The following is a 115,343-nucleotide window of genomic DNA, read 5'->3' on the forward strand; positions in this document are numbered from 1 at the left end:
GTCGCTTGCTGCCATCGGTAAAGCGCACTTCGACCAGCGGATTGGTGTCATTGCCGGACACCTCTTCGATCACGCCCTCGCCAAAGGTGTCATGAGCGACACGCTGCCCCACCTTCCAGCCACCGACGCTTTGCAGCACGCCAGACACCTCGCTGCGAGGCGAGGATGACGTGCGGGAATGACGGCCCCCGGAACGAGGCTGACGCCGGCTGGATGCGGCGTCAGCGGGCTTGCCTACGCCACCGGGCTTGCTCTGTTGCTCGGCCCTGGGCCTGGGCGAGGCCTCAAGCGTCGGCGGCGTGATGCCATGACGTACCAACGGCAGGCGTGCCAGATAGGCCTCGCCAAGGGCTGGCGCGCTCACGCGCAGGGTCTCGGTACTTTCAGAGGACGCCTCGCGACTGGATGCGTCGCCTTCACCGGCCTGCTGGCGAGCGAGCTTGGCACGCTTGCCCGCACCGTGAATCCAGTCACCGAGGCGGGAGCAGTCCTCCACGCACAGTTCCGCCAGGAAGCGACTCGGCGCATGGGTCCCGCCATCCCGCCACAGATGCAGCTGTTCACGAGCACGGGTCACGCCGACATAGCACAGACGTCGCTCTTCCTCAAGGCGCTCCGGCGACAGCGGGTTGTCGCGCGAGTAGGCCGGGAAGTCCTCTTCGTTCATGCCCCAGAGGCCTACCAGCGGCCATTCCAGCCCCTTGGCACCATGGACCGTGGTGATCAGCACGCCATCGGCGGCATCCTCGACCGGGTTGCGCAGCAGGTTGACGAAGGCCTCGGGGTCGTTGGCAAGCTCCCCCGCCTGCTCGATCAGCACGTCCAGCAGACGCACGTCCTCCTCGCCCTTGTCCCGTCGGGCCGCGGCCCGTCTCAGCACCTTGTCGGCTTCCAGCTCATCGACCACGTGCCGCAGCAGCCGCGCGGGAGCCCAGTCGCCCAGCGAAGGGAGATCACACAACAGCTTCCAGCGCTTGTGCAGGTTGCGGCGCTGCAGCGGCTTGAGCCCTTCGAGCATCGGGTCTTCCTTGCGCGGCCAGCGCTGGCTGTCGGCCAGTTGCTGACACAGACGCTCGAGGCGTTCGCGCGCGACGAAGGCGGTGGGCTGGGTGAACAGCAACATCAGATGCGCCGGGTCACGCAGCCGCGTGGCATCACGCGCAAGCTCCAGATAGCCTGCCAGCGCCTGCACCAGTGGCAGGCGGAACACGAAGCGATCGCCCTGCCCGAGACGGAAGGGAATCCCGGCCTTCAGCAACTGCAGCTGCACCGGCACCGACAGCGCCCAGCTGCGCACCAGCACGGCGGCCTCGGCACCGCTGCGCCCCGACTCACGCCAGGCGGTCAGCGCCGCGACCAGACTGGCGGCCCCCTGCCCTTCGAACAACCGCGTCGGCGGTGTGCCGGGTGCAGCCAGACACAGCTGATCCGGTCGGCGCGCATTGGCGGCGATCGCGTGATTGGCCGCCAATGCCAGACGATGACCATGGCGAAAGGTGTAACTGAGCGGGAAGTCCAGCGGGGACGGGAAACTCTCGGCGAAACGCGTCAGCATGTAATCAGGGCGGGCGCCACGCCACTCATAGATGCACTGGTTGGCGTCACCGACCGCCATGACTTCTGCCACGGTGCTGGATGATTCGCCGGTGACTGCCGGCGAGGAAGCCGCAGTGGACGGCGCACCGGCCAGCAGCGCCAGCATGCGCTGCTGCGCCTCATTGATGTCCTGATACTCATCGATGATGACGTGCTGCAGATGCCCCTGGATGCGCGCACGGGTCTCCGGCTCCTTCTCCAGCTGACGCAGCGGCCGGTAGAGCAGATCGGCATAGGTCATCTGGCCATGCTGCTCGAGCAGCTGCTCAAGCTGGGCAAAGGACTCGACGAAGTGACCGGTGTGCTCACCAAGGTTCATGCGCTCGTACAGCAGCGTCGGTTCGCACATCTCGGCCTTGACCAGATCACAGAACTGGGCAAGCGCTTCGAGACGCTCACCTTCCAGTGCCGCCTCACGATCGGCGCGGTCGGCATCGCCCAGGGCACGCTGGGCGGCCTGCTTGAGCAGCCGCTCCAACGCCCAGTCCTGCTGGATCAGCTCGCGCGGCGCCAGACTCCCCCAGCGCACCAGGGTAGTGGTCAGGCGATGACCGATGGAGTGGAAGGTGCGGACATCCGGCAGCCGCGTGCCCGGTGGCGCCGACTGCGCCAGCTTGGCAACGAAGTCCTCGCGCGCCGAGCGGTTGAACATCAGCACCAGAATCCGCTGCGCCGGAATGCCTTCCGCCAGCAGACTCAGCACTCGCGCCACCAGCGTGGTGGTCTTGCCGGACCCTGCCACCGCCGCGACCCGTGCGTGCCGTCCGCGATGTGCGACCACGGCGCGCTGCTGATCCGTCAGCCGTTGCGTCAGCTGGCCGACGGCGTGCGCGAGCGGCGAGACCGGTTCCGCACCGCCGGTGGCGACATCATCTGGCGTGACGCCGATGGCCTCGACAGGGGTATCAGGCGCGACTGGCGGGAGAGTAGAAGACATGAAGACCTGCAATGGCTGACGAGGGACGGCAAGGATGCCATGCGTCGTTGATGAATACGGTTCAGGCGGCGCTGCCGCGGGCGACTCAAGTTTCGAGACCCAGGTGTCGAGGAGATCCAGGTTTAGAGATCTCGGGCACTCAGTACGCCGAGCATCTGCCAGTGGCCGTCGCTCATGAAGCCCAGTGCCTGATCGCCATTGTCCAGCTCGCGCATCTCGGCCTCTTCCAGCAGACGATAGTAGAGATTGCGATGCAGACGAGCGGCGAGTCCGAAGCGCACCGGCGCTTCCGGCAACCACAGGCCATCCGGTGTCTCGCTGAGCGTCAGACGGGTATCCCCTTCCAGCCGCACGATATCGCCCTGGTCGGTGACCAGCTGCCAGATATCCGGCTGAGGCTGAGGCTCAGCCTCTCCGAGTGCTGCCTGTCCAGGCTGTATCTGACCAGGCTGTGTCTGACCAGGCTGTGTCTGACCAGGTTCAGACTCGACACGGGTGCAATCCACCGCCAGGAAAGGGCGATCCTCGACCTGGATGGTGACCTTCTCCGCCGGCGTGACCAGGCAGTAGCTGCCATCGGGTTCGCGCCGCATGACCCGCGACAGCATGTGCACCAGCCGTGCACGACCGATCGGCGTGCCTTCATGCACCCAGCGACCATCGGCGCGGATGACGAGATCCATCTCGCCGCAGTGCTCCGGGTGCCAGGTCTCCACCGGTGGCAGTGGCCCATCCTTGCCGGCCCTGTCGCCCAATCGAGTGAGAATGGCGGCTGGATTCATGACATTTCCTCCCTGCCTGGCGTGTCACGCTGCCCGTGGGCGCTCATCCGTCGATGAGCATGCCGCTGCTGGCCAGCGCTTCGCGAACGTTGTCCGGGGCTTCCGGCGCGGCGGCGCGGAACAGACGATAGAAGTTGGCGGTGGTCTGCATCGCCAGCTCATCGACGGTGATGCCGCGCTCGGCGGCGATGCATTCGGCGACCTCGACCACGTTGCCCGGCACGTTGGAGGTGCCACGGTACGGCACCGGCGCCAGGTAGGGGCTGTCGGTCTCGATCAACAGGCGATCCAGCGGGATGGCGCGCGCCAGCTCGCGGACATGCTCGGCATTGCGGAAGGTGACGATCCCGGAGATGGACACCATGAAACCGTGGCCCACCGCGACACGTGCCATGTCCAGATCTTCCGTGAAGCAGTGCAGCACGCCACCCACGGCGGGATCGGTATGCTCCTTGATCAGCGCCAGGGTGTCCTCGCGGGCTTCACGGGTATGGATGATGACCGGCAGCTCCAGCTCGCGCGCGGCAATCAGATGACGCGTGAAGCGCTCGTATTGCAGTTCACGGCTGACGCTCTCGTAGTGATAATCGAGGCCGGTCTCGCCGATGGCCACCGCACCGAAGCGCTCGGCACACTTCTTGATGTCCTCGACCGAGGGCTCCGGGTCTACCTGATGCAGCGGATGCACACCGGCGGAAATCACCACATCGTCATGCTGTCGGGCGATGGCCGAAATCTCGGGCACATCGTCCAGCGTGACCGCGATGGCGAGGAATTGATGCACGTGACGGGCGCGTGCGGCGTCCAGCACGGCGTCAAGGCTGCCGCCATGTTCTTCAAGCTTGAGGCGATCAAGGTGGCAATGCGAATCGACAAACATCCGGAAACTCTCAGACTGGGGGCCACGCGAGGCATGGCGAAAACATGAACGACCGACACGCCAGCATGGCGGCGCCGGTCGGGGTGACAGGCAGAGCGGGGTCAGCTCATAACGTATAGGTGGCGTGGCCTTTGCCCAGCATGCCGGCCAGATGGTTCTCGATATGATCACGCACCTGGCGGTCCTCTTCACTGAAGTGGATGCCGATGCCTGCGGTACGGCGACCGCCGACACCCGAGGGGGAGATCCAGACCACGCGACCGGTGACCGGAATGCGCTCGGATTCTTCCGGCAATGTCAGCAGCAGGTAGACCTCCTGCCCCATGGTGTAGCGCTCGGTGGTCGGCACGAAGATACCGCCTCGCACGAGAGTCGACATGTAGGCGGCCAGCAATGTCTTCTGGTCGCGAATCGTCAGCGACAGTGCCTTCTGGCCTTGCTGTGGAGCGGTGTGCATCCTTCACCTCCGGCCGGTGATCCGGCGAATTCAGTCTCGTGGCTCGGCGTCTGCTCTTCTCACGGCGACGCCGAGCAGCGTGAATCTCATGGCGCCTGTCCTGCGGTTCGCGCGGCGCCTGCTGTCAGTCTAGCCCGCGGGGCACGTTGAGCGCTGCCTCCTGCTCACGGGCATCACGAACGCAGCAGCGCTGCCCAACGCACCAGCCAGGACTCCAGCACCAGCTGCGGGTTGGGGTTGCCCCCCGCCGCCAGCAGACGGCGCTGCTCACGGGCAAAGTCCAGCAGCTTGAACCAGTCACGGGTGCGGCCATTCTTGACCGCCTGACGCAGCAAGGGCTCAAGACTCGGGTCACGCAGCTGCGCGGTATTGCCAGACAAGCCCATGCGAATCAGATCTTCCAGCCAGGCAATACCGTACCACAGCACCTGCGACAGCGGTTGGCGCTCCAGACGCCAGGCTTCCGCCACCGGCTCTCCCCCGCGCACCAGCGCGTCGAACAGTTCACGCAATGCCTGCCTGAGCTGGCGCTGGTCCGCCTCGCCCAGACGCACCGCCAGCTGCGGCAGGCCTCCTGCCATGCGCAGTAACGATTGGGCATCTTCGCCTAGCTGCTCGCTCAACCACGGCAGACTGTCTTCAGCCGACGGAATCACCAGGGGCCACTGCTGGCAGCGGGAGCGAATGGTCGGCAGCACGCGCGATGGCATGTCACTGAGCAGGATGAACAGGGTGTTGGCGCCGGGCTCCTCGAGACTCTTGAGCAGCGCGTTGGCCGAGGCGATGTTCATCGATTCCGCCGGCTGCAGGCGAATGACACGATAGCCGCCCTGCTGGGCCGTCTGGGCGACGAACCGATTGACATCGCGGATCGGGTCGATACGGATCATCTTGCCGACGTCCTGAGGTGACACCGCCATCAGGTCAGGATGATGCCCTGCCGCCAGCATGTGGCAACCATGGCAGTCACCGCAGGCGGCAGCGCCGGGTTTGCCCTGTGCGGTGCGACACAGCACACGGGCGATCATCGCATCCGCGAGTTCCTGCTTGCCAAGCCCCGAAGGTCCGCTGAGCATCACCGCGTGCGGCAGGCGACCGCTGTCATGCACGGCGGTGAAGTGCTGCCACAGCGAGTGCTGCCACGGCAGCGGCGAGAAACTCGAGAGTGTCACGCCGTCATTACTGGATCGCGTTGCACTCATGCGGTCTCTCCTGCCTGCCAGGCGGCGATGCGGGCCGACAGCACGCCGGCGATCTCGGCCTGCACCTCTGCCAGCGACTGATCGGCATTGATGGTGGCAAAGCGCTCGGGGTCTGCATCGCGCCGCTGGTGATAGCCGACTCGCACCGCTTCGAAGAACTGCTCGGCTTCCTGCTCGATGCGATCCGCGCCTTCGCCGGTCTCGGCGCGCCGTGCGGCCAGACGCCCTCGTGCGGCCTCGACCGGCATGTCCAGCAGCAACGTCAGATCCGGCTGCAGCCCTTTCTGCACCAGGGCTTCCAGTGTGGTGATGTCGGCCAGCGGCAAGCCACGCCCGCCGCCCTGATAGGCGAAGGTGGCATCGGTGAAGCGATCACACACCACCCAGGCACCACGTTCCAGCGCCGGGCGAATGGTCGCGGCCAGGTGCTGGGCACGCGCGGCGAACATCAGCAGCAGCTCGGCATCATCGCTCAAGGCCTCCGCGGGGGCCGGGTCCAGCAACAACCGGCGTATGGCTTCCGCCCGCTCACTGCCTCCGGGTTCCCGCGTACGCACCACCTCGATGCCGTGCGCCTCGAGCTCGGCGACCACGAAGGCGACATTGGTGCTCTTGCCGACACCTTCTCCTCCTTCCAGGGTGATGAAACGCCCCGTCGATGGGCTCACCTCGAGGGGGGTGGTGTGGCGAGAAGACGTCGTGCTTGCGGCGCTCGGACGTGAAGACATGAGGTTTCCTGATTCAGACGGCAGATGACTCGCGACGAAGGCCCACGCGGCATGGCGATGATCGCCGGACCACGCGGACATTTCGCCTCATTCACGGCGTATTACCGGTTGAGAATATAGCGGCGCACGGCGTTGTTGTGCTCTCGCAGAGTGCGCGAGAAGTGGTGCTTGCCCTCGCCCTTGGCGACGAAGTAGTAGGTGTCGCCTGGCTTGGGGTGCACCGCGGCTTCCAGAGCGGCACGCCCCGGCATCGCGATGGGTGTCGGCGGCAGGCCGGTGATCACGTAGGTATTCCAGGGGGTCGGCTTGCGCAGATCGGCACGCGACAGCGAGCCATCATAATCCTCGCCCAGACCGTAGATCACGGTCGGGTCGGTCTGCAGGCGCATGCCACGCTCCATGCGACGCTTGAACACGCCGGCGATCTCGCCACGCTCTTCCGGGGCACCGGTCTCGCGCTCGATCAGCGAGGCCAGAATCAGGGCCTCGTACGCGGTGGTGATCGGCAGGTCGTCATCACGCCCGGCCCACACGTCCTCAAGCGTCTTGCTCATGCGCGCGTAGGCCTGCTTGTAGAGCGACAGATCGCTCACGCCCTTGTGATAGCGGTAGGTGTCCGGGAAGAAGCGCCCTTCCGGCTTCTCGCCTTCTGCCCCTACGGCCGCCATCAGTTCCTCATCGCTCATGTCGCGAGTCGTGTGCTCAAGCTTGGGTGAGGCGTCCATGGCGGTACGCATCTGGGCGAAGGTCCAGCCTTCCGGCACGGTCAGGGTATAGCTGACGACGTCATCGCTGGACAGCAGTGCCACCAGCTCACGCCCGTCCAGGCCCGGCGTGAGACGGAATTCACCGGCGCGCAGACCGTTGACGGCATCAGGCTCCAGACGTGCCCATACCTTGTACGGCCAGCTGGCCTCGATGATGCCTCGGGATTCCAGCTCGCTCACCACCTTGGAGAGACTGGCACCGCGCGGGACCTCGAACAGCTGTTCCTGCTCGATCGCCAGTGGTGACAGCAACTGTGCCTGCCAGTAACGAAAGCCCACCATACCCGCAGCCACGGCCACGACGACCAGCATCAGAAGGATCTTGAATACACGCATAATCGGATTTCCAGTCTTCATGGCGAAGAAGGTGTCTGCTCGGGAACGCCCCCGCAGCCTGGACGCCTTCCATCAATACGCGGGCTCGCCCAGCAAGCGCGCGACAATGTCGTTCAGTGACGCAAGCGCCGGATGCCCCTCATCACTCCATTGGGCCAGAGGCGCTCCCGACGCCGCCAGCAAGGTGCGCAGCGGCCAGACGCCCTGCACGGAATTCATCACCACCACCACCTCGGCCGCCCTCAGTGATGCCAGTCCTTCGCGCACTCGCATGACGGGGAGCTCGGCCTCTAGCGCCACCAGCAAGGTGCCCTCGACACCGGCGCGATCCAAGCATGGCGTGAACCATTGCCCGTCGCGATACCAGGCGAGGTTCATGCTGGTGGCCTCAACGAGCTCATCGCTTGCCGTCAGCAACAGCCCCTCCCGGATGGTGGGGTCTGTCCACTCACGGCGTGCCAGCACATTCTCGAGCCGGTTGAGATGCTTGAGTCCCGCCAGCGCCGGCTGCTCCGCCACGCGCAATTCGCACACGCGCGCCGTGATGCCCTGACGGGCCTCACGATTGACCACAAAGGGCATTGCGCGTGCCCGCAGACGAGGTTCGGGTGACTCGGGTGCCTTGTAGCCACGACCACCGGACCCGCCGGTGACGACCAGCTTGAGCACCTCGAGCCCCTCGCCCCGACAGACGTCCAGACACGCATCGAGCGCCTGCGACGAGGGCACGGGCAAGCCAAGTCGCCGGCAACCACGGATCAGTCGCGCCAGGTGCCGTGACCATAGCTGCGGCTGGCCATCGCGCACCAGAATCGTCTCGAACACGCCCTCACCATAGGCAAGGCCGCGATCCTCCATGGGCAGGTCCGCCGCAAGCGAGTCGTGAAGCACCTCCTGCGTGGTACCGGTATGGTCAGCCGTCATCGATGCAACACTCCTTCGCGACATGCATGGCACACAAGGTGTCAGCAAGACATCGTGATCCGGTCATCACCGCCTGGCAACGCCCCACAGACAGACGCGCCCCCGGATGGGAGCGCGTCAGAGAGGAGATCACGACAGCGTGCGACCTCAGTCCTTGAGCTTGCCGAACACCAACGAGCCGTTGGTGCCACCGAAGCCGAAGGAGTTGGACAGGGTGTACTCGATCTTCATGTCGCGTGCGACATTGGGAACGTAGTCGAGATTGCAGCCCTCGGCCGGATTGTCGAGGTTGATGGTCGGCGGGGCGATCTGATCACGCATCGCCAGCACGCAGAACACGGCCTCGACGGCACCGGCGGCACCCAGCAGGTGACCGATCATCGACTTGGTGGAACTGACGGCCACATTGCGCGCCGCGTCGCCCAGCACGGATTCGACGGCCAGGCTCTCGGCCTTGTCGCCGGCATTGGTGGACGTGCCGTGAGCATTGATGTAATCGATCTCGCTCGGGTCCAGCTTGGCATCCCGAATGGCGTTGCGCATCGAGGCGGCCGCGCCACGGCCGTCTTCAGGCGGCGCCGTCATGTGATGCGCATCATCGGACATGCCGAAACCGAGCACCTCGGCGTAGATGGTCGCACCACGTGCCTTGGCGTGCTCATACTCTTCCAGCACCACGACACCGGCACCGTCGGACAGCACGAAGCCATCACGATCACGGTCCCATGGGCGGCTGGCCGCCTGAGGGTCGTCGTTGCGGGTCGAGAGCGCGCGCGCCGCGGAGAAGCCGCCCAGACCCAGCGGTGTGGTCGCCATCTCGGCACCACCGGCCACCATCACGTCAGCATCGCCGTAGGCGATGGTACGAGCGCTGTAACCGATGTTGTGCGTTCCGGTGGTACAGGCGGTGGTGATCGCGATGTTGGGGCCGCGATAACCGAACTGGATCGCCAGGTTGCCGGAGATCATGTTGATGATGGAGCCCGGCACGAAGAACGGCGAGATGCGACGCGCACCGCCTTTCTCCAGCGCCTTGTGATTGTGCTCGATCATCGGCAGACCACCGATACCGGAACCGATGGCAACACCGATGCGATCGGCATTGTCTTCCGTGCACTCGATACCGGAATCGGTGATGGCCTGATGGGCCGCCGCGATACCGTACTGGATGAAGAGGTCCATCTTGCGGGCCTCTTTCGGGTTCAGATACTGACCCACATCGAAATTCTTGATGGAACCGCCAAAACGGGTATTGAAACCGCTGACATCGAAATGCTCGATGGGTGCGATGCCACTCTTGCCCGCCTTGATGTTGCTCCAGCTTTCCTCGACGGTATTCCCTACCGGGGTCACCAGGCCTAGACCTGTCACCACTACCCTTCTGCGAGGCATCGTGTCTCCTCCAAAACTATCGACTTGGCACGCCTGGGCCAGCTGCACCTGGGCGGTAATTGAGCGCATTATACAGAAACCTTGCCAGTGATGGGCAGTCGGTTTTCCTGCGGTTTTCCAGACGCTGTCCTGCGCACAGGCGACGGGGGTGACACCGCCATGTCACCTGCGATCAACACTGCCGACCACACGCCCTGCTCCCGCCTCTTTTCGCCCACAAAGACAGGGCTCTGGCACAGGAATGTCGCGCGAGACATCCCGCGACAGGCTCACGCTCCTGCGCAGACCTCGCCCTTGCCTCGGACGTCGCCCGCCCCTGGCACCGCCAAACTCTCGCATCTCCCGCCGGCAGAGAAGTCTGCCGTCCTTGCTGGCCGCTCTGCCGAGAAAGGCACGGCCGACCAGCGCTCAAGAGTGACGAATGGCAGAAACGACAAGAGCCGCACTGAAGACAGTGCGGCTCTTGAACGTACAGACGATTGCATCACGACCCTGAGCCACGAAGGGCCCGCTGGTCGCTTCAATCCACCTTACTGGTGGTTGACGATGTAATCGATAGCTTCCTGCACGGTGGTGATCTTCTCTGCTTCTTCGTCAGGAATTTCAGTATCGAATTCCTCTTCCAGAGCCATCACCAGCTCAACGGTGTCCAGGGAGTCGGCGCCCAGGTCTTCAGTGAAAGAGGAAGAGTTCTGGATGTCTTCTTCTTTGGCGTTCAGGCGCTCGGCCACAACCTTCTTGACGCGTTCTTCAATGGTGCTCATTTAACAATCACTCCTAGTGGTACGGAATCCGCAGCTCGAAAAAGCTGGGCGTAGTTTATAGGCCACCCCAAAAGGACGCAACCACGTCCCCGCGCGGGGCTTAGCGCATGTTCATGCCGCCGTTTACCTGCAACGTCTCACCGGTAATGTAGCCTGCTGCATCACTGGTCAGGAAGCCGACTGCCGCAGCAATCTCTTCCGGCTGGCCAAGGCGCGCCAGCGGGATGTTGCCGAGCAGCGCTTCGTGCTGCGCTTCCGGCAATGCTTCGGTCATGTCAGTGGCGATGAAGCCCGGCGCCACTGAATTGACGGTAATGTTGCGCGACGCGACTTCACGCGCCAGCGAGCGGGCAAAGCCTTCCATGCCTGCCTTGGCGGCAGCATAGTTGACCTGACCGAGGTTGCCCATGGTCGCGACCACGGACGAGATGTTGACGATGCGACCGAAGCGCGCCTTGGTCATGCCGCGCAGGCAGCTCTTGCTGACACGGAAGACCGACTTGAGGTTGGTGTCGAGCACCGCATCCCAATCGTCTTCCTTGAGGCGCATCAGCAGGTTGTCACGGGTGATGCCGGCGTTGTTGACCAGGATGGTCGGTGCGCCGAAGCGCTCGCCGATTTCCTTGAGCACGGCGTCGACGCTGGCCTGGTCGGTGACGTTGAGCAGCATGCCCGCGCCTTCGATACCGTGCGCCTCGAGGTCAGCGCCGATGGCGGCCGCCCCTTTTTCGCTTGTGGCCGTGCCGATCACGATACGGCCCTGACGGCCGAGTTCACGGGAGATGGCTTGGCCGATGCCACGACTGGCACCGGTTACCAGTGCGATTCTGCGTTCGCTCGTCATCTTGAGTCCTGAGTTGGCTGATCCAAGTCACATGACTGGCCGCGCGGGCCAATCACGAGCTTACTGATTCTGTTCGGCAGCGGTCTCACGGGCAAGTTCCAGCGCCGCTTCCAGGCTGTCCGGGTCGTTCACGGCCAGGCCACGGGCCTGACGCTGGATACGCTTGCCGAGACCGGTCAACACCTTGCCCGGACCGCATTCGATGAAGGTCCGCGCGCCGCTGTCGAACATGGCATTGACGCAATCCGTCCAGCGCACCGGCTGATAGAGCTGCTCGATCAGACGCTGACGCAGTGTCTCGACATCCTCATGGGCCTTGGCATCGACATTCTGGATGACGGTGTAGCGCGGCGCACGGAAGTCGATGTCGTTCATCGCCTCGGCCAGCTTGTCAGCCGCCGGACGCATCAGATCGCAATGCGAAGGCACGGAGACCGGCAGCGGCATGGCACGCTTGGCACCCGCCTCCTGACACGCCGCGATGGCACGCTCGACGGCAGCCGTGCCGCCCGCGATGACCACCTGACCCGGCGCATTGTAGTTGACTGCCGCGACCACTTCACCCTGCGCCGCACTGGCACAGGCAGCTTCGACCTGAGCATTCTCGAGACCGAGAATGGCCGCCATCGCGCCCTGCCCCTGAGGCACGGCAGTCTGCATGGCTTCGCCGCGCAGATTGACCAGCTTGACGCCTTCGGCAAAGCCGATCACGCCGGCGCAGACCATCGCGCTGTATTCGCCCAGGGAGTGACCGGCCATGCGCGCCGGACGCGGACCTTCCAGCTCCTGCCAGACGCGCCAGATGGCAACGCTGGCCGTCAGAAGCGCAGGCTGGGTCAACTCGGTACGATTGAGCTCCTCTGCCGGGCCTTCCTGCGTCAGATGCCAGAGATCGCGCCCCAGCGCGTCAGAGGCTTCTTCGAAGGTAGTGCGGACGACGCTGTAGCGCTCCGCCAGCTCCCGCAGCATGCCGACCTGCTGGGAGCCCTGTCCCGGGAAGATGAGGGCCAGGGAATCTGTCATTGCTGTCACCATTTCCATCTGTTCAGGTGGGACTGACACGGGTAAGGAAACCCGATTTCCGCTGGCCCGCCAGTGCGCTGCGCCGTGTCGCTCCCCTCCGGAGCCATTCACCAACGCCACACACTCCTGCCAGGGGAAAGCCTGCTTCTCCCTTCACTGCATTGTACTCACCAGCGACACACTTGCTGCCTGCTGCCACCCTCTCACTCGCCATCCCTCGCGAGAACAGGCCTTCGCACCTGCCGGACATCCCGGACATCAGGCGGCGCCTTCGCGTCAGACCCGATGCCACATCGGTCGGGCGCAGGCATTGTCGCACCGAGTGAGACCAAGCTCGACCCCCGCCGACCAAGAATCCGACCAATTTACGCAATTAACCCGGCAGGCTGCCCTTGAGAGCATGCGCAAGACGCTCCGGCAAGCCTCGGCGCGCCTCACTCGCCGCGCGCGAGACAGCATAGGCGAATCCCTCCGCGGCCGCCCCGCCATGACTCTTGACGACCACGCCGGCCACGCCCAGCAGACTGGCACCGTTGTAGCGCACCGGATCCAGCTGACGAGACAGGCGCGTCAATGCCGGACGTGCCAACCAGGCCATCAGGCGCGTACGCCAATCCGCCGCCAATGTCGCCCCCAGCTGTGCCGACAGCATCTGGGCCAGCCCTTCACTGCTCTTGAGCACGACATTGCCGACGAAACCGTCGCAGACCACGACGTCTACCTCACCTGCGAAGAGGTCGCCCCCTTCAACGAAGCCGAGATAATCGAAATTCGCACCGCTGCCAGCCAACAAGGCATGCGCTTCCTGCACCTGCGCCGTCCCCTTGCCGGATTCGACACCGACATTGAGCAGCCCCACGCGCGGGTTGGCGACACCTTCCACCAGCTGGCACCGCACGGCACCCATGCGAGCAAATGCCAGCAGATGCTGCGGCGCGACCGCCACATTGGCGCCAAGATCCAGCAGACTGCAGGACCGCTCTCCCTGCGTGGGTACCGCCGCACAGATAGCTGGCCGCTCCACTCCCTCGACCGTTCCCACGTCCCGCATGGCCAACGCCATCAAGGCGCCGGTATTGCCCGCACTGACGCAGGCATCGACCTGCCCGCTCGCCACCAGATCGAGCGCACTGGACATGCTGCTGGGCTCGCGACTGCGCACGACACGCGAGGGGCGAGCATCAGACGCGACAATGCCGTCGACAGCGAGTGTCTGAAGGCGATCACGAACACGGGAGAGTGAAGCAGGGAGGGAATCAAGCTCGGCATCCAGAAGATGCCCTGGACCCACCAGCGTGGCGCTGAGTCGTGGGTCACGCAACAGTGCACTGGCAGTGCCCCGTAACGTAGCGCGGGGACCGAAGTCCCCGCCCATCGTATCGATGGCGATACGCACGGCGTTACGCCGTGCGCTGCATCAATGCTTTAGGCATCGACGACTTTACGGCCACGGTAGAAACCGTCGGCAGACACGTGGTGACGCAGGTGAACTGTACCGGTTTCCTTGTCCTGGGACAGGGTCGGTGCAGTCAGGGCGTCGTGGCTGCGACGCATGCCACGCTTGGAACGGGTTTTGCGGTTCTGCTGAACTGCCATGGGAATTACTCCAATCTTGTCGACAAATTGAGTTCAGTGCTTGTCCTTCAGGGTGCCAAGCACACTGAATGGATTCACAGCGGGTGCGTCCGAGGCCTCGGGTTCCACACCGCTGGCCAGCTGGTCGCGAGAGACGGCACAATCGGCCTCCTCGTGGTAGACCACCTGCGGCAGGACAAGGAGCACTTCATCCTCGATCACTGACAGGAGATCCAGCTGTTCGTTTTCCACCACTACCGGCTCGTACTCACCGGGCAGCTGCGATGCCAGTGCGTCATTGGTGACCAGTCCCAACAGGAATTCGCTGGAAAGCGGTTCCGGCTCGGTAGGTCCCAGGCAGCGCTGGCACAGCAGACTTGCCTCGAAGGCGATGCTGCCCTCGATGAAGCTGCGACGCTGAGTATCGATGTCAAAGGCCAACGTGATGCTCACGTCACCCTCCTGTGCACCGATCGCTTCAACTACACGGGGCATGTCCGCCAGAGGAATCACGCCTTCAAGGCGTTTTCCCGCTGACGCCAGCCGGTAGGGCTCGACCTTGGTCGGCAGTCTTGTGGTCAACATAGGCGCGCCATAATAGGGATTCCCCCTCCCGGTGTCAAAATGCATGAGCAACTTGTTCATTCTGCCAGCCCACGGCATGGCGGCCTTTCCGCGCCACCCGACCCGAGCATGAGCACAGATGAGGTCAGGCGGATCCTTCAGCGCGCGATTGTACGCCTGTGTCGCTTCAATGCCGAGAGGATTTGCGGCATCCTCCAATCTCAAGCATATCAACGAGTTGTCGTGAGAAAGCATGGCGGCGATGCATCACACGGAGAATCACGCGCGCGCCGGCCCCTCTCGACCTCCTGCCCTCTCATGCTCCGCCCCCTTCGCGCCCCGAACGCCTGCACGAATCGAGAGCCCAAAAAGAGAACAACGCCATGACACGACTGGTACTGGCTTCCAGCTCCCGCTGGCGCCGAGCCTTGCTTGATCGACTCGGACTCCCCTACACATGGGGGGCGCCTGACATCGATGAAACCCCTCGTCCCACGGAATCTCCCGAGGCACTGGTCCATCGCCTGTCCCTGGGCAAGGCCAACGCCCTGGCGGAGGCCTATTCACACCACTTGATCATCGGCAGCGACCAGGTGGCCGTCTTCGAGGGCGAGATCCTCGGCAAGCCACAGGACCTGGCCGCCGCCCGCGCTCAGCTGACACGCTTCTCGGGACGCCGAGTCCGCTTCGTCACCGGCCTGGCGCTGTTGGATACACACAGCGCGCGACACTGGGTCTGCCATGAAAGCTACGACGTGGTGTTTCGCACGCTGAGCGAGCAGGAGATCACGCGTTACGTCGAGCGCGAATGCCCGCTGGACTCGGCCGGCAGCTTTCGCATGGAGGGGTTGGGCATCACGCTCTTCGAGCGTCTCGAGGGACGTGATCCCAACACCCTGATCGGCCTGCCGCTGATTCGCCTGTGCGAACTGTTGCGTGAGGCAGGCCTGGATCCACTGCTGGAGGGCTAGGGCAGGCGATAGCTGACCGGCGAGACATTGGCGTCAAGCCCCAACGCGCTGGCCATCACACCGGCAAAGCGCCGCGTGAAGCGCTCGAAGGGATCCTGACGCGGCGTGTAATCATGCACGCCACCCTGCGGTGCCAGCTCGGCGGCCAGCTCCTCAAGCGTTGCGGTGCGATCCACAAGCCCGAGCGCGCGAGCCTGCTCGCCGGTCCAGATCAGCCCGGAGAACAGCGCCGGATCGTCCTTGAGCCGCTCACCGCGCCCGGCCTTGACCGCCGCGATGAACTGCTGGTGAGTCGTGGCCAGCACGCTCTGCCAGAAGTCGCGCTGCTCAGGCGAGATCTCGGAGAAGGGATCGAGAAACGCCTTGTTGTCACCTGCCGTGAACACACGTCGCTCGATTCCCAGCTCTTCCATCGGCCCCTTCAGCCCGAAGCTCGAGGAGATCACCCCGATGGACCCGACCAGACTCGACGGCGCCGCGAGAATCTCGCCGGCGCCGGCTGCCATGTAATAGGCGCCACTCGCCCCGAGATCCTCGATCACGGCGATCACCGGCTTGCCACCCTGCTCCCGCATGCGCATCAACTCGTCATAGACGCGCTGGGACTGCACGGGACTGCCGCCGGGGGAATTGATATCCAGCACCACCGCCACGGAGGCCGGCGACTCATTGGCCGCTCGCAGACCCTTGATGATGCGCTCGGCATTGGCTTCGCCATCCGCCTCGATCACGCCCTTGACGCGCACGACACCGAGGTGCCGTTCACCGGGCAAGGCTGCCGGCTGGCTGCCGAGCGTGAAGAGGGTCACGGATGTCGCGATCGAGGCAATGAACAACAACGCGAACAGGAAGCGAAAGAACAGCTTCCAGCGCCTGGAGCGCCGTTGCTCGGTGACCACGCCCTGCACCCAGCGGTCCATCATCTCGAGCTGCACGGTACGCTCACGCGCCTGCCAGTCCACCTCGCTGCTGGAGGTGGCAGCGCTGTCAGCGCCCTGTCCGCTCGCGCCCGCTCCCCCCTCGTCCTTGCCACCTGGCCCTTCACGCCAGGGATCCTGCGGCCTGTCACTCATCGCTTGCTGCTCCTGTCATGGGCAGGACACCGTCATCATCTGACCGCGCCAAGCCACTCCATCAATTCATCGAAGTGCGAGACGATGCGCTGTGGGGCACAGGCCTCGAGTCGCGGCACGCTGTGCACGCCATAGGTGACACCGACACTGTGCATGCCCAGCGCACGCGCCATCTCGAGATCATATTCGGTATCGCCGACCATCAGCGCCTCATGCGCCTCAACGTTCAGCTCGGCCAGCAGCTCTTCGAGCATCAGTGGATGCGGCTTGGACAGCGTCATGTCCGCGGTACGCGAGGCGTGGAACCAGTCACCGCAGTCATGGGCCTGGAACATCCGATCAAGCCCGCGACGACTCTTGCCCGTCGCGACGGCCAGCAGCTGCTCCGGGTGAGCTCGCAGACGCTCGATGCCATTTCCCACGCCCGGAAAGAAATCCAGCGGCGTGGTATCGACTGCCACGAAATGCTGCTTGTAGGCCTCGACCAGTGCCTCGCACTGGGCAGCCGAAGCTCCGGGGAACAGCCGCGCCATGGCCTCCGGCAATCCGAGACCGATGATGTCGCGCGCGGCATGCGCCGGAAGCTCTCCCATGCCGACCGCCAGCGAGGCCGCCTGCAGGCAATCGACGATGCGTGCCTCGGAGTCCATCAAGGTACCGTCCCAATCGAAGATGACCAGACGATAGCGAGGTGAAGGCAGTACCGCAGAGGCGTCAGTCATGACGGGCTCCCAATTCTCGAGCATTGGCAAGGACGCGCTTCATGCGCTTGTCCAGCGGCGCACGGACCGTCACGGTCCGCCCGTCGGTGGGGTCCGGGAAACTGAGCTGAGCGGCATGCAGGAACAGGCGCTCCAGCCCGACCTTCTTCGCCAGCGCATTGCCGCGTTCGGTCCCGTATTTGGTATCGCCGAGCAGCGGGTGACCGGCATGCACGGAGTGCACACGAATCTGGTGGGTACGCCCGGTGATCGGCTCGGCCTCGACCAGCGTCATGCTGGGATAGGCTTCGCGCACCGCATAACGGGTACTGGCCGTCTTGCCGGCCTCGTCGACGCGCACGCGACGCTCCCCGTTGCCGCCGTCGTAACGCTCAAGCGGTGCATTGACGTAATCACGCCGCGAGTCCCAGCGCCCTTCCACCAGCGCCAGATACAGCTTGGTCATCTTGTGGGCCTTGAGGTCCGCATTGAGCTGCAGCAACGCCGCACGCGTCTTGGCCAGCAGGATGCAGCCGGAGGTATCACGATCCAGACGATGGACCAGCTCCAGAAACGGCAGTTCATCACGAATCTGACGCATGGCCTCGATCAGCCCGATCTTGACGCCGCTCCCGCCGTGCACGGCGAGACCGGACGGCTTGTTGATGACCATGAAATCATCGGTCTCGCGCACGATGCAGCCCGCCAGCACCTCACGCAGATTGCCACTGACTTCCTGCACCGCGGCTTCCGGCGACAGGCGCAGTGGCGGTACACGCACCAGGTCTCCCGCCTGCAGGCGATAGTCGACCTTGATGCGCTTCTTGTTCACCCGAACCTCACCCTTGCGCACGATGCGATAGATCAAGGCCTTGGGTGCCCCCTTGAGACGTGTACGCAGGAAATTGTCGATGCGCTGCCCGGCCAGTTCCGGGGCAACCTCGATCCACTGGACTGATTGGCCCTCGGCCATGTCTCGCTCCTTTCCGGCCTCGCCTTCGCGCGGCCTGTTCATCATGTTGCCGTACGCCGGGGCGCACTCAGACTGGCCATTCTACGGTGTCATGCGACCAATGGGGAATCATCCCGCCATCGGAGGGCTCTGGCTGCGCCGCTCAAGGCCGCGAAACCCGGGACGAATGGCGGGCATTCGGGCGAAGCATTTGATATGCCTGCCGAATTGCTGGCCCATACCTTTACTGGTATATTCGGGCCCAGTGAGATGGGCCTTCTCTATATGCCTGATCACCCGCGTCACGACCCCGCCGAGACGGCGAGGTAGACGGTTCTGCATGCGGCGTGAAACCCCATGCAGACCACGTGAACAGGGCCAGCCGGCCCACGACGAAACAATGCGCACCGACGTCAGCACCGTGCAGAGTCTTCACGCACCCTGTTGTCACCTGGACTGTCGGCCGCGTGCTGTCCTGCGCAACGGGTCTGCCGATTGCAGATCACGAATGCCGCCTCACGGACAGTCGTCCAATGCCGCTGGCTGGCCAGCATCATGACGAAAGACATCGATAACGTCCGCGCCAGAGATGGCGAGGTAACGCTATCAGCGGGCGCGGGACGTGTTACCCCGCGCGCCGCAGCGCGACCGGCCGTGACGCCACCTCCCCGCGAGACACGTCACTGCCCTCGAGCGCAGCAACACGATGCAATGCCCAGCCTTCTGGTGGGCCAATGACACACTACCGCCCGGGCATGATGCCCGGGCAATCATTCGATATCCGTGCCGAAGGCCGGCGTCGATGAATCGGCGAATGCCAGGTGTTAGGGAAGAGACCGCAGGGCCGGAGGAGTCAACGTTCCCCGCAACACGTCCTGCCTCTTTCCAGTACTCAACATGATCATGCCGCATGTGGCACGTCACGAGACGTGCCTGCATGCGAAAGACGCATCCCACGACATGCGCTGAGCACAACACGAAGCTGAAAACGGTTCCTCGTCGCCGACGCAAATGCGGCTGCCCTTCGGCACGCCCAGTCTAGCGAGACGACATGAAACGGATGCTCATCAACGCGACCCAGCCGGAAGAGCTGCGCGTCGCACTGGTCGACGGACAACGCCTTTACGATCTCGACATCGAGTCTGGTGCCCGCGAGCAGAAGAAAGCCAACATCTACCGCGGCAAGATCACCCGCATCGAGCCCAGCCTGGAAGCCTGCTTCGTCGATTTCGGCGCCGATCGCCACGGCTTCCTGCCGCTCAAGGAAATCTCCCGCGAGTACTTCAGCAAGGACCCGGGCCAAGGCCGCCCCAACATCAAGGAAGTGCTCAAGGAAGGCCAGGAAGTCATCGTCCAGGTCGACAAGGAAGAGCGTGGCAACAAGGGCGCCGCCCTGACCACCTTCATCAGTCTGGCCGGCCGCTTCCTCGTGCTGATGCCCAACAACCCGCGTGCCGGTGGCATTTCCCGCCGCATCGAGGGGGAAGAGCGCGCCCAGCTGAAAGAGGCGATGAACAGCCTCACCCTGCCAGACAAGATGGGCGTCATCGTACGCACCGCCGGTATCGGCAAGAGCGCAGAAGAGCTCCAATGGGACCTCGACTATCTGGCACAGGTCTGGGATGCCGTCACCAAGGCTGCCGCCAGCCGCCCTGCCCCCTTCCTGATCTATCGTGAATCCAATGTCATCATCCGTGCCATGCGCGACTATCTGCGCAATGACATCGGTGAGGTGCTGATCGATTCCGGCGACGTCCAGGAAGAAGCGCTGTCCTTCGTCCGTCAGGTCATGCCGAGCTATCAGCAGAAGATCAAGCTCTACGAAGACGACGTCCCGCTGTTCTCGCGCTTCCAGATCGAATCCCAGATCGAGACCGCCTATCAGCGCGAAGTGAAGCTGCCTTCCGGTGGCGCCATCGTCATCGACCACACCGAAGCTCTCGTCTCCATCGACATCAACTCCGCGCGTGCCACGCGTGGCAGCGATATCGAGGAAACCGCGCTGCAGACCAACCTGGAAGCGGCGGACGAGATCGCGCGCCAGCTGCGTCTGCGTGACATCGGCGGCCTGGTGGTGATCGATTTCATCGACATGACCCCGGCGCGCAATCAGCGTGAAGTCGAGAATCGCGTGCGAGACGCGCTCAAGATCGACCGCGCTCGCGTGCAGATCGGTCGCATCTCACGCTTCGGCCTGATGGAAATGTCGCGCCAGCGCCTGCGTCCGTCACTGGGCGAGACCAGCGGCGTGGTCTGCCCGCGCTGTGACGGCCAGGGCACCATCCGCGACGTGCGCTCCATGGCGCTCTCGATCATGCGCCTGATCGAGGAAGAGGCCATGAAGGAGCGCAGCTCGCAGATCCGCGCCATCCTGCCGGTGCCGGTCGCGACCTACCTGCTCAACGAGAAGCGCGCCACGCTGTTCGACATCGAGCGTCGTCAGGGCGTCAATGTCGTGCTGCTGCCGAACCCGGAACTCGACACGCCGCACTACGAAGTCGTGCGTCTGCGTGATGACCATGTCGATGAAGACGGTGCCGACAAATCCAGCTTCGAGCTGTCCGTCGAGACCGAAGTCGGCAAGGAGCCGGATCCGAATTTCGACAAGCCACCGGCACGCACCGAAGCGGCGGTCAAGAGCGTGTCCCACACGACACCAGCCCCCGCCTCCGCACCGGAAGTCAGCAAGCCTGCCGAGCCCGCCGAGACTGACGAGAACACCTCCGCTTCCAGCAACGGCAACGGCAACGGCAACGGCAACGGCAACGACAATGCCAAGAACGGCAACCGTCGTCGCAATGGCAAGGGCAGCAATAACCGCAGCCGCAACGACAATCGCAACGACAGCCAGAGCGAGACTCGCAACGACAGTCGTCAGGGATCGCGCAGCGACACTCGTAACGACGGCCGCAATGCCAATCGCAACGACAATCGTCAGACCTCTCGCAATGACGGGCGCAATGCGGTGAGCAAATCCGAAGCCACGGCGGCCCCGGCCGCCCAGGCACCGGCAGCAGCCCCTTCCGGCGGCGGTCTACTGGCACGTCTGGCCAAGGGCTTCAGCCGCCTGCTGGGCAGCGACGACAGCGCCAGCGCGACGCCGGCCAAGTCCAGCGAGGCCCGCAAGGCACTGGAGAAGGCACGCGAGCGTCGCGAAAGCGTCAGCGAAGCCTCAACCGACGGCAATGCACGCAAGGATGGCCGCAATGCCAACCACGGCAACGCACGCAACGACAATCGTCGCCGCAACGCCGAGGGCGATTCACGCCAGCAGGACTCGCGTCAGCAGGACTCTCGTCAGCAGGACACGCGCGGCAACGACAACGATGGTCGCAACGACAGTCGCAACGATGGTCGCAACGACAGCCAGAGCGACAACCGCTCCGAGGGTCGCAGCAACAACAAGCGTCGTCAGCGCAATGACCGTGGCAATCGTCGCAAGTCCAGCGAGTCGCGTCAGGACAACGCTCAGGACATCGTGACCAACGACAGCAAACCGCAGGCAGAAGCGACGGAGAAGACATCCGACGCACAGACGCCTGCCAAGGCGCCGTCCGGCAATGATGCCAAGCAGAACGAGGCCAAGCAGGACAATGCTGCCAAGCGTGATGACAAGCCGGCGCGCCGTGAGAAGCCTTCCAAGGCGGACAAGGCAGAGCAGGTCAACAGCCATCATGCTCGCGAGTCCATCAAGGCGGCAGAACAGGCCCAGCAGAGCGAGCAGCAGGCAGACGATGTCCAGCAGCCGACGCGCAACAATCCGCGCGCTCGTAGCCGCAGCCATGCACTCAATCCCGATGCCGTCGCTCAGCAGCAGTCCCTGAAGGCCATGGCACTGGCCGGCCCGCAGGCGCAGAGCGCTCAGCCAGCCGACGCCGTGCTCGATGACGTCGCCTCGACCGCAGCACCGCAGCAACCGGTTCCCGCCGTTGCCGAGGAAGGTGCCGAAGGCGTGAAGGTCGCGCCTGAGACGGTCGAGAGCAGTGAACCGCAAGCGCAAGCTGTCGTCGCTGACAGCGACGGCGACAAGGCAGCGCCTGCCGACGTCAGCGCCAAGGTGGAGACGGACGTGGCGCCGGACGTGGCAGTGGCCGCTGACGACGCCACGCCCGATGAGCAGCCGTCGGTCGCCGAGACGCCAGAGGCGCCGGAAATCAGTGCGCCCAGCACGCAAGCCCTGCAACAGGACGTGACGACACGGGATGGCTCTGCCGAGGTCAGCGACTCCAGCACCGCGTCTGCCACGCCCCATCAGGCTCAGCACACTGAACAGCACGCCACCCAGCGTACTGAACAGCATGCACCGCAGCAGGCCAACGCTCATCAAGCGCAGGCCGAGACGCTGAGCGCAACGACCAGGACCGATGCCGACACCTCTGAAACCGTGTCCGATGCCGAGGCCGATGTGGCAGCAACGGACGTCAAGGCGGATGACAGCGCGGTACAGGCGCAGGTCGCGGTGGAGACCGCACCGGAAGCGGCCGTCGACAGCCAGGCGCTGAAGGACAGCGTGATGCCGCAGGAGACGGCGTCCGTGGCCGAGACCGAAGCTTGCGTGGAAGCAGACACCCCCCATCGCACTGAGCACGCTAGCGAAGCGGCGACGCAGCCAGAGGCGACAGCTCAGGTAGAAGCGACTCCGGAGACTGCACCTGCCGAGCAAGATGCAGGACAGTCTGAAGCCGCCAAGCCGGAAGTGCAGCAGCCACAGACCCAATCTGCCGCGACCCCGCTGGCGTCGACTCAGGCCGATGCACAGCCTGATGCGTCTCAGGCAGAGGCTGCGCCAGCAGAGCCCGCTCTGGAAGATGTCGAGGCGACCGCCTCCGTGCAGACGGAAACGCCAGCACAGGATGACGACATCGCCGCGGCAGACGCTCAGGCACCTGCAAGCGATGACAAGCAAGATGAGGCAGCCGGGACCGCCAACGCTTCACGTCGCCGCCGTGGTGCTCGCGCCTACAATGACCCGCGCGAAGTTCGTCGTCGTGAGCGTGAGGCCGCCGAGAAAGCGGCCGCCGATGCTCAGGCGACAGAGGGTCAGGCAGAAGTCAGCTCGCAGGACAACGACGACAGCACGACACGTTGAGCCCTGCCCCCTGCCTCACCGGCTTCATCGGTGCAGGCAGGGGATTGACCCGTCACGAAAAAGCCCCGCAGATCACTCTGCGGGGCTTTTTCGTGACGGAATGCCTTCGACAAACCGACCAACCGTCAGGAAGGCGTCGCGGCCATCTCTCCCAGTACGCGCGGTTCCTGCTCCAGCCAGACCCCGAAGCGCGCATGAACGCTCTCACGCACCTCCTGTGCCAGCGCCAGCAGCTCCGAGACCTGCCCGCCCCCAAAGTGAACCAGCACCAGCGCCTGGCGATCATGCACGCCGACATGACCCCAACGTGCCCCCCTGAGGCCACATTGGTCGATCAGCCAGCCGGCCGCCAGTTTCACGCTGCCATCGGCCTGCGGGTAGTGCGGCAAGGTCGGATGATGCGCCAACAGCTCGCGAGCCTCGTCGGCGGCAAGCTGAGGGTTCTTGAAGAAGCTTCCCGCATTGCCGAGCACCGCAGGGTCCGGCAGCTTTTCACTGCGCGTGGCAATCACGGCATTGGCTACGCTCAATGGCGTGATGGCCTCCCCTTGCGGTGTGGCGGCATTGACGCGCTGAGCGAGGTCCCCATAGGCGAGTTGCGGTGTCGCTTCACGCGTCACCACGAACTCCAGGCGAGTGATCAGGACGCGATGCTCAAGCGACCCCTTGAAGAGACTGTCACGGTAGCCGAAGGCGCACTCCTCGCGACTCAGCCAGCGCGTGCTGCCATCCTCCAGCGACATGACTTCCAGTCGCAGCAGATGGTCGGCCAGCTCGACACCATAGGCACCGATGTTCTGGATCGGGGCTGCGCCACAGCAGCCGGGAATCAAGGCCAGATTCTCGTAGCCCCACCAGCCAGCTGTCGCCAGCTCCATCACCAGGGCGTGCCAGCGCTTGCCCGCCTCGACACTCACGGTGGCGGTTCTGCCATCCGCTGCCGGCGTGATCGTCATGGCCTCGAAGGCCGGGCGCATCACATGGGCATCCAGCCAGGGCAGCAACACCAGATTGCTGCCCCCACCGATCACCACCAGACGCTCATCGGCCGCACGCGAGTCCAGAATCTGGCGACGCGCCTCGGCCACGCTGCGTGGCTCACTGAAGGTACGTGCGGTGGCGGCAAAGCCCAGGGTATTGCAGGCCGTCAGTGATGCTCTCGTCGATGTCTTGTCGGACGCCATCATGAAGGGGCCCGCGTGACAGGTGGCAGGGCATCGATCAATGCCTCACAGGCAATGTCGATCAGGTCCAGCACCTGCTCGAAGGCCTCAGGCCCCCCGGTATAGGGGTCCGGCACTTCGCGACTGCCTCGCGCCGGAGCCGGCAGCGGCGTCGGCAGCAGGTCCAGCAGACGGCCAAGCAGTGCCGGACTGTCCTGGGGTGCCAGACGCCGCGCGTCACTCAGGTTGGCATCATCCATCACCAGGATCAGATCGACGTCATAAAAGTCCTGCACGCACAGCTGGCGAGCGCGCAGGCCACTGATGTCGTACCCACGCTCAGCCGCATGCGCGATGGCACGTGAATCCGGCGGAGCACCCACATGCCAGTCACTGGTACCACAGCTGTCGACCTCGATGAGCTCATCCAGCCCATGGCGTGCCAGCGCGGCACGCAGTACGCCTTCCGCGCTGGGGGAGCGACAGATATTGCCCAGACAGACCATCAGAATTCGTCTGACCGGCGGTCTGCGCGCCGCTATCCGCTCAAGCAACTCACTCATCACCGGCCTCTTGCGTCAGCCAGTCACGCACGCGCTCGAGATCTTCCTGGGTATCCACACCGGCAGGATGGGAGGTGCAGGCGATGGCGACCTGAATCGCATGACCATGATGCAGTGCGCGCAATTGCTCGAGCTGCTCGAGCTGCTCCAGCGGCGCCGGCAGCCAATCGACATATTCGCTCAGAAAGCTGGCGCGATAGGCGTAGAGACCGATATGGCGCAACCAGGAGTCGGTGGCCAGCACGGTCGGCGGCGTGGTGAAGTGCTCCCGATCCCACGGCAGCGGCGCGCGCGAGAAGTACAGCGCGCGACCACGCAGATCACGCACCACCTTGACCACATTGGGATTGAACAGGCTATCGACACTGGTGATGGGCTCGGCCAGGGTCGCGATGGAAGCCCCCTCGTCTTCCTCGAGACGCAAGGTGACCTGATCGATCAGCGCGGCAGGCAACAACGGCTCATCTCCCTGCACGTTGACGACCAGCGTCTCGGGAGCCAGTGCTAGCCGCTCGACCACTTCCGCGAGACGATCGGTGCCACTGGGGTGATCGGCACGAGTCATCACGACCTCGGCACCGAAGCCCTCACAGACGGTGCGGATACGCTCGTCGTCCGTGGCGATCACCACACGGCTTGCCTGACTGGCACAGGCATTGCGCCAGACATGCTCGATCATCGGCCGACCATGGATGTCCGCCAACGGCTTGCCGGGCAGGCGCGAGGAGTTGAAGCGCGCCGGAATCACCACCACGGCGCCACGACCTGTCACATCACTGCTGTGCGCCACATCGCTCATCAGCCGCGACTCCCCTTGAGCTTCTCGTCGGCATCCATCACGCGCGCTTCTTCTTCCAGCATGACGGGGATGCCGTCACGCACGGGATAGGCCAGCCCATCATAGAAGCACTTGAGCTCGGCATTCGCCGCATCGTAGGTCAGCTTGGCCTGACAAAGCGGGCAGACCAGCAGCGCGAGCAATTCCTTGTCCATCGAGACATCTCCGGGATAACAGCTAATAAGAAAGAAACAATCGGTCAGTCGCTCACAGCGCCTCGAGGCGGTTGGCGAGCCAATCCACCAGCGCCTGATCCGGCCGTGCCTCGACATCCAGTGCCCAGCAACGCTCGTTGGCGAAGCGGCGACACTTCACGGCGTCCTTGGCCGTCATCACCACCGGCAGGTTGTCGGAAAAGCGCAGGTCCGTCGGCGTGAAGCGATGATGGTCCGCCAGGGGATGGGGCTGATGCTCCACCCCCAGATTGGTCAAGGTACGGAAGAAACGCTGGGGATTGCCGATACCGGCCAGTGCATGCACCGAGCCACTGAATGGCTGATGAGTGGCGGGATAACGCACATCATCGATCAGATGGCGCCAATGGACCGGCGTCAGCGTCATGCAATGTGATTCCACCGGCAGGCGGGTGCAGTCGATCACCCCATTGGAGATCACGGCATCGACACTCGCCAGCCGTGACAGCGGCTCCCGCAGGGGGCCCGCCGGCAGGCACCGCTGATTGCCGAAGGCGCGCTCGCCATCCACCACCACCAGCTCGATGTCGCGCCCCAGCGCATGGTGCTGCAAGCCGTCATCGGAGAGCAGGATGTCGCACCCCGCCGCGATCAGACGACGCGCGGCACTGGGACGGTCCGGGTCCACCGCCACCGGCAGGCCGGTCTGCTGAGCCAGCATCACCGGCTCATCACCGGCGTGCTGCGGGTCCGTATCGGCCTGGACATACAGCGGGTAACGCGGCGCGTGGCCACCATAGCCCCGTGAGATAATGCCCGGGCGCCAGCCCTGCTCGCTCAACCAACGGCCGAGCCAAGCCACCAGCGGCGACTTGCCGGTTCCACCGACGGTGATGTTGCCGATCACGATCACCGGCACCGGCGCCTTCCAGACCTCACGCTTGCCAGTGAGATAGGCCTCACGTCGGCGTGCCACCACCCCTTTATAGACATGCTCCAGCGGACGTAACAGATGGAGCCAGGCGGCGCCCCGATACCAGGCGTCTACCAGTCGTTCACTCATGCGTCAGCCGTCTCCCGGAACTGGATGCGATGCAGGGCGGCGTAGGCCCCTTCCTGAGCGATCAACGCTTCATGCGTACCGTCTTCGATGATCTCGCCGTCATCCATCACCAGAATGCGATCCGCCTTCTCGATGGTGGACAGCCTGTGCGCGATGACGAAGGTGGTACGGCCCTGACAGACTTCCTCCAGCGCCCGCTGGATATAGCGTTCCGACTCGGTGTCCAGCGCCGAGGTGGCCTCGTCCAGCACCAGAATCGGCGAATCCTTGTAGATGGCACGCGCAATGGCGATGCGCTGACGCTGCCCTCCCGAGAGCATGATGCCGTTGTCACCGACGATGGTGTCATAGCCCTGACTCATGCGTTCGATGAACTCGTGGGCATAGGCGGCGCGCGCCGCCTCCTCGACCCGCTGGACATCCGCTTCCCCGGTGCCGTAGGCGATATTGGCGGTGAGGTTGGCATTGAACAGCGTCACGTTCTGGGAGACCAGCGCGATCTGCTGGCGCATCGGGCGCAGCTTGTAGTCCTCGATGGCCACGTCGTCGATCAGGATGCGGCCCGTGGTAGGCGAGTAGAACCGTGGCAGCAGGCTCATCAGCGTCGACTTGCCGGAACCTGAGCGCCCGACGATGGCTACCATCTGCCCGGCCTCCACTTCCAGATCGATGCCCTTGAGCACATCCGGCTGGTTGTCGGCGTAACGGAAGTGGACGTTGTCGAAGCGCACCCGGCCCGCCAGGCGACCGTCCGGGACCACGTTGCCGTTGTCGGGTTCCGCGGGCATGTCGAGCAGCCCGAACAGCTCCTCAGACGCCGCCATGCCCTTCTGGATTTCGCCGTTGACCTCGGTCAGCTGACGCACCGGCTTGGCCATCATCGAGGCCGCGGTGATGAAGCCGACGAATTCACCCGCCGACATGCCAGCCATCAATTCCGGCGCCATCGCCAGCCACACCAGGGTCGCCAGTGCCACGGCGATCAACAGCTGGATCACCGGCGTGGCGGTGGCCTTGGTCAACGCCTCCTTCATCTTCTGCTCGCGGTTGTACTCACTGACCGCAGCGAAGCGCGCCTTCTCGTAATCTTCCGCACCGTGGGTGCGGACCACCCGATGCCCGGACAGCGCCTCGGATGCCACATGGGTGACCTCCCCCATCGAGCCCTGGATACGCTTGGAGAGCTTGCGGAAGCGCTTGCTGGCATAGCTGACCACCCAGCCGATCAGCGGCGTGACCGCGATGAATACCAACGTGAGTTTCCAGTTGGTCCAGAACAGATAGCTCAGCAGACCCAGCACGAAGAAGCCTTCGCGCATGATGATGGTCAATGCCTTGGTGGCGGCGCCGGTGATCTGCTCCACGTGATAGGTCACGCGGGTGATCAGGTGACCGGTGGAGTTCTCGTCGAAGTAACGTCCCGGCAGATGCAGCATGTGGTTGAACACGGTGGTACGCAGGGTATGCACCACGTTGCGTGCCACGTCGCTCATGCAGTAGGTCCCCAGGAAGGTCCCCACACCGCGTATCGCGAACATGCCGATCACGAACAACGGCAGGAACAATCTGAACTGGGCGTCAGGATTCTGAATGCCATCGATCAGGCGCTTCATCATCTCGGCCAGCGCCGTGCTCGAGGCACCATAGATGACGTAACCCAGCACGGCAGCCAGGAACATCTTCCAGTACGGACGGACATAGCCGAGCAGGCGGCGGTAATGAATCCAGGTGGAGTCGCGACTCACGGGGTCTCCATAGACTTGAGCGGCGCCCTCATGGGGCATCCGGTGGTGATGTATCGGTCCCGGTGCGCGTACTGATGCGCACTCGGGTAATGCCCACTTCGGCGGCAGCGTCCAACGCTTTCACCACCTTCGCATGTGGCGTACGGCCATCGGCTTCGAGGATCAACCCGAAGCGATCAGCCTGGTCCTTGTGTCGTGCAAGCGCAGCCCCCAATGCTGACTCGGTGAGCGAGGTGTCACCGAGCGTGAAATCTCCCTTGGCGCCGATGGTCATGATCAGCGGCGCCTGCTCCACGGCGCTGGCCTGACTGGATTGCGGCAGAATCAGGTCCAGGGCGCGTCGACTGTCAAACGTGGTCGAGACCATGAAGAAGATCAGCAGCAGAAAGACCACGTCGATCAGCGGCGTGAGATTGACCTCGACCGATTCACGCTGGCGGCGAGGAAACCTCATGACGGCCTCCCGGGCCCCACGCCTCGATCGGCGAGCGTATCGGAGCCCGAGAGCGGATCATCCTCGTCCCGACGCATGTAGGCCGGCAGGTCTTCCGGCAGACTCTCCCTCGGCGCTGGCCCGTTGCGCTGGCCCGCGCGACGATCGAAGCCGTCATGACTCTCGGCCAGCCCCAGCTCCCCCTGATGGTGCGAGATGTATTCCACCACCTGCCCCGCCTGCTCTTCCATGGTCACGGTGATGTCTTCCACGCGACGCTGGAAATAGCGATGGAACATCAGCGCCGGAATCGCGACCGTCAGACCCGCCGCCGTGGTGACAAGCGCCTGGGAAATCCCGCCGGCCAGCTCCTGGGCACGCTCGGCGGACCCGGCGTCCACGATCACGGCGAAGACATCGATCATGCCGACCACCGTGCCCAGAAGGCCCAGCAGCGGGGTGATGGCCGCGATGGTCCCCAGGGGGCTCAGGAAGCGCTCCATGTCGTGGATCACCGCAACGGCCGATTCCTGAATGCGCGCACGCACCTGTTCATTGCCCAGGCGCGCATTGCGAAGCCCTGCCGCCAGCACCCCCCCAAGGGGCGAATGACTCTCCAACCAGTAGACATTGACCTGTCCCTGACTGATCAGTTCACACACCTGCTGTCCCAGACCGCGCGGCGCGATACGGCGCGTGCGCAACGTCCACAGACGTTCGAGGATGATGGCCAGTGCCACGACCGAACATCCCAGGATCGGGAGCATCAGCAGCCCCCCTGCGTACAAGGCTTCCAACATGTGACCTCTCCCTTGGTCTTGATGGTGCACCGTCAACGGCGCCGATCATTGTTGTCGTCATCAGGCCTGCGCGACCGCGTCCCTGGCACGCTGACAGGCAGACATTCGCCATGCCCCTGATCAATCAACGGATTTTACCCCAAGGCACTGCGTATCGATACCGGCAGCACCCCGCGCGGGAATGAGGCGCTCCGCGTCAGGGGACCACTCCCAGCGCAGCGCTCCCTCCAGGCCACTGTGCCAGACACATTGCGCATGCCGCATCAGGCGTTCGACCACCTCGTCATGCGGATGACCATGCGGGTTGTAGCGTCCGGCACTGATGATCGCGTGGCGCGGTGCCAGACGCGCGAGCCAGGATTCCCCACTGCTGCTGCGACTGCCATGGTGCGCGACGACCAGCAACGGCAGCGCGCTTCCCGCCAGCCGACGCGAGAGCAGCTCCACCAGCTGGCGCTCCTCCTGCCCCCCGATATCGCCACTCAGCAACGCCAGCGGACGCTCACCCCATGCGATCAGAACCACACAGGAGTGGGCATTGTCACGCCGCACCTTCCACCCGGGCGGCGGCCACAGCATCTCCAGTTTTACGGGGCGGTCGGCGAGATGGCCGAGCGTGATACGCCGCCCTGCCCCACAGGACGCGGTCGGCACGTCCTTCAGCCAGCCCACCTGACGGTCAAGACGGCCTCTCTGTCCCTCAGGCACCCACAACTGCGCGATCTGCTCCGCTCGCAGCGCCGCCAGTCCGCCTGCATGATCGCCATCACCATGACTGATGATGACGCCCCAGGGCGCCTCGGCAGCCGTCAGCAGCTCCCCCATGCGCGGCGGCCCGAAGACAGCACCGGGGCCGAGATCATAGAGCCAATGACGAGGAGGATCCTCCATCGTCTCAGGTGACAGCACGCGCCCCGCTACCCTGAGCGATATCGCCAGCCCCTGTCCGACGTCATGGACGGTCACGACCAACGGGGCCGCTCGCGAATCGGCAAGCCACGCGCTGTCGCGCCCTGTACGTCCTTCGCCGGCGTGGGCGCTGGACGGCCATGGCGCAGGCGGCCACAGCAGCAAGGCAAGCCCCGTCCCCCACAGCATCGCCAGGGCGGTGCACAGCCCTCTGACACGGCGCTCCAACCCCGGCACTCCACTTGCCAGCCACAGGCCGCCCAGTACCATCATCGCCATCGCTGCTGCCATGTCAGCGGACAGGGTGTCCGTCGCTGTCCGTGCGGGCCAGAGGCCATGGCGCTGCGTGACGGTCCCGAGCCACGCCATGCCATGATCCACTCGCTCGGCGAGCCACTGCCACAGCGCCCCGCTCATTCCTGCCCTTTCCGACAGCCGCAAGCCCATCGCGTCCAACAGGGAGTCGATGCCAGCCAGCCCCCAGCCCAGCATCCCCAACGGCACGACCAGGAGGGTCGCGAGCGGAGCAATGGCGAGGTTCATCGGCATCGCAAGCCATGACAACTGACCACGCCCGACCAGCAGAGCGCCCCCCATCACCAGCGTCAACACCCATTGACTGCGCAGCGTGGCGCGACACCAGCCCAGCGCGCCGCGGGGGCGCTCACACCCCTGCCAGGCCAGCAGCAGCGCTGCCACGGCAAGGAACGAATACCAGGTGCCGGGTCGCCACAAGGCCAGCGGATCAAGGCCGATCACCAGCGACAACGCCAGCATCCATATCTGCCAGACGCCCAGGCCGCTGCGCCCGCTGGCCATCCACAACCCAACACTTGTCATCAGCGCCGCTCGCAGCGCCGGCGGCGCCAGCCCTGCCAGTATCGCGAAACTCCAGGCTGCCAGACACGCCAGCCACCAGGGAGCGACGCTGAAACGCCAGTTGGCAGGACGAAGACGGCGCAGGACGCCAAAGCTCACCACCAGCACCAGGCTTGCCATCAGCCCGACATGCAGCCCTGACACCACGGCGAGGTGCGTCAACCCGGTGGCATTCAAGGACTCCCAGTCATCGCGAGTCAGCGCCGAGGCACGCCCCAGCGTCAGCGCCGCCAGCCAGCGGCAGGGCGAATGCGCCCATTGGACGTCATCGCTCCGCCCTCCACAGCCCTGCCAGAGCCGCTGCTCGGCCGCCAGGCGCAACGCTGCCACCCCGCGGGGTGGTGCCAGTCGCTGTGCTCGGGCGGGGTCTCGCACGTACCCCGTCGCCACGATCCCCTCCCGCCACCACCAGCTGACCCGATCAAAACTCTGCAGCGCGTCCGGGTTGCTGGCAGCATGCGGCGGCACCAGTCTGGCGATCAGCCGCCACCGCTCCCCTGCTTGCCAGGGAACGAGAAGAGGCGAAGCTGATGATTCAGAGGCGGTACGCCGCGGCCAGTAGCGCCGCAATTGCACCCGCTGACCCTCGAGACGACGACAGGCCAGCTCACGCCCGGCGCTCGTCATGCCGGATGCGTTCACCCTGGGGGGCTTGAGCGCCTCACCTTGCTCTCCGCCTGCTTCGCCGTCAGCGCCCGAGGCTCGACAGGCTTCCACCCTGAAGACCAGACGCACCGACTCCCCCGGGGCCGGGAGCGAACGGCTGGCCTGCTCGATGCGCCCCTCCAGCCAGATATCCTCGCGCGCCAGTGCTTCGGCAAGCATGAGTGGCTGATGCGCCAGCCCGAGCAACAGCCCACCCCACAGAGCAACCCCCAGCCGCAAAACTGCCGGGCGTCGCGCGAAGGCGAGCATCACCAGCAGGCTTAGGACAAGGGATGGCAGCAACAGGCTGTCTGCCATCCCGCTCAAGACATCCCCTGCGCTTTCGGGTGCGCCATCCGGCATGCGTCCCTGCCAATCGGCCGCCCACTCCCCCTGTCGCGACAGCCACACCCCGGCCACCAGACCGGCGAGCCACTGGATCAGAGCCCCCGGTGTCAGCCAGGACCCGCGAAACCGCGTGGCGTCGCTCGCGCCCACGGGCAGCTTTTCAGACGAATCGTTCAAGGAGGCAGATATCGCTCTTCATCAGGCATGACGGGGGCTGGCCTGCGTTCAGCATCATTTCAAGCACACAGGATTGCACGATGCGGGCCGCTTAACTGAGCTCACAGCATGGCAGTCCCGGGGACATGTATGGATAATGGCCGGCGTTGAATGCCAAATGGCCAAGCCATGCCTCGTCGTCTACTCAAGCGGTTCATGCCGGAACCGGATGCCCTCAGGCGCAAGAAATCCCTGCGCTTCATGCATCACCTGATCGCCGACCCCGCGTTGTGGGCGTTGTCGCGTCGAACCGTTGCCAATGCGTGCATGGTGGGCTTCTTCTGTGCCTTGCTGCCGATCCCCTTCCAGATGGTGGTGGCCGCCTTCGGCGCCTGGGCGTTGCGCTGCAACCTTGCGCTCTCGGTAGGTCTGGTGTGGATCACCAACCCGTTGACCATGCCCGTGGTCTACTACGCGACCTATCGCGTGGGCGCCTGGATGCTCGATACGCCTGCCCGGGTGATGCCGGACCAGGTCTCAGCGGCCTGGTTCGCCAACCAGCTGGAAGATATCCTGCCGGCACTTGCGCTGGGCTCGCTGGTCAGCGCGGTGGTGGTCGCCCTGCTCGCCAACGTGCTGGTCCGACTGCTGTGGCGTTATCAGGTCGTGCGCAGCTGGCGCAGTCGCCGCAAGGCGCGTCTGGCCGCCAGGCGTTGCACCAAGGCGCAGCGGTCCGACCAGAACGTTGCCCCGGATACCGACAAGTCCTGAAGGCTGACGACGCCGCCCATGAAAAAGCCCCGCCATCTCTCGATGGCGGGGCTTTTGGCTTTCTGGCATGGCGTGAGGCAGACATCCGCCACTCAGCGGTGGAGCTCAGTCCTCGTGCAGCTTGCCGCCATCCAGGCGCAGCACACGGTGCTGGTGCGCGGCCAGCCCATTGTCGTGGGTCACGATGATGAAGGCGGCCTGCGCTTCCCGAGCGATGTCATCCATCAGCTCCAGAATGCGCGCCGCCGTGGTCTGATCCAGGTTGCCGGTCGGTTCATCCATCAGCACCAGGCTCGGGTCCGTCACCAGCGCACGCGCGATGGCGACGCGCTGACGTTCCCCGCCGGACAGCTCGCCCGGCTTGTGATCGGCGCGCGGCGCCATGCCGACACGCTCCAGCAGCTTGCGCGCCTTGACGGCGGCCTCGGCACGCTTGTGGCCCCGGATGATCAACGGCATCGCCACATTCTCTTCGGCGCTGAATTCCGCCAGCAGATGATGGAACTGATAGACGAAGCCGATGTGCTGATTGCGGAAGCTGCCAAGCGCCGACTCACTGAGCTCGGACAGGCGCTGGCCGGCCACCTTCACGATGCCCTGACTGGGATGATCCAGCCCGCCGAGCAGATTGAGCAGCGTGGTCTTGCCGGAGCCGGAGCTGCCGACGACGGCGACCCGCTCGCCGGCGTGCACGCGCAGCTCCAGTTCGTCCAGAACCTGCACCTTCTGGGGGCCTTCGTCGTAGCTGCGACTCAGGCGCTCACAGATCAACATCGGCTTGCCGTGAGCCAGGTCAGTCGCACGGGTGTCAGAAGCCGGGGTCGGCATGGCGGAGTCTCCAGCAGCAGAGCGGGATGATGCATCGGTCGATGTCGGTAGATCATTCATAGCGCAGCACCTCGGCCGGCTGGATGCGGGAAGCGCGCCAGGCCGGATAGAGTGTCGACAGGAAGCTCAGCACCAGCGCGGAGCCGATGATGACGCCCATGTCGGACAGCTCGAGACGAGACGGCAGATAGCTGATGAAGTAGACGTTGGGATCCAGGAACTGGATACCGAAGGTCGACTGCACCCAGGCGATGATGTCGGAGACGCTCAATGCCAATGCCACCCCGGCGATGGCGCCAATGATGATCCCCATCACGCCGATGGTCAGCCCCTGGACGATGAAGATGCCCATGATGCTGCCGGGCTTGGCCCCGAGGGTGCGCAGGATGGCGATGTCGGCGTGCTTGTCGGTCACCATCATCACCAGCGTCGAGACGATGTTGAAGGCCGCCACGGCGACGATCACCATCAGTAGCAGGCCGATCATGTTCTTCTCCATCTGGATGGCGGCGAACAGGTTGCCGTGGGTACGCTTCCAGTCCATGCCGCGATACTGCGGCCCCAGCTGGCTGATGATGTCACGGGTGACGGCATCGGCACTGAACAGGTCATCGAGTTTCAGGCGTACGCCCTGCACCTCGCCTTCCTTGAAGCGTGCCAGCTTGGCCATGTCCGAGATGTCGGTGTAGGCGAGACTGGCATCCACGTCCGCGCCGACCTTGAAGATGCCGGTCACCGTGAAGCGCTTGAGGCGCGGGAAGATGCCCCCGGGCGTGATGGAGGCCTCGGGCACCAGCAGCGTGACGCGATCCCCGACGCCGACCCCGAGATTGCGTGCCAGCAGCTCCCCCATCACGATGCCCCAGCTGCCCGGCGTGAGGTCTGCCAGACTTCCTTGCACCATGTGCTCACTGATGATCGAGACCTGGTCCTCCGCGGACGGATCGATACCGGTGACCAGCGCGCCCTTGTTGCGACCATTGGTGGTGAACATGCCCTGCTGCTCGATGTAGGGAGCGGCACCGACAACGTGCGGCTTCTCGCGCAACATGCCGGCGAGCGTCTCCCAGTCGGTGACGCTGTCGCGCGCCTCGACCCGCACATGCGGCACCATGCCCAGTACGCGGGTACGCAATTCGTGGTCGAAGCCGTTCATGACGGACAGCACCAGAATCAGCACGGCCACGCCCAACGACAGGCCGAGCATCGAGGTCAGGGAAATGAAGGAAATGAAATGGTTACGGCGCTTGGCGCGGGTATAGCGCAGGCCGATCAGAAAGGGTAGGCGATCCAGCAGCATCGAAGTCGATTCCTTGGGTCAGGGTCGCGGGCCATGATACGCATTCCGCAGGCTCGGCGCATGGGGCCACAATCGCGCCCAGTTTGCCAGCCCTCGCATGAGAACAGCATGAACCGCCAGTCTCGAGTGTCTGGCCATATGACGCACGCAGGGGCTAGCGTCGACGCATGGCTCTGCTATCATCGCGCGCCGAGTCCGCGGTATCGCGGCATTACCGTCACTTCTTCATCAGGGAGATGCCCATGGCCACCCGTCTGCTTGCCGAATGGCACCCGCAGGATGCCATCCAGCTCAGCTGGCCCAGCCCCCACAGCGACTGGAACGAGATGCTCGAGAGCATCGAAGCCACCTGCGAGGCCATGGTGATCGCCATCAGCCGGTATCAGCACGTGCTGATCAGCGTCAGTGACGAGGCCACCCGCGAGCGCCTCACGTCACGCTTCGCCGGTTTCGGCGTGCCGGCCGAGCGTCTGCATCTGCATGTGGCGCCGCTGGATGACACCTGGACGCGTGACCACGGCCCCATCACCGTCGAACGTGATGGCCAGCCGGTACTGCTCGACTACACCTTCACCGGCTGGGGCGGCAAGTTCGAAGCCGCTCGTGACAACGCCCTGACCCGAGCGCTGGCCGCTCAAGGGGTCTATGCAAGCCCGGTGGAAAGTCGCGATTTCATTCTGGAAGGCGGCGGCATCGAGACGGATGGCCTGGGGACACTGTTGACCACCGAGGCCTGCCTGCTCAACGACAATCGCAATGCCGGGCTGAGCCGCGAGCAGGTCGAGGCACAGCTCACGGCTGATTTCGGTGTCTCACGCATCCTGTGGCTGGCCAATGGCCATCTGGAAGGCGATGACACCGACAGTCATGTCGACACCCTGGCGCGCTTCTGCGACCCGCGTACCATCGCCTACGTGCGTTGCGATGATCGCGACGACCCGCACTACCCGGCGCTCAAGGCGATGGAAGCCGAGCTGGAAGACATGCTGGATGCCAATGGCGATCCGTACTTCCTGGTACCGCTGCCATGGCCGGATGCCTGCTTCGATCCCGAAGACGGCCATCGCCTGCCGGCGACCTATGCCAACTTCCTGATCATCAACGGCGCGGTGCTGGTGCCGACCTATGCCGATCGTCACGACATGATCGCGCTCAAGGCCCTGGCGGGCGCCTTCCCGGGACGTGACATCATCCCGGTCGACTGCCGCGCCGTGATTCGCCAGCATGGCAGTCTGCACTGCATGACCATGCAACTGCCCAAGGGCACCCTGGCCACCTCGAACCTCACTCAAGGAGCACTGTGATGACCACTTCCCGCCGTACACTCAAGGTCGGTGTCGTCCAGCAGCAGGGCTGGCCCGACAAGGATACGAGCCTGGCGGCCAGCGAGGCGGCCATCCGCCGCCTGGCAGCCGGCGGTGCTGAGCTGGTGATGCTGCAGGAGCTGCATGCCAGCCACTATTTCTGCCAGACGGAAGACACCGCGATCTTCGATCTCGCCGAACCCCTCGAGGGTCCGACCACCCAGCGCCTGGCCGGTCTGGCCGCTGAACTCGGTCTGGTCATCGTCGGCTCCATCTTCGAGCGCCGCGCGGCGGGCGTATATCACAATACCGCCGTGGTGCTCGACAAGGCCGATGGCCTGGTCGGCACCTTCCGCAAGATGCACATCCCGGATGATCCCGGCTTCTACGAGAAGTTCTACTTCACGCCGGGCGATGCGCCCAGCGCACAGTCGCCGCGCCGCGGTTTCGAGCCCATCGATACCTCGGTGGGCCGCCTGGGCGTGCAGGTCTGCTGGGATCAGTGGTACCCGGAAGGCGCGCGACTGATGGCACTGGCCGGTGCCGAGATGCTGCTCTATCCCACCGCCATCGGCTGGGACCCGCGCGATGATGAAGCCGAGCAGACGCGCCAGAAGGATGCCTGGACCCTGATCCAGCGCAGCCACGGCGTCGCCAATGGCGTGCCGGTGATCGTCGCCAATCGGGTCGGCCATGAAGCGGACCCGACGCCTGCCAGCGAAGGCATCCAGTTCTGGGGGGGCAGCTTCGTGTGCGGACCCCAGGGCGAACTGCTGGCGCATGGCGGCACCGAGCCCGAGGAGTTGCTGGTCGAGGTGGATCTGGCGCGTGGCGAGGACGTGCGCCGCATCTGGCCCTATCTGCGTGACCGCCGCATCGATGCCTATGGGGATCTCACCGAACGCTATCGCGATCGCTAGACGCAAGGTCGCGATCAGCTCCTGAGGAAGCCGCATGTTTCTTGACAACGCTTCCCGCTCGGGAGATGCCAGCCATGCCACGAGGCGCCCTGCGGGGCGCCTCGTGTCGTATCCGCACGCTTGTCTTTCCCGCCAGGCTGCGCTAAACAGGATAACGCGATAAAAAGAGTGTATCCCTCAAGCGCCAACCAGGACGCGGACCATGCCCGAATATCAGCTGATGGCCAGAATAGAGGCGGCCTTCGATGAACAGATCAGCGCAGCCGAACAGGTCATCACTGCCGTCGCGGAGGAGAATTCGCCGCTGTGGCGGCTGGATGGCGGCCATGCCGATCTCGATTGGCTACGGCTCGCGCTGCAGGATGTGTGGTATCAGGATGGGCAGGATGGGCGTGTCACCCGCCCCTATCTGGGCGTGGTGGCGGCAGGCCCGCAGGTGATCCAGGCGGTCTGCGCCCTCAATCTGGCCAAGGAGCATCTGGCGGGACTGTTTGCCGAACTGCGTGAGGCGTATCCCGACCAACTCGCGGAGCTCAAGGCCATCCTGCCCTTCCGCCACCCCGGCCTCAACCAGCACCTGAAGGGCGATGGCCTCGCTCGTCTGCATCTAAAGCAATGCTGGCGGCGCGTACCGGTCGCGGAAGCAGCGGTGGCGCGAGTGCGTTTCGCCTGGTACAGCTCCGGACGCTCCATTCAGCGCGTCAGTGTGCCGGAGTGCGAGGCGATGCTGATGAAACTGGATACCGAGGCCGATCACGTGCGCCTGCAGCTCAGACTGCTGGCGGGCCTGCCCTCTGACGAGATACTGGCACGCATCCAGCCTCAGGCGCCGCTGATGCGCGCCAATCTCTTCTATCGTGAGCCGGTCTTGCGCGAGGATGGCGAGCTGCGCACTCGCCGCGCGATGAACGTCTCGCTACCGCTGTTCCTGCCCCACGATGACCTGCGCCTACCGGCGCTCAACCAACCCTCACCGACTCCGCCCGCACAGCGCACACGCGCCAGACGCGGAGATGTGCGCATCGAGGACACGCCCTTTCTCAAGAGCCTGCGCGTGCATCGCTATCGCTGATCTCTAGAGCCGGAGAGCCAGTGAGACAGAGAGACTGTGAAGTCGCCTGCTAGAGATCCAGCCCTGATTCCGGCAGGCGCTTGAGGTGCATGCGGCGCGCCAGGCGGATCAACGGCTTGAGCGTCAGCTGCAGCGAGCCGATCACGAACAGCCAGATCCCCAGCGTCATCCACTCATCCCAGAAGAAGCACACGCTGCCGATGGTGAACAACAGACCCAGCACCAGCTCGTTGATGATGCTGGCCAGCTCGTAACGGCGGTGGATGACCAGCTCCTCATGCCCCAGCCTCAGGGTCAGGTCCGTGGTCGGATCATCCTGCAGCGCCCTGCGTGAATGATTGCTTGGCTGCCGAGTGTCGCTTGCCTGCGAGCTGTTTTCCTGCGTGCCGCTTTCCCCGCAATCATGCTGCTGCATGCGTCATTGCCCTCAAGGTTCGTCAATGGAAAGGTCCCTGCGAGAGCCCCGGATACGACAAGGCCTCGACACCAGAGATGTCGAGGCCTTGTGAACCGCTTTCAAGCGCAGCGTAATCAGAACAGACGATTCAGCCCGTTCATGGCAGCGACCCGATAGGCTTCCGCCATGGTCGGGTAGTTGAAGGTGGTGTTGACGAAGTACTTGAGCGTATTCGCCTCACCTTGCTGCTGCATGATGGCCTGACCGATGTGCACGATCTCGGATGCCTGATCACCGAAGCAGTGGATGCCGAGGATTTCCAGCGTGTCGCGATGGAACAGGATCTTGAGCATGCCGACGGTGTCGCCGGTGATCTGGGCGCGTGCGGTGTCCTTGAAGAAGGCCTGCCCCACTTCGTAGGGAATGCGCGCTTCGGTCAGTTCGCTCTCGCCACGCCCCACCGAGCTGATCTCGGGGATGGTGTAGATGCCGGTCGGCACCTCATTGACGAACTTGAACTCCTCGCCCAGCAGATTGGCCGAGGCGAAGCGACCCTGATCATAGGCAGCAGAGGCCAGGCTCGGCCAGCCGATGACATCGCCCACGGCATAGACGTGGTCCAGCTCGGTGCGGTACTGATCATCGACCGTCAGCTGACCACGGCCATTGGCCTGCAGACCGATGTTCTCGAGGCCGAGGCTGTCGGTGTTGCCGGTGCGCCCATTGGCCCACAGGAAGGCGTCCGCACGCAGCTTCTTGCCGGACTTGAGGTGCACGACCACACCGGACTCATCGCCCTCGATGCGCTCGTATTCCTCATTGTGGCGCACCAGCACGCCGTTGTTGCGCAGGTGGTAGGACAGCGCGTCGGAAATCTCGTTGTCCAGGAATGACAACAGACGATCACGGGTATCGATCAGGTCCACCTTGACGCCCAGCCCCGAGAAGATGGAGGCGTACTCGGACCCGATGACACCGGCACCGTAGATGATCAACGTGCGCGGCGTGTGCGACAGACCCAGGATGGTATCGGAGCAATAGATACGCGGGTGGCGGAAATTGACGTCTGCCGGGCGGTAGGGGCGCGACCCGGTGGCGATCACGACCTTCTCCGCGTGCAGCTCCTCGGTCCCTTCATGGGCATCACGCACCAGCACGGTGTGCTCGTCCTTGAAGCGCGCGGTACCGAAGAACACGTCGATGCGATTGCGAGCATAGAAGCGCGTGCGCATCTCGACCTGCTGCTCGATGGTACGACGCGAACGTTCCAGCACCTTGGGGAAGGAGAACCAGCGCGGCTCACCGATGTCGCGGAACATGCGATTGGTGTTGAACTCGATGATCTGCTTGACCGCGTGACGCAGGGCCTTGGAGGGGATGGTGCCCTTGTGGGTGCAGTTGCCGCCCACGGAGGACTGGGCCTCGATCACGGCCACTCGCTTGCCATGCTTGGCCGCATTGACCGCCGCGCTCTCCCCTGCCGGACCGGTACCGATCACGACCACATCGTAGTTGTAGACTGCCATGAGACTCGCTTTGCTCCTTGGTTGTTCGTAGGCCGGCCCTGACACGCCACACTCTGCTCAGGGAGAGAATGGCATGCCAGGGCCGGCGGCTGGCCTTGCGGCCGGCGGGCTCTGAGTCATCAGAGCAGAAATCAGCGACGCGGGGCTTCGTAGGCCAGATCACTGGCCGGCTTGCCGCCGCTCTCGGCCATCAGACGCTGGCGCTCCTGCTCCTTCTCGCACTCGTCATCCTTGCCGCCACAGATATCACAGCCATCCTTGAGCCCGAGGTTGTTGAGGCCGCCGCAGGAGCCGGCGATCGGCTTGCGCCCCATCAACACCCCGACAGCCATCGCGCCGATCAACAGCAGCATGGCGGCGAACACCAGTAACCAGATAGTCATGTCATTTCTCCCGGGGCATGGCCCCATGTTGGCCCACTGTGACCGACCCGACTCGACCGCCACATCGGTACCCGCCCTGACGGGAGGGTGCCGATGCATCGTGAGTGGCAGGCCCGGTCAGGGGCGTGTCACGACAGGTGGCAGCGGATCACGTCCTCCCCGTCTGCCTGACGGCAGACAGACTCAGACGCTGGATTCCCCTGCGGGCTTCGTGTCGCCTGTCGCCGGCGCGTCCTTCAGATAGGGCGCGAATGCCGGACTCCAGGACTGCTTGAAGCCATCATCCGTTTTGACAATGAAATAGGCGGCAATGTTCTCGCGTCTTGCGATGGCCATTGCCTTCTCGGCGCCAAGCACGTTGAGTGCCGTGGCCCAGGCGTCCGCACTCGCACAATCTGGCGTGATGACCGTCACCGATGCCAGGGAGTGCTGAATGGGACGACCGGTACGCGGATCGATCGTGTGTGAGTAACGTACGCCGTCCTGCTCGAAATAGTTGCGGTAGTCACCGGAAGTCGCCACGGCAGCATTGCCGGGGTCGATGATCCGCTGCACGGAACGCTCGAAGGACTTCGGCGCTTCGATGGCGATACGCCACGGCTTGTGGCCGGGCTTCTCACCCTTGACGCGGATCTCGCCACCGACCTCGACCAGATAGTTCTCAATGCCATTGGCCTCGAGCACATCGGCGACTCGATCCACCCCATAGCCCTTGGCGATCCCCGACAGGTCGGCATACACCGGCTTGCGCTTGATCACCGTATTGCCATCGAGCTCCAGCGCCAGATGATCGACCTTCTCGAGCGCCTGCGCGATCTGTGCATCACTCGGTGCCTTGTCGAGACGCTCATCCGGGCCAAAGCCCCACAGATTGACGGCCGGGCCGACGGTGATGTCAAAGGCACCCTCGGAGCGCCTGCCGATATCCTGCGATTCGGCCAGCACCTGCGCCAGGCCATCCGACAGCGTGATCGGCGTATCCAGCGGTGCCTGATTGAGCTTCGAGAGCTCCGAGGTGTCCTTGTAGGTCGACATCTGCCAGTCGACCTTGTCCAGCGCCTCGACGCTCGCCTGCTTGAGTGACGCCACCTCATCGACATCCAGATCCCCTGCCACCGTGACATGGAATCCGGTGCCGAAGATGGGACCGGCAAAGCGATGCAACTCAGGGTTGCTGGAATTTTCACAGCCTGCAACCAGCAGGGCCAGCCCCATGAGGGCCGGCCCTGCCAGTCGTCTTGCGACGCGTGACATCATCGATCAACCACCGAAGTCATCGAGCAGGATGTTCTCCGGCTCCACACCCATGTCGGTCAGCATCTTGACGACGGCGGCGTTCATCATGGGCGGCCCGCACATGTAGTACTCGCAGTCCTCAGGGGCCGGGTGGTCCTTGAGGTAGTTTTCGTACAGGACGTTGTGGATGAAGCCCGTCGGGCCTTCCCAGTTGTCCTCAGGCTGCGGATCAGACAGCGCCAGGTGCCACTCGAAGTTCTCGTTCTCTTCGGCCAGCTGGTCGTATTCCTCGTTGTAGAACGACTCGCGCATTGAGCGCGCACCGTACCAGAACGACATCTTGCGCTTGGAATTCAGACGCTTGAGCTGATCGAAGATATGGCTGCGCATCGGCGCCATGCCGGCACCGCCACCGATGAAGACCATCTCGGCGTCGGTATCCTTGGCGAAGAACTCACCGAACGGCCCCATCACGGTCACCTTGTCACCCGGCTTCAGCGAGAAGACATAGGTGGACATCAGCCCCGGCGGATGCTGGGAATTCGGCGGCGGAGTGGCGATACGGATGTTGAACTTCAGGATGCCGTACTCTTCCGGATAGTTCGCCATGGAGTAGGCGCGGATGACCGGCTCTTCGTTCTTGTGCTGAACGTTGAACAGACCGAACTTCTCCCAGTCACCACGATACTCTTCTTCGATATCGAAGTCGGAGAACTTGATGTCGTAGGCCGGCGCTTCCAGCTGCACGTAACCGCCGGCGCGGAAGTTGACTTCCTCGCCTTCCGGCAGCTGCAGGTTCAGCTCCTTGATGAAGGTCGCGACGTTCGGGTTGGCGGTCACGGTGGTTTCCCACTTCTTCACACCGAAGATCTCTTCCGGCACTTCGATCTTCATGTCCTGCTTGACCGGGACCTGGCATGACAGGCGCCAGCCTTCCTTCTTCTCACCCATGGTGAAGTGGGATTCCTCGGTGGGCAGGATGGAGCCGCCGCCCTCCTCGATCCGACACTTGCACTGGGCACAGGAACCCCCGCCACCACAGGCGGAGGACAGGAAGATGCCATTGGCCGCCAGGGTCTGCAGCAGCTTGCCGCCGGCCTGGGTGGTCAGGGTGTTGGCGGGGTCGCCATTGATCTCGATCTGGACGTCACCGCTCGAGACCAGCTTGCTGCGTGCCGCGAGAATCACGAGCACCAGGCCGATCACGACCACAGTGAACATGACGACGCCGAGCACGATGATGGAGGTATCTACCATTTCGATTTCCTTATGCTCGGTTGCGTTACAGCTGGACGCCGGAGAAGGACATGAAGCCCAGCGACATCAGGCCAACGGTAATGAAGGTAATGCCGAGACCCTGCAGGCCAGCCGGCACGTCAGAGTACTTGAGCTTCTCGCGGATACCGGCCAGTGCGGCGATCGCCAGTGCCCAGCCGAAGCCGGCACCCACGCCATAGATCACGGACTCGCCGAAGCTGTAGTCACGCTGCACCATGAACAGGGCCGCACCGAGAATCGCGCAGTTGACCGTGATCAGCGGCAAGAACACGCCCAGCGCGTTGTAGAGCGCCGGCACGAACTTGTCGAGGAACATCTCGAGGATCTGGACGATCGCCGCGATGACGCCGATGTAGGACAGGTAACCCAGGAAGGACAGGTCGATGCTTTCCGCACCTTCCAGACCGGTCCAGGTCAGCGCGCCTTCACGCAGCAGATAGTTCAGGATCAGGTTGTTGACCGGGACGGTCACCGCCAGCACGACGATGACGGCCACGCCCAGACCGATCGCGGACTGGATCTTCTTGGACACCGCCAGGAAGGTGCACATGCCCAGGAAGAAGGCCAGCGCCATGTTCTCGACGAACACGGCCTTGATGAACAGGCTCAGGTAGTGTTCGAACATGTTACACGGCCTCCTTGATCTTGGTGTTGGCGGTAATCTTGTACTCCGCCTTCTCGACCTGCTCCGGATAGACGCTGCGCAGCACCCAGATGAACAGACCGATGACGAAAAACGCGGACGGCGGCAGCAGCATCAGACCATTCGGGATGTACCAGCCACCGTCGTTGACGGTCTGCAGGATGGTCACGCCGAACAGGGAGCCGGAACCGAACAGCTCACGCACGAAGCCGACCACCAGCAGGATCACGGTGTAGCCGAGACCGTTGCCGATACCGTCGATGAAGCTCATCGCCGGGCCATTCTGCATGGCGTAGGCTTCCGCGCGGCCCATCACGATGCAGTTGGTGATGATCAGACCGACGAAGACCGACAGCTGCTTGGAGGTCTCGAAGGCGAAGGCCTTGAGCGACTGATCGACCACGATGACCAGCGAGGCGATGATCGTCATCTGCACGATGATGCGGATGGACGACGGGATGTGATTGCGGATCAACGAGATGAACAGACTGGAGAACGCCGTCACCAGTGACACCGCGATCCCCATGATCAGGGCGGTGTTCATCGAGTTGGTCACCGCCAGCGCGGAGCAGATACCGAGGATCTGCAGCGCGATGGGGTTGTTCTTGAAGATCGGCGTCGTCAGGACACCTTTAGGAGTTTCGGCTGCCATCATTACGCTCCTTTGACGTCGCGGAACTGGGTCAGGTACTTGGCGAAGCCATTCTCACCCATCCAGAACTGCAGCAGGTTGGTCACGCCGTTGCTGGTGAGGGTAGCACCTGACAGGGCATCAACCTGGTACTTGGCATCCGGAGATGACGGATTGACACCGCCCTTCTTCAGGTGCACTTCCGGGTCCATGCTGTCTTCGGGATAGATCTTCTTGCCATCCCACTGGGCCTTCCACTTCGGGTTGTCGACTTCGCCGCCCAGCCCCGGAGTTTCCCCCTGCTGATAGAAGGACAGACCCACCACGGTGTTGCCGTCACCCTTGAGTGCCAGGTAGCCGTACATCATCGACCACAGGCCGTTGCCACGCACCGGGACGATGATCTCGTCCGGCTGCTCGACATCACCGACCAGATAGACCACCGAGTACTGCTCACGACGCTTGATGCCCGGCAGATCCTCATCACCGGACAGGGTACGTGAGGTGGCCGGGTCCTTGGACATCTTGGCCTGGTCGTACTTTTCCGGATCGATGTCGTCGACGTACTCACCGCTGTTCAGGTCGACGACCTTGGCGGTGACCTTGTCACGGAACTGCTGGCCGACATCCTCGCCCGGCTGCAGCAGCTCGGCGACCGCGAGGATGTTGCTCTTGCGGTCCAGCTCGGCATTGGTCATCTGCATCGGACGCAGCACGACCGCTGCGGTGGATACCACCACCGAGCAGACGATGCACAGCCCGAGCGCGACGCCGAGGGTCTTCTTGATGGAATTGTTGCTGGCCATGTCAGGCGGTCTCCTCGTTCGCGATGCCGGCAGCCTCGCGCTTGACGCGGCGCTTGATGTTGGCCTGCACGACGAAGTGGTCGATCAGCGGGGCGAACAGGTTGGCGAACAGGATCGCCAGCATGATGCCCTCCGGGAAGGCCGGGTTGGCGACACGGATCAACACGGTCATCACGCCGATCAGTGCACCGAAGATCAGCTTGCCCTTGTCGGTCATGGAAGCCGAGACCGGATCGGTGGCCATGAAGACCATGCCGAAGGCGAAGCCGCCGATGACCAGATGCCAGTACCACGGCATCGCGAACATGGCATTGGTGTCACTGCCGATGGCGTTGAACAGCGCCGAGGTCGCGACCATGCCCAGCAACACGCCCAGCATGATTCGCCAGGAGGCGATGCGCGTCCACAGCAGTACCGCCGCGCCGAGGAAGATGGCCAGCGTCGATACCTCACCCAACGAGCCCGGAATGAAGCCCAGGAAGGCATCGGTCCAGCTCATCTGCTGCATCAGGGCGCTCATGCCGTCCTGTGCCGCGGTGGACAGTGCGGTCGCACCGGTATAGCCGTCAGCCGGCACCCACACCGCGTCACCGGAAATGCTGGCCGGATAGGCGAAGTACAGGAAGGCACGACCGGACAGCGCCGGGTTGAGGAAGTTCTTGCCGGTACCGCCGAAGACTTCCTTGCCGATCACCACACCGAAGGTGATGCCGAGCGCGACCTGCCACAGCGGGATGGTGGCCGGCAGCGTCAGCGCGAAGAGCACGGAGGTGACGAAGAAGCCTTCGTTGACCTCGTGACCGCGACGCATCGCGAACAGCACTTCCCAGAAGCCGCCGACCGCGAAGGTCACCAGATAGATGGGCAGGAAGTAGGTGGCCCCCAGGATGAAGTTGGCCCACACGCTGCCCGCATCATGGCTGCCCGCCAGCATCATGACGATGGCTTCACGCCAGCCGCCCAATGCACTGTAACCGCCAGCGATGGCCTCGTTGGCCTGCAGACCGGCGTTGTACATGCCGAAGAACATGGCCGGGAAGGTACACATCCAGACCGTGATCATGATGCGCTTCAGGTCGATACCATCACGCACGTGCGCGGTGGTACGCGTGACACTCGCCGGCGCATAGAAAATCGTGTCCACGGCTTCGTAGAGCGCGTAGAACTTCTCGTACTTGCCACCCTTGTGGAAGTGCGGCTCCAGGTTATCCAGAGTCTGTCGAATACCCATCATCAGACCTCTTTCTCGATCGTGGTGAGGTTGTCACGCAGGATGGGACCGTACTCGTACTTGCCCGGGCACACATAGGTGCACAGTGCGAGGTCCTCTTCATCAAGCTCCAGGCAGCCAAGCTGCATGCCGGTCTCGATATCACCCACGATCAGCGAGCGCAGCAGCTGCGTCGGCAGAATGTCCAGCGGCATGACCTTCTCGTACGCCCCCACCGGCACCATGGCACGCTCGGAGCCATTGGTGGAGGTGTTGGGACGATAGTCACGCAGACCGGTCAGCTTCGACAGGTAGATACCCAGCACCGAGTGACGATTGGCACCGGTGGACAGCCAGCCCATGAAGGCACGCTTGTTGCCTTCTTCCAGCAGACTCACCTGAGTGTGATAGCGGCTGACGAAACGCAGCGCCCCTTCACAGGTCAGACCGGAGAACACGGAACCGGAGATCACACGGGTATCTTCCGGCTGCTCGACTTCCCCCTTGAGCAGTTCTTCAGTGCTCGCGCCCAGACGGGTACGCAGCAGGCGGGGCTTGGTGGCACGCGGGCCACCGACGGCGATGACACGCGTGGTGTCCAGACGCCCTTCCGCCAGCAGGGTACCGATGGCGACGACATCCTGATAACCGACATGCCAGACATGACGTTTCAGGCTGACCGGTGCGAGATGATGGATGTGCGTACCCGGCAGACCTGCCGGGTGCGGGCCCTTGAAGGACTCGCTGACCACGCCGGCCACATCGCCGCCCGGGATATCCGCGCCCGGTGCCTGGCACAGGAACACCTTGCCTTCGGTCAGACGCGTCAATGCGACGAGACCCTGACGGAACGCAACTTCCTGCCCCTTGAGCACCACGGCCGGATCTGCGGCCAGCGGGTGGGTATCGATGGCGGTGACGAAGATGGCTGCCGGGGTGGCATCCAGTGCCGGCACACGCGAGAACGGGCGGGTACGGAATGCCGTCCACAGACCGGAGTCGACCAGCTGGTCGACCACGACCTGACGCTCGAGACCGGCCAGCGCCGCCTCGCCATGCGCGGTGAATTCCACCGCTTCGCCCTGCGCATCGGTCTCGATGACCACGGACAGAAGCTTGCGCTTCTCGCCACGGTTGATCTCGACCACGGTCCCGGCAGCAGGCGCGGTGTAACGGACGCCCGGGGTCTTCTTGTCGGTGAACAGGAGTTGCCCCAGTTTCACCTTGTCCCCTTCACGGACTTCCATCGTCGGCTTCATGCCGACGTAGTCAACACCCAGGATCGCTACGCGACGAACGGGCTGCGCATCCTCGATACGCTGCTCCGGCGCCCCGGCGATGGGGAGATCCAGGCCACGTTTGACTTCGATCATAGACTCGCCCAATTGTCGGATCTGATGTTGTTCAGGAAAGATCACGCATCAATGACACGCCTCGAGGCCGACATACGGCCAGGCAACCTCGCGAGATTCGCGTTTCAGTTGATGTGAATGCTTTTCTTATCAGACGGTTGGAGGTGTAGCCCAGAGATTGGACCGGCCCAAAAAAATCCGCCTCATTATAAAGATGCGAGCCCCGAAAGACCATACGACACTAAAGTGGTGAGGGCATTCAACACGCCAACGCCCCTGCCATCGAGGACGGCAGGGGCGTTGTATTGACAGGCATTTTTTCCTCACCGTGCGTGAATCACACCATGGCGCGACCCATTGCCTCAGCGAGTGGGGAAATAGCTGAAACGCACGTTGGACATGTGCTGCAGGATACGCACGACCTGGCAGCTGTAACCGAACTCGTTGTCATACCACACATACACGACGGCCTGCTTGTCGGTGACGATGGTCGCCTGACCATCGACGATGCCGGAATGACGGTTGCCGACGAAGTCGGAAGAGACCACCTCACAGGAATCGACGTAGTCGATCTGCTTCTGCAGTGAAGAGTGCAGAGAGGCCGTGCGCAGGAAGTCATTCATGCGCTCGGCGTCACTTGCGGTGTCCAGCGTCAGATTGAGAATCGCCATCGAGACGTTGGGTGTCGGCACACGGATCGCGTTGCCGGTCAGCTTGCCGGAAAGCTCCGGCAGCGCCTTGGCGACGGCCTTGGCGGCACCGGTCTCGGTCAGCACCATGTTGAGTGCCGCCGCGCGACCGCGACGGTCCCCGCTGTGGAAGTTGTCGATCAGGTTCTGGTCGTTGGTATAGGAGTGGACCGTCTCCACATGCCCCTGACTGACGCCGTATTCGTCGTGCAGCACCTTCAGTACCGGCACGATGGCGTTGGTGGTGCAGGACGCCGCGGAGATGATGCGATCATCGTCACGGATGTCGGTGTGGTTGACGCCATAGACGATGTTCTTCAGATCGCCCTTGCCCGGAGCGGTGAGCAGCACCTTGGCCACGCCCTTGCACTCGAGGTGCTGCCCCAGGCCGGCCTCGTCGCGCCACTTGCCGGTATTGTCGACCACGATGGCATTGTCGATGCCGTGCGCGGTGTAATCGATCTCGGACGGCGAGTTCGCGTAGATGATCTTGATGTAGTTGCCATTGACGATCAGCGCCGAATTCTCCTGATCGACCGTGATGCTGCCCTCGAAGGGACCATGCACGGAATCACGACGCAGGAGGCTGGCCCGCTTTTCCAGATCCTCCTTGCTGCCACGCACCACGATGGCGCGCAGACGCAGCAGATTACCGCCACCGGCCTTCTCGATCATGATGCGCGCCAGCAGGCGGCCGATACGCCCGAAGCCATACAGGACGACATCCTTCGGGTCGCCGCCCATGCCGCCTTCGACGTAGCCACCGACGATCTCGGCAAGCTCGCGTTTTAGGAAGGCAGTGATGTCCGTCTCGTCGGAGCGCTTGAAGGCCACCGCCAGCTTGCCGATATCGACATGGGCCGGCCCGAGATTCAGCTCGATCATGGCACGCACCAGCGGGAAGGTGTCCTCGACGGACAGCTCCACCCCTTCCGCCTTGCGCACCCAACGGTGGTTCTTGAGGATACGCACCATGGAGCGGTTGATCAGCGAACGCCCATAGATGGAGGGCACGACATTGAAGCGACGATAGAGGTCACCCAGCAGCGGGATCATCTGTTCGGCGAGGGCTTCATTGTCTTGCCACTGCTTGAAACAGGCTTCGAGATTCTCTTTGCTCACGGAGGAATTCCTCTGACTGGCGAACGATAGGCGAACGCGGCAAGCGAGCTTGCAGCGTCGGACAAGGCCAGCTGAGTATGCGTAACGGGGGGCGGGGTCACAATGAAAGGATGGTCGCACGGAGGGTAGTAGTGCTACAGAATCAACGATTTGACTACAAGAGCCCTTCCTGAAGCACCTTCCGGATCCCGGGGAGGATCGCCGGACAAGCTCTTGCGAGATTCCGGGCCTCGCCACCGATGAAAAGGCCACGCCTCGCCCCCATGACAGGGAATGACTTGCTATCATCAGGCGCAGGGCATTGACGACACCGCCTCGGCAGCCCCGTCACGGCAAGGGGTTGGATCTGCGACCATCAGAGCGGGCCGTCAGAACGCCCCCTCCATGCTGGCTGCCACGAGGAGCGCCCTGCGCCGACCATTGCGCCTTCATCACCATCGCTCGCGCCGTCGCGGGCTTTCACCGTTTGGCGTGACTGGCGAGGAGCCCCCCTCCCGCCGGTAAATCTTCCCGTGCGCCCAAGCCCAGGACACAAGACACCAGAGCCCATGTTCGAGACTCCGCTGACGCCCCCGTTGCCACGCTCTCCCCGTGAGACCACCTACTGGACGCTGCAGGATGGCAGCGCTGCCGCCCTGGCGCTGGCGCGCCTGGCGGACGCCGATGAAGCGCCACTGATGGTGATCACGCCGGACACCGCCAGCGCCCAGCGTCTGGAGGCGGACCTGCACTTCTATACCCGCCACCCGGAGCGCCTGCTGCCATTCCCTGACTGGGAGACACTGCCCTACGACAGTTTCTCGCCCCACCAGGACATCGTCTCGGAGCGCCTGCGCACGCTGCGCACCCTGCAGGCCAGCCGCCGCGCCATCGTGCCGGTGCCGGTCAACACCCTGATGCAGCGCCTGGCGCCGGCGGATTACATCGCCGGCCAGGTCTTCAGTCTCGCCAGGGGAGACACCCTCGACCGCGAGAATTTCCGCTCACGCCTCTCACGTGCCGGATACCGTGCGGTGGAGACCGTCTACGAGCCCGGTGAGTATGCGTTGCGCGGCGCGCTGATCGACCTGTTCCCGATGGGCAGTGAGCAACCGCTGCGCATCGATCTGTTCGATGACGAGATCGACACCCTGCGCGCCTTCGACCCCGACACCCAGCGCAGCGGCGACAAGGTCGAGGCGATCGAGATCCTGCCCGCCCACGAATATCCTCTGACGCGCAGCGCCATCGCCTGTTTCCGCGAGGGCTTCGAGACACTGTTCGATGTCGACCCCCGCCAGTGCATCCTCTACAACGATGCCATCAAGGGCATTCCCTCACCGGGGCTCGAGCAGTATCTGCCGCTGTTCTTCGAGGAGACCGCGACGCTGTTCGATCACATGGGCGACAACCTGCGGATCGCCATGCTGCCGGGAGCTCGCGAAGCGGCCGAACATCATTGGGACGCCATCACCACGCGCTACGCCAATCTCGGCGTGGACCCCACGCGCCCGCTGCTGCCGCCGCATCGCGCCTTCGTGCCGGTCAACGAACTGTTCGCGTTGATCAAGCAGCACGAGCGCATCGAACTGCTGCGCGAGCCCAATGCGCACACCATCGAATTCGGCCAGCAGGCGCTGCCCAGCCTCGCCATCGATGCACGCAGCGCCGACCCCACCCAGGCGCTGGCGAGCTTCCTCAAGCAGCGACTCAACGGCCAGAGCGCACAGCGCATCCTGTTCGTCGCCGAGACCCAGGGTCGCCGGGAAGTCGTCGAGGAGCAGCTCGCTCCGCTGCTGCGCAGCTTCGGGCTACGCAGCCTGGAGGACTTCGCGAGCTTCCAGCACTTCGTCGACAGTCCCGCCGCGGTCGGCCTGACCGTCGGCGGCCTGACGCGTGGTGCCTGGGTAGCGGGTGAGCAGGCCTCCCAGGCGCCCTCCCCCGAGCGCGAAGACGCCGCCAAGGGGCTGGTCATCGTCACCGAGACCGAGCTCTATGGCGAGGTAGTCCGCCAGAGCCGTCGTCAGGCGCGTGCCACCGATGACAACGAACTGGCCGTGCGTCATCTCTCGGAGCTGCGCGAAGGCGCACCGGTGGTACACCACACCCACGGGGTCGGTCGCTACCTGGGACTCGAGACCATCGATGCCGGCGGCCAGGAAGCCGAGTTCCTCGCCCTTGAATACGCCGACGGCGCCAAGCTCTATGTGCCGGTGGACAGCCTGCATCTGATCTCACGCTATTCCGGCGCCAGCGATGAACTGGCACCGCTGCACAAGCTGGGGTCCGAGCAGTGGGAGAAGGCCAAGCGCAAGGCGGCCGAGAAGATTCGCGACACCGCCGCCGAGCTGCTGGATGTCTATGCACGGCGCGAAGCGCGTGTCGGCCATGCCTGCGACTTCCCCGCCGAGGACTACGCCCGCTTCGCGGCCAGCTTCCCCTTCGAGGAGACACCGGACCAGGCGCAGACCATCGGCGCGGTGATCCAGGACATGTGCTCTCCTCAGCCGATGGATCGCGTAGTGTGCGGCGATGTCGGCTTCGGCAAGACCGAGGTCGCGATGCGCGCCGCCTTCCTGGCCGTCAACTCCGGCCGTCAGGTGGTGGTGCTGGTGCCCACCACCCTGCTGGCCCAGCAGCATTATGACAACTTCCGCGATCGCTTCGCCGACACCGCGGTGGAGATCGCCCTGCTGTCGCGCTTCACCAGCGGCAAGGGCCAGGAAGCGTCACTGGAGCGCATCCGCAAGGGGCAGGCGGATATCGTGATCGGCACCCACAAGCTGCTCTCCAAGTCGCTGGAATTGCCCAACATGGGGCTGCTGGTCATCGATGAGGAGCACCGCTTCGGGGTCTCCCAGAAGGAGCGACTCAAGAGCCTGCGTGCCGAAGTGGACATCCTGACCCTGACTGCCACGCCGATTCCGCGCACGCTCAACATGGCGATGAGCGGCATTCGCGACCTGTCCATCATCGCCACGCCACCGGCGCGCCGCCTGTCGGTGAAGACCTTCGTCCAGCAGCGCAACGACGGCGTGATCAAGGAAGCCATCCTGCGTGAGCTGCTGCGCGGCGGACAGGTCTACGTGCTTCACAATGAGGTCAAGACCATCGAGGAAAGCGCGGCACGCATCGCGGAACTGGTGCCGGAGGCCATCGTCGGTGTCGCCCACGGGCAGCTGCCGGAGCGTAGCCTGGAGCGGCGCATGTCGGACTTCTACCACAAGCGCTTCAACGTGCTGGTCTGCTCGACCATCATCGAGACCGGCATCGACGTCCCGAGCGCCAACACCATCATCATCGAACGCGCCGACAAGTTCGGCCTCGCGCAGCTGCACCAGCTGCGTGGGCGCGTCGGGCGCTCGCATCACCAGGCCTACGCCTACCTGCTGACCCCGCACCCCAAGGCCATGACCCGCGATGCGGTCAAGCGTCTGGAGGCAATCAGCGAATCGCATGACCTGGGGGCAGGCTTCACCCTGGCCTCCCATGACATGGAGATCCGTGGCGCGGGCGAGCTGTTGGGTGATGAGCAGTCCGGCCAGATGGAAACCATCGGCTACTCGCTGTACATGGAGATGCTGGATCGCGCCGTGAAGGCCATCAAGGCCGGCAAGACGCCCAACATCGAATCGCCGCTGGATGAGGGCGTGGAAGTCGGACTCAATCTGCCGGCGCTGATTCCGGGTGACTACCTCCACGATGTCCAGCAGCGCCTGATGATGTACAAGCGCATCAGCAACGCCGAGAACGCCAGCGATCTCCGGGAACTGCAGGTCGAGATGATCGACCGCTTCGGCCTGTTGCCGGAGCCGGTCAAGACGCTGTTCCGCCAGACCCGGCTGCGCCAGCGCGCCCAGGCACTGGGCATCGTCAAGCTGGAAGCCGGTGCCGCACGCGGCCGCATCATCTTCGGCGCCCAGACGCCTGTCGATCCCTTGACGCTGGTGACACTCATCCAGCGCCAGCCCGATGTCTACAGGCTGGAAGGTGCCGACACGCTGCGCTTCACCACCGAGATGGAAGACGCCGAGGCGCGCTTCAGCTTCTGCGAATCCCTGCTTGAGCTGCTCAACGCCAAGACCCAGGCGGCCTGACGCCCCCACTCACCTCTGTGCACGTGAAAATGCGCAGAACATGAAAACGGCCTGCATCGCTGATGCAGGCCGTTTTTCTGGCAGTCAGACCGCCTCACCTCCCAGGGACAAACGCCTCACGCATGGCGTGCCAGCAGCGCCGCCAGCAAGCGCTGCACCTGCGGCATGCCTGCCTCGATCACCGACTCCGTTCCGGCCCTCGTCGGCTCCTCCTCCCCGACCCCGGCCGCGTGACTGATCACCAGGCACAGGCTGGCGTACTCCATCTCGAGTTCACGGGCCAGCACGGCCTCGGGCATCCCCGTCATGCCCACCAACGTATTGCCATCGCGCGCCATCAGACGAATCTCGGCCGCGGTTTCCAGTCTCGGCCCCTGCACCACGCCCAGCACTCCGCCTGCCTGGATCACCAGTCCCGCGTCAGACGCCGCCGAATGCAGCTCCTCGCGCCAGACACGGTGATACGGCCAGGCGAATGCCACATGCTGGAACGGCTTGAAACGGCCATCGAAGAACGAGCCCTCGCGCCCCGTCGTGTAATCGATCAACTGATCCGGGACCACCAGCGTGCCCGGCGTCAGCGTCGGGTCGATACCTGACACGCAGTTGACGCCAACGACGTGAGTCGCCCCGGCCTGCTTGAGCGCCCACAGGTTGGCGCGATAATTGATTCGGTGCGGCGGCATCTTGTGGGGTTGACCATGCCGCGCCAGAAACAGGATCGACCTGCCGCCGAGCCGCCCCTGCACCACCCCGCAGGACGCCGCCCCCAAGGGAGTTTCCTGACCACCCCGCTTGAGCACCTCCAGACCCGGCCAATGGCCGAACCCGGTCCCCCCGATGACTGCCAGCATCCCCTGTCTCCTCGCCACCCATGTGCAGGAATCTCTCAAGGGCCGAACGCTTCGGCCCTGAGCGAACGCTACTCCGAGCCAACCGACAACGACAAGCACAATCGTCACGCTCTGCGCCAAGAGACGAGAAAAGGCCCCGAAAACGACACCACCCGCCGCGGTGGCCCGGGCGGGTGGTGATCACATGCAGGCGTGGCTGCGATGGTGAGACAGGACGGCAGCGCGACGAAACCGCCTCGTCTTCAGGAACGTTACAGCCCCTTGGGCGCGTAGATGCCCGGCGCGTTGCGCCAGTAGCCCTTGTAATCCATGCCGAAACCGAACAGGAAGCGGTCCTCGACATCCAGACCACAGAAGTCGGCCTTGAAGCCCGGATAGGCCTTGCGATCGTGCTTCTTGTCCACCAGCACACAGCTGGACACGCTGCGCGCACCCGCTTCACGGCAGTACTCGATGATGGCCGCCAGGGTGCCACCCTCATCGAGGATGTCATCGACGATGACCACGTCACGACCGGCCATCGGCAGTTCCGGATTGACGCGCCAGAACAGCTCGCCGCCGCGCATGGCACCGCGGTAACGCGTCGCGTGCAGATAATCGACTTCCAGCGGGAACTTGAGTCGGGTCAACAGCTGACCTGCGGTAATCAGGCCGCCATTCATCACGCAGTAGAAGATCGGCATGCGATCACCAAGGCTGCGGGTCAACTCCCCGGCCATGCGATCGAGTGCGACCTCCAGCTCTGCCTGGGGAATCAGGCAGTCGGCGTTGTCCATCACGTCTCGCATTTCGGCATGCAGGGCGCTCAGGGAGTCAGGCGTCGGAGTCAGCATCGGGAGTTTCCTGGGTATCACTGGCCTCATCTCCACGTCGGGCGGACGTGGCAGAGGATGTAGCAGCGGAGGATGAAGCAGAACGGCGGGACCCGCTCTGCGCAGCGTGTGACGGCGAGGCTTCAGCGGCCTTGCCGTCCTGTTCGTCTTGCGGTCGGCGCGAGGACGACTCGCGATCAGCATTCGTGTCGCCTTGAGGAGCAGCGCCCTCGAGGGACAGCACGTCAGCGAAGTGCAGGCGCTGCCCCGGCAGGGCCACGCGTGCATCGTGCTCACGGATGATGTCATGGATGCGCAGCAGCACATCCTGCTTGATGGCGTGATACTTCACCCAGTCGGTGGTGCGCGTGAAGACGTACACGAAGAAGTCCAGCGAGTGTTCACCGTAGCTGTTGAAGTTCACGATCTGGGTCCGCGTCTGGTCGATCTCGTCATGCCCTTCCACCATCTCGCGGACCGCGATGATGATGTCATCGACCCGGGTGGCATCTTCGTAACGCAAGCCGATGGTCTCGAAGATGCGCCGGTTGTACATCCGTGACGGATTCTCCACCGCGATGCTGGTGAAGATGGCGTTGGGGATGTAGAGCGGACGCATGTCGAAGGTGCGGATGCGCGTCAGCCGCCAGCCGATGTCCTCGACGGTGCCCTCGATCTCGCGGTCCGGCGAGCGAATCCAGTCACCGACCTTGAACGGGCGGTCGAGATGGATCATCAGGGCACCGAAGAAGTTGGCCAGCAGATCACGCGCGGCGAAGCCCACCGCGATACCGCCGACCCCACCGAAGGCCATCACGCCGGACAGTGACACACCGAGATTCTGCAGGATGGCCAGACCCACCAGCACGATCACGACGGCACGCAGCAGTTTGCTGATCGCCGAGGCCGTGGTGGCATCCATCGCATTGACGTTGGTGCCGGGCGGTGGCGTGGTACGCAGCGACTCGAAGCGCTTGATCATGCGAATCAACGCCCAGGCCAGCGCCAGCAGGGTGATGATCTGGCGCACCGTGCCCAGATAGGCCTCCAGGCTGCCGGGCGCGAACTGATGGGCAAGAATATCCAGCGCGACCAGCGACCCCATGCTGTAGAGCCACAGAGACAGCGGATGGCGCAGCCCATGCAGCAGCGCGTCATCCCACAGGTTGCGACTCTTCTCGGCATGCACGGCCAGGCGACTGAGCAGAATGCGCTCGCTCAGATGCAGCACGACCACGGCCACCAGCACCAGGGCGAGGTTGATCCCCCAGAGTGGCAGACCGAAGGTCTGCTCCACCCAGTTGCGCAGCGGCTCGACCCAGTGATTGATCATCTCTTCGGCAGGCGCCGCCAGCTTGTCGGCAGCCGCCTCGGTGGCGGATTTCTCAGCCATGTGGAGTCCTTGGGTGACGTCTGGAGGAAAAGCCCCTCAAGGCTGGCTCATTCAGCCAAGCCCGATGGCATGGCCACCTGCTCGAGCGGCTGACTGGCCGCCAGCGCCTCGAGACGTGCATGGGTACGCCGCCAGCGAGACAGCCCCGCAAGGCCCTCGAGCGTCGGGCGGGCGCGCCCGTAGCGCAGACGCGCCTGACGCTTGCCGGCATTGCGCTGCTCATCCCCATCGAGGCTGTCGAGCACGGCACGTGCGGCGGCGGGATCATTGCACACCAGCGCCATGTCGCAGCCGGCATCCAGTGCCAGACGAGCGCGCACTTCCGGCTCGCCCTCGGCCACGGCAGCCGCCATGCCCAGGTCATCGGAGAAGATGGCACCCTTGAAACCGAACTCCTCACGCAGCAGTCCCAGCCAGCTTGGCGAGAAGCCGGCGGGGCGCGCATCGAAGTCGGGATAGATGACATGAGCCGGCATCACGCCACCCAGGCGATCCGCCAGCGCCGCGAAGGGCTTGAGATCATGCTCGCGCAGCTCGCGGAAGGGGCGGGGGTCGATCACGCGCTCGCGGTGGGTATCCGCCGCGATGCCACCATGACCGGGATAATGCTTGCCGACCGCTGCCATACCAGCTTCGCGCAGGCCCTCGATGAAGGCGGTCCCGACGGCAATCACGTCCTCGGGAGTCGTCCCGAAACTGCGGTCGCCGATGATGGTGGAACCCGCGACATCGATATCCAATACCGGCGCGAAGGTGATGTCGCAGCCAATGGCGGCCATCTCCATGCCCAGCAACCAGCCGGCGTCACGGGCAAACCCGAGCCCTGACGACTGGGCATCATCACCGCAGCCGTCACAGTCACGTCCCAGGCAGCAATGTGCCAGGGCGCGCATCGGCGGCAGGCGGGTCACGCCTTCGCGCAGCCGTTGCACCCGTCCGCCTTCCTGATCGATGGCGATCAACAGATGTGGATTGACGCGGCGGATCTCACCGCACAGCGCCAGCACCTGCTCGGGAGAAGCACAGTTGCGCGCAAACAGGATGACGCCGCCGACGGCGGGGCGTGCCAGTAGTTCACGTTCGTCAGACGTGAGGGTATGCCCCTCGACGTCGAGCATTACGGAGCCCAATGGCTGTGTCATGACATCCTTCCTGTCCATGGCCTGCTGGCCGTGTCATGCGCTGCAAGGCATGGCACGCACGGCAGGGTTTCATGTCGTTACGGGGCTCGGCAGCCTGGAAGACAAGCCTCAGGACAGGCGGCCGGCGCGAGGAAAGGCGCAATTCTAGCCGACTGAGCGCGACTCGAACAGTCGCGAGCACCAGCCGCCAGGCAACGCAGCGTCAGGCGTGCAACAGCACTGGCGTTCCGGCCGGCGCATGCCGGTAAAGGCACAGCAGATCCTCATCGCGCAGACGAATGCACCCATGGGAGGCCGGGGTGCCCATCGGCTCGCTGGACGGCGTGCCATGGAAGTAGATGTAGCGCCGCAGGCTGTCGACGCGCTGTCCCGCCGCGTTGCGGCCACGGTTGATGCCGGGCTCACGACCGCTGAGCCACAGGATACGCGTCAGGATCCAGTCGCGTTCGGGGTGCTCGGCGGCCAGTCGAGGCGTGAACACCTCTCCCGTGAAGCGCCGCCCACGATAGACGGCACCACGCGGATTGCCCTCCCCGATCGCGGCGCGAACCACATGCCAGCCGGTCGGCGTGCAACCGCTGCCATCGAGCTCGCCGATACCGTTGAGGCCGCTGGAGATCGCACAGGCATGCACCAGCGTGTCAGGGTCAGCCGCGGGGGGCGGCGCATCACGACTGCCACTGGGCGCGTCATTGCGTATCTCGAGACGCTGGCGGGTGAGATCCACGCAGACCCAGCAAGCCATCAGCTGGCCGCCTGGGTGACCGCTTCACCATCTCCGAGCGAGGCCGGCAGCGGAGCCGCCATCGCCGCCACCACCACCGGACGCATGTGCTGGATCAGCTCGCGCACACTGGTGTGATGGCCGTATTCGGCCTCTTCGATATCGCGCAGTGCGTCCAGTCCCGAGAAGGTGAAGATCACGCTGCCGAGCATGAAGTGCAGACGCCAGAAGCGCTCGTTGTCTGGCAGGTCCGGCGTCGCAAGCTTCAGGAGCTCGGCGAAGCGGCTGAAGACCGTGCCGTAATGCTCGCGAATGTAGCGGCGCATGTGGCCCTGCCCCTGGGTATAGGCAAGCCCGAGCAGGCGCATGAAGGTACGCAGGCTGTTGCGCTCGGCCGGCACCTCAAGCACCGTGCGCGCCATCACTTCCAGCAGCGTTTCCAGCGGCACCTGACGACCGGCATGCTGCTGCTCGACACTGTCGAGTGCCGCATGGAAACGCTCGCTGAAGGGGTCGAGATAGCGGGCGAACACTGCCTGGATCAATGACTTCTTTGAGCCGAAGTGATAATTGACCGCCGCCAGGTTGACCTTGGCCTTGCTGGTGATATTGCGCAGCGAGGTTTCGGCGAAGCCTCGCTCGGCGAACAGGACCTCGGCGGTATCGAGGATACGGGTAACGGTATCGGTCTGGGCCATGGGCGGATGCCTTGTCAGGTGATCAATCACGAGGGGGCACGGGAGTCCTTGTCCCCCCGGACAACGGCAAGGCCGTGGCCCGGGGGGCGACTCTTCTCATGCAGGTCAATCAAACGACATGTCGGTCTTCACGCACCGCGTGTCAGGCAGCGACTCCGAGGCGGAGGCTGCCACGAGCCGTATCCCGAGCACAGGACAGACGCACAGGACACACAGGGCCTGTGTACCGGTAGCCGGATGCGCCCGACGAACATTCGTTTGAAACAAGATAATTCTAGCTGTCCATGCCATGACTGGCAATTGCTGGTTGTTTCAAACACTCGACAGCCAAGACCGGCAGGACGCGCATTCACGCGGGACATTCGGGGACGGGATGGTCATGGGGCGTCCCGGACACCCGCTGTCTCGCGTCAGCATGTCGATGTCGACGAAGATGCCGGCAACGTTGCTGCCAAAGCACCCACGATGCCTTGCATGACCGCCATGACTGGATACAATGACAGTTGTATGGATGCACACCCCGTGCCGTCAGCTCAGATGCCGCCCAGGCCAAAGGCAATGCCCATGACTCAGCCGCTTACTCCGCGCCAGCAGGATGTCTTCGATTTCATCATCAAGACCATCAAGTCCTCAGGCTATCCGCCAACGCGTGCCGAAATCGCCCAGGCACTGGGCTTTCGCTCACCGAATGCCGCGGAAGAGCATCTGCGTGCCCTGAAGCGCAAGGGAGCCATCGAGATGGTGCCGGGCACCTCGCGGGGCATCCGCGTGCCGTCTCTGGCAGAGGCGGAAGAGGATAGCGAGCAGGGCCTGCCGGTCATCGGGGAAGTGGCCGCTGGCAGCCCTATCCTGGCCAGCCAGCATATCGATCGCCATTGCCCGCTGCCCAGTGACTACTTCTCGCCTGCCGCCGACTATCTGCTGCGCGTGCGCGGGGTCTCGATGAAGGATGTCGGCATTCTGGAAGGTGACCTGCTGGCCGTGCACCGCACGAGCAGCGTGCGTGACGGACAGATCGTGGTGGCGCGTCTGGGAGATGAAGTGACGGTGAAGCGCTTCCGTCGCGATGGCCATTACGTATGGCTGGAAGCCGAGAACGAGGACTTCGCTCCCATCAAGGTGGATCTGCGCACGGACAGCCTGGAAATCGAGGGCCTCGGCGTGGGCGTGATCCGCGATGGCGGCCTGCACTGATCTCAAGGCTCGCAGGCAGTCTGACCTCACAGCGCTGACGCGCAGATGACGATTGTCGCCATCAGGGCATCCACGAAAAAACCCGCCGATTGGCGGGTTTTTTCGTGACAGGCAGACATGCGGGAAGTGCTCAGTGCACCATGCCTTCCGACTGCTCGTCTTCATCATCCTCGCCATCCCACAGGCGGGTGCGGGTGATGGCGTGGTCGATCATCTCACGCGCGACCTCGAAGCGATTGTCACGCAGCAGATCGGCAGCTTCATCGGAGATGCGGATACTGAGAAGTGGCTCACCTTCACTCTCGGCGGCACGCAGGATCACTTCCCCATCTTCCATTTGCACGATTTCAAGTACGGCGGGATCGGACACGTCATTCCTCCTGCACGGCATCCTGAGGATACCGGCGTCGTTGTGATCGTCAGCTTGACGGCGGGCAGGCCCTGCGACTTGCAGTCACTGGCGACAATGCAGAAAAAAGTACGACCACAGCCAGAGCCATGGTCGTACCGGAGAATGCAGGGCTTGCCACAATGCCGCCAGTCTAGCACCCGTCATGCCAGGGCGTCACCTGAATGACAGGTGCGTGACATGCCAGCGCCTTCGGGTCAGGCAAGGCGCGACGCTACCACTCCACATTCGACTCGCGAAGGTGTGACAGCAACGCCTTCATGGCGCTGACTGCCGTGGCGAGACGCTCTGCCAGAGGCGCATTGGCCGCCGCGGCGATGATGAGACCATCGCCACGCGCCTGGCCTTCCTCACGCCGGGCAGCACCGCCCTCTTCATGCAGACGCGTGATATCGGCCACCAGCTGGCTCAACCAACTGTCCGGCTGCGCCTGCAGGCTTCGCAACTGCTCGATTTCCGCCACGGGAGTCGGCGGTGTGGCCAGCCGCTCGCGCCAGCCGACCTCAGGCCAGCGTGCCGACGCGGCGCACTCCTCGATCAACGAGGCCAATGCCAGCTCCATCAACGCCAGCGCCCCTTCCTCACCGGCCATGCGCCGTGCGACGGCATGCTCATCACGCGTCGCGACGGCCGTCTGCTCCAGCAGCAACTCGGCCTGATACAGCAGTTGATTGGTGCGGCCACGCTGGCTCATCAGCTCTTGGCTCCCTTGCGCTTGTCCTCGACGACCCAACGGCCGTTGTCGAAGGTCGCCTTCCACCCCGTCGCCTTGCCATCCTCGTCCGTCATCACGAACTGCTCCTTGGCCTTGCGCGAGAAACGAATCTGCGTCGGGCGGCCATCGGGGTCTTTCTCCGGCGCCTTGAGGATGAAGTGATACTTCTCCGGCAGCTCGTCGGCATGCGCCTTGAGCTCGCTGACCAGCGGCGGACGCGTCTCGCGATTCTTGGGGAACTGACTGGCGGCAAGGAACAGGCCACTGGCGCCATCACGCAGCACGTAGTGATCCTCGACCTTCACGCAGGCAAGTTCCGGCATGGGGATCGGGTCCATCTTCGGCGGCGCGACCTCCCCGGACTTGAGCAGCTTGCGGGTGTTCTTGCAATCCTCGTTGGTGCAGCCGAAGTACTTGCCGAAACGCCCGGTCTTGAGCTGCATGTCGGCACCGCACTTGTCGCACTCGATCACCGGTCCATCGTAGCCCTTGATGCGGAACTGACCCTGCTCGACTTCATGTCCCACGCAGTCCGGGCTGTTGCCGCAGACGTGCAGCTTGCGCTGCTCGTCGATCAGATAGCTGTCCATGGCCGTGGCGCAGATCGGACAACGGCGCTTGGCACGCAGTGCATCGGTCTCGGCATTCTCATCCGCGTCAGCGGCGACCGCCTCATCCCCCGGCAACAGGTCGATGGTGGTCTTGCAGCGCTCCTTGGGCGGAAGGTTGTAACCGGAGCACCCCAGGAAGACGCCGGTGGAGGCGGTACGGATCTGCATCTCGCGACCACAGGTCGGGCAGGCGATATCGGTCGGCACCGGCTGATTCGGGCGCATGCCCTCTTCTGACTGGGCGTGATCCAGCTCGGCCTTGAACTCGGCGTAGAAGGCATCCAGCAGCTCGCGCCAGTTGCGCTGACCATTGGCCACCTCATCGAGGTAGTCTTCCATGCGCGCGGTGAAGCCGAAGTCCATCAGGTCCTTGAAGGATTCACTGAGACGATCAGTGACGATGTCACCCAGCTTCTCGGCATAGAAACGCCGATTTTCCAGCGCCACGTAACCACGATCCTGAATGGTCGAGATGATGGCCGCATAGGTCGAAGGACGGCCGATGCCGCGCTTCTCCAGCTCCTTGACCAGACTGGCTTCGGTGTAACGCGCCGTCGGCTTGGTGAAGTGCTGCTGCGGGTCCAGCTCGACCAGCTCCAGCACCTCGCCGATGGCCAGGTCCGGCAGTGACTGGTCCTCTTCCTTCTTGCCCGCCGGCTTCATCACGCGGGTATAACCGTCAAACTTGAGCACCCGGCCCTTGGCGCGCAGCTCGTAGCCATCGACCTCGATGGTCAGGGTCGAGGACAGATACTCCGCCGGCACCATCTGGCAGGCGACGAACTGACGCCAGATCAGCTCATACAGACGCTCCGCGTCACGCTCCATGCCGGTGAGGTCCGTCGCGCGACGCGCCACCTCGGAGGGACGGATCGCTTCGTGAGCTTCCTGGGCGCCTTCCTTGCTGGAGTAGACGTTGGCGGCCTGCGGCAGATAGTTGTCGCCGAATTCCTCAGCGATGAAGTCCCGCGCGGTGGCCACCGCGTCCGCCGACAGATTGGTCGAGTCGGTACGCATGTAAGTGATGTAACCGGCCTCGTAGAGGCGCTGCGCCATCATCATGGTCTTCTTGACCGAGAAGCCGAGACGACTGCTGGCCGCCTGCTGCAGGGTCGAGGTGATGAAGGGGGCATTCGGCTTGGAGCGGGTCGGCTTGTCTTCGCGATTGGAAATCGCGAGCCGAGCGGTACGCAGCGCCGCGATGCGATCCAGCGTTTCCTTCTCGCTGGTCGGACGGAAGGCCTTGCCATCCTGACGCGCCAGTTCGAAACGGATCGCCTCGCCGCTGGTCGCGGCAAGCTCTGCGTGCACATCCCAGAATTCTTCCGGAATGAAGGCACGGATCTCACGCTCACGCTCGACGATCAAGCGCACGGCAACCGACTGCACTCGACCGGCCGACAGCCCACGGGCCACCTTGGCCCACAGCAGCGGCGAGACCATGAAACCGACGACACGATCCAGATAGCGACGCGCCTGCTGAGCATGCACGCGGTCCATCTTCAGATCGCCCGGCTCATCGAAGGCCGCCGTGATCGCCTTCTTGGTGATCTCGTTGAACACCACGCGCTTGTAGCGGGTATCGTCGCCACCGATGGTCTCGCGCAGGTGCCAGGCAATCGCCTCACCTTCGCGGTCCAGATCCGTCGCGAGATAGATGGTGTCGGCCTTCTCGGCCAGGCGCGTCAGCTCGGAGACGACCTTTTCCTTGCCGGGCAGGATCTCGTAATGCGCCTCCCAGCCGTTCTCCGGGTCTACCCCCATGCGACGGATGAGCTGCGTCTTGGCCTTCTTTTCCTTGTGAGCCGCCTTGGCTTCCGGCGACATCTTGCGCGTCTCGGCTGCCTGACGGGCACGCTCCTTGGGATCGGTGGCCTGCTTGCCGCTACCGCTGGTCGGCAGATCGCGGATATGCCCGACACTCGACTTCACCACGAAGTCGTTGCCGAGATACTTGTTGATGGTCTTGGCCTTGGCAGGCGACTCGACGATCACCAGTGACTTGCCCATGGTTGCTCGCATCTCCTGGCCGGCGCTGACTGCACCGGCGAATGACTCGTAGCGCTGGGTTTTATCCCAGCCTAAAAATGCGCCTACCCTACCCCAGCATTTCAGCGCTGACCAGCAATGTTGCCAGCACCACGCCATGTGGGTGGTGGCAGCGGACATCACACACCACCCCGAATCTCGAGAATCGACGCCCGAGGCATGACGCGGTCATCGACCGGCACCCGGACCTGCCAGACCCGCCAGGTGCATGTGTCGCCATGACGACAGGCAAGCCATGACTATATATAAGTGGCCTTTTCACGATTCGTCACATCAGTGTGGCATTACTGACACAGGCAGTGGCAGGCCTGCGGGTCAACGTAGATGCCATCCTCACAGCCGGGGCCTCTCGGATCACGCCATGTCTGACTGGCCATCAGCCTGACGCCAGCGCTTGTGAAGACGCAAGTCATGTCGCTACCATCGCCGCCATGGCAGCCGAATCACTCACGCGCTACCACACCAATCAACCACGACACTCGACAGGCTCCCTTTACGTCGTCAATGTAGTAAAATGACAACACAAACCGCCTGACCCCTCACGCAAGTGTTCAAGGAGTATGTTCTCATGCCGCACGCGTTCAACGGCCCGATCCGCCGCACCAAGATTGTCGCCACACTCGGTCCGGCCAGTGACAAGCCGGGCGTCCTCGACGCGATGATCCGTGCCGGAGTGGATGTGGTTCGCCTCAACTTCTCTCACGGCAGCCCCGAAGACCACCGCATGCGTGCCGAGGCCGTCCGTGCCGCCGCCGCCGCCCAGGGCCGCAGCGTCGCCGTGCTGGGTGATCTGCAGGGTCCGAAGATCCGCATCGCCCGCTTCAAGGACACCGCTGTCCAGCTTCAGGAAGGCCAACCGTTCATCCTGGACATCGGCCTGGGCCGCGATGAAGGTACCGTCGAGCGTGTCGGCTGCGACTATCAGCAGCTGGCCGATGACGTGGTCGCCGGCGACGTTCTGCTGCTTGATGACGGTCGCGTGGTGCTCGAGGTCAACGAACTCAAGGGCAACGAGATCCACACCACCGTCAAGGTGGGTGGCAAGCTGTCCAACAACAAGGGCATCAACAAGCAAGGCGGTGGCCTGTCCGCCGAGGCGCTGACCGAGAAGGACAAGGCAGACCTCAAGACCGCCATCGACATCGGCGTGGACTATCTGGCCGTCTCCTTCCCGCGCAGTGGCGCCGACATGCAGCTGGCACGTGAGCTGCTGGGCGAGGAAGGTCGTGACATCGGCCTGATCGCCAAGGTCGAGCGCGCCGAAGCCGTCGCCGATGACGCCGTGCTCGACGGCATCATCCTCGCCAGTGAAGGCGTGATGGTGGCGCGTGGCGATCTGGGCGTGGAGATCGGCGACGCACAGCTGATCGGCGTGCAGAAGCGCATGATCCGCCGTGCCCGCAGCCTCAACCGCGTGGTCATCACCGCGACCCAGATGATGGAGTCGATGATCAGCGCCCCGCTGCCGACCCGCGCCGAAGTCTTCGACGTCGCCAATGCCGTGCTCGACGGCACCGACGCCGTGATGCTGTCAGCCGAGACCGCGGCAGGCGATTTCCCGGTCGAGACCATCGAGACCATGGATCGTGTCTGCCTGGGTGCCGAGCGTGAACGTGCCGCCCAGGAATCCCAGCACCGCATCCACGAAGGCTTCAGCAAGACAGACGAGACCATCGCACTGTCTGCCATGTACGCGGCCAACCACCTGACGGGTGTCGTGGCCATCGTCTGCATGACCGAATCCGGCTATACCCCGCTGATCGCCTCGCGCATCCGCTCGGGTCTGCCGATCGTCGGTCTCGCCCAGGATCAGAAGACCCAGCGCCGCATGGCTCTCTATCGTGGCGTGGTGTCCCTGCCCTTCGATTCCAGCGAGCTGCCGGCGCAGGAGATCAACCGTCGCGCCATCGCCGAGCTGGAAGCGCGCGGCATCGCCAACCGTGGTGACCTGGTGATTCTGACCCGCGGCGATCAGATGAATGCCCACGGTGGCACCAACACCATGAAGATCGTCACTGTCGGTGGCACCATCGACTGAGCGACCGGCATCGACGGATCGATACCGGCAGCGTTATCACTGGCGGGGCTGACACCCCGCCTTCAGGAGATCAAGCGGCATGAGCGAGCAACGACCCAAGCGCCAGGCACGACGCACCCTGGCAGAACGCAAGCGGATTGCGCTGGTGGCTCACGATGGCAAGAAGGATGAGATGCTGGCCTGGGCCATGCGCTGGCGCGATGAGCTGTCACGCCACCAGCTGCTGGGCACCGGCACCACGGCCCGACGCATCAGCAAGGAGCTCGGACTTGAGGTCGAAGGCCTGATGAGCGGGCCGCTGGGTGGTGATCAGCAGATCGGTGCGCGCATCGCCGAAGGCAATCTCGACCTGCTCATATTCCTGTGGGACCCGTTCGCTCCGATGCCGCACGACCCTGACGTCAAGGCGCTGCTGCGCCTGGCGACACTGTGGAACGTGCCGGTGGCCAACAATGTCGCGAGTGCCGACTTCATGTTCCACTCATCACTGATGTCGGAGTCGGTCGAGATCGCGGTCCCCGATGCCAATGACTGGGTCAGCACCCGCGCCTGACACTGGCACATTGCCGATACACGTAAACGCCCGCCCCTCATTTGAGTGGGCGGGCGTTTACGTATGGACCCATGTCAGCGTGATCCACACCGTCATTGGCTTCATGCAGGACAGCGAATATCCGCGAAAATGTCGTAATCAAACTACATTTCGGACCTTTACCTGACTGGCTAGCTGGCTGGCTAGCTGGCTAGCTAACGGCAACATGCCCCTTCCTCCAGGCGTCTGATGCCTCACGCCTGAATCCTGAGCTGGCTGGCGATGATCGCCCCGCGTGAGGCCATGCAATAGAGCCCGATGTGATGGGCGTCTCGCTGCGGGTGGATGGCGGGCGCAGGCAATCCAAGGGCAGCCACGCTTTCCGAACTCAGATCATAGGTGGCGCAGGCAGGCTCCAGCACCACGATGTCGCTCACCTCGCCCAGCAGACCATGATTGCGTGCAGAGAGAAGCGTCAGCACCAGGTCCATCACGCAGATGTCCGTGCAGATTCCCGCCACTACCAGCGTCTTCAGTCGCTGCCGGCCAACCCACTCCTGCAGCGCATTGACACCGCTTGGCGGGTCGATCGCGCCAATATATCCATTGATGCAATCCTTGCGTACCAGAGTGGCATGCGGATCGCTCTCCAGCCACGCAAGCTCTGCCACCAGCTCATCCTCACCACTACCCTGCTCACAGTGAGCGGGATAGGGCGGCTCCGGGACGCCGGGTGAGTGGGAGTCAATGAAGGCCAGCAGTGGGCGGGCGTGCGCCGAGAAACAGCGCGCCACGTCGTTACTGAGCGCCACCATGCGGGTGACCTGGGCATTGTCGGCCTGCGGGGCCAGAGCGCCTCCTTGCACCTGACAGAAGCCGTTGATCTCATCGACCAGAATCAGTCCGGCACTCGGCAGCGAACATTCGTAAGGGGCAGGCCGTACCGGCAGGCGCGCATCCAGCGCAAGGGGGGAGTCGAGAGGCGCGGGGGATGCAGGAAACGACAACGGCGAGCTGTCGGGGCTGCTGGCCGAGGTAGCATCGGCCTTTGACGCTCTCGTGTCAGTCTCTGAGGAAGCAATGGAGTGAGGCATCGTGTCGTACCCGAGGCAAGGAAAGCCTTCAGAGTATCAGCAGGTCACCGGACATGGCAGCGACGCACGGGCAATGGCTGCCATGTCGAAGGAGACTCAGCCCGGATCAGACTCGCCTGCCACACAATCTGGCGAAGTTGAGGGCGCGTCGTCCAGATATCCCTGGCCACGCACGCTGCTGGTATCGCGCTTCAACACCGCAAACTGAGCGACACGCCCGGGGTCGTCCTCGATCCGCTCGGCAAGGCATACCAGACCCGGCCTGCGTGCGAGAGACGGTGGCGCGATCGCCAGGGTATCGTGGCGCCCCTCGGCCATATCCAGCGCATCCGCCATGTGCAGGCATTCGATGCGTGCGACACCGGGGAGATTGTGCTCAAGCCACTCACTGCACTCCTCGAACAGAGCCTCGCGCGCCACGATGCGCTGGACCTTCGAGGGACAGAGGTCCGGTGGCCCCAGCAGGCTGAGGCTGATGGCACGGAAAAGCCGACGCTCCACCCGAATGCCCGGCCAGCAGGCCAACGCCTCGTGGGTGGCCGTCACCGGTCGCTGATGCCCTCTTGACCAGGGGACGACGGCAGCCTCCACCTCTCCTCTCACCAGGGCGTTGACCACCTCGTCGATGCCCGCATAGGCACTCAAGGTGGCATTCGAGGCATACATCTTGGCGGCGCATTCGCGTGAGTACCCCCCGAGCCGTCCCGGGTAGCCGACCCGCAGCACATGAGCCGATGCGCGCGTTGTCGATGCATTTTCCTGAGCTTCGCTTACCGTCACCTTCATCCCTGCCCCTCATGACAACGACTGATGAACATCCGACTTGCCATCAGCATAGCCGTAAATGGCGCACTCAGGCGAAACCACCATTGGCGCCGATGACCTGCCCGGTGACCCAGGCGGATTCCTCACCGGACAACCAGGCCACGACGGCCGCGATATCCGTGGCATCCGCGATACGCCCCAGCGCTGCCATGCCCTTGAGGCGCTCGATGGTCTCCTCGCTCTTGCCATGCCGGAACAGCCCGGTATCCGTCGGGCCAGGCGCCACGGCATTGACGGTAATCCCGCGTGCGCCGACCTCCTTGGCCAGCACGCGAGTGAGCTGGTCCACCGCGGCCTTGGACGCCGCATAGGGACCATAGGTGGCGAACATCTGGCGCGTCACGGAGGTGGAGATATTGATCACGCGGCCCCCATCACGCAGCTTGCGCGAAGCTTCGCGCATCATGTTGAAGCTGCCGGTGAGGTTGGCCTGCATCAGACTGGAAAAGTCCTCATCCGTGAACTCGGCCAGCGGCTTGTAGAGGCTCATCCCGGCATTGTTGACCAGAATATCCACTCCGCCATAGTGCTCAGTGGCCACCGTGAACAGCTGACTGGCCATCTTGCTGTCGCCGACATCGCCCTGGACGGCAAGCGCCTGCCCGCCAGCTGCCTCTATCTCGGCCACCACCTGATTCGCCCCATCGACATCACTGCGGTAATTGACCACCACTTGGGCGCCGTCCGCCGCCAGACGCTGAGCGATGCCTGCGCCGATGCCGCGCGAGGCTCCGGTCACCACCGCCACCTTGTCGCTCAACTGCTGTGCATTCTCCGACATGGCTGTCTCCCCTTTCGTCATGGGCCATCGATTTCAAGGACCCTCAATCTCAAGGTCCCTCAATCTCAAGGTCCCTCAATCTCGAACCTTGAGCGTCTCAGTCAGACCTCATCATTGCAGCAACCGGATGCCACTGACACCCCTGCAACGCGGGGTGTCGTATCAACGAAAGAACCGCCACCCCGGGCATGCCGGTGGTGGCGGTTCTTTTACAGCGGTGGCCTGCCTCAGGCTTGGCCGTTGGCCTGACGCTCGAAGGTATCGGCACGCAGGATCTCGATCCAGTAGCCGTCGGGATCCTTGACGAAGGCCAGACCCTTCATCTTGCCATCATCGGGGCGCTTGACGAACTCGACACCCAGCGATTCGAAGCGCTCGCTGGCGGCGTAGACGTCCGGCACGCTGACCCCGATGTGGCCGAAGCCCTGAGGCTGGGCGTTGCCGTCATGATAGGCGAAGTCCGGGTCGTCCTCGGTCCCCCAGTTGTGCGTCAGCTCCAGCATCGCCTCACGCCCGAAGGTGTAGGTGGTGCGCTTGAGATCATCACTCGGCACGTCGCTGGCCTGGTCGTCGTCCAGATAGGCGAGGAAATAGAGGCTGAACTGCATTTCCGGGAAGTCGAGCTTGCGCACCAGGCGCATGCCGAGCACACGGGTATAGAAGTCCAGACTACGCGTCGGATCCTTGATGCGCAGCATGGTCTGGTTGAAGACATAGCCTCGGGTAGCCGGATCAATCTGCTCACTCAGGCCGGGAACCTGCTCGAAATGTGTTGCCATGATGGTCCTTCCACAGGAAAGGACGGCAGGACATCCACGATGCCCGGCCGTCCCTGGTGATCGAATAGCTGTCAGATGGAGTCGGCGAGCGGGTTTTGCAACCTCGCCGGCCGCGGCATCACTCGATTTCGATCAGTACTTCCCCCGGCGTGACGCGATCGCCGCGAGCCACGTGGATGGCCTTGACGGTACCGTCGACGCGCGCCGTGATCTCGGTCTCCATCTTCATTGCCTCGCTGATCAGCACCGACTGGCCTGCCGTGACGCTGTCACCCACCGCCACCAGCACCTCGACGATATTGCCCGGCATCGCCGTGGTGACGTGCCCCGGCGCAGACGCACTCGCGCGCCCGCCGCTCTGGCCACCTGCCACGTAATCGTCCTTGGCTTCGAACACCACCTCTTCCGGCATGCCATCCAGAGTCAGATAGACGTGACGCTTGCTGCCCTTGGCACCGCCGACGCCGGTGATCTGCACCGCATAGGACTCGCCGTGGACATCGATGACGAATTCGGTCGGCACGCCGGAAGACACCGGACGCTCCGCCTCGCCCTGGGGGATGATTTCCGGCGTGAGGGTGCCGGCGCGGCGCTCGCTGAGAAAGTCACGTCCCAGCTCCGGGAACATGGCGAAGGTCAAGACATCCTCAGGGGACTTGGCCAGCTCGCCCAGCTCCTCGGTGAGACGCGCCATTTCCGGGCTCAGCAGGTCTGCCGGACGCCCGACCTCCACCGGTGCGTTGCCGATGGCACGCGAGCGAACCTCTTCGTTGACCGGTGCCGGCGCCTGGCCATAGCCGCCCTGCAGATAGCGCTTCACTTCATTGGTGATGCTCTTGTAGCGCTCACCGGTCAGCACGTTGAGCACCGCCTGGGTACCGACGATCTGTGAGGTCGGGGTGACCAGCGGCGGATAGCCCAGATCGGCACGCACACGCGGAATCTCGGCGAACACCTCACGAATGCGCTCCAGCGCATTCTGCTCCTTCAACTGACTGGCCAGGTTGGACATCATGCCGCCGGGGATCTGGCTGATCTGGACCGAGACATCCTCACGGGTGAATTCGCTCTCGAAGGCCGAATACTTGCGGCGCACCTCACTGAAGTAGTCGCCGATCTCACGCAGCGACTCCAGTTCCAGTCCGGTGTCCCAGCGAGTGTCACGCAGTGAGGCGACGAAGGATTCGGTGGCCGGGTGGCTGGTGCCACCGGCGAAGGCCGAGATGCAGGTATCGATGTGGCGGCAGCCCGCCTCGACGGCCTTGATCTGACACTGCGGTGCCAGGCCTGCCGTGGCATGGCTGTGCAGGTGGATCGGCACTTCGACAGCCTCGACCAGCGCACTGACCAGGTCGAAGGTGGCATACGGGGTCAGCAGCCCGGCCATGTCCTTGATCGCGATGGAATCGGCGCCCATCTCGACCAGCTTGCGCGCCTGCTCGACATACATCTCCAGCGTATGCACCGGGCTCACGGTGTAGCAGATGGTGCCCTGGGCGTGCTTGCCGGCCTTCTTGACCGCGCGCATGGCGGTTTCCATGTTGCGCAGGTCATTCAGGGCATCGAACACGCGGAAGATATCGATGCCGCCGGCCGCGGCACGCTCGACGAAGGCCTCCACCACGTCATCGGCATAATGACGATAGCCGAGCAGGTTCTGACCGCGCAGCAGCATCTGCAGCGGCGTGTTGGGCATGGCTTCCTTGAGCGACTTCAGACGCGCCCAGGGGTCTTCCTTCAGAAAGCGCACACAGGCATCGAAGGTCGCACCGCCCCAGACCTCGAGGCTGTAGAAGCCGGCCTGATCGAGACGTGCCGCGATGGGCAGCATGTCCTCGGTGCGCATGCGCGTGGCGATCAATGACTGGTGGCCATCACGCAGGACGACTTCGGTGACCTTGACGGCATCAGCCGCAGAGTCGCTCGCGGCATGGGGAGTGGAGGTAGCAGCAGTCATGTCAGGTGTCCTTGTCATTGTTGGTTGAGGAGTCGGGGGAAGGACTCGAACGGCATGTCAGGGGTGGACTCAGAGACCGGCGTGCGCCGCGATCGCCGCCGCGATCGCCAGTGCCGTCTGTTCCGGCAGGCGCTTGACTGAGTACTGGGTCAGCTCCGGATGCGCCGCCACGAAACCGGTATCGAAGCGCGCGTTGCGGAAGTCCGGATGCTTGAGGATTTCCTGATAGTAAGGCGCGGTGGTCTTGACCCCCTGCAGGCGCATGTCATTGAGGGCGCGTGACCCGCGATTGATGACCTCTTCCCATGTCAGCCCCCACACGATGAGCTTCAGGCACATGGAATCGAAATACGGCGGGATGGTGTAGCCGGTATAGATCGCGGTATCGGTTCGCACGCCAGGCCCGCCGGGGGCGTAGTAACGCGTGATGCGCCCGAAGCTGGGCAGGAAGTCGTTCTTGGGGTCCTCGGCATTGATGCGGAACTGGATGGCATAGCCGTGATGGCGGATGTCTTCCTGACGGAAGGCCAGCTTGTGGCCCCAGGCGATGCGGATCTGCTCGCGCACGATGTCCACGCCGGTGATCGCCTCGCTGATGGTGTGCTCCACCTGGACGCGGGTGTTCATCTCCATGAAGTAGATCTCGTTGCCCTTGACCAGGAACTCCACGGTACCGGCATTGCGATAGCCCACGGCCCGCGCGGCGCGCACCGCCATCTCTCCGACGTAGGAGCGCTGCTCCGGCGTCAGCTGAGGGCTGGGGGCAATCTCGATCAGCTTCTGGTTGCGGCGCTGGATGGAGCAGTCACGCTCGAACAGATGGATCACGTTGTCGTGACTGTCGGCCAGAATCTGGACCTCGATGTGATGCGGGTCGACCACGCAGCGCTCCAGGAAGACATCCGCACTGCCGAAGGCCTTGGTAGCCTCCGAGATCACGCGACCCCAGGCCTGCTTGAGCTGCTGGGCATCATCACAACGCCGGATACCCCGCCCCCCACCACCTGAGGTAGCCTTGAGCATCACCGGATACCCCACCTGTTCCGCCACGCTCAAGGCTTCCTCGACATCGGCCAGATTGCCCTTCGAGCCCGGCGTGACCGGCACGCCAGCCGCCTTCATGGCGGCGCGGGCTTCGGTCTTGTCTCCCATGCGCGCGATGACATCACTGGACGGGCCCACGAAGGCAATGCCCGCCGCTTCGCAGATTCTCGCGAACTCAGCATTCTCGGAAAGGAAACCATAGCCCGGATGAATGGCATCACAGCCTGTCTCGCGGGCCAGATCCACCAGGCGACGGGGGTCCAGGTAGCCGGCCAGCGGGTCTTCGCCGATGAAATGCGCTTCATCGGCACGCTTGACGTGAAGCGAGAAACGATCGGCTTCGGTGTAGACCGCGACAGAGCGGATGTCCATCTCGGCACAGGCGCGTACAATGCGCACTGCGATTTCCCCTCGGTTGGCGATCAGCAACTTGCGGAACATGGTGACTCTCCCTGACGGAACGCGGTGATCTTGTTGTTGACGGCTTGCGTCTGACTCTCCTGCAACCCTGGAGGCTTGCGAGGGCAGTCATGTTCTCAGGCTTTCCACGCTACCCAGCGAGAGACCAATAGAAAAGTTGATATTTTTTTGCCAATCTATAAGTAAAACCTTATGACTGGGTGTGTCATGTCGCGTCCAAATCTGCTAAACCGATTAACTTTCAGACAGTTACAGGTATTTCAGGCCGTCCATCGCCAGCAGTCCTACTCGCGTGCGGCTGAGCAACTCGGACTGACACAGCCCGCCGTCAGTGCCCAGATTCGCCAATTGGAGCAGGCGCTCGAGCAATCGCTGTTCAAATATGCCGGCAAGACGCTGCATATCCTGCCGGCGGCGGATGCGCTGGCAAGCTCGGTACAGTCGATCTTCGGGGAAGTCTCGAGCCTGCAGATGGAGCTGTCGGAAATCGCCGGCACCATCCGTGGCGAGCTGAATCTGGCGGCCGTGTCCACGGCCCAGTATGTGGTGCCGCACATTCTGGCGCGCTTTCGTGCCCGCTACCCGGAAGTCTCGGTGCGCCTGCGCGTCTGCAATCGCGGCCAGGCACTGGAACGCCTCGCCGAGCGACGCGATGACCTGGTGATCATGGGCATGGTGCCCGATGACGCCAACCTGGCCTTCATGCCGATCCTGGACAACGAGCTGATCCCCATCGTCTGGCCCGGCCACCCGCTGCTGGACGTCAAGGGCGTCACGCTGGAGGATCTCGCCCAGTACTACATGCTGATGCGCGAGCCCGGTTCCGGCACGCGTACCGCCTTCGAGGAATTCGCCGCCCGCGAGCGCGTCTCGCTGCGCCATACGCTGGAGCTGGGCTCCAACGAGGCCATCAAGCAGGGCGTGATGGCGCATCTGGGCGTGGCGATCCTGCCGCGGCTGGCCGTCCAGCTGGAGCTCGCCTCCGGCCTGCTGGCCTCGCCGTCCCTGCCGGGCTTCCCGCTCAGACGCTCCTGGTGCACGGTCTATCCCAAGGATCGCTACCCCACGCCGGTCACCGAGCTGTTCCTGCGTTTCGTGCGCGAGCTGCTGCCGGAGCTCAACGCACACTTCAGCGCGCCGATGGAGCCGATTCCCGGGCACAGCGTCGCCTGCCTGCCGCTGGCCACGGAGCAGTGACGCTCCACCACACGCCCCTGTGCTCATGAACCAAAAAAACCGCCGCGGAGATGATCTCCGCGGCGGTTTTTGTCGGGCCAGTCCGGCTTATTTCACTTCCACACCATGCGCCTGCTTGTCGGCGTGATAGGAAGAGCGCACCAGCGGACCGGAGGCGACATGCGAGAAGCCCATCTCGCGCGCCTTCTGACCGAGCCAGTCGAAGGTATCCGGGTGGACCCAACGATCGATCGGCAGGTGGCTGCGTGACGGCTGCATGTACTGCCCGAGGGTCAGCATGTCGACGCCGTGATTGCGCAGGTCCTGCATGACCTCGAGCACCTGCTCGTCAGTCTCGCCCACCCCCAGCATCAGACCGGACTTGGTCTTCACTTCCGGGCGGCGCTCCTTGTAGCCCTTGAGCAGATCCAGCGACCACTGATAGTCGGCACCCGGACGCACGCGGCGGTACAGGCTCGGCACGGTCTCCAGATTGTGGTTGAAGACATCCGGCGGTGTCTGCTCGAGCACGTCCAGCGCGACCTGCATGCGGCCACGGAAGTCCGGTACCAGCACTTCGATCTCGGTACCTTCACACTTCTCGCGGATCTCGCGGATGCACTCGGCAATGTGGTTGGAGCCACCGTCACGCAGGTCATCACGGTCAACGGAGGTCACGACGACGTAATTCAGGCGCATCTCGGCGATGGCTTCGGCCAGCTCGCGCGGCTCGTCGGCATTCAGCGCATTGGGACGACCGTGGGCCACGTCACAGAACGGGCAGCGACGGGTACAGATATCGCCCATGATCATGAAGGTCGCGGTGCCGCCGCTGAAGCACTCGCCCAGGTTCGGGCAGGAGGCTTCTTCACACACCGTGTGCAGGCCGTGCTTGCGCAGGGTCTGCTTGATGCGGCTCACCTCAGGGGAGGCAGGCATGCGCACGCGCAGCCAGTCCGGCTTCTTCGGCAAGGTCTCGGTGGGAATCACCTTGACCGGAATGCGAGCGACCTTCTCGGCGCCACGCAGCTTCACGCCACGCTCCTTGCGAGCAGGAGCAGCGGAGGGAGCGGGCTTCGGGGTAGCGGTGGTCTCGGTCATCAGTTCTGTCCTGCTGTTCGAGAAATGTCAGCCAGTGCCGCGGGCAGCCCGCTCACCGGAGTCAGGGTCACGTCCCCCAGGCTTGCGCCCAGACAACGCACCAGGCGGTCACGCTCAGCGGCAAGATCCACCGGCTCGCGCGTCAGGTCGCGTAGCTGGGTCATCGCCATGCCGGCATAGCCGCAGGGATTGATGCGCCCGAAAGGCGCAAGGTCCATGTCCAGATTGATCGCCACGCCATGGAAACTGCATCCACGTCGGATGCGCAACCCCAGCGAGGCAATCTTGGCCTCTTCCATCGAGCGGCGCGGATCATCCATGCGCTGCGCCGATTTCTTCACGTAGACCCCCGGGGCATCGGGGCGTGGATACGCCTCGATGCCGTGCTCGGCCAACGCCGCCACCACCGTCTCTTCCAGCGCAGTCACCAGCTGGCGAACACCGATGCCGCCACGCTTGACGTTGAGCAACGGGTAGAGCACCAGCTGGCCGGGGCCGTGATAGGTCACCTGGCCACCCCGGTCGGTCTGCACCACCGGGATATCACCCGGCATCAGCAGATGTTCCGGCTTGCCAGCCTGTCCCTGGGTAAAGACGGGGGCGTGCTCCACTACCCACAGCTCATCCGGGGCCTCCGGCGAGCGGGTATCGGTGAAGTCACGCATCGCCGACCACACTTCCTCATACGGCAGCACGCCGAGGTGGTGGACGTGAATCGTGTTCATGCATGCGCTCCTGTGCTCATGGCGCAAGCCAGTGAAGTCGCTCGTCTCACGCGAACGTCACAATACCATGTGGATGCGACCGGTGGCCTTGAGGTCACGGTGCAAGGCATCCAGCTGGTCGGTTCCGGTGGCTCGGATCACCACGCGGATGCTGCGATAGTTGCCGTTCTTGCTGTCCTGCCAGGTGATGGCCGTGGCGTCGAAGCCGGGCGCATGCACTTCCAGGACATTGCAGACCACTTCGACGAGATCTTCGGCGGCATTGCCGACGATCTTGAGGGAGAAATCGCAGGGGAATTCGATCTTGGGGGGTGTCTTCTCACCCGCTTTTGGCGTGTTGGCCATGGGAAAGCCCTTCCAGTGATTCTATTTCCGACCATTCTACTCAACAAAGGGCGATCCGTCAGCCGGATCGCCCTTCGTGAAAGACGCATCCCCGGGTTTCAGGGGCGCGTGGCGGGCACCGTCGCATCACCTTGCTCGCTGGCCAGGGCGGACGGCACCAGCCTCAGTTGAACAGGCCGTGGAAGAACAGCATCAGGGCGTCCCACAGACGCTTGAAGAGACCGCCCTGCTCGACTGATTCCAGGGCAACCAGCGGCTCTTCCGCCAGCACCTTGTCCTCGAGCTTGATCTGCAGGGTGCCGTACTGCTCGCCGACCTGCACCGGTGCCTTGATGGTGTCCTTCAGATCAAGACGGGCGGTCAGCTTGTCGGCCTGGCCACTCGGCAGGGTCAGATAGACTTCCTTGGCCATGCCAAGACGCACCTGATCCTTCTCGCCGCCCCAGACACGGGCCTGATTGAGCACGGCACCCTTGTCATAGAGCTTCTTGCTCTCGAAGTAGCGGAAGCCGTAGGTCAGGAGCTTCTGGGATTCCTGGGCACGCGCCTCTTCGGAGCTGGTGCCCATCACCACGCTGATCAGACGCGTGTCTTCCTTCTTGGCAGACGCCACCAGGCAGTAACCCGCTTCATCGGTATGACCGGTCTTCAGGCCGTCGACGTCCTTGTCACGCCACAGCAGCTTGTTGCGATTGGGCTGCTTGATGCCATTCCAGGTGAAGTACTTCTGGGAATAGATCTGATAGTGATCCGGATAGTCGCGGATGATGTGGCGCGCCAGAATCGCGAGATCATGTGCCGTTGAGTAGTGCTCCGCGTGCGGCAGACCGGTGGCGTTCATGTAATGGGTATTGTTCATGCCCAGACGCTTGGCGTGCTGGTTCATCAGGTCGGCGAAGGAGCCCTCGCTGCCGCCGATGTGCTCGGCAAGCGCGACGCTGGCGTCGTTGCCTGACTGGATGATCACGCCATGCAGCAGATCATCGACCGAGACACTGGTGCCCTCGCGGATGAACATGCGCGAGCCGCCGGTCTTCCAGGCGTTGACGCTGATACGCACGTTCTCGTCCGGCGTCAGCTTGCCGTCATCGATTTCATTCTCGACCAGATAGGCCGTCATCATCTTGGTCAGACTTGCCGGCGGCAGACGCTTGTCGGCATTGTGCTCGACCAGGATGCGACCGGAATTGGCATCCATCAGAATCCAGGAGGACGCGGCCAGTTGCGGCGCCGCCGGAATCAGGGTGTCGGCCTCGATGGCCCGGGCCGGCGTGGAGGTGACGCTGGTCAGCAGCGCGATACCGCTGGCCGCCATCAGCCCGGCAAGACGGCGCCGCAATGGAAGAAGTCTGGCTTTCAGGGACATGTTGAAATCTCTTTGACACTCATGCGTTAGCCGGGGCACAAGCCCCGGCCATGTTGCACCCTCGTGGGATGCATGATGGATGCGCCAGATCACCGCCGCTAGCGCGGTGCCTGTACGCTGAAGGCGCCGGAGAAGCCGGCATCGGCGATCGCGGACTTGAGCGACTCGATACGCACGCTTTCTTCAAGCGGGCCAACCTGCACCTTGTAAAGATTGCCACTGCCCAGCACTCGGACCGGGCGATCAAGCGCCGCGCTGACGCGCTTGCTGATGCGGTCTGCCGTTTGCAGGTCACTGACCGCCGCCACCTGCAGGAAGCTGGCATCAGCGCCGCTGGCCGTAGTGTCGGTCGCGCGCGCCGCAGAGGCTACCACGGGCTTGGCGGCAACGCTCGTGCTGGACGTCTTCGCCGCCACGGAATCGCCGGTTGCGCCCATTTCCTCAAGCCCTGCGATGCCCTGCTCGCGACGCACCGCCTGACTGCGGGCCAGCAGGCGCTCGGACTCGGCCGTGCCCTGGGTCGGGCTCGGCCCCGGCCGCCAGGTGCTGGCGTCCAGCGTCTCGACGCGCACATGACCGGTACCATGGCCAAGCATGTCGAGACGCCACGCCGCACTGTAGGACAGGTCGATCAGGCGATCATCATGGAAGGGCCCACGATCATTGACCTTGACGATGACCTGCTTGCCGTTGTCCAGATTGGTGATTCGCGCGTAGGTCGGCAGCGGCAGCGACTTGTGGGCCGCCGTCATGGTGTACATGTCATAGATCTCGCCACTGGCGGTGGCGTAGCCATGGAACTTCTTGCCATACCAGGAGGCGGTACCTTCCGCCACGTAGCCGCGCGGGTCATCCATCACATGATAGGTCTTGCCCCACACCTCATACTCGCTGCGGTTGCCGCTGCGCGTATAGGGCTCGGGCTTCGGCACGGCGTCCGGCACCGCGGAGACGTCCGGCGCGTCGTCGGGATAGGCGTCCGAATCCATCTCGTAACGCCCATTCTTGCCCGCCTTCTTGCCCGTGCTCGGCGAAGCACCGTCGCTGACCGTGGTGCCACCACTGCTGGCACAACCGGCCAGCAGGGCAAGCGCCAACGTCAACGGCAGCGCGCGTGACCAGCTCATCCGGCACCCCCATCCTCGAGACGGCGCTTGATCGCCTGGGACAGCTCATTCACGGCCATCGCATACAGATGGCTGTGGTTGTAGCGAGTGATGACGTAGAAGTTGTCATAGCCCACGGCGTAGCGATACCCCTGCTTGAGGTCCAGCGCCAGCGGGATGATCTGGGTATTGCCTGCCACGCCACCCGCGACCTCGACCCCTGCCGCCTCAAGTGCCGAGACGCTCATGTAGGGCTTCTTGGTCTTGTTGAAGGTGACGGAAGACGGCGGAGTACCGGGGCCATCGGCTGCGCTGACGACCGGTGCACCGGCCTTCCAGCCGTGACGGGCGAAATAGTTGCCGACACTGCCGATGGCATCGACGGGGTTGTGCCACAGGTCCCGCACGCCATCGCCATCGAAATCGACGGCATAGGCCTGATAGCTGGTGGGGATGAACTGCGGGTAGCCCATCGCACCGGCATAGGATCCCTTGATGGAGAGCGGGTCGATGCCCTGCTCCAACGTCAGCTGCAGGAAGGCGGACAGCTCACCACGGAAGAACTTGCCACGACGCGGATGATCGAAGGCCAGCGTGGAGAGTGAGTCGATCACGCGGTGGGTGCCGGTGTGCTTGCCGAAGAAGGTCTCGACGCCAATGATGGCGGCGATGACTTCCGGCGGCACGCCATATTCGGCCTGGGCGCGATCGAAGGTCTCGCGATGCTCGGCGATGAACTTCACGCCGGCCTCGATGCGAGATTCCTTCATGAAGATGGCGCGGTACTGGTCCCAGCGCAGGTGCCCTTCCGCCGGGCGCGACATGGCATCCAGCACTTTCTGGCTGTAATCGGCCTGATTCATCAGCTCGGTCACGCGAGCGCGATCCAGCCCCTTGGCCACCAGCTCATCCACCAGCTTGGCCGTCTCCGGGTGAGTTGCGGGAGCAAAGCCATCCGGCGCCGCCATGGCCGCCCCTGACATGCCCAGCAACGGCGCGATCATCAGGGCTGCGCCCCAGTGCTTCAGACGCCGCCCACGTGCGTTAATCACCGTCATCGACTCTCTCCTTGCCTGTCTGCGGGCGTCGGCCCGCGAATGTCCTTGCCATCCGGTAGCTGCAAAGGCCGCGTCAACGCGACAGCAGGCGCCGGTGGGTATGAATGCTCATGAGAATACCGAAGCCCGCCAGCAAGGTCACGCTGGAGGTCCCACCATAACTGACCAGCGGCAGCGGAACGCCCACCACCGGGAGAATGCCTGACACCATGCCGATGTTGACGAACACATAGACGAAGAAGGTCAGGATGATGGCTCCCCCTGTCAGGCGCGCGAAGCTGTCCTGACCATGGTTGGCCATCACCAGCCCGCGCAGCACGATCAACACGTAGAGGGCGAGGAAGAAACTCATGCCCAGAAGCCCGAGTTCCTCCCCGATCACCGCGACGATGAAGTCGGTATGCCGCTCAGGCAGAAATTCCAGCTGCGATTGGGTCCCCAGGGTATAGCCCTTGCCCAGCAAGCCTCCGGAGCCGATGGCGGTCTTGGACTGGATGATGTTCCAGCCGGCACCCAGCGGGTCGGACTCCGGATTCAGGAAGGTCAGCACACGCCGGCGTTGATAGTCATGCATCACCATCCACAGAAGCGGCAGCGCCGAGGCGATCAACGCCCCGAAGAAGGCGATCAGTTTCCAGGAGAGTCCCGCCAGCAGGATGACGAAGACCCCGGCCGCCGCGACCAGCAGCGAGGTTCCCAGGTCCGGCTGCCGAGCGATCAGCAGCACCGGCGTGACGATGATCACCCCACAGATGACCAGATCGCGCCAGCGTGGCGGCAGCGGCCGCTGCCCCAGCCAGCAGGCGACCATCATCGGCATCGCCAGCTTCATGAGCTCCGACGGCTGGAAGCGCACGACGCCGGGAATCACCAGCCAGCGCTGGGCCCCCATGCCGACATCCCCCAGCACCTCCACCGCCACCAGCATCAGGAAACCGCCGCCGTAGGCGACAGGTGCCCAGCGATACAGCGTGCTCGGAGAGAGCTGCGCCAGGCCGATCATGACCCCCAGCGCCAACGCCTGACGTGACGCCTGGCGCAGCGTGAAATCGATATCCTGACCGCTGGCGCTGTAGAGCACGATCAGACCGCACCCCAGCACGATCAGCAGCAACAGCAGCAGCCAGGGGTCCAGATGGATCCGCTCCCACAGACTGGTGCGACGCCGGCGATTGAGCTCGCCTCCCACGCTGCGCATCGAGCGCTGATAATCAGTCGGCATCATTGACTCCTGCAGGGGTTTCGCTCTGCTCGGCCTGCGCCGCCGTCTCTTCCAGGGCCGCCGCCAGCGTCAGGGCGGCATCACGGGCGACAGGATCAATGCGCGGCAACAACCAGTAATCCGTGATGGCACGTGCCATGGGGCCGGCCACCGAGCTTCCGCCCTGACCGTTCTCCACCACCACGGACACGGCGATCTCGGGATTCTCGACCGGCGCGAACGCCGCAAACAGGGCATGGTCGCGCAGACGCTCCGCCAGCTCGTGACCGTTGTACTTCTGGTCCTGCCCCAGGGTGAAGACCTGCGCCGTACCGGACTTGCCGGCCATGCGATATTTGAGCCCGGGACCGACGTACTTGCGCGCCGTGCCCTCGCGGCCATTGACCACGTCCTCAAGCGCGCCGATGACCTCGTCCCACCAGGCCGGATTCTCCACCACCACGTCAGGCTTCTCTTCGCTGCGCGGCAACAGCACCGTCTCATCGCCGATGCGCTTGGCCAGATGAGGCGTCACATGCCGGCCACGATTGGCCAGCACCGCCTCGGCGGAGGCGAGCTGCAGGGGCGTCGTCAACCAGTAGCCCTGGCCGATCCCGATGGAGATGGTCTCGCCGGGATACCAGGGCTTGTCGTAGCGATTGCGCTTCCATTCCTTGGACGGCATCAACCCCGGCAAGGCACCCTGCACGTCCAGCGCGGTCTGCTCACCGAACCCGAACTTGTGCATGTACTCGCTGATGCGATCGATGCCCAGTCGATAGGCGACATTGTAGAAGTAGGTGTCATTGGAGACGGCGATACCGCGCCGCATGTTGACCCGTCCATGCCCCCAGCGCAGCCAGTTGCGATACTTGTGGCTGTCATTGGGCAGCTGGAAATACCCCGGGTCGAAGAAGGTGGTCTGCGGCGTGATGACGCCATTGTCCAGCCCCGCCAGCGACATGAAGGGCTTGACCGTCGAGGCAGGCGGATACTGTCCACGTATCGCCCGATTGAACAGCGGCAGGTCGATGTCGGACTGCAACGCACGGTAACTCTTGACGCTGATGCCGGTGACGAACTCGTTGGAATCAAAGCCCGGCACCGAGGCCATGGCGAGGATCTCGCCGCTCTCCGGCTCGATGGCCACGATCGCCCCACGGCGCCCCTTGAGCAGTCGATAGGCCAGATCCTGCAGGCCACGGTCGATGGTCAGCGTCAAGTCCTTGCCGGGCTGCGGGTCGATACGCGACAGCTCACGCAGCACGCGGCCGCGCGCATTGGTTTCCACCTTGCGCAGCCCGGCCTGACCATGCAGCGCCTCTTCATAGAAGCGCTCGATCCCGGTCTTGCCGATGAAGTGCGTTCCCGAATAGTTGCCCTTGTCGAGGGTCTTGAGCTCCGCCTGGTTGATGCGCCCGACATAGCCCAGCGTATGCGAGAGCGGCTTGGCATCCGGGTAGTAACGCAGCAGCTGGGCCTCGACCTCGACACCCGGCAGGCGATAGCGATTGACCGCCAGACGCGCGATCTGCTCCTGGCTCAGTTCACTCATCAACAGGGCTGGCTGATAGGGACGCTGTCGCTGACGCGAGCGTTCCTTGAAGTCTTCGATTTCATCAGGGGGGAGATCGAGAATCTCGACCAGACGCTCAAGCGTCGTCTCCAGATCACCGGCGCGTTCGCGCACGATGGTCAGGTTGTAATTGGGGCGATTCTCGGCAAGCAGACGACCGTTGCGGTCATAGATCAGGCCGCGCGTCGGCGGCAGGGGTTCGACACGCACACGGTTCTTGTCCGAGCGCGTGGTATAGATATCGTGTTCCACGACCTGAAGAAAGACCAGCCGTGCCAGCAGGCAACCGGCCAGCACCAGCACCAGGCCGGCGGCCACGATACTGCGAAGGCGAAAGATCCGCACTTCCTGTTGGGGATTCTTGATCGTCGCCCGGCGTTGGCGCATGGCGGGTCTCGCAACTCGTGTCTTGTCGCAAGCGGCAGGCGCTTAACGGTGATAAGGATGCCCGACCAGCAGTGTCCAGGCGCGGTAGAGCTGCTCCGCCAATACGATGCGCACCAGCGGGTGCGGCAGGGTCAGTGCGGAGAGCGACCAGCGCTGATCCGCGCGGGCCAGCAGGCGTGGATCGAGCCCGTCAGGACCGCCGATCAGGATGGCCACATCGCGACCGCCCAGGCGCCAGTCATCGGCGTGCTGAGCCAGCTGCTCCGTGCTCCACGACTTCCCTAGGACATCAAGGGCGACAACATGTTCATTTCCCTTGAGTTTTTCGAGCATCCGATCACCTTCACTGGCCATGGCACGGGCAATATCCGCGTTCTTGCCACGGTTTCCGGGCGCCAGTTCGATGAATTCGAGGGAAAAGTCTCTTGGCATGCGCTTGAGATATTCCCGGCTACCCTTCTCCACCCAGTCAGGCATCTTCTGCCCGACCGCCAGTACTCGGATCTTCATGTCCTGTCCCGTGTCGTCAGTGGCCAACGGGCATGCCCGCTGACCCTCTCCTTCCGTCCAACCACCACGGGCCCGCCCTGTCAGCATGCTGCCCGCAACCGGCGCCGGTGGCACCGCCGTGCCGCATCACTCCGCCTCTTGAGGCAGGCAAGAGCGGAATCAGCTGCGCTGTTCGAACTCTTCGCTCGTCTCGCGGGGCAGATCGCTCCACAGGCGCTCGAGGTCATACAGGGCACGGGTTTCGGCCAGCATGACGTGGACGACGACATCGCCCAGATCCAGCAACACCCAGTCGGAACCGTTGTCGCCTTCGCAACCCAGCGGCTTGACGCCGGCTTCTTTCACCGTGACCTGCACATTGTTGGCCAGAGCGGCGATATGACGGCTGGAAGTCCCCGTCGCGATCACCATGACATCGGTGACGCTGGTCAGCTTGGAGACATCGATCTCGCTGATTTCCTGGGCCTTGAGGTCGTCAAGGGCGTCGATCACCAGGTTTTTAAGAGCTTCGGTCTGCATGATTCCTCGGAAGTTTGTTCGGCAGGGGGCGCATTCTACCCGTTGGTGATGCGCTCGCCTATGGGCATCGTCAATCTACGCGTCACGAACCCTCACTCACAGGGCGGGCAGTAAAGCGACCGGGCCTCGATATGGCGGATGACCGTCTCGGGCAGCAGGTAGCGCACGCTATCCCCCAGCGCGAGCCGCTCGCGCACGAAGGTCGCGCTGATCGCCATGCGGGTCGGCAATGACAACCGCAGCAACAGGCCGCCGGGACGCGCCATCAGCTCGGCCACCGTCTGTACTTCCCGCCCCTCGATCAAGGCCTTCAACGCCTCTGGCAGAGGAGCATCATGATCAGGGCGCTCGATCACCACGACATGGGCATCATCGAACAATCGCTCGGCGGCATGCCATTCGCCAAGCTTGAGAAAGGCATCATGGCCGATGGCCATCACCAGCCGCGCCTGAGGGCCATATTCGCCGCGCAGGCTCGCCAGGGTGTCGGCACTGTAGGACGGCCCATCCCGGAAAAGCTCGCGGGCATCCGCCTTGAGCCCCGGCTCACCGGCAATCGCGGCCTCCAGCATGGCCAGACGCTCCTCGCTGCTCACCCCGGGTGCGGCACGATGTGGCGGCTGATGGCAGGGAATCATCAACACATGATCCAGGCCCAGCGCCTCACGCAGTTCGATGGCGCTGCGAAGGTGCCCGTGGTGTACCGGGTCGAAGGTGCCCCCGAGCATCGCCACCCGGGGGACCGGCCCGAGACAGCCCTCGAAGCCGGGCTGTGGCTTCTCGTCAGGCAGAGTGTCGCAGGCCTCCCCACCCGGCTGTGCGGCAGGTTCGCGCTGCGCGGCGTCGCCGTCGACATTCAGCGGGCGCTGGCTATCGTCCAGCGCCCGTGGCGATGCGCTGACCGAGGAAGGGTCTGGAGATCTCACTGACGAATCTGCCCATCGCCGAACACGACATACTTGCGTGTGGTGAGCCCTTCCAGCCCCACGGGCCCGCGAGCGTGCAGCTTGTCGGTGGAAATGCCGATCTCGGCACCCAATCCGTATTCGAAGCCATCGGCAAAGCGGGTGGAGGCATTGACCATCACGGAGCTGGAATCCACTTCGGCCATGAACCGGCGCGCCAGCGCATAGTTGTCGGTGATGATGGCTTCGGTATGTCCGGAGCTGTGACGCTCGATATGCGCCATCGCCGCTTCCACGCCCTCGACGACCCGAATCGCCAGAATCGGTGCCAGATACTCGGTATCCCAGTCCTGATCCGTGGCGGCCACGGCCTCGGACAGGATGTCACAGGTGCGTTCACAGCCACGAATCTCGACCTCATGGACCGCCAGACGCTCGGCGATGCGCGGCAGCACCTCGGCCGCGACAGCCACATCCACCAGCAGGGTCTCCATGGTGTTGCAGGTACCGTAACGGTGCGTCTTGGCGTTCTCGGCGATGCTCACCGCCATGTCGAGATCTGCCGTGGCGTCGATATAGACGTGGCAGATACCGTCGAGATGCTTGATGACCGGCACGCGCGCCTCATTGGTGATGCGCTCGACCAGACTCTTGCCCCCACGCGGGATGATGACATCGACGTACTCGGGCATCGCGATCAGACGGCCCACCGCGGCACGGTCCGTGGTGGCCACCACCTGCACCGCCGTCGCCGGCAGCCCGGCCGCCACCAGCGCCTCGCGGATGATCTCACCCAGCGCACGGTTGCTGGACGCCGCTTCGGAACCACCACGCAGGATGCAGGCATTGCCGGACTTGAGGCACAGGCTGGCGGCTTCGATGGTGACGTTGGGCCGTGATTCGAAGATGATGCCGATCACGCCCAGCGGCACACGCATGTGACCGACCTGGATGCCGCTGGGACGATATTTCAGGCCGTCGATCTCACCGACCGGGTCCGGCAGGGCCGCGACCTGCTCGAGCCCCTCGATCATAGCGTCGATACGCGCCGGCGTGAGGGCGAGGCGGTCGACCATCGCCTCCGACAGGCCATTGTCACGCGCTCGCGTCAGGTCATCGGCGTTGGCGGCGGTCAGCGACTCGCGGCGCTCGTCGATCAGTCGCGCCATGATCTGCAGCGCCCGGTTCTTGAGGCCGCTGTCGACACGACGCATCACCACGCTCGCTGCGCGGGCATCGCCGCCCAGACCGTTCATGTAAGCCACGACGTCCGTGGTGTCGTGCTTGCCCAGCTCGCTCATGTGCCTTGTCTCATTCGTAGAAAGATGTAGGAAAGTGCCTTCCGCCCGCTCTGGCGCCTGTGGATCAGCCGAGGGAGGGGTGAAGCGAAAGCGCCGGATCACCTCGACACTTCGGAAAATCATGGTTTGGGGTATGCTGGCCCGTATCAGCGCCTGGCAGAGCCGGGACAGGCAGGCGGCATCACGCTCGCACATCCTGTCATGGCATGGCTCTATGCGCTGCGCCCCATCCGACCGGGGAGTCTGGTCGGATTCATGTCATCCACGGGAAAGGTGCCAATATAAGTCACCATGGAGATCAAGTTCAAAGTCCGGGTCAGTCAGTTCATCTGTCTGCTCGGCTCTGTGCTGTTGCTGCTGGAAGCGGCGCGCCAGATCAGCCTCGCCCTGACCATCACCGGACTGCTGCTGGCCATCGGCGGCACCTTGCTGCTGGTGGTCTCCCTGGCGCACGAACTCTTCACGCTGGGCTGGTTCCGGACCACGGCCATGCTCAGCGTGGCGGTGATCATGGCGCTGCTGGTGCTGCTGGCACCCGAGCAGCACATGATGTGGCTATGGGGGTTTGCCGTGCTGCTGCTCTATCCGCGCCCCTCGTGGCTGGCGCCGGCCTGCGCCATCATCGGGCTGATCACCACCTGGCTGGCACTCACGCCGCTGGGCAGTGACTGGCTGAGCCTTGGCATCGGCATCACGGCCACCTTGATGGCGCTGGGCGCCATCGCCGGGCAGCGTCAGCAGGAGGTCTGGCGTCAGCTGGAACGGCGCGGTCGCCGTGACGCGAATCGTGCCATCTGGTCACAATACCAGCTGCTCCGGGATCTGCCGCGCGAAATTTCCCGGGCAGATCGTGAAGGCATCCACATCGAGCTGATCCTGCTGGAGCCAGCCACGCCCACCCGCCTCACGCGTCGCCGTCTGCTGAATACGCTGGACAGCGCGGCGCTGCCCCATGAGACACGCTATCAGCTTGACGACGGCTGCCTAGCGTTGCTGTTGGTGGCACGCAGCGAACACGCCGCCAACCTGCGGCGGCGTCAGCTCATGGAGCATCTTGCCATGCCAGTGCGGGCGCGGGTCCAGCCGCTGAACGATACCGAGGCCGACCATCTCGACCTGCAGGCGGCGAGCGCCAACCTCAGCGAGGAGCGCGAGCCGATCACTCACCTGCCCGCGCTCCCCTCCCGAAAGGCGGCACTCGCCGACACCCCCCAGGCGGAGGCTGAAGACTGATGTCCTCGTCAACGACGGCCACGCGCGCCAGAGAGCGCCGCCGGCTGGCCAATCGCAAGACCCTGATCATGCTGCTGGCGACCCTGGTGCTGGCCACCTACGCGCTCTGGCGTTATCTGGTCGGGGACTACTCCCACATCCTGACACCGGTGCTGGCCACCTTGCTGATGGGGATCGCGACCGCTCTGCACCTCCTGGATGAAGAGCAGCCGCTTCCCGCCTATCTGGCGCTGATCGGCGGTTATCTGATGCTGGCGCTGGAGGCCCCCAGCGCGCACATCGGAATGTCGCTGTGGCTGGGATTGCCGAGCATCCTGACACTGCTGCTGCTGCCATTGGCGCCGGCGATGCTCTTGAACGTGGTACTGGCCCCGCTGTGGCTATGGCTGCTGGGTCAGCCGGATGACAACTTCGGCGAGGTACTGCGCTATGTCTGCCTGCTGCTGGTCGCCAGCCAGCCCTTCGTGATCAACAACCTGCAGTCAGGTGTCATGCGCATGACCGCCAGCGAGGAAGTCGAGTGCAATGCCTACAATGCGCGCACCGGCCAGCAGCGGCTGACCAGCGAGGCCGCACGCGCCAGTGCGCTGGAGCAGCCGTTGAGCATCCTGGTCATCTACCTGCCGCAGCTGGAGATGCTCGGTGAGCAATTCGGGGAAGACCGCCGCATCGAGTGTCTCTCCTCGGCCTGCGATGTCATGCAGGGCATCTCGCGTCAGGGCGATCTGCTGTGTCGCAGTGACAAGGCCACGTTCTGGCTGATGCTCCCCAATACCGGCGAGGCCGGCGCTCTGATCATGCGTGAACGCCTGACGGCCGCCCTGGCGGCGACGACACAGCCCGAGACCGGCTCGATCATCGCTCACGCTCGTCTCGTCAACTACAAGGCGGGCGACACGGTACAGAAACTCGAACAACGCCTGCTGGCCGCCCAACTCACCCTGATGGACCTCAATGAATGAGCAACACCCTTGCCACACTGACTCACTGGCTGGACCCCACCTCCCTGATGGCCACGCTGAGCGAGCACCCCGTGGCGCTGATTGTCATCATCGGCTTCATCTCCCTGCTCGAATCCCTCGCCATCGTCGGCCTGCTGGTCCCCGGTGTGGTCATGCTGACGGCCGGCGCTTCGCTGGCGGGGCATCTTGAGCTTTCCCTGCCACTGGTGCTGCTTTCCGGTGCGCTGGGGGCCGTGATCGGCGATGGCGTGAGCTTCTGGCTCGGCGTCCATCATCGGGATCAGTTACCGCAGCGCTGGCCCTTCTCGCGCCACCCCGAATGGATCGAACACGGTCAGCGCTTCTTCCATCGTCACGGCAGCTGGTCGATCGCCTTCGGGCGTTTCGTCGGCCCGGTACGCCCGATCATCCCGCTGGTCGCGGGCATGCTGGACATGCCGGCCTCGCGCTTCTTCATGGTCAATGGTCTCTCGGCACTGGCGTGGTCTCCCGCCTATCTGTTGCCGGGCTACCTGCTGGGCCAGACCTGGCAATCACTGTTCACGCTGCCACCGGGCGCCAACGGCCTGCTGATCGGCCTGGCCAGCGGCCTGATCGCCTGCGCCTTTGCCTTCTCCTTTCTGCGCCGCCAGCTGGGCCGCGAAGGCCGCCTCTATCACTGGCTGGCGCGCCGCATGCGTCGCTCGGCATCCGGCCGTCGCCTGTGGTGGCAGCTGCGCCACCCCGACCCGGAAGGCGAGTTCCCGCTGGCCTCGATGGCACTGCTGGTCTTTGCCGTCATCAGCGTGCCCGCGATGAGTCTGGCGGCACTCGCTCACCCCGGGCCCTGGCAGATCGACGTCGTTGCGGCCTCGCTCGCCGACAGACTCCACACCCTGCTGCCCGAGAACCTTCTGCACCAGGCCAGCCTGTGGCTGTCGCAGCTCGGCGATGGCACGGGGCTCGCGGCACTCGTGGCGCCCTGGCTCGTGTGGCTGGCACTCACGCGCCGCCATGCGATATGGATCCATCTGAGCGCCGCCTGGGTCGGCATCGCCTGCGCCAATACCGTGCTCAAGTATCTGATCCAGCGCCCCCGTCCGGACACTCCCGCCTTCCTCGAGGGCTCGATGTCGTTCCCCAGTGCCCACACGGCCGGTGCCGTCGCGGTATTCGGCCTGGCAGCCGCCTTCATCGCCGAACGGCAACCCTCTCCACGCCGACGCTGGATCTACTGGAGCGCCATCATCGCCTGTAGCGTGATCGGGCTGTCTCGCATCTTCCTCGGCGTGCACTATCTGAGCGATATCCTGGGCGGCGCCTGTCTGGGACTGCTGGCGTGTGCTCTGGTGCGCATCAGCTACCCTGCCTTCGTCCAGCAACCCTGCCCCTCGCCGGCCGCCCCCGTGGTGTGGTTGAGCCTGGCGAGTCTGGGTCTGCTGACGGCGCGCCTGCTGTGGCTGCCGCTCTAGCCCGACACTCACGATCGACCCTCAAGGTGATCGCTGCACGTCATCACCACCGCCACCTTCGCCTTCTGCCCAAGAGGATACCCATGCCCGGTCCTGCCGCTCCCCCTGCCAACCAGCCCCAGGCGCTCATGTCGATTCATCTCGGCATCGCGCTGCTCGGCGGCACGGCGCTGTTCTCGAAGGGCCTGCCACTCTCGGCGCTCGACATCACCACCTGGCGCAGCCTGCTGGCCGGCCTGTTCCTTCTGTGGATCGCACGGCTGAAGTGGCAGGTCTCGCTGCGCCTGAGCGGCCGCGACTGGGCGCTGGTGGGCGTGGCCGCGGCGCTGATGGCCGCTCACTGGGTCAGCTACTTCCACGCGATGCAGGTCTCGTCCGTGGCCACCGGCATGCTGGCACTGTTCACCTATCCCATCTTCATCGTGCTGCTGGAACCCTGGGTGGAGGGCACGCGCCTGAAAGCCGGGGATCTGGCGGCAGCGGGGCTGGTGTGCATCGGCGTCTGGCTGCTGGTTCCCGGCGGCGACAGCAGCACGCAGGGCGATAGCCTGGCGGGAGTGTTGTGGGGCGTGTTCTCGGGCCTGCTGTTCGCGGCGCGCAATCTGCTGGTGCGCTACCGTCTCAGCCACCTCAACCCGGTGCTGTCGATGAGCCTGCAGGCGCTGGGCGTGGTGGTGCTGACATTGCCGTTCGCCTCCGGCGAGATCATGGACGCAAGCCCGGGAACAGGCATCGCCATGCTGGTACTGGCCGTCGTGTTCACGGCCACCCCCCATGCCCTGATGACCTTCGCCCTGGGCGGCCTCAGGGCCAAGACCGTCGGCATGATCGGCTGTCTGCAGCCGGTGTATGGGGTGCTGCTTGCCTGGTTGATTCTCGGCGAGGCTCCCACCTGGATGACGCTGGTGGGCGGCAGTTTCATCGTGGCGGCGGCGGCACTGGAGACCCTGCGACGCAATTGACTCGCACACCACCGTTGAGACAGCTGCCGGCGTTGCGCCAGCCGCCCCGATAGTCCCCGTCGTCGCGGTTGCTCCAGCCGGCGAACACACGAAGGCCCGCCATTGGCGGGCCTTCGTGTGTTCGGGGTGTGTCGGTCAGCGCCTTGGCATGCCGAGGTCAGCCGGTGGCGAGCCAGATGCCCACGCCGACCATCAGGGTCCCCGCGACCCGGTTCATGAGCCGCACGCGCGAACCACGACCGAGCCAGCGCGCCAGTCCACTGCCGCCACCGGCATACAGCATCAGACAGCTGAATTCGAGCGTGAGAATGATGCCCACCAGCGCCACCAGCTGTGGCGTCATCGGCAGGCTCGCGTCCAGAAACGGTGGCAGCAGCGCGATGAAGAACGCCCAGCCCTTGGGATTGGCGATGGCGGTGACGAAGCCCTGTGCCGCCAATGTCCGCCGCGAGGCGCGTGGTGCAGCACTGGCCTCGCCCACGGCCCCCAGCGCCAGGCGCCCTCGCGAGCGCCACATCTGGATGCCGAGCCACACCAGATAGGCGCCCCCAGCCAGCTTGAAGGCCGAGAACACCAGCGGATAGCGCAGCATGATGGTCGCGACCCCGATCACGGCCGAGACCGCCACCAGCCCGACCCCCAGCAGCTCGCCCACCATCATCCACAGGGTGCGGCGCACCCCTTGCGTCATCCCCAGGGTCATGGCCAGCGTCATGCACATGCCCGGTGTCAGCGACACCAGAAAGAAGGTCGGCACGAACACCGACAACAATGACCAATTCAGCATTCCCTGCTCTCCCTGCACAATCCGATGATCAAGATGACGACACTAGTCACCACTGACATGCCCTTCGCCCCAGCGCGGCATCAGCGCATGCGCGATTCCCAGCTGATTGAGAATGCGCGCGACGATGAAGTCGATCATGTCATCGAGTGTCTGCGGGCGGTGATAGAAGCCGGGGGCGGCGGGCAGGATGACGGCCCCCATGCGCGTCAGGCTCAGCATATGTTCGAGATGGATCGCCGAGAACGGCGTCTCGCGCGGCACCAGGATCAGCGTGCGACGCTCCTTGAGGGCGACGTCGGCGGCGCGTTCGATCAGATTGTTGCTGGCGCCGGTCGCGATGGACGAGAGCGAGCCGGTGGAACATGGACATACCACCATGGCACTCGGCGCGCCGGAGCCGGACGCCACGGGCGCCATCCAGTCCTCGCGGCCGAAGCAGCGAATCTGACCGGGCCTGGCGGCGTAGCGCTGGGTGAGCACCTCGGTGAGGCGAGCCGGGCGCGCCGGCAGTTCTTCATCGGTCTCGGTGGCGATCACCATGTGGGCGGCCTTGGAGACCATCACCATCACCTCATGACCCGCCGCGACCAGGCATTCGATCAGCCGCAGGCCGTACTGGGCACCCGAGGCCCCGGTCAGCGCGACGGTGACCGCTGACTTGAACTCCCCTTCGGGGGCTTTCGCTTGCTGGCTCATGCCTCACCTTCCCGTGCTGCCAGTGCACTCAACAGACGTTCGTGGATACCGCCGAAGCCACCATTGGACATCACCACCACCCAGTCGCCGGCGCGGGAGTCATTGGCGATCTTGGCGATCAGGGCGTCGAGGTCCTGCTCGACATCGGCTTCAACGCCGAGGGCACGACACTCGCTGACCGTCTCGTCCAGTGACCAGCCCAGTGTCGGGCCCGCGAACCAGCTGACCCGATCCGCTGCGGTGACCGCTGCCGGCAGGCGAGCCTTCATGGTGCCAAGCTTCATGGTGTTGGAACGCGGCTCGATCACCGCCCACAGACGACCGCCCTGCCCTTCGGCTGCCACGCCCGGCGCCAGGCCCTCAAGCGTGGTGGCGATGGCGGTCGGGTGGTGCGCGAAGTCATCGATGACCTTGACGCCGGCCACCTCACCGCGCAGCTCCTGGCGGCGCCTGGGCGGCGCGAAGCACGCGAGCGCCTGCAGCGCCGCCTCGACACTCACGCCGCACTCGACGGCAGCGGCCACCGCGGCACAGGCGTTGGCCACGTTGTGGCGTCCGCGCATCGCCCACTGGCACTCGACGAAGCGGTCCGCCTCGCCGGACACGGCGGCCGGCGCCGCCAGCGCGAAGTGGCTGCCATCGGCACTGATCAGACGATAGCGCCAGTCGCCACCGGCGTTCTCGATGCCACCTTCATCGCCGAAGCGTGTCACCGGCGTCCAGCAGCCTTGATCCAGCACGCGCTCCAGCGCCTCGGCACCGGCGACGGCGTCCGCCGCGACCACCAGCTTGCCGCCAGCCGGCACGGTACGCACCAGGTGATGGAACTGCCGTTCAATGGCCGCGAGATCCGGGAAGATGTCGGCGTGGTCGAATTCGAGATTGTTGAGCACGGCGATGCGCGGACGGTAATGCACGAACTTGGAGCGCTTGTCGAAGAAGGCCGTGTCGTACTCATCGGCCTCGACCACGAAGGGTGCCTGCGGGTCGCCGATACGCGCGGAATCGCCCAGCTGCGGCGGCACGCCCCCGATCAGGTAGCCCGGCGTGAGGCCCGCGCATTCGAGAATCCAGGCGGTCATGGTCGCGGTGGTGGTCTTGCCGTGGGTGCCGGCAATGGCGACCACCGGTCGTCCCGTCAGCACCTCGTCACACAGCCATTGCGGGCCGGAGGTGTAGGCCAGGCCGCGCTCGAGCAGCGCCTCGACTTCAGGATTGCCGCGCGAGACGGCATTGCCGACCACCGTGAGCTCTGGCGCGGGCTCGAGATTGTCGGCGGCATACCCTTCCATCAGGGTGATACCGGCCTCGGCCAGCTGTGTGCTCATGGGCGGATAGACATTGGCATCGCTGCCGGTGACGCGATGGCCGCGCGCACGCGCAAGCAGTGCCAGAGAGCCCATGAAGGTACCGCAAATACCGATGACGTGAAGGTGCATCTGTTTCTCCAATCCGGAAGCCCGAGCAGCCTAGCATGCCCGCCAGGCGGCGAGTAGCACGGGCGTGTCGGGGCAGAACGACAGACACGTGGCATCCGGGCGTCGTGCAGGGGTCATGTCTTTCGGATATGATGCGGCGGGTAAGCGCCAGCCCGTTCAAGACCATGACAAGGAAGCAGAGACGAGAAGCCCATGCCCCAGCACAATGCCTTCTACGCCCAGTCCGGTGGCGTTACCGCCGTCATCAATGCCAGCGCCTGTGGCGTGATCGAAGCCGTGCGTGAACACGGCGACCAGATCGGCAAGCTCTACGCCGGTCACAACGGCATCATCGGCGCCCTGACCGAAGATCTGATCGATGTCAGCCAGGAAAGCGACGAGAACATCGCCGCCTTGCGCCACACCCCGGGCGGTGCCTTCGGCTCCTGCCGTTACAAGCTCAAGAGCATCGAGGATCACCGTACCCAGTACGAGCGTCTGATCGAGGTGTTCAAGGCCCACGATATCCGCTACTTCTTCTACAACGGTGGCGGCGACAGCGCCGACACCTGCCTGAAGGTCTCCCAGCTGGCCGAGACCATGGGCTACCCGATCCAGGCCATCCACGTACCCAAGACCGTGGACAACGACCTGCCGATCACCGACAACTCGCCGGGCTTCGGCAGCGTGGCCAAGTACATCGCCACCTCCACCCGCGAGGCCGGCCTCGACATCGCCTCCATGTGCGCCACTTCCACCAAGGTGTTCATCCTTGAGGTCATGGGACGTCACGCTGGCTGGATCGCCGCCGCCGGTGCCCTGGCTGGCGAAGATGCCACTCAGCCGCCGCACATCGTGGTCTTCCCGGAAGTCGCCTTCCACCGCAAGGACTTCATGGCGCGTGTCGACCAGTGCGTCAAGGACCACGGCTACTGCGTGGTGGTGGTCTCCGAAGGTGCCCGCTATGAAGACGGCACCTTCCTGGCCGATGCCGGCAACACCGATGCCTTCGGCCACCGTCAGCTGGGCGGCGTGGCGCCGACGCTGGCCGGCATGGTCAAGCAGGATCTCGGCTACAAGTATCACTGGGCCGTGGCCGATTATCTGCAGCGCGCGGCACGCCACATCGCCTCGAAGACCGACGTCGAGCAGGCGTACGCCACGGGTCGTGCTGCCGTGGAAATGGCCCTGGCCGGCAAGAACGCCGTGATGCCGGCGATCCGTCGCCTCGGCGATGGCGCTGACTACGCCTGGGACATCATCGAGGCGCCGCTGGAGCAGATCGCCAACCATGAGAAGTTCATGCCGCTGGAGTTCATCAGCGAAGACGGCTTCTACATTACCGACGCCTGCCGCCAGTACCTGTCACCGCTGATCCAGGGCGAGGACTTCCCGCCCTTCGTCAATGGTCTGCCGGCGGTCGCCCGCCTCACGCTGGCCAAGGTCGAGAAGAAGCTCACGCCGTTCTCGATCTGATTGATCGCGCTGCCCGCTTCCCCGGGCAGCGCTGTGCCAACGCCGTTGCGGCACCCATGAGAAAGCCCCGCACAGATCACTGTGCGGGGCTTTCTCGTTCATGACGCGAGGCTGCTCTCGACAACCGCACGCCACCGACACACGCAGTGCTATTTGAGCAACCAGGACAGCACCAGCAGCAACAGCAGGATGCCGGCGACGCCCTGCCAGAAATTGGCCGGTTCGCGCATGGCCTCGGATGGCGTGATGGCCTTGCCGGGGTCCTGCTGTGGCAGGCGCAGCGCATAGAGCAGCTCCGACAGACGCCGGAAGCGCAAGGTGCGCTGGGGGTCCAGCGCACGCCTCAGGGCATCGTCCAGCATCTGGGGAACCTGCGGGTTGCGCATGCGTGCCGGCTGATACTCCAGCAGCTCGAGGTCCGTCTGGGTGCGCAGCTGATCCATCGACTGAGCGTAGGGCTGCATGCCGGTCAGCAGCCAGTAGATCACCGACGCCAGCCCGTACTGATCGCTGCGGCGACTGACCTCGGCCCCCAGCGCATATTCCGGCGCACTGTGCTCGGTCAGCCCGACCTGGCGCACCAGGGGACCGGCACTCTCGTGCCCATCCCCTTCGCGCAGATGACAGGCCCCGAAGTCCACCAGCACTACCTTGCCGTGACGGTCGATCATCACGTTGTCGGGGTGGATCAACTGATGCAGCACTTCACGCCGATTGAGTGCGTGGACCGCCTTGCCCAGCTGGCGGGCGATATCCAGGCGCTGCTCGAGATTGGCCTGGGGATGCTGGCGCGCCCAGTCGGTCAGCGTCTGCGCCTCCAGATGCTCGAGCAGATAGTAGAGGTGATCCCGCGGGCGCGAGGGTTCCACCACCTTGACGACGAAGGGCGAGTTGACGCGATCCACCACCCACTGCTGGAGCAGGAAGTGCTCGAGATAGGCGTTCTTGAGCGAGAGCTCCGGACTCGGCGCCTTCATCACCATCACGCGCCGGCTCTTGAGATCGCGGACCTTGTAGACGCGCACCCGCGCACTGCGTGACATCACCTCCAGCACTTCCAGCCCATCGATGCGATCCCCCGGCTCCAGCTCGCGCGGCACCGGCAGATCCCCATAGATGCGCCCCGGCGTGTCCTCGCTGGCACTGGCCAGGCGATCGATACGCACCAGCTGGAAGCAGAACTGATCCGCGGTATAGCCACGTTCGTCGGCACGGTCCGCCGCGGCATGCGCGAGACGCTCGCTGGCGGCGTCCAGATCCGAGACATCATCACGAATCAGTGACACGAAGTCCGAGGGCAGCAAGGTGCCGCGCACCGCCTGGGTGGTCAGCAGGAAGATGTCGCCCTGCTTGAGCGGCAATTCGATGTAATCGATGTCGAGACTGACATCCATGCCCAGAGCCCGTGAGGGATAGCGATAACCGCCCAGGTCCGTGACATGATCACGCGAGATCTGTTCGAACTCGCCACCACGCAGACGGAACACCACGGTATCGCCGGCATGGAACAGATGCGCCGACTGGCCACGGAAGATGACCGCGGAAATCGAGGTGACGTAACTGCCGCCACGCACGAAGCGACTCTGGCTGTAGCACCAGCTGTTCAGCGCTCGCAGCACACGAGTCGCGGAGTACTTGACGCTCCAGTTGTCGGGCGTGGCGAAGTAGTCGGCCAGAAAGCCACGCACGGCCAGATCGCCCGCCTGCTTGGCGATGGCGTTCTTGCTGGTGGTATCCGCGATCAACGCACAGCCGCCCTTGGTCGCCAGCGGGCCACGCTCGACAGGAATTTCCAGCGACATCGAGCTGCGGTGGCGCTTGCGGTCCGGTGCCACGAAGGCCTGACCATAACTGAGTGAAAGCTCTGCATCCGCCAAGGCGGTCTCCTTGCATGTCTGTCCTGCGGTGACGACCCTGCTGGTGCATGCCGGCCACGACAGGCCTCGTCACAGTGTCTGCACGGCACCGCGAGTCGCGCGGCGATCCTTGAACAACGGGCACACCATCGGCCAGAGTGTCGATGGATGGCCTCCACATGGGCTCGCGCGCTGCCAAGTGTTACCCGAGTCAGCCTGCAGTGCCACCACTCGTTGGTGCAACGCAAGGCGATCGAGCGTGGCATAATGGCAAAACGGTCTGCCAGTTCGTATAATTCAGCGGAATTTTGACCCGCAGGCCTTCAACCCGCAAACCCAAGGACTCGACAATGAGTTTCGACAAGATCCCCGCTGGCAAGGAATTGCCGAACGACGTCTACGTAGCGATCGAGATTCCGGCCAATCACGCGCCGATCAAGTACGAGATCGACAAGGACATCGATGCACTCATGGTGGATCGTTTCATGGCCACTCCGATGTTCTACCCGGCCAACTACGGTTACATCCCGAACACCCTGGCTGACGATGGCGATGCCCTCGACGCGCTGGTCGTGACTCCGTATCCGGTCGCGCCGGGCAGCGTCATCCGTGCGCGTCCGGTCGGCGTGCTCAACATGAGCGACGAAGCTGGCGAAGACGCCAAGCTGGTCTGCGTACCGCACCAGAAGCTGACCTCCCTGTACGACGACGTCCAGGAAGTCACTGATCTGCCGGAACTGCTGCGTCAGCAGATCGCGCACTTCTTCGAGAACTACAAGGATCTCGAGAAGGGCAAGTGGGTCAAGATCGATTCCTGGGACGGCGCTGATGCCGCGCGTGCCGCGATCGAGAAGGCAGCAGCTGCCTACCAGAAGGACTGATCCTTCCCGTGACGGTCGCCAACTGACCCTCATTTGCTGACCGCTCATGAAAAAGCCCCCGTCATTGACGGGGGCTTTTCGTTTTCTGGGCTCAGCCCGATCCAGTTCAGGCTGACGAGGCTGGCGGGACATGACCTCCGTCAGGGTCCGCCAGCCTCGCTGTCAGACTTCAGCCCTTCTCGAGCAGGCTGCGCAGGTCACTGATCGCGGAATTGGCGCGTGCGATGTAGTTGGCCATGACCAGCGAGTGATTGGCGAAGAAACCGAAGCCGGAACCGTTGAGGATCACCGGGCTGCCGATATCGGTCTGGGTCGACTCCAGCTCACGGATGATCTGGTCGATGGAGGTCAGGGCATTCTTGTCTTCCAGAACGCCCTGGAAGTCATGACGCACCGCCTTGAGCAGATGGATCAACGCCCAGGAGGTGCCGCGCGCCTGATAGAAGACATCGTCGATCTCGAGCCACGGCGTCTTGATCTCTTCTTCCGTCTGGGTGCTCTTGGCCGAGGTCGCGTTCTTGTCACCGGCCAGACTCAGATTGAGCTGAGACTTGCCGACGCTCGCGGACAGTCGCTGTGACAGGGAACCGAGACGATTCTCGACATCCGACAGCCAGGCCACCAGATTGTCGGCGCGCGCATAGAACTGGCCATTGTTCTGGGTGTCATCGCTCAGACGCTTGAGGTAGTCCCCCAACTGGCGGTTGGCATCGGCATATTCATGCTCGGCTTCCGGCAGCATCCAGGCATTGGCGTCGATGAACAGCAGCGATTCCGCCTTGCCCAGCGCCTTGTCATCACTGGACTGAGACTGTGAACGACTGAATTCCTTGCGCAGCTCGCGCGTCATGTCGCGCACCTGCACCAGCACGCCATATTCCCAGTTGGGCATGTTGTCCAGCCACAGCCCCGGGGGTGCCACGTCATTCTTCAGATAGCCGCCGGGCTTGTGCAGCAGGGTATCGTTGAGTTTCATCAGGGTCGCGACAGTCGCCGTGCCCGTCGGCAGCACCTCGAAGGCCGGTGCCGGCTGTTCGCCATCGACACTGGCAACGGGTGCCGCCAGCCCATGTACGCGGGCCAGTTCGGTGCGCGTGGCCTGGTCGACATTGAATTCGTCCGGCTCGCTGCTCCAGTAGATCCCAAGGCCAACGCAGACCAGCAGGTAAATGACGAACAGCCCGACCAGTGGTTTCCAGATCCAGCCATACTGAGGTGTTTCCAGCACGTCGCGACCCGCGCCACGCTTGCTGCCTTTACCGAATAGGGCCATGCGTTCTTCCTTGTATGAAGCCTTGTAAAAAGCCGTGTGAAAAAAGACGAGTCAGAAGACCGTGAACCGGTGTCGATACCCGCGTTGCCTCCAGCGCCGGTACTCATGACGTACGTCCTATCCTATCATGCGTCCCTGCGTGTGCCAGTCGCGCTCATCGCGACGTCAGAACCGGGGGGAGATCATCGCTACATGGTGGCGCATTCATCCTGGTGCAAGTCGCGACCCGTGATCATCGTGGGCATCATTGCCGGCCCTCTTTCCGTGACGAACACCTCAAGCGAGCTGATCGCGCAGAGGGCACAGGCACTCGCAAGATCGGCTTCTTCTCCCGGCACTGCAAAAGGATGCCTTCGTGCTTCGTCCGTTTCCCGCAAATGACGCGATCTCCCGCCAGATTCGCGCCAGTCTCGCCCTCGCCCGACCGATGCGCCCCGGGGTGCTGCTGGTCATTGTGCTGCTCCTCAGCCTGACCACTTTCGCCCTGCCAGCCCATGCCGGGCTGTTCGGCAGCAGTCCGGCCGCCTCCTCCAGCAGCGAATCGTCTACCGGGCTGTTCACGAGACAGGCATCCAGCAGCGACTTCCTGCCGGTCAGCGAGGCCTTCACGCCCCGCGCATGGCGTGAAGGCGACACCCTCTATGTCGGCTTCACCAGTGCCGAGGGCTATTACCTCTATCGCCATCAATTCGACTTCGCGACTTCCCGTGACGACCTCCGGCTCGGTGCCGCGGACCTGCCCCCAGGCGAATTCAAGCAGGACCCCTATCTGGGCGACGTGCACGTCTTCCATGACCCACTGGTCATTCGCCTGCCTCTGACAGCCGCAGACCGTCAGAATGCCCCGGACGAGGCGTCATCGATCAGTGGTCCGGTACCGATATCCATCACCTTCCAGGGGTGTGCCGACGCCGGCCTCTGCTACCCCCCCGAGACCGTCACGCTCGAGGCCGGTGAGCAGAGTGCGCCCGATGCCTTTGCCCACCTGATGCCTGATGCCGCCGCCCTGGAGAACGGCGCTGCCGACGACACTGGCGCACATCGTGCCGGCGAGCCCACCGCTATCCCGGGGACGGATGGCAGCTTTCGAGCATTGTTCACGGATGCCGGCCTCGTCACCTTGCTCGGGCTGTTCTTCCTGGCAGGCCTCGGGCTGACCTTCACGCCCTGCGTGCTGCCGATGATCCCGATTCTCAGCTCGATCATCGTCGGCCAGCGCCCCAGCCGCCCGCGCGCCTTGCTGCTGTCGTCAAGCTACGCCCTGGGCATGGCGTTCACCTACGCCGCGGCCGGCACGCTGATGGGTCTGTTCGGCGCCGGCCTCAACCTGCAGGCCCAACTGCAATCTCCCGTCGTGCTGATTCCCTTTGCCGCCCTGTTCGTGCTGTTCGCGCTGGCCATGTTCGGCGCCTTCAATCTACGCCTGCCCGGCCGCCTGCATTCGCGCCTCGACACGCTGCAGGGGCGCCTGATGAATGCCGGCCCGGGGGGATTGGCGCTGGCAGGCGCGTTATCGGTACTCGTGGTATCGCCCTGCGTCTCGGCACCTCTGGCCGGAGCGCTGGTCTATCTCTCCGCCAGTGGCGATGCCACCAGTGGCGGGTTGGCGCTGTTCGCGCTCGGGCTCGGCATGGGGGTGCCGCTGGTACTGGTCGGCACCTTCGGCGCCAGTCTCCTCCCCAGGGCCGGCGGCTGGATGGAAGGCATCAAGCAGGCCTTCGGCATTCTGCTGCTGGGCGTGGCGCTGTGGCTGGTAGAGCGCTTGCTGCCGGCCTCGCTGGCGGTGCTGGGCTGGGCGGCATTGGCCATCGGCACCGGGGTGGCGCTCGGCGCGATCAGCTCCTCAAACCACGGCTGGGCCCGCGCCCGTCAAGCACTGGGGCTGCTGGCACTCGGCTGGGGGATGATCAGCCTGCTGGGCGTGGCCGGCGGCGCAAGCGATCCGCTACGCCCATTGGCCCCCTTCACCGGAGGCGGAACTGCCTCGGGACAGGCAACCGAGCAGACGCTGGACTTCACCACCGTCACCGACTTGGCTGCCCTCAAGCGCGAGCTGGCACTGGCTGACCGTCGCGGGCAACCGGTCTTCGTCGATTACTACGCCGACTGGTGCATCTCCTGCAAGGTGATGGAGCGCGAGGTCTTTCCGCGCGTCGCGAGCCAGCTGCGCCAGTTTCATCTGATTCGCGCCGATGTCACCCAGACGGATGCCACCACCCGTGAGCTGCTGTCATCGTTCGGCCTCTTCGGACCGCCCAGCCTGCTGTTCTTCGCAGGACAACAGGAAATGACCGAAGCGCGGATTCAGGGAGAGGTCGATGCCGAGCAGCTGGGCGAGCATCTCGACAAGGTGCTGCGTCACCATCGCACTGCCGCGGGTGCATGATCTGGCGGGAGTCAGCCATGCCGGACACCGGCAGATGACGTCGCGATGTTGACGGGATGGCAGTGCGGGAGAGTCGGCGTGGCAATCAGGATAAAAGCGGCAGGAAATCCGGTTCGGTGCCAAACTGGACAGCGTTCGAGAATTTCGGCAGAATCCGCGTCACTGCGACAACAGTCTAGGCTCAATAGGTAAACGTCGCGGATAGTGACGGTATCTTTGCATTTTCACCCAGGGTTAACAGCTCAGCGAGTCACGCACTTGCTTCCGCTGACAAGAGGACTTTCATGGCGCGCATCCTGGTACTCAACGGCCCCAACCTCAATCTGCTGGGCACCCGCGAGCCCGAGGTGTACGGCACGACCACCCTGGAAGATATCCGCTCACGTCTGGAGACACGGGCCAGCCAGGCTGGCCACCAGCTGGACTGGCTGCAATCGAATGCCGAGCATGTGCTGGTAGATCGCGTGCATGCGGCCCGTGAGGATGGCACCGCCATCATCCTGATCAATCCCGCGGCCTTTACCCATACCAGCGTAGCGCTGCGCGATGCCCTGCTGGGGGTCGCACTGCCCTTCATCGAGCTGCACCTGTCCAATACCCATGCCCGCGAGGCGTTCCGCCATCATTCCTATCTTTCCGATGTGGCACGCGGCGTGATCATGGGGTTTGGCGCTCGAAGTTACGACATGGCGCTTGATGCCGCCCTGGCCGATCTTGCCTAGCAGGAGAGTCCCGGCGCAGCCTTCAGGCACGGCAGGCCTCATAGCTGCCTGAGACAAGGATTGACCGGCCCATCGGTCGGGACAGCCAATATCGCTGTCACCCGCAACCAGTTACGTCTCGGTTGCACACCCCATTTCCAGCCACCTTTATATCGGGATGAATTTCATGGATATCCGCAAGGTCAAGAAGCTGATCGAGCTGCTCGAAGAGTCCAACATCAGCGAAATCGAGATCCAGGAAGGCGAAGAGTCCGTTCGCATCAGCCGCCATCCGCAGGGCTTCGCCCAGCAGCCGATGATGCAGGCCCCGATGATGATGCAGCAGCAACCGATGCAGCAGCAGGCCGCACCGGCAGCCGGCAGCGTCGAGGCACCGGCAGCCGCCGCTCCGGCAGCGCCGCAGGGCCACACCATCAATTCGCCGATGGTCGGCTCCTTCTATCGCTCTCCGGCACCGGGCTCCAAGGCCTTCATCGAAGTCGGCCAGAGCGTCAAGAAAGGTGATACCGTCTGCATCGTCGAAGCCATGAAGATGATGAACCAGATCGAAGCCGACAAGGATGGTGTGGTGGAAGCCATTCTGATCGAAGACGGCGAGCCGGTTGAATTCGACCAGCCCATGATCGTCATTTCCTGATCCCAACGGACACGTCACCATGCTCGACAAGGTACTGATTGCCAACCGCGGCGAGATTGCACTTCGCATCCTTCGCGCCTGCAAGGAACTGGGCATCAAGACGGTAGCGGTGCACTCCAAGGCCGACCGCGATCTGATGCACGTCCGCCTGGCCGACGAAGCTGTCTGCATCGGCCCGGCCTCCTCTGCCAAATCCTATCTGCACATCCCGGCGCTGATCGCAGCCGCCGAGGTGACGGACGCCGACGCCATCCATCCGGGCTACGGCTTCCTGTCGGAAAACGCCAACTTCGCCGAGCAGGTCGAACGCTCAGGCTTCGCCTTCATCGGCCCGCGCGCTGACACCATCCGCATGATGGGTGACAAGGTCGCGGCCATCGAAGCGATGAAGCTGGCCGGCGTCCCGACCGTACCGGGCTCCGATGGTCCGGTGCCGCAGGATGAAGACGAGATGTTCGCCATCGCCGAGCGTATCGGCTACCCGGTGATCATCAAGGCCGCCGCTGGCGGTGGTGGTCGCGGCATGCGCGTGGTGCACTCCAAGGCCAGCCTGCTGTCCTCGGTGAGCATCACCCAGGGTGAAGCCGCCGCGGCCTTCGGCGACGGCACGGTGTACATGGAGAAATTCCTCCAGAACCCGCGTCACGTCGAAGTCCAGGTGCTGGCCGATGGCCAGGGCAACGCCATTCACCTGTATGACCGCGACTGCTCCCTGCAGCGTCGTCACCAGAAGGTGCTGGAAGAAGCGCCGGCACCGCAGCTGGATGAGGAAGCCCGTGCCAAGGTCCTCAAGTCGTGCACCGATGCCTGCATCGAGATCGGCTATCGTGGCGCCGGCACCTTCGAATTCCTGTACGAGAACGGCGGGTTCTACTTCATCGAGATGAACACCCGCGTTCAGGTCGAGCACCCGGTGACCGAGATGGTCACGGGCGTCGACATCGTCAAGGAGCAGCTGCGCATCGCCTCCGGCCTGCCGCTCTCCATCAAGCAGGAAGACGTCAAGCTGCGTGGCCACGCCTTCGAATGCCGCATCAATGCCGAAGACTCGCGCACCTTCATGCCGTCTCCGGGCAAGGTCGAGCTCTATCACGCGCCGGGCGGTCTGGGCGTGCGCATGGACTCGCACCTGTACTCCGGCTACACCGTGCCGCCGCACTACGACTCCCTGATCGGCAAGCTGATCACCTGGGGCGAGAGCCGCGAGATCGCATTGACGCGCATGCGCAATGCCCTCGATGAGCTGCTGGTGGAAGGCATCAAGACCAACACTGACCTGCAGAAGGATCTGGTGCGTGATGCCGGCTTCCAGGAAGGTGGCGTCAACATCCATTATCTGGAGAAGAAGCTGGGCCTGTAATCTGCCCTGCTTGAGACTGGCAGCATCGGTCGACACATGACAGAAGGGTGGCCTCGGCCGCCCTTCTGTCGTTTGCGCAGGGGCCCTTGAGTGCGCTCAGGGTCATGCCGGCATCCGAGCGCCCCTGCCCCCACTGCCGCTTCGTCTATTCTCTTCACTCCCTACCTATTCGACAGGAGCCACCATGTCCTGGCTGCAACTCAAGGCGCGTATCGCCCCCGACCACGCCGAGATTCTCGAGCATCTGCTGATGGAAGAAGGTGCCTGCGCCATCACCCTGCAGGACGCCGAGGATCAGCCACTGTTCGAGCCGGATCTCGGCAGCACGCCGCTGTGGAGCGAGACAGTGCTTACCGGCCTGTGGGATGGCACCGAAGGCATCGAGACCATGCGCGAGCGGGTCAAGGCCGGCTGGGCGGCACTGATTCCCGATGAGCCCTGCCCGGAGATCGAGGTCGAGATTCTCGAGGACCGCGACTGGACACGTGAGTGGATGGACGGCTTCGAGCCGCTCAAGATGGGCCAGCGGCTGTGGATCGTGCCCAGCTGGCATGACGCGCCGGAACAGGACGCCGTCAACCTGATGCTCGACCCGGGCCTGGCCTTCGGCACCGGCACTCACCCGACCACCGCCCTGTGCCTGGAATGGCTCGATGGCCTGGCCGTGGAGGGCAAGCTCGCCCGGCACAGCGTGCTGGACTTCGGCTGCGGCTCCGGCATCCTGGCCATCGCCGCACTCAAGCTCGGCGCGGTGGATGCCATGGGCACCGATATCGATCCCCAGGCCCTGCAGGCCTCCCGCGACAACGCCCAGCGCAACGAGGTCAGCGACAGGCTGACACTGTGCTACCCGGACCGCCTGCCGGACGCGGGCTATCAGATCGTGGTCGCCAACATCCTGGCCGGCCCGCTGGTAGAGCTGGCCCCGCAGATCGCGGGCAGTGTGGCCCCGGGTGGCCTCCTGGCGCTTTCCGGCATTCTCGCGCCCCAGGCGGGAGACGTGCTCGAGGCCTATCGTGAGGCCGGCCTGATCATGGAAGAGCCCACCGAGCGCGATGGCTGGGTGCGCCTCAACGGCCAGCGCCCGCTCGAGGGCTGAGCCACGCGATACCATGAGTGCCGCAGCGCAGGGAATCCACGGCGCAAAGGAAGACCTCCGGAACGCGCCACGGATGAAATAGCCCTTCAAACCCTGCGGCGCTCTAGGTATCATGACGCCCCCGTGATGCCTGCATCGCGCGCCACCCCACTGCATGACACGAGCCCCATGACCGAGACATCCCTTCACGCCGAGCTCCCGCGCATCGGTGTGCACCAGTTGCCCAATCGCGTGATTCTGGCCCCGATGGCCGGCGTCACCGATCGCCCGTTCCGACAGCAATGTCGTGAGCTGGGCGCGGGGCTCGTGGTCTCGGAGATGGTGACCAGTGACAAGCGCCTGTGGAACACCGTCAAGTCGCGCACGCGCATGAATCATGCCGGTGAACCCGGCCCGCGTGCCGTGCAGATCGCCGGGGGCGATGCCGCGATGCTGGCCGAGGCCGCGGCACTCAACGCCGAGATGGGCGCCGAGATCATCGACATCAACATGGGCTGCCCGGCCAAGAAGGTCTGCAACAAGGCCGCCGGCTCTGCCCTGATGCGTGATGAGCGTCTGGTCGGCGAGATTCTCGAGGCCGTGGTGCGTGCCGTGAAGGTGCCGGTCACGCTGAAGATGCGCACCGGCTGGTGCGAGGAAACACGCAACGCCATCACCATCGCGCGCATGGCCGAGAGTGCCGGCATCCAGGCGCTCTCCGTGCATGGTCGCACCCGTCAGCAGAAATATACCGGTGAGGCCGAATACGACACCATCGCTGCGGTGAAGGCGGCAGTCTCGATCCCGGTCTTCGCCAATGGCGATATCGACAGCGGCGAGAAAGCGCGACATGTGCTTGACTATACGGGCGCCGATGCCGTGATGGTCGGCCGTGCGGCCCAGGGCAACCCCTGGATCTTCCGCGAGATCAATCACTATCTGGCCACTGGCCAGGTAGCTTCCGGCCCGAGCGATGCGGAGCGTGCCCAAGTGATGCGCACCCATCTCGAGGCCCTGTATGAATTCTACGGTGACTACATGGGCGTGCGCATCGCGCGCAAGCATGTGGGCTGGTACCTGGCGACCCGCGAGGATGGCAGTGAGTTGAAGCGCAGCTTCAATCCTCTCGAGGAGCCCGATGAACAGCGCCAGTTCCTGACCCGCCTGTTCGGCGAGCCGGAAGGCATCGCCCGCACCGAGACGCAAGGAAGTCACGCAGCATGACCAGCAGGCACCCTCTATCCCCTGACGACGCAAGCCAGGCCACGCTGATGACGCCCGTTCGGCACCATCAGACCCTGCGCGAAGCCGTCGAGCATTCCATGGCGCGCTACTTCGCCCACCTGGATGGCGAGCAGGTCACCGACCTGCATGCCATGGTGATGGCCGAGGTCGAGGCGCCGCTGCTGGAAGCGGTGATGGCCCACGCCCAGGGCAACCAGACCCGCGCCGCCGATATGCTGGGCCTCAATCGAGGCACGCTGCGCAAGAAGCTCAAGCAGTTTGATCTGATCTGACCCCGCCGGGGCATCCTCACAGGTGCCCCGGCGTCTTTTTGTTGATCCACGAGTGGAGCATCATGCAAGCCAAGCCCCAAGCCATCCGTCGCGCCCTCCTGAGCGTTTCCGACAAGACCGGCATCGTCGAATTCGCCCGAGCCCTCGACGCCCGTGGCGTCGCCCTGCTGTCTACCGGCGGCACCTTCCGTCTGCTCAAGGACAACGGCCTGGCCGTGACCGAAGTCTCCGAGCACACCGGCTTCCCGGAAATGATGGATGGCCGGGTCAAGACCCTGCATCCCAAGATCCACGGCGGTATTCTCGGTCGACGCGGTCAGGATGATGCGGTGATGGCCGAGCACGGCATCGACCCCATCGACATGGTCATCGTCAACCTGTATCCGTTCGCCGCCACCGTGGCCAACCCGGATTGCTCGCTGGAAGACGCCATCGAGAACATCGATATCGGCGGCCCGACCATGGTGCGTTCCTGCGCCAAGAACCACGCGCACACCACCATCGTCGTCAACGCGGCCGACTACGACCGCGTGATCGCCGAGATGGATGCCAATGACAACGCCGTCAGCGACGAGGCGCGCTTCGACCTGGCCGTGGCAGCCTTCGAGCACACCGCCGCCTACGACGGCGCCATCGCCAACTGGCTGGGTCAGCGGGTCGAGGGTGGCAGTGAAGGTCTGCCGCGTCAGTACAACGTCAGCCTGAGCAAGAAGCAGGACATGCGTTACGGCGAGAACCCGCATCAGCAAGCGGCCTTCTACGTCGAGGACGGTGCCACCGAGGCCAGCGTCGCCACGGCCGTGCAGGTCCAGGGCAAGGCGTTGTCCTACAACAACGTCGCCGATACCGATGCCGCCTTCGAGTGCGTCAAGGCCTTCGACGAGACCGCCTGTGTCATCGTCAAGCACGCCAACCCGTGTGGCGTCGCCATCGGCGAGTCTGCCCTGGCCGCCTACGAGCGCGCCTATCAGACCGACCCGACCAGCGCCTTCGGCGGCATCATCGCCTTCAACGTGCCGCTGGACGCCGAGACCGCGCAGGCCATCGTCTCGCGCCAGTTCGTCGAGGTGATCATCGCCCCGGGAATCAGCGACGAAGCCGCTGCCATCGTCGCCACCAAGGCCAACGTGCGTCTGCTCGACGTCGCGGAGGCCTGGGCGGCCGAGCGTACCGGCGGTCACGACTTCAAGCGCGTCACCGGCGGTCTGCTGGTGCAGGACCGCGATCAGGGCATGGTCGGCCGTGATGAACTCAAGGTCGTCACCGAGCGCGCGCCGAGCGAGCAGGAACTCAACGACCTGACCTTCGCCTGGAAAGTGGCCAAATTCGTCAAGTCCAACGCCATCGTCTACATCAAGGATGGCCAGACCATCGGTGTGGGCGCCGGTCAGATGAGCCGCGTCTATTCGGCCAAGATCGCCGGCATCAAGGCCGCCGATGAAGGGCTGGAAGTGCCGGGCTCCGTGATGGCCTCCGATGCCTTCTTCCCGTTCCGTGACGGCATCGACGCCGCGGCGGCGGCCGGTATCACGGCCGTCATCCAGCCGGGTGGCTCCATGCGTGATCAGGAAGTCATCGATGCCGCCAACGAAGCCGGCATCGCCATGGTCTTCACCGGCATGCGTCACTTCCGTCACTGATCGACGGCTCTGACACATGATGTGTGAGCCTCTCTGACGCTCACGAAAAAGCCCCCGCCAGCGAATCGCTGACGGGGGCTTTTCGTATGCCGGGGCATCAACGCCTGCCCCTATTCGACAGGCAGTCTGACCAGGCGCAGGAAGTTGTCACGGGCGACATTGTGCGCCGTCTGTGGCGACAGGGCATCGAGGAATGGCGTGTAACTTGCCAGGATATCGCCCACCGAGCCGAAGCGCCCGACCACGTCACTGCCAAGCACGAAGCGCTGTGGGAAGCGCTCGACCAGCTTGACCCAGCGCGGGCGCGGCTGGCCCTTGTCATCCAGCAGATACGGCTCCAGCACTGACCAGGACAGGTCGATATTCAGGTTGGGATAGGTTTCCAGCATGCGCTCGATCTCGCCGTGCAGCCATGTCATGCGCCCCAGGCGACGATTGAGCTCGGCACTGGTACCCGCATGTGCCCAGATGAAGGTCGTGTCCGGATTGTCGCGCACCGCACTCTCGAATTCCTCGAGATACAGCCCCTCATGCCCCTCACGCTTGCTGGTGACATTGGAATGCACCATCACCGGCAGGCCCTTCTCCGCCGCCAGCGCATAGACCTTTCTCAAGGCGGGATGATTGGCTCGTGGCGTCTCGCCCTCGGTCAGGCGCGTCAGGTCATCATGACGCGTGAAGACCTCGCCGATGCCTTTCCAGAAGCCGGGATAGATCGCCATCAACTGGCGAATCTCATCGGCAGCATTCAGATCAGTGGGATTGAAGCCGGTGATGAACGGCGAGAAACGCGCCTGGACCGGCTCGGGAGCGCGAGTCAACGCCTCGGCCAGAATGTAGTCGGTACCGGAGTACCAGTAGACCGGCCCATCATCACCCATGTAGTAACGCGGCTTCTTGGGCGCGTCCTGCTGCCATTTCTTGGCGACACCGATGCCCGTGATCAGGGCATGATCCACCTGCGCCTCATCCATGGCATCCAGCAAGGCCCCCAGGCCATCGCCCTGCTGGAAGAAGTCGACGAAGTGCAGGTGGGCGTCGCTGTAGTGATAATCGCGTGTCTCATCGGCAGCCACGGGCTCGGCGACAGCCATGCTGCCGGCAAGCCCCAACAGCAACGCCAGCGCCCCCTGGAGGAGAGGACGCTGGCGCAGACAGGACAGGCGAGAGAAACGGACGGGGCGAGAGGCAAGCTTCAGCATGGGTGGCTCCGAGGAAAGATCGCTCGATTCTGCGGTGCCCACCCTTGCCGGCGCAAGTGTCCTCAGCTCGCCAATACCGCACCATTCATGCCGGAGGGGCGGCTTCCCTGCCGTTCAGCTGCCTGCTGACGACGGGCAGTCACACGATTCCAGACCTTCTCGTGGAAGAAGAAGGCGACGGTGTTGACCGCAGGCTCGACGATGGCGACCAGACCGCCGACCACGATGTCACCGGTCAGCAGGTAGGTGACACCGAAGGCGATGGAGAAGTGCATGCTGGCAAAGGTCAATGTCTTGATCATGTTGGCTGCCCTCCGGGCGGTCTGTGCTCAGCGAGACGCTGAACCCCAGCGCGTCGCGTGTCTCTTGGTGGGCAACCTGTTGTTGTTGCCTCGATGTAATGAATGATAGTGAGTCTCATCTGCAACTTGAAATCACTTTGCCCTACCCCGCTGATAAGGGCTGGCTATCAAGCGCTCGGATCACCACGCGCCACAGCCCACAGGATTGGGTAGAATGCGCAGCCGTACCATGCGATTGCATTCCCATCCACTCTGTCTCCTCAAGGTCGCCATGACGCCGCCACTCGACTCTGATGCCCTCCAGACGCTGCTTGAACGCCTGTCCAATGATGCCAGCCGCTGCTTCAACGAGGGCAAGGTCGCGGATTACATCCCGGCCCTGGCGCAGGTGGACCCGGATCAGTTCGGGATTGCCGTCTGTCATGTCGATGGCCGCGTCCAGTATGCCGGGGATGCACACACGCGCTTCTCGATCCAGTCGATCTCCAAGGTCCACGCACTGGTACTGGCGATGCAGCGTCTGGAAAGCGACGAGATCTGGTCACGCGTGGGACGTGAACCCTCTGGCCAGGCGTTCAATTCGATCATGCAGCTGGAGGTCGAGAACGGCATTCCACGCAACCCGTTCATCAATGCCGGGGCACTGCTGATCACGGACCTGCTGGTCTCGCGCATCGTCTCGATCCAGAACACGCTGCGTGAACAGCTCAGACGCCTGTCCGGCAGCCCCGACATCGGCTTCGACGAGAAGGTGGCGCGCTCCGAGATGGACCACAAGGCACGCAATGCCTCGCTCGCCTACCTGATGCAGGCCTATGGCAACGTGCACTCCGATGTGGATGACCTGCTGGACACCTACTTCCACAGCTGTTCGGTATCGATGAACTGCGTGGAGCTGGCCCGCAGCTTCGCCTTCCTGGCCAATCGCGGCGTCAACCCACTGGATGGCAAGGAAGTGGTCTCACCCTTGGAGACACGCCAGCTCAATGCGCTATTGCTGACCTGTGGGCTCTATGACGCGGCGGGAGACTTCGCCTGGCGCGTGGGCCTGCCGGGCAAGAGTGGTGTCGGCGGCGGCATCATCGCCATCCTGCCGGGACAGATGAGCATCTGTGTGTGGTCGCCGCGCCTGGACGGCTATGGCAACTCGATTGCCGGCCGGCATGCATTGGAAGGATTGGTGGCGGGTATGGGGCTGTCACCGCTGGGCTGAAGAGCGAGGAGTGAGGAGTGAGGGCTGAGAAGGGAGAACTGAGAAGTGCGGGCTGACAATACTGAGCTGGGAACCGGCCATAAAAAAGGGCAAGTCGCGTCCGCCACGCCACTCGCCCTGTCTTCAATCCTTGAAGACTATCACCACAGGTCCCGCTCTTTAACTGTAGCGTAAATAAGCATATCCACAAGTAAGAGAATGCCGACAAAGCACACCTGTCTTTGTCCCTGATCTGCGGTAAAAGACGGCGGCATACCGCTTTGGTCTGACACACGCAGCGCGATCAATGCCCGAGACACCTCACCTCTACGACCAATGACGCATGGGCCTTTTGTCGCGAGATTGCCCCCTCTCGCGCATGCCGCTCTCTCGTCAGCAGCGAAAGATCGCTCTCAGCAGCAGCGAAAATTCCATAGGTTGCAGACACGCTTGGCGGCAACAGGCCGGATGACTGAATGACATGAAAAAGCCCGCCCGGTGTCCCGGGCGGGCTTTTTGCAACTGATGTCGTGTCCGGTCATTGCCTTGAGCGCTGGCCATCCATCGACGATGCCACGTTCAAGGATGCAGGCTCAAGCAGGGATCGACGGCGCAGACCCGATGACGAACGGCTCAGCCAAGTGAGAGACACAGATACTTGGTTTCCATGTACTCCTCGAGGCCATACTTGGAGCCCTCACGGCCCAGCCCCGATGCCTTGGTGCCGCCGAAGGGCGCGGCGGCGTTGGAGATCAGTCCGGTGTTGATACCAACCATGCCGTAATCCAGACCTTCCGAGACGCGCCAGACACGCTTGAGATCCGTGCTGTAGAAATAGCTGGCCAGCCCGAACTCGGTATCGTTGGCCATCTCGATGGCCTCTTCCTCGCTCTCGAAGGGGAAGATGGCTGCCAGCGGCCCGAAGGTTTCCTCACGGGCCACCTTCATCTCCGGCGTCACCTGCGAGATCAACGTCGGGGTGAAGAAGCTGCCACCCAGCGGATGCGGATGACCGCCCAGCAGCAGCTCGGCCCCCTTGTCGAGCGCATCCTGCACGTGATCCGTGACCTTCTCGACGGCGTCACCATCAATCAGTGGGCCGACCTTGACGCCCTCTTCCATGCCGTTGCCCACGGTCAACTCGGCATTCATCGCCGCTGCCAGCTTCTCGCTGAAGGCATTGACCACGCTGGACTGCACCAGGAAACGGTTGGTGCAGACGCAGGTCTGGCCGGCATTGCGGAACTTGGCTGCCATCGCGCCTTCCACCGCCGCATCGAGATCGGCGTCTTCGAACACCAGGAAGGGCGCATTGCCGCCAAGCTCGAGCGAGATCTTCTGGATATGCTGTGAGGCATTGGCCATCAGTCCGCGGCCAACTTCGGTGGAGCCGGTGAAGGTGACCTTGCGCACGAGACGCGAATCGGTCATCGCCTTGGCGATATCCCTGGCAGAGCCCGGCACCACGTTGAAGACACCACGCGGCACACCAGCGCGCTCCGCCAGCACCGCCAGCGCCAGCGCCGAGAAGGGAGTCTGACTGGCCGGCTTGACCACGATGGGGCAGCCCGCCGCCAATGCGGCACCCGCCTTGCGGGTGATCATCGATGACGGGAAGTTCCACGGCGTGATCGCCCCCACGACACCGACGGGTTGCTTGAGCACCATGATGCGCTGATCACGCTTGGCTGCCGGAATGGTGTCACCGTAGACTCGCTGCCCTTCCTCGGCGAACCAGCGCAGGAAGCTGGCGGCATACTGGATCTCACCGGCGGATTCGGCGAGTGGCTTGCCCTGCTCCAGGGTCATGATCTGCGCCAGGTCATCCTTGTGCTCCTGCATCAGGGCGTACCACTTCATCAGGATGTCGGCACGTTCCAGCGCGGGGGTTTCCTTCCAGTCAGCGAAGGCATTCTGGGCCGCCTCGATGGCACGCTCGGTTTCCGCATAGCCCAGACGAGGCACTCGGCCGATGATCTCGCCGGTGGCCGGATTGTCGACCTCTATCTGCTCACCGGAATCCGCGGCGACCCAACCACCATCAATATAGGCAAAGGGGCGAAAGAGACTGGTATCGTTGAGATGTTCCATGAAGACTCCAGAAGCATGCAGGTGGATCGAGGCGGCGTTGAGCGCTAGCCGAGACTATTCAAGACTAGCCTAATAGAACCTAGATGCGGGTTCAGTG

The 115,343-nt window shown here is 64.0% G+C and carries 101 protein-coding genes and 1 pseudogene (2 of these 102 running past the window's edge); 26 read left to right on the top strand and 76 right to left on the bottom strand.

The genetic code is table 11. The annotated features are described in order from the left end of the window. The 15 genes from QD228_RS00985 to QD228_RS01055 form a co-directional block, all read right to left on the bottom strand. Positions 1 to 2,533 carry the 5' portion of an ATP-dependent helicase gene (locus QD228_RS00985; protein WP_279874147.1) on the bottom strand. Its footprint begins 38 nt before the window's first position, so only the first 2,533 of its 2,571 coding nucleotides appear in the window; its start codon is at positions 2,531 to 2,533; the stop codon falls past the left edge of the window. A 122-nt stretch (positions 2,534 to 2,655) separates the two neighbouring features. Further along, entirely contained in the window at positions 2,656 to 3,315 is a 660-nt protein-coding gene (locus QD228_RS00990) for a DUF1285 domain-containing protein (protein WP_279874149.1), read from the bottom strand. A 43-nt stretch (positions 3,316 to 3,358) separates the two neighbouring features. After that, positions 3,359 to 4,195 carry a TatD family hydrolase gene (locus tag QD228_RS00995; protein ID WP_084209132.1) on the bottom strand — a complete coding sequence of 279 codons (837 nt, stop codon included), beginning with the start codon at positions 4,193 to 4,195 and terminating at the stop codon, positions 3,359 to 3,361. 106 nt (positions 4,196 to 4,301) lie between these two features. Beyond that, complete coding sequence (locus QD228_RS01000) at positions 4,302 to 4,652, bottom strand: PilZ domain-containing protein (protein ID WP_077372097.1); 351 nt, start codon at positions 4,650 to 4,652, stop codon at positions 4,302 to 4,304. A gap of 173 nt (positions 4,653 to 4,825) precedes the next feature. After that, positions 4,826 to 5,854 carry a DNA polymerase III subunit delta' gene (locus QD228_RS01005; RefSeq protein WP_279874150.1) on the bottom strand — a complete coding sequence of 343 codons (1,029 nt, stop codon included), beginning with the start codon at positions 5,852 to 5,854 and terminating at the stop codon, positions 4,826 to 4,828. Next, complete coding sequence (gene tmk, locus QD228_RS01010; protein ID WP_191236689.1) at positions 5,851 to 6,582, bottom strand: dTMP kinase; 732 nt, start codon at positions 6,580 to 6,582, stop codon at positions 5,851 to 5,853. The genes QD228_RS01005 and tmk overlap by 4 nt, the downstream gene beginning before the upstream one ends. Positions 6,583 to 6,683: 101 nt before the next feature. Next, complete coding sequence (gene mltG, locus QD228_RS01015; RefSeq protein ID WP_279874152.1) at positions 6,684 to 7,685, bottom strand: endolytic transglycosylase MltG; 1,002 nt, start codon at positions 7,683 to 7,685, stop codon at positions 6,684 to 6,686. A gap of 72 nt (positions 7,686 to 7,757) precedes the next feature. Next, the gene (gene pabC, locus QD228_RS01020; protein WP_279874154.1) at positions 7,758 to 8,609 is read right to left on the bottom strand and encodes an aminodeoxychorismate lyase; all 852 of its coding nucleotides are present in this window, start codon (positions 8,607 to 8,609) and stop codon (positions 7,758 to 7,760) included. Between the two features lie 147 nt (positions 8,610 to 8,756). After that, positions 8,757 to 10,001 (bottom strand): beta-ketoacyl-ACP synthase II, encoded by a 1,245-nt coding sequence (gene fabF / locus QD228_RS01025; RefSeq protein WP_176492947.1) that lies wholly within the window; start codon positions 9,999 to 10,001, stop codon positions 8,757 to 8,759. 530 nt (positions 10,002 to 10,531) lie between these two features. Further along, positions 10,532 to 10,765, bottom strand: coding sequence for an acyl carrier protein (gene acpP / locus QD228_RS01030; RefSeq protein WP_065392587.1), 234 nt, complete (start codon positions 10,763 to 10,765; stop codon positions 10,532 to 10,534). A 100-nt stretch (positions 10,766 to 10,865) separates the two neighbouring features. Then, entirely contained in the window at positions 10,866 to 11,609 is a 744-nt protein-coding gene (fabG, locus tag QD228_RS01035) for a 3-oxoacyl-ACP reductase FabG (RefSeq protein WP_043331893.1), read from the bottom strand. Between the two features lie 60 nt (positions 11,610 to 11,669). After that, complete coding sequence (gene fabD / locus QD228_RS01040) at positions 11,670 to 12,632, bottom strand: ACP S-malonyltransferase (RefSeq protein ID WP_077372081.1); 963 nt, start codon at positions 12,630 to 12,632, stop codon at positions 11,670 to 11,672. Between the two features lie 373 nt (positions 12,633 to 13,005). Further along, on the bottom strand, positions 13,006 to 14,028 hold the full coding sequence (gene plsX, locus QD228_RS01045) for a phosphate acyltransferase PlsX (protein WP_279874157.1): 1,023 nt from the start codon (positions 14,026 to 14,028) through the stop codon (positions 13,006 to 13,008). A gap of 29 nt (positions 14,029 to 14,057) precedes the next feature. After that, positions 14,058 to 14,228 (bottom strand): 50S ribosomal protein L32, encoded by a 171-nt coding sequence (gene rpmF, locus QD228_RS01050; RefSeq protein ID WP_065392644.1) that lies wholly within the window; start codon positions 14,226 to 14,228, stop codon positions 14,058 to 14,060. Between the two features lie 33 nt (positions 14,229 to 14,261). After that, positions 14,262 to 14,792: a YceD family protein gene (locus QD228_RS01055; RefSeq protein WP_077372076.1), complete on the bottom strand. Its 531-nt coding sequence runs from the start codon at positions 14,790 to 14,792 to the stop codon at positions 14,262 to 14,264. A 362-nt stretch (positions 14,793 to 15,154) separates the two neighbouring features. On the opposite strand from QD228_RS01055, the gene QD228_RS01060 reads away from it, so the two are divergent. Further along, positions 15,155 to 15,742, top strand: a complete 588-nt coding sequence (locus tag QD228_RS01060) for a nucleoside triphosphate pyrophosphatase (protein WP_136938265.1) — start codon at positions 15,155 to 15,157, stop codon at positions 15,740 to 15,742. On the opposite strand, the gene sppA is transcribed toward QD228_RS01060, so the two are convergent. Genes sppA through rluC form a run of 3 tightly spaced genes read right to left on the bottom strand, consistent with a single transcriptional unit; the run spans position 15,739 to position 18,489 of the window. Next, entirely contained in the window at positions 15,739 to 16,815 is a 1,077-nt protein-coding gene (gene sppA, locus QD228_RS01065; protein WP_279874158.1) for a signal peptide peptidase SppA, read from the bottom strand. The two genes, QD228_RS01060 and sppA, sit on opposite strands and share 4 nt — an antisense overlap. 35 nt (positions 16,816 to 16,850) lie before the next feature. Then, entirely contained in the window at positions 16,851 to 17,537 is a 687-nt protein-coding gene (locus tag QD228_RS01070) for an HAD-IA family hydrolase (protein ID WP_279874159.1), read from the bottom strand. Next, positions 17,530 to 18,489 (bottom strand): 23S rRNA pseudouridine(955/2504/2580) synthase RluC, encoded by a 960-nt coding sequence (gene rluC / locus QD228_RS01075; RefSeq protein WP_077372067.1) that lies wholly within the window; start codon positions 18,487 to 18,489, stop codon positions 17,530 to 17,532. Before rluC ends, QD228_RS01070 begins: the two co-directional genes overlap by 8 nt. A gap of 1,030 nt (positions 18,490 to 19,519) precedes the next feature. Between rluC and rne the strand changes: the two genes are divergently transcribed. Further along, entirely contained in the window at positions 19,520 to 23,557 is a 4,038-nt protein-coding gene (rne, locus tag QD228_RS01080) for a ribonuclease E (RefSeq protein WP_347882121.1), read from the top strand. 125 nt (positions 23,558 to 23,682) lie between these two features. Here the strand turns inward: rne and murB are convergent, their stop codons facing one another. From murB to QD228_RS01125, 9 genes and pseudogenes are all read right to left on the bottom strand, one after another. Continuing rightward, positions 23,683 to 24,744, bottom strand: coding sequence for a UDP-N-acetylmuramate dehydrogenase (gene murB, locus QD228_RS01085; protein ID WP_279874161.1), 1,062 nt, complete (start codon positions 24,742 to 24,744; stop codon positions 23,683 to 23,685). Continuing rightward, positions 24,741 to 25,283, bottom strand: a complete 543-nt coding sequence (locus QD228_RS01090) for a low molecular weight protein-tyrosine-phosphatase (RefSeq protein ID WP_136938270.1) — start codon at positions 25,281 to 25,283, stop codon at positions 24,741 to 24,743. Before QD228_RS01090 ends, murB begins: the two co-directional genes overlap by 4 nt. Continuing rightward, entirely contained in the window at positions 25,276 to 26,082 is an 807-nt protein-coding gene (gene kdsB, locus QD228_RS01095) for a 3-deoxy-manno-octulosonate cytidylyltransferase (protein ID WP_077372058.1), read from the bottom strand. Before kdsB ends, QD228_RS01090 begins: the two co-directional genes overlap by 8 nt. Then, the gene (locus QD228_RS01100; RefSeq protein ID WP_077372055.1) at positions 26,082 to 26,276 is read right to left on the bottom strand and encodes a Trm112 family protein; all 195 of its coding nucleotides are present in this window, start codon (positions 26,274 to 26,276) and stop codon (positions 26,082 to 26,084) included. Before QD228_RS01100 ends, kdsB begins: the two co-directional genes overlap by 1 nt. A gap of 52 nt (positions 26,277 to 26,328) precedes the next feature. Then, positions 26,329 to 27,318 carry a tetraacyldisaccharide 4'-kinase gene (gene lpxK, locus QD228_RS01105; protein ID WP_077372052.1) on the bottom strand — a complete coding sequence of 330 codons (990 nt, stop codon included), beginning with the start codon at positions 27,316 to 27,318 and terminating at the stop codon, positions 26,329 to 26,331. After that, entirely contained in the window at positions 27,315 to 29,063 is a 1,749-nt protein-coding gene (gene msbA / locus QD228_RS01110; RefSeq protein WP_254696427.1) for a lipid A export permease/ATP-binding protein MsbA, read from the bottom strand. Before msbA ends, lpxK begins: the two co-directional genes overlap by 4 nt. Positions 29,064 to 29,091: 28 nt before the next feature. After that, positions 29,092 to 29,517 carry a biopolymer transporter ExbD gene (locus tag QD228_RS01115; RefSeq protein WP_077372047.1) on the bottom strand — a complete coding sequence of 142 codons (426 nt, stop codon included), beginning with the start codon at positions 29,515 to 29,517 and terminating at the stop codon, positions 29,092 to 29,094. A gap of 170 nt (positions 29,518 to 29,687) precedes the next feature. Continuing rightward, positions 29,688 to 30,296 (bottom strand): annotated as a pseudogene (locus tag QD228_RS01120) (MotA/TolQ/ExbB proton channel family protein); the annotation flags it as partial. Between the two features lie 120 nt (positions 30,297 to 30,416). Next, positions 30,417 to 33,254: a ComEC/Rec2 family competence protein gene (locus QD228_RS01125; RefSeq protein ID WP_279874164.1), complete on the bottom strand. Its 2,838-nt coding sequence runs from the start codon at positions 33,252 to 33,254 to the stop codon at positions 30,417 to 30,419. A gap of 168 nt (positions 33,255 to 33,422) precedes the next feature. On the opposite strand from QD228_RS01125, the gene QD228_RS01130 reads away from it, so the two are divergent. Further along, the gene (locus QD228_RS01130) at positions 33,423 to 34,004 is read left to right on the top strand and encodes a DUF2062 domain-containing protein (protein ID WP_279874166.1); all 582 of its coding nucleotides are present in this window, start codon (positions 33,423 to 33,425) and stop codon (positions 34,002 to 34,004) included. A gap of 105 nt (positions 34,005 to 34,109) precedes the next feature. Here the strand turns inward: QD228_RS01130 and QD228_RS01135 are convergent, their stop codons facing one another. Together QD228_RS01135 and QD228_RS01140 are read right to left on the bottom strand one after the other, a co-directional pair. Then, positions 34,110 to 34,832: an ATP-binding cassette domain-containing protein gene (locus QD228_RS01135; protein ID WP_077372034.1), complete on the bottom strand. Its 723-nt coding sequence runs from the start codon at positions 34,830 to 34,832 to the stop codon at positions 34,110 to 34,112. 52 nt (positions 34,833 to 34,884) lie between these two features. Then, entirely contained in the window at positions 34,885 to 36,129 is a 1,245-nt protein-coding gene (locus QD228_RS01140) for a lipoprotein-releasing ABC transporter permease subunit (RefSeq protein WP_077373141.1), read from the bottom strand. 245 nt (positions 36,130 to 36,374) lie between these two features. On the opposite strand from QD228_RS01140, the gene QD228_RS01145 reads away from it, so the two are divergent. The 3 genes from QD228_RS01145 to QD228_RS01155 all read left to right on the top strand — a co-directional run bounded on the left by QD228_RS01145 (position 36,375) and on the right by QD228_RS01155 (position 39,428). Then, entirely contained in the window at positions 36,375 to 37,436 is a 1,062-nt protein-coding gene (locus QD228_RS01145; RefSeq protein ID WP_279874167.1) for an agmatine deiminase family protein, read from the top strand. Beyond that, positions 37,436 to 38,356: a carbon-nitrogen hydrolase gene (locus QD228_RS01150; protein WP_176502781.1), complete on the top strand. Its 921-nt coding sequence runs from the start codon at positions 37,436 to 37,438 to the stop codon at positions 38,354 to 38,356. The genes QD228_RS01145 and QD228_RS01150 overlap by 1 nt, the downstream gene beginning before the upstream one ends. 202 nt (positions 38,357 to 38,558) lie before the next feature. Further along, positions 38,559 to 39,428, top strand: a complete 870-nt coding sequence (locus QD228_RS01155; RefSeq protein ID WP_279855122.1) for a DNA replication terminus site-binding protein — start codon at positions 38,559 to 38,561, stop codon at positions 39,426 to 39,428. 49 nt (positions 39,429 to 39,477) lie between these two features. Here QD228_RS01155 and QD228_RS01160 read toward each other — a convergent pair whose 3' ends face one another. The 11 genes from QD228_RS01160 to QD228_RS01210 all read right to left on the bottom strand — a co-directional run bounded on the left by QD228_RS01160 (position 39,478) and on the right by QD228_RS01210 (position 50,701). Continuing rightward, positions 39,478 to 39,843, bottom strand: a complete 366-nt coding sequence (locus tag QD228_RS01160) for a YrhK family protein (protein ID WP_279874169.1) — start codon at positions 39,841 to 39,843, stop codon at positions 39,478 to 39,480. A 116-nt stretch (positions 39,844 to 39,959) separates the two neighbouring features. Beyond that, positions 39,960 to 41,351 (bottom strand): Si-specific NAD(P)(+) transhydrogenase, encoded by a 1,392-nt coding sequence (gene sthA / locus QD228_RS01165; protein WP_077372019.1) that lies wholly within the window; start codon positions 41,349 to 41,351, stop codon positions 39,960 to 39,962. Between the two features lie 131 nt (positions 41,352 to 41,482). Continuing rightward, entirely contained in the window at positions 41,483 to 41,734 is a 252-nt protein-coding gene (gene nqrM / locus QD228_RS01170) for a (Na+)-NQR maturation NqrM (protein ID WP_077372016.1), read from the bottom strand. Between the two features lie 183 nt (positions 41,735 to 41,917). Beyond that, on the bottom strand, positions 41,918 to 42,991 hold the full coding sequence (locus QD228_RS01175; RefSeq protein ID WP_240499576.1) for an FAD:protein FMN transferase: 1,074 nt from the start codon (positions 42,989 to 42,991) through the stop codon (positions 41,918 to 41,920). A gap of 3 nt (positions 42,992 to 42,994) precedes the next feature. Further along, the gene (gene nqrF, locus QD228_RS01180) at positions 42,995 to 44,227 is read right to left on the bottom strand and encodes an NADH:ubiquinone reductase (Na(+)-transporting) subunit F (RefSeq protein WP_077372013.1); all 1,233 of its coding nucleotides are present in this window, start codon (positions 44,225 to 44,227) and stop codon (positions 42,995 to 42,997) included. A 25-nt stretch (positions 44,228 to 44,252) separates the two neighbouring features. Next, on the bottom strand, positions 44,253 to 44,873 hold the full coding sequence (nqrE, locus tag QD228_RS01185; RefSeq protein ID WP_077372011.1) for an NADH:ubiquinone reductase (Na(+)-transporting) subunit E: 621 nt from the start codon (positions 44,871 to 44,873) through the stop codon (positions 44,253 to 44,255). 1 nt (position 44,874) lies between these two features. Next, complete coding sequence (locus QD228_RS01190) at positions 44,875 to 45,543, bottom strand: NADH:ubiquinone reductase (Na(+)-transporting) subunit D (protein WP_077372008.1); 669 nt, start codon at positions 45,541 to 45,543, stop codon at positions 44,875 to 44,877. A 2-nt stretch (positions 45,544 to 45,545) separates the two neighbouring features. Continuing rightward, entirely contained in the window at positions 45,546 to 46,328 is a 783-nt protein-coding gene (locus QD228_RS01195) for a Na(+)-translocating NADH-quinone reductase subunit C (protein ID WP_077372005.1), read from the bottom strand. 1 nt (position 46,329) lies between these two features. Continuing rightward, on the bottom strand, positions 46,330 to 47,562 hold the full coding sequence (locus tag QD228_RS01200; RefSeq protein WP_077372002.1) for an NADH:ubiquinone reductase (Na(+)-transporting) subunit B: 1,233 nt from the start codon (positions 47,560 to 47,562) through the stop codon (positions 46,330 to 46,332). Next, positions 47,562 to 48,911 (bottom strand): Na(+)-translocating NADH-quinone reductase subunit A, encoded by a 1,350-nt coding sequence (locus tag QD228_RS01205; protein WP_084209148.1) that lies wholly within the window; start codon positions 48,909 to 48,911, stop codon positions 47,562 to 47,564. The genes QD228_RS01200 and QD228_RS01205 overlap by 1 nt, the downstream gene beginning before the upstream one ends. Before the next feature lie 341 nt (positions 48,912 to 49,252). After that, positions 49,253 to 50,701, bottom strand: coding sequence for a glyceraldehyde-3-phosphate dehydrogenase (locus QD228_RS01210; RefSeq protein WP_077371996.1), 1,449 nt, complete (start codon positions 50,699 to 50,701; stop codon positions 49,253 to 49,255). A gap of 548 nt (positions 50,702 to 51,249) precedes the next feature. Between QD228_RS01210 and mfd the strand changes: the two genes are divergently transcribed. Further along, the gene (gene mfd / locus QD228_RS01215) at positions 51,250 to 54,777 is read left to right on the top strand and encodes a transcription-repair coupling factor (RefSeq protein ID WP_136938277.1); all 3,528 of its coding nucleotides are present in this window, start codon (positions 51,250 to 51,252) and stop codon (positions 54,775 to 54,777) included. A gap of 116 nt (positions 54,778 to 54,893) precedes the next feature. Here mfd and QD228_RS01220 read toward each other — a convergent pair whose 3' ends face one another. The 6 genes from QD228_RS01220 to QD228_RS01245 all read right to left on the bottom strand — a co-directional run bounded on the left by QD228_RS01220 (position 54,894) and on the right by QD228_RS01245 (position 60,400). Further along, on the bottom strand, positions 54,894 to 55,631 hold the full coding sequence (locus QD228_RS01220; RefSeq protein WP_279874173.1) for an S-methyl-5'-thioinosine phosphorylase: 738 nt from the start codon (positions 55,629 to 55,631) through the stop codon (positions 54,894 to 54,896). 251 nt (positions 55,632 to 55,882) lie between these two features. Further along, complete coding sequence (locus tag QD228_RS01225) at positions 55,883 to 56,464, bottom strand: hypoxanthine-guanine phosphoribosyltransferase (protein ID WP_077371987.1); 582 nt, start codon at positions 56,462 to 56,464, stop codon at positions 55,883 to 55,885. Next, positions 56,445 to 57,836, bottom strand: coding sequence for a mechanosensitive ion channel family protein (locus tag QD228_RS01230; RefSeq protein WP_279874175.1), 1,392 nt, complete (start codon positions 57,834 to 57,836; stop codon positions 56,445 to 56,447). The genes QD228_RS01225 and QD228_RS01230 overlap by 20 nt, the downstream gene beginning before the upstream one ends. A 47-nt stretch (positions 57,837 to 57,883) precedes the next feature. Then, positions 57,884 to 58,978, bottom strand: a complete 1,095-nt coding sequence (nagZ, locus tag QD228_RS01235) for a beta-N-acetylhexosaminidase (protein ID WP_279874177.1) — start codon at positions 58,976 to 58,978, stop codon at positions 57,884 to 57,886. A 202-nt stretch (positions 58,979 to 59,180) separates the two neighbouring features. Next, positions 59,181 to 59,723 carry a L,D-transpeptidase gene (locus tag QD228_RS01240; RefSeq protein WP_279874178.1) on the bottom strand — a complete coding sequence of 181 codons (543 nt, stop codon included), beginning with the start codon at positions 59,721 to 59,723 and terminating at the stop codon, positions 59,181 to 59,183. Continuing rightward, positions 59,723 to 60,400, bottom strand: a complete 678-nt coding sequence (locus QD228_RS01245; protein ID WP_077371978.1) for a TetR/AcrR family transcriptional regulator — start codon at positions 60,398 to 60,400, stop codon at positions 59,723 to 59,725. Before QD228_RS01245 ends, QD228_RS01240 begins: the two co-directional genes overlap by 1 nt. 564 nt (positions 60,401 to 60,964) lie before the next feature. Between QD228_RS01245 and lexA the strand changes: the two genes are divergently transcribed. Beyond that, positions 60,965 to 61,594 (top strand): transcriptional repressor LexA, encoded by a 630-nt coding sequence (gene lexA / locus QD228_RS01250; RefSeq protein WP_077371975.1) that lies wholly within the window; start codon positions 60,965 to 60,967, stop codon positions 61,592 to 61,594. 130 nt (positions 61,595 to 61,724) lie between these two features. On the opposite strand, the gene QD228_RS01255 is transcribed toward lexA, so the two are convergent. The 3 genes from QD228_RS01255 to topA all read right to left on the bottom strand — a co-directional run bounded on the left by QD228_RS01255 (position 61,725) and on the right by topA (position 65,339). After that, positions 61,725 to 61,964, bottom strand: a complete 240-nt coding sequence (locus QD228_RS01255) for a hypothetical protein (RefSeq protein ID WP_103751365.1) — start codon at positions 61,962 to 61,964, stop codon at positions 61,725 to 61,727. Between the two features lie 253 nt (positions 61,965 to 62,217). Continuing rightward, positions 62,218 to 62,697 (bottom strand): DUF6586 family protein, encoded by a 480-nt coding sequence (locus QD228_RS01260; protein WP_279874179.1) that lies wholly within the window; start codon positions 62,695 to 62,697, stop codon positions 62,218 to 62,220. Further along, on the bottom strand, positions 62,697 to 65,339 hold the full coding sequence (gene topA, locus QD228_RS01265) for a type I DNA topoisomerase (protein ID WP_077371966.1): 2,643 nt from the start codon (positions 65,337 to 65,339) through the stop codon (positions 62,697 to 62,699). The genes QD228_RS01260 and topA overlap by 1 nt, the downstream gene beginning before the upstream one ends. Positions 65,340 to 65,946: 607 nt before the next feature. Between topA and pyk the strand changes: the two genes are divergently transcribed. Then, complete coding sequence (gene pyk, locus QD228_RS01270) at positions 65,947 to 67,416, top strand: pyruvate kinase (RefSeq protein ID WP_077371963.1); 1,470 nt, start codon at positions 65,947 to 65,949, stop codon at positions 67,414 to 67,416. Between the two features lie 79 nt (positions 67,417 to 67,495). Continuing rightward, positions 67,496 to 67,969: a methylglyoxal synthase gene (locus tag QD228_RS01275; RefSeq protein ID WP_077371960.1), complete on the top strand. Its 474-nt coding sequence runs from the start codon at positions 67,496 to 67,498 to the stop codon at positions 67,967 to 67,969. A gap of 233 nt (positions 67,970 to 68,202) precedes the next feature. Here QD228_RS01275 and QD228_RS01280 read toward each other — a convergent pair whose 3' ends face one another. From QD228_RS01280 to QD228_RS01305, 6 genes are all read right to left on the bottom strand, one after another. Continuing rightward, positions 68,203 to 68,955, bottom strand: coding sequence for an isochorismatase family protein (locus QD228_RS01280; protein WP_279874181.1), 753 nt, complete (start codon positions 68,953 to 68,955; stop codon positions 68,203 to 68,205). Positions 68,956 to 69,138: 183 nt separating this feature from the next. Next, positions 69,139 to 69,828, bottom strand: a complete 690-nt coding sequence (locus QD228_RS01285; protein WP_084209155.1) for a prephenate dehydratase domain-containing protein — start codon at positions 69,826 to 69,828, stop codon at positions 69,139 to 69,141. Between the two features lie 67 nt (positions 69,829 to 69,895). Beyond that, on the bottom strand, positions 69,896 to 70,648 hold the full coding sequence (locus tag QD228_RS01290) for an SDR family oxidoreductase (RefSeq protein WP_279874183.1): 753 nt from the start codon (positions 70,646 to 70,648) through the stop codon (positions 69,896 to 69,898). Positions 70,649 to 70,875: 227 nt separating this feature from the next. Next, positions 70,876 to 71,427, bottom strand: coding sequence for a lactoylglutathione lyase (gene gloA, locus QD228_RS01295; RefSeq protein WP_077371949.1), 552 nt, complete (start codon positions 71,425 to 71,427; stop codon positions 70,876 to 70,878). Between the two features lie 118 nt (positions 71,428 to 71,545). Then, a complete protein-coding gene (gene oadA, locus QD228_RS01300; RefSeq protein ID WP_279874185.1) occupies positions 71,546 to 73,384 on the bottom strand; it encodes a sodium-extruding oxaloacetate decarboxylase subunit alpha in 1,839 nt (612 codons plus the stop codon). 69 nt (positions 73,385 to 73,453) lie between these two features. Further along, entirely contained in the window at positions 73,454 to 74,869 is a 1,416-nt protein-coding gene (locus QD228_RS01305) for an acetyl-CoA carboxylase biotin carboxylase subunit (protein ID WP_077371943.1), read from the bottom strand. A gap of 186 nt (positions 74,870 to 75,055) precedes the next feature. Between QD228_RS01305 and QD228_RS01310 the strand changes: the two genes are divergently transcribed. After that, positions 75,056 to 76,045 carry a LysR family transcriptional regulator gene (locus QD228_RS01310; protein ID WP_077371939.1) on the top strand — a complete coding sequence of 330 codons (990 nt, stop codon included), beginning with the start codon at positions 75,056 to 75,058 and terminating at the stop codon, positions 76,043 to 76,045. A gap of 87 nt (positions 76,046 to 76,132) precedes the next feature. On the opposite strand, the gene lipA is transcribed toward QD228_RS01310, so the two are convergent. The 12 genes from lipA to QD228_RS01370 all read right to left on the bottom strand — a co-directional run bounded on the left by lipA (position 76,133) and on the right by QD228_RS01370 (position 88,124). Beyond that, positions 76,133 to 77,125 carry a lipoyl synthase gene (gene lipA / locus QD228_RS01315; RefSeq protein ID WP_077371936.1) on the bottom strand — a complete coding sequence of 331 codons (993 nt, stop codon included), beginning with the start codon at positions 77,123 to 77,125 and terminating at the stop codon, positions 76,133 to 76,135. Continuing rightward, positions 77,125 to 77,850, bottom strand: coding sequence for a lipoyl(octanoyl) transferase LipB (lipB, locus tag QD228_RS01320; protein WP_084209158.1), 726 nt, complete (start codon positions 77,848 to 77,850; stop codon positions 77,125 to 77,127). Before lipB ends, lipA begins: the two co-directional genes overlap by 1 nt. Before the next feature lie 57 nt (positions 77,851 to 77,907). Next, the gene (locus QD228_RS01325; protein WP_077371930.1) at positions 77,908 to 78,195 is read right to left on the bottom strand and encodes a DUF493 domain-containing protein; all 288 of its coding nucleotides are present in this window, start codon (positions 78,193 to 78,195) and stop codon (positions 77,908 to 77,910) included. Between the two features lie 163 nt (positions 78,196 to 78,358). After that, positions 78,359 to 79,561, bottom strand: coding sequence for a D-alanyl-D-alanine carboxypeptidase family protein (locus QD228_RS01330; protein WP_084209159.1), 1,203 nt, complete (start codon positions 79,559 to 79,561; stop codon positions 78,359 to 78,361). Positions 79,562 to 79,659: 98 nt separating this feature from the next. Then, complete coding sequence (locus tag QD228_RS01335) at positions 79,660 to 80,688, bottom strand: septal ring lytic transglycosylase RlpA family protein (RefSeq protein WP_176502791.1); 1,029 nt, start codon at positions 80,686 to 80,688, stop codon at positions 79,660 to 79,662. Then, positions 80,685 to 81,725 carry a lytic murein transglycosylase B gene (gene mltB, locus QD228_RS01340; protein ID WP_077371920.1) on the bottom strand — a complete coding sequence of 347 codons (1,041 nt, stop codon included), beginning with the start codon at positions 81,723 to 81,725 and terminating at the stop codon, positions 80,685 to 80,687. Before mltB ends, QD228_RS01335 begins: the two co-directional genes overlap by 4 nt. A 73-nt stretch (positions 81,726 to 81,798) precedes the next feature. After that, the gene (rodA, locus tag QD228_RS01345; RefSeq protein WP_077371918.1) at positions 81,799 to 82,947 is read right to left on the bottom strand and encodes a rod shape-determining protein RodA; all 1,149 of its coding nucleotides are present in this window, start codon (positions 82,945 to 82,947) and stop codon (positions 81,799 to 81,801) included. Further along, a complete protein-coding gene (mrdA, locus tag QD228_RS01350) occupies positions 82,937 to 84,889 on the bottom strand; it encodes a penicillin-binding protein 2 (protein ID WP_084209161.1) in 1,953 nt (650 codons plus the stop codon). The genes rodA and mrdA overlap by 11 nt, the downstream gene beginning before the upstream one ends. Before the next feature lie 42 nt (positions 84,890 to 84,931). Next, positions 84,932 to 85,399, bottom strand: a complete 468-nt coding sequence (gene rlmH / locus QD228_RS01355) for a 23S rRNA (pseudouridine(1915)-N(3))-methyltransferase RlmH (protein WP_077371912.1) — start codon at positions 85,397 to 85,399, stop codon at positions 84,932 to 84,934. Positions 85,400 to 85,558: 159 nt separating this feature from the next. Further along, on the bottom strand, positions 85,559 to 85,918 hold the full coding sequence (rsfS, locus tag QD228_RS01360; RefSeq protein WP_077371908.1) for a ribosome silencing factor: 360 nt from the start codon (positions 85,916 to 85,918) through the stop codon (positions 85,559 to 85,561). A 92-nt stretch (positions 85,919 to 86,010) separates the two neighbouring features. After that, positions 86,011 to 86,646: a nicotinate-nucleotide adenylyltransferase gene (gene nadD / locus QD228_RS01365; RefSeq protein ID WP_077371905.1), complete on the bottom strand. Its 636-nt coding sequence runs from the start codon at positions 86,644 to 86,646 to the stop codon at positions 86,011 to 86,013. Positions 86,647 to 86,840: 194 nt separating this feature from the next. Then, the gene (locus QD228_RS01370; protein WP_077371902.1) at positions 86,841 to 88,124 is read right to left on the bottom strand and encodes a glutamate-5-semialdehyde dehydrogenase; all 1,284 of its coding nucleotides are present in this window, start codon (positions 88,122 to 88,124) and stop codon (positions 86,841 to 86,843) included. 291 nt (positions 88,125 to 88,415) lie between these two features. Here QD228_RS01370 and QD228_RS01375 point away from each other — a divergent pair, with 291 nt between their 5' ends. The 4 genes from QD228_RS01375 (at position 88,416) to QD228_RS01390 (ending at position 92,732) form a co-directional block, all read left to right on the top strand. After that, positions 88,416 to 89,357, top strand: coding sequence for a hypothetical protein (locus QD228_RS01375; RefSeq protein WP_141392698.1), 942 nt, complete (start codon positions 88,416 to 88,418; stop codon positions 89,355 to 89,357). Then, positions 89,357 to 90,319 (top strand): diguanylate cyclase, encoded by a 963-nt coding sequence (locus QD228_RS01380; protein WP_077371896.1) that lies wholly within the window; start codon positions 89,357 to 89,359, stop codon positions 90,317 to 90,319. The genes QD228_RS01375 and QD228_RS01380 overlap by 1 nt, the downstream gene beginning before the upstream one ends. Then, on the top strand, positions 90,316 to 91,770 hold the full coding sequence (locus tag QD228_RS01385; protein WP_240704178.1) for a bifunctional DedA family/phosphatase PAP2 family protein: 1,455 nt from the start codon (positions 90,316 to 90,318) through the stop codon (positions 91,768 to 91,770). Before QD228_RS01380 ends, QD228_RS01385 begins: the two co-directional genes overlap by 4 nt. 83 nt (positions 91,771 to 91,853) lie before the next feature. After that, positions 91,854 to 92,732, top strand: a complete 879-nt coding sequence (locus QD228_RS01390; RefSeq protein ID WP_279874190.1) for a DMT family transporter — start codon at positions 91,854 to 91,856, stop codon at positions 92,730 to 92,732. A 157-nt stretch (positions 92,733 to 92,889) separates the two neighbouring features. Here the strand turns inward: QD228_RS01390 and QD228_RS01395 are convergent, their stop codons facing one another. Genes QD228_RS01395 through mpl form a run of 3 tightly spaced genes read right to left on the bottom strand, consistent with a single transcriptional unit; the run spans position 92,890 to position 95,654 of the window. Continuing rightward, positions 92,890 to 93,519, bottom strand: coding sequence for a LysE family translocator (locus QD228_RS01395; RefSeq protein WP_077371890.1), 630 nt, complete (start codon positions 93,517 to 93,519; stop codon positions 92,890 to 92,892). A 42-nt stretch (positions 93,520 to 93,561) separates the two neighbouring features. Then, entirely contained in the window at positions 93,562 to 94,215 is a 654-nt protein-coding gene (locus QD228_RS01400; protein ID WP_077371887.1) for a flavin prenyltransferase UbiX, read from the bottom strand. Next, positions 94,212 to 95,654, bottom strand: a complete 1,443-nt coding sequence (gene mpl / locus QD228_RS01405) for a UDP-N-acetylmuramate:L-alanyl-gamma-D-glutamyl-meso-diaminopimelate ligase (RefSeq protein ID WP_279874192.1) — start codon at positions 95,652 to 95,654, stop codon at positions 94,212 to 94,214. Before mpl ends, QD228_RS01400 begins: the two co-directional genes overlap by 4 nt. A 192-nt stretch (positions 95,655 to 95,846) precedes the next feature. Between mpl and QD228_RS01410 the strand changes: the two genes are divergently transcribed. Beyond that, positions 95,847 to 97,109: a 6-phosphofructokinase gene (locus QD228_RS01410; protein ID WP_077371881.1), complete on the top strand. Its 1,263-nt coding sequence runs from the start codon at positions 95,847 to 95,849 to the stop codon at positions 97,107 to 97,109. Between the two features lie 149 nt (positions 97,110 to 97,258). Here QD228_RS01410 and QD228_RS01415 read toward each other — a convergent pair whose 3' ends face one another. Then, positions 97,259 to 98,986: a bifunctional protein-serine/threonine kinase/phosphatase gene (locus QD228_RS01415; RefSeq protein ID WP_077371878.1), complete on the bottom strand. Its 1,728-nt coding sequence runs from the start codon at positions 98,984 to 98,986 to the stop codon at positions 97,259 to 97,261. 329 nt (positions 98,987 to 99,315) lie between these two features. Here QD228_RS01415 and ppa point away from each other — a divergent pair, with 329 nt between their 5' ends. Next, on the top strand, positions 99,316 to 99,846 hold the full coding sequence (gene ppa / locus QD228_RS01420) for an inorganic diphosphatase (RefSeq protein WP_043331979.1): 531 nt from the start codon (positions 99,316 to 99,318) through the stop codon (positions 99,844 to 99,846). Positions 99,847 to 100,015: 169 nt separating this feature from the next. Here the strand turns inward: ppa and QD228_RS01425 are convergent, their stop codons facing one another. After that, positions 100,016 to 101,119 (bottom strand): DUF2333 family protein, encoded by a 1,104-nt coding sequence (locus QD228_RS01425; RefSeq protein ID WP_077371875.1) that lies wholly within the window; start codon positions 101,117 to 101,119, stop codon positions 100,016 to 100,018. Between the two features lie 355 nt (positions 101,120 to 101,474). Here QD228_RS01425 and dsbD point away from each other — a divergent pair, with 355 nt between their 5' ends. From dsbD to purH, 8 genes are all read left to right on the top strand, one after another. After that, on the top strand, positions 101,475 to 103,505 hold the full coding sequence (gene dsbD, locus QD228_RS01430) for a protein-disulfide reductase DsbD (RefSeq protein ID WP_279874195.1): 2,031 nt from the start codon (positions 101,475 to 101,477) through the stop codon (positions 103,503 to 103,505). Between the two features lie 284 nt (positions 103,506 to 103,789). Beyond that, positions 103,790 to 104,227 carry a type II 3-dehydroquinate dehydratase gene (aroQ, locus tag QD228_RS01435; RefSeq protein WP_077371872.1) on the top strand — a complete coding sequence of 146 codons (438 nt, stop codon included), beginning with the start codon at positions 103,790 to 103,792 and terminating at the stop codon, positions 104,225 to 104,227. 166 nt (positions 104,228 to 104,393) lie between these two features. Then, entirely contained in the window at positions 104,394 to 104,864 is a 471-nt protein-coding gene (gene accB, locus QD228_RS01440; protein ID WP_077371869.1) for an acetyl-CoA carboxylase biotin carboxyl carrier protein, read from the top strand. 19 nt (positions 104,865 to 104,883) lie between these two features. After that, the gene (accC, locus tag QD228_RS01445) at positions 104,884 to 106,224 is read left to right on the top strand and encodes an acetyl-CoA carboxylase biotin carboxylase subunit (RefSeq protein ID WP_077371866.1); all 1,341 of its coding nucleotides are present in this window, start codon (positions 104,884 to 104,886) and stop codon (positions 106,222 to 106,224) included. A gap of 184 nt (positions 106,225 to 106,408) precedes the next feature. Then, complete coding sequence (gene prmA, locus QD228_RS01450; RefSeq protein WP_077371862.1) at positions 106,409 to 107,323, top strand: 50S ribosomal protein L11 methyltransferase; 915 nt, start codon at positions 106,409 to 106,411, stop codon at positions 107,321 to 107,323. Between the two features lie 168 nt (positions 107,324 to 107,491). Further along, positions 107,492 to 108,526 carry a tRNA dihydrouridine synthase DusB gene (gene dusB / locus QD228_RS01455; RefSeq protein ID WP_077373125.1) on the top strand — a complete coding sequence of 345 codons (1,035 nt, stop codon included), beginning with the start codon at positions 107,492 to 107,494 and terminating at the stop codon, positions 108,524 to 108,526. Positions 108,527 to 108,573: 47 nt separating this feature from the next. After that, positions 108,574 to 108,819, top strand: coding sequence for a DNA-binding transcriptional regulator Fis (gene fis / locus QD228_RS01460; RefSeq protein WP_225348107.1), 246 nt, complete (start codon positions 108,574 to 108,576; stop codon positions 108,817 to 108,819). 62 nt (positions 108,820 to 108,881) lie between these two features. Then, positions 108,882 to 110,459, top strand: coding sequence for a bifunctional phosphoribosylaminoimidazolecarboxamide formyltransferase/IMP cyclohydrolase (purH, locus tag QD228_RS01465; protein ID WP_279874197.1), 1,578 nt, complete (start codon positions 108,882 to 108,884; stop codon positions 110,457 to 110,459). A gap of 110 nt (positions 110,460 to 110,569) precedes the next feature. Here the strand turns inward: purH and QD228_RS01470 are convergent, their stop codons facing one another. Continuing rightward, positions 110,570 to 111,661: an amidohydrolase family protein gene (locus QD228_RS01470; protein WP_176492920.1), complete on the bottom strand. Its 1,092-nt coding sequence runs from the start codon at positions 111,659 to 111,661 to the stop codon at positions 110,570 to 110,572. 62 nt (positions 111,662 to 111,723) lie between these two features. Then, a complete protein-coding gene (locus QD228_RS01475) occupies positions 111,724 to 111,963 on the bottom strand; it encodes a DUF2061 domain-containing protein (protein ID WP_176502795.1) in 240 nt (79 codons plus the stop codon). A 214-nt stretch (positions 111,964 to 112,177) separates the two neighbouring features. On the opposite strand from QD228_RS01475, the gene glsB reads away from it, so the two are divergent. Beyond that, a complete protein-coding gene (glsB, locus tag QD228_RS01480; protein ID WP_254696424.1) occupies positions 112,178 to 113,176 on the top strand; it encodes a glutaminase B in 999 nt (332 codons plus the stop codon). Positions 113,177 to 113,788: 612 nt separating this feature from the next. On the opposite strand, the gene QD228_RS01485 is transcribed toward glsB, so the two are convergent. After that, complete coding sequence (locus QD228_RS01485) at positions 113,789 to 115,246, bottom strand: NAD-dependent succinate-semialdehyde dehydrogenase (RefSeq protein WP_084209170.1); 1,458 nt, start codon at positions 115,244 to 115,246, stop codon at positions 113,789 to 113,791. A gap of 91 nt (positions 115,247 to 115,337) precedes the next feature. Then, positions 115,338 to 115,343 carry the 3' end of a hypothetical protein gene (locus tag QD228_RS01490; RefSeq protein ID WP_279874199.1) on the bottom strand. The gene runs 360 nt beyond the window's last position, so only the last 6 of its 366 coding nucleotides appear in the window; its start codon lies off the right edge, out of view — the gene reads right to left on this strand; the stop codon is at positions 115,338 to 115,340.

The organism is Cobetia sp. 3AK, assembly GCF_029846335.1.
Lineage (GTDB): Bacteria > Pseudomonadota > Gammaproteobacteria > Pseudomonadales > Halomonadaceae > Cobetia > Cobetia marina.

Coding starts and splice junctions, on each gene's coding strand:
- QD228_RS01425 (WP_077371875.1), bottom strand. CDS start 101,119: ATGGCCCTATTCGGTAAAGGCAGCAAGCGTGGCGCGGGTCGCGACGTG.
- tmk (WP_191236689.1), bottom strand. CDS start 6,582: ATGTCTTCACGTCCGAGCGCCGCAAGCACGACGTCTTCTCGCCACACC.
- dusB (WP_077373125.1), top strand. CDS start 107,492: ATGACCGAGACATCCCTTCACGCCGAGCTCCCGCGCATCGGTGTGCAC.
- QD228_RS01390 (WP_279874190.1), top strand. CDS start 91,854: ATGCCCGGTCCTGCCGCTCCCCCTGCCAACCAGCCCCAGGCGCTCATG.
- QD228_RS01225 (WP_077371987.1), bottom strand. CDS start 56,464: ATGCTGACTCCGACGCCTGACTCCCTGAGCGCCCTGCATGCCGAAATG.
- QD228_RS01230 (WP_279874175.1), bottom strand. CDS start 57,836: ATGGCTGAGAAATCCGCCACCGAGGCGGCTGCCGACAAGCTGGCGGCG.
- pyk (WP_077371963.1), top strand. CDS start 65,947: ATGCCGCACGCGTTCAACGGCCCGATCCGCCGCACCAAGATTGTCGCC.
- rpmF (WP_065392644.1), bottom strand. CDS start 14,228: ATGGCAGTTCAGCAGAACCGCAAAACCCGTTCCAAGCGTGGCATGCGT.
- purH (WP_279874197.1), top strand. CDS start 108,882: ATGCAAGCCAAGCCCCAAGCCATCCGTCGCGCCCTCCTGAGCGTTTCC.
- QD228_RS01275 (WP_077371960.1), top strand. CDS start 67,496: ATGAGCGAGCAACGACCCAAGCGCCAGGCACGACGCACCCTGGCAGAA.
- QD228_RS01135 (WP_077372034.1), bottom strand. CDS start 34,832: ATGCCGACCCCGGCTTCTGACACCCGTGCGACTGACCTGGCTCACGGC.
- fabD (WP_077372081.1), bottom strand. CDS start 12,632: ATGACAGATTCCCTGGCCCTCATCTTCCCGGGACAGGGCTCCCAGCAG.
- QD228_RS01205 (WP_084209148.1), bottom strand. CDS start 48,911: ATGATCGAAGTCAAACGTGGCCTGGATCTCCCCATCGCCGGGGCGCCG.
- QD228_RS01330 (WP_084209159.1), bottom strand. CDS start 79,561: ATGTCCCTGAAAGCCAGACTTCTTCCATTGCGGCGCCGTCTTGCCGGG.
- sppA (WP_279874158.1), bottom strand. CDS start 16,815: ATGAGTGACAGGCCGCAGGATCCCTGGCGTGAAGGGCCAGGTGGCAAG.
- nagZ (WP_279874177.1), bottom strand. CDS start 58,978: ATGACACAGCCATTGGGCTCCGTAATGCTCGACGTCGAGGGGCATACC.
- pabC (WP_279874154.1), bottom strand. CDS start 8,609: ATGACGGCTGACCATACCGGTACCACGCAGGAGGTGCTTCACGACTCG.
- QD228_RS01310 (WP_077371939.1), top strand. CDS start 75,056: ATGTCGCGTCCAAATCTGCTAAACCGATTAACTTTCAGACAGTTACAG.
- QD228_RS01470 (WP_176492920.1), bottom strand. CDS start 111,661: ATGCTGAAGCTTGCCTCTCGCCCCGTCCGTTTCTCTCGCCTGTCCTGT.
- QD228_RS01055 (WP_077372076.1), bottom strand. CDS start 14,792: ATGTTGACCACAAGACTGCCGACCAAGGTCGAGCCCTACCGGCTGGCG.
- rodA (WP_077371918.1), bottom strand. CDS start 82,947: ATGCCGACTGATTATCAGCGCTCGATGCGCAGCGTGGGAGGCGAGCTC.
- ppa (WP_043331979.1), top strand. CDS start 99,316: ATGAGTTTCGACAAGATCCCCGCTGGCAAGGAATTGCCGAACGACGTC.
- rlmH (WP_077371912.1), bottom strand. CDS start 85,399: ATGAAGATCCGAGTACTGGCGGTCGGGCAGAAGATGCCTGACTGGGTG.
- lipB (WP_084209158.1), bottom strand. CDS start 77,850: ATGAACACGATTCACGTCCACCACCTCGGCGTGCTGCCGTATGAGGAA.
- murB (WP_279874161.1), bottom strand. CDS start 24,744: ATGATGGCGTCCGACAAGACATCGACGAGAGCATCACTGACGGCCTGC.
- oadA (WP_279874185.1), bottom strand. CDS start 73,384: ATGACTGCTGCTACCTCCACTCCCCATGCCGCGAGCGACTCTGCGGCT.
- QD228_RS01000 (WP_077372097.1), bottom strand. CDS start 4,652: ATGCACACCGCTCCACAGCAAGGCCAGAAGGCACTGTCGCTGACGATT.
- QD228_RS01485 (WP_084209170.1), bottom strand. CDS start 115,246: ATGGAACATCTCAACGATACCAGTCTCTTTCGCCCCTTTGCCTATATT.
- mpl (WP_279874192.1), bottom strand. CDS start 95,654: ATGCACCTTCACGTCATCGGTATTTGCGGTACCTTCATGGGCTCTCTG.
- nqrE (WP_077372011.1), bottom strand. CDS start 44,873: ATGTTCGAACACTACCTGAGCCTGTTCATCAAGGCCGTGTTCGTCGAG.
- QD228_RS01375 (WP_141392698.1), top strand. CDS start 88,416: ATGGAGATCAAGTTCAAAGTCCGGGTCAGTCAGTTCATCTGTCTGCTC.
- mfd (WP_136938277.1), top strand. CDS start 51,250: ATGTTCGAGACTCCGCTGACGCCCCCGTTGCCACGCTCTCCCCGTGAG.
- QD228_RS01145 (WP_279874167.1), top strand. CDS start 36,375: ATGGCCACCCGTCTGCTTGCCGAATGGCACCCGCAGGATGCCATCCAG.
- QD228_RS01160 (WP_279874169.1), bottom strand. CDS start 39,843: ATGCAGCAGCATGATTGCGGGGAAAGCGGCACGCAGGAAAACAGCTCG.
- accB (WP_077371869.1), top strand. CDS start 104,394: ATGGATATCCGCAAGGTCAAGAAGCTGATCGAGCTGCTCGAAGAGTCC.
- nqrF (WP_077372013.1), bottom strand. CDS start 44,227: ATGGTAGATACCTCCATCATCGTGCTCGGCGTCGTCATGTTCACTGTG.
- aroQ (WP_077371872.1), top strand. CDS start 103,790: ATGGCGCGCATCCTGGTACTCAACGGCCCCAACCTCAATCTGCTGGGC.
- QD228_RS01475 (WP_176502795.1), bottom strand. CDS start 111,963: ATGATCAAGACATTGACCTTTGCCAGCATGCACTTCTCCATCGCCTTC.
- lpxK (WP_077372052.1), bottom strand. CDS start 27,318: ATGAGTGAACGACTGGTAGACGCCTGGTATCGGGGCGCCGCCTGGCTC.
- QD228_RS01305 (WP_077371943.1), bottom strand. CDS start 74,869: ATGTTCCGCAAGTTGCTGATCGCCAACCGAGGGGAAATCGCAGTGCGC.
- QD228_RS01150 (WP_176502781.1), top strand. CDS start 37,436: ATGACCACTTCCCGCCGTACACTCAAGGTCGGTGTCGTCCAGCAGCAG.
- QD228_RS01385 (WP_240704178.1), top strand. CDS start 90,316: ATGAGCAACACCCTTGCCACACTGACTCACTGGCTGGACCCCACCTCC.
- QD228_RS01195 (WP_077372005.1), bottom strand. CDS start 46,328: ATGGCCAGCAACAATTCCATCAAGAAGACCCTCGGCGTCGCGCTCGGG.
- QD228_RS01060 (WP_136938265.1), top strand. CDS start 15,155: ATGACACGACTGGTACTGGCTTCCAGCTCCCGCTGGCGCCGAGCCTTG.
- QD228_RS01070 (WP_279874159.1), bottom strand. CDS start 17,537: ATGACTGACGCCTCTGCGGTACTGCCTTCACCTCGCTATCGTCTGGTC.
- topA (WP_077371966.1), bottom strand. CDS start 65,339: ATGGGCAAGTCACTGGTGATCGTCGAGTCGCCTGCCAAGGCCAAGACC.
- QD228_RS01380 (WP_077371896.1), top strand. CDS start 89,357: ATGTCCTCGTCAACGACGGCCACGCGCGCCAGAGAGCGCCGCCGGCTG.
- QD228_RS01115 (WP_077372047.1), bottom strand. CDS start 29,517: ATGAGGTTTCCTCGCCGCCAGCGTGAATCGGTCGAGGTCAATCTCACG.
- QD228_RS01240 (WP_279874178.1), bottom strand. CDS start 59,723: ATGGCTTGCTGGGTCTGCGTGGATCTCACCCGCCAGCGTCTCGAGATA.
- QD228_RS01290 (WP_279874183.1), bottom strand. CDS start 70,648: ATGTCGGAGAATGCACAGCAGTTGAGCGACAAGGTGGCGGTGGTGACC.
- glsB (WP_254696424.1), top strand. CDS start 112,178: ATGCGCAGCCGTACCATGCGATTGCATTCCCATCCACTCTGTCTCCTC.
- QD228_RS01130 (WP_279874166.1), top strand. CDS start 33,423: ATGCCTCGTCGTCTACTCAAGCGGTTCATGCCGGAACCGGATGCCCTC.
- QD228_RS01175 (WP_240499576.1), bottom strand. CDS start 42,991: ATGATGTCACGCGTCGCAAGACGACTGGCAGGGCCGGCCCTCATGGGG.
- rne (WP_347882121.1), top strand. CDS start 19,520: ATGAAACGGATGCTCATCAACGCGACCCAGCCGGAAGAGCTGCGCGTC.
- nqrM (WP_077372016.1), bottom strand. CDS start 41,734: ATGACTATCTGGTTACTGGTGTTCGCCGCCATGCTGCTGTTGATCGGC.
- mltB (WP_077371920.1), bottom strand. CDS start 81,725: ATGACGGTGATTAACGCACGTGGGCGGCGTCTGAAGCACTGGGGCGCA.
- QD228_RS01220 (WP_279874173.1), bottom strand. CDS start 55,631: ATGCTGGCAGTCATCGGGGGGACCGGGTTCGGCCATTGGCCGGGTCTG.
- fabG (WP_043331893.1), bottom strand. CDS start 11,609: ATGACGAGCGAACGCAGAATCGCACTGGTAACCGGTGCCAGTCGTGGC.
- kdsB (WP_077372058.1), bottom strand. CDS start 26,082: ATGAGCGATGTGGCGCACAGCAGTGATGTGACAGGTCGTGGCGCCGTG.
- mltG (WP_279874152.1), bottom strand. CDS start 7,685: ATGCGTGTATTCAAGATCCTTCTGATGCTGGTCGTCGTGGCCGTGGCT.
- QD228_RS01260 (WP_279874179.1), bottom strand. CDS start 62,697: ATGAGCCAGCGTGGCCGCACCAATCAACTGCTGTATCAGGCCGAGTTG.
- QD228_RS01245 (WP_077371978.1), bottom strand. CDS start 60,400: ATGGCCCAGACCGATACCGTTACCCGTATCCTCGATACCGCCGAGGTC.
- mrdA (WP_084209161.1), bottom strand. CDS start 84,889: ATGCGCCAACGCCGGGCGACGATCAAGAATCCCCAACAGGAAGTGCGG.
- QD228_RS01410 (WP_077371881.1), top strand. CDS start 95,847: ATGCCCCAGCACAATGCCTTCTACGCCCAGTCCGGTGGCGTTACCGCC.
- acpP (WP_065392587.1), bottom strand. CDS start 10,765: ATGAGCACCATTGAAGAACGCGTCAAGAAGGTTGTGGCCGAGCGCCTG.
- QD228_RS01100 (WP_077372055.1), bottom strand. CDS start 26,276: ATGGACAAGGAATTGCTCGCGCTGCTGGTCTGCCCGCTTTGTCAGGCC.
- QD228_RS01190 (WP_077372008.1), bottom strand. CDS start 45,543: ATGGCAGCCGAAACTCCTAAAGGTGTCCTGACGACGCCGATCTTCAAG.
- sthA (WP_077372019.1), bottom strand. CDS start 41,351: ATGGCAGTCTACAACTACGATGTGGTCGTGATCGGTACCGGTCCGGCA.
- QD228_RS01090 (WP_136938270.1), bottom strand. CDS start 25,283: ATGAGTGAGTTGCTTGAGCGGATAGCGGCGCGCAGACCGCCGGTCAGA.
- prmA (WP_077371862.1), top strand. CDS start 106,409: ATGTCCTGGCTGCAACTCAAGGCGCGTATCGCCCCCGACCACGCCGAG.
- QD228_RS01285 (WP_084209155.1), bottom strand. CDS start 69,828: ATGAAGGTGACGGTAAGCGAAGCTCAGGAAAATGCATCGACAACGCGC.
- QD228_RS00990 (WP_279874149.1), bottom strand. CDS start 3,315: ATGAATCCAGCCGCCATTCTCACTCGATTGGGCGACAGGGCCGGCAAG.
- rluC (WP_077372067.1), bottom strand. CDS start 18,489: ATGGCCGAGGGCCAATCAGTCCAGTGGATCGAGGTTGCCCCGGAACTG.
- lexA (WP_077371975.1), top strand. CDS start 60,965: ATGACTCAGCCGCTTACTCCGCGCCAGCAGGATGTCTTCGATTTCATC.
- fis (WP_225348107.1), top strand. CDS start 108,574: ATGACGCCCGTTCGGCACCATCAGACCCTGCGCGAAGCCGTCGAGCAT.
- QD228_RS01400 (WP_077371887.1), bottom strand. CDS start 94,215: ATGAGCCAGCAAGCGAAAGCCCCCGAAGGGGAGTTCAAGTCAGCGGTC.
- accC (WP_077371866.1), top strand. CDS start 104,884: ATGCTCGACAAGGTACTGATTGCCAACCGCGGCGAGATTGCACTTCGC.
- QD228_RS01005 (WP_279874150.1), bottom strand. CDS start 5,854: ATGAGTGCAACGCGATCCAGTAATGACGGCGTGACACTCTCGAGTTTC.
- QD228_RS01335 (WP_176502791.1), bottom strand. CDS start 80,688: ATGAGCTGGTCACGCGCGCTGCCGTTGACGTTGGCGCTTGCCCTGCTG.
- rsfS (WP_077371908.1), bottom strand. CDS start 85,918: ATGCAGACCGAAGCTCTTAAAAACCTGGTGATCGACGCCCTTGACGAC.
- QD228_RS01200 (WP_077372002.1), bottom strand. CDS start 47,562: ATGATGGGTATTCGACAGACTCTGGATAACCTGGAGCCGCACTTCCAC.
- QD228_RS00995 (WP_084209132.1), bottom strand. CDS start 4,195: ATGTTTGTCGATTCGCATTGCCACCTTGATCGCCTCAAGCTTGAAGAA.
- QD228_RS01325 (WP_077371930.1), bottom strand. CDS start 78,195: ATGGCCAACACGCCAAAAGCGGGTGAGAAGACACCCCCCAAGATCGAA.
- gloA (WP_077371949.1), bottom strand. CDS start 71,427: ATGGCAACACATTTCGAGCAGGTTCCCGGCCTGAGTGAGCAGATTGAT.
- nadD (WP_077371905.1), bottom strand. CDS start 86,646: ATGCTCGGGGGCACCTTCGACCCGGTACACCACGGGCACCTTCGCAGC.
- QD228_RS01395 (WP_077371890.1), bottom strand. CDS start 93,519: ATGCTGAATTGGTCATTGTTGTCGGTGTTCGTGCCGACCTTCTTTCTG.
- fabF (WP_176492947.1), bottom strand. CDS start 10,001: ATGCCTCGCAGAAGGGTAGTGGTGACAGGTCTAGGCCTGGTGACCCCG.
- lipA (WP_077371936.1), bottom strand. CDS start 77,125: ATGACCGAGACCACCGCTACCCCGAAGCCCGCTCCCTCCGCTGCTCCT.
- QD228_RS01370 (WP_077371902.1), bottom strand. CDS start 88,124: ATGAGCGAGCTGGGCAAGCACGACACCACGGACGTCGTGGCTTACATG.
- QD228_RS01155 (WP_279855122.1), top strand. CDS start 38,559: ATGCCCGAATATCAGCTGATGGCCAGAATAGAGGCGGCCTTCGATGAA.